Origin of the sequence: Methylomicrobium lacus (genome assembly GCF_041897535.1) — a bacterium.
GTDB classification, from domain to species: Bacteria; Pseudomonadota; Gammaproteobacteria; order Methylococcales; family Methylomonadaceae; genus Methylomicrobium; species Methylomicrobium lacus_A.
In genome coordinates this window covers 2342672-2454334 of the sequence record NZ_CP169217.1, presented here as the reverse complement: position 1 = coordinate 2454334, position 111663 = coordinate 2342672, and the positions used below count along the sequence as shown (strand labels likewise).

The 111663-nt window shown below is 56.3% G+C and carries 117 protein-coding genes (2 of these 117 only partly in view); 47 read left to right on the top strand and 70 right to left on the bottom strand.

The features are described from left to right. The 4 genes in view from ACEPPP_RS10780 to mnmG are tightly spaced (at most 3 nt apart) and all read right to left on the bottom strand, a layout consistent with a single transcriptional unit that may run on beyond the window. Positions 1–758: the 5' portion of a ParB/RepB/Spo0J family partition protein gene (locus tag ACEPPP_RS10780; protein ID WP_374086552.1), read on the bottom strand. It extends 112 nt beyond the left edge of the window; 758 of the gene's 870 nt are visible here — the first part of the coding sequence; its start codon is at positions 756–758; its stop codon lies off the left edge, out of view. A 3-nt stretch (positions 759–761) separates the two neighbouring features. After that, complete coding sequence (locus ACEPPP_RS10775) at positions 762–1529, bottom strand: ParA family protein (RefSeq protein ID WP_374086550.1); 768 nt, start codon at positions 1527–1529, stop codon at positions 762–764. A 3-nt stretch (positions 1530–1532) separates the two neighbouring features. Next, positions 1533–2165 (bottom strand): 16S rRNA (guanine(527)-N(7))-methyltransferase RsmG, encoded by a 633-nt coding sequence (rsmG, locus tag ACEPPP_RS10770; RefSeq protein WP_374086548.1) that lies wholly within the window; start codon positions 2163–2165, stop codon positions 1533–1535. Further along, positions 2165–4036 carry a tRNA uridine-5-carboxymethylaminomethyl(34) synthesis enzyme MnmG gene (mnmG, locus tag ACEPPP_RS10765; protein WP_374086547.1) on the bottom strand — a complete coding sequence of 624 codons (1872 nt, stop codon included), beginning with the start codon at positions 4034–4036 and terminating at the stop codon, positions 2165–2167. Before mnmG ends, rsmG begins: the two co-directional genes overlap by 1 nt. Before the next feature lie 83 nt (positions 4037–4119). On the opposite strand from mnmG, the gene ACEPPP_RS10760 reads away from it, so the two are divergent. After that, a complete protein-coding gene (locus ACEPPP_RS10760; RefSeq protein WP_374086545.1) occupies positions 4120–4341 on the top strand; it encodes a hypothetical protein in 222 nt (73 codons plus the stop codon). A 2-nt stretch (positions 4342–4343) separates the two neighbouring features. On the opposite strand, the gene ACEPPP_RS10755 is transcribed toward ACEPPP_RS10760, so the two are convergent. The 3 genes from ACEPPP_RS10755 to trxA form a co-directional block, all read right to left on the bottom strand. Continuing rightward, positions 4344–5171, bottom strand: a complete 828-nt coding sequence (locus ACEPPP_RS10755; RefSeq protein WP_374086543.1) for an undecaprenyl-diphosphate phosphatase — start codon at positions 5169–5171, stop codon at positions 4344–4346. A gap of 22 nt (positions 5172–5193) precedes the next feature. Continuing rightward, on the bottom strand, positions 5194–6450 hold the full coding sequence (rho, locus tag ACEPPP_RS10750; protein ID WP_374086542.1) for a transcription termination factor Rho: 1257 nt from the start codon (positions 6448–6450) through the stop codon (positions 5194–5196). Between the two features lie 186 nt (positions 6451–6636). Beyond that, positions 6637–6963: a thioredoxin TrxA gene (gene trxA, locus ACEPPP_RS10745; protein WP_326499357.1), complete on the bottom strand. Its 327-nt coding sequence runs from the start codon at positions 6961–6963 to the stop codon at positions 6637–6639. 112 nt (positions 6964–7075) lie between these two features. Here trxA and ACEPPP_RS10740 point away from each other — a divergent pair, with 112 nt between their 5' ends. Continuing rightward, the gene (locus ACEPPP_RS10740) at positions 7076–8380 is read left to right on the top strand and encodes a DEAD/DEAH box helicase (protein WP_374086540.1); all 1305 of its coding nucleotides are present in this window, start codon (positions 7076–7078) and stop codon (positions 8378–8380) included. On the opposite strand, the gene yrfG is transcribed toward ACEPPP_RS10740, so the two are convergent. After that, a complete protein-coding gene (gene yrfG, locus ACEPPP_RS10735) occupies positions 8343–8999 on the bottom strand; it encodes a GMP/IMP nucleotidase (RefSeq protein WP_374086539.1) in 657 nt (218 codons plus the stop codon). The two genes, ACEPPP_RS10740 and yrfG, sit on opposite strands and share 38 nt — an antisense overlap. 44 nt (positions 9000–9043) lie before the next feature. On the opposite strand from yrfG, the gene nudE reads away from it, so the two are divergent. Then, the gene (gene nudE, locus ACEPPP_RS10730; RefSeq protein WP_374086537.1) at positions 9044–9598 is read left to right on the top strand and encodes an ADP compounds hydrolase NudE; all 555 of its coding nucleotides are present in this window, start codon (positions 9044–9046) and stop codon (positions 9596–9598) included. On the opposite strand, the gene ACEPPP_RS10725 is transcribed toward nudE, so the two are convergent. From ACEPPP_RS10725 to ACEPPP_RS10700, 6 genes are read right to left on the bottom strand one after another with little or no spacing between them, the layout of a single operon-like run. Next, positions 9593–11296 (bottom strand): BatD family protein, encoded by a 1704-nt coding sequence (locus tag ACEPPP_RS10725; protein ID WP_374086535.1) that lies wholly within the window; start codon positions 11294–11296, stop codon positions 9593–9595. The two genes, nudE and ACEPPP_RS10725, sit on opposite strands and share 6 nt — an antisense overlap. 29 nt (positions 11297–11325) lie before the next feature. After that, positions 11326–13137 carry a VWA domain-containing protein gene (locus ACEPPP_RS10720; RefSeq protein WP_374086534.1) on the bottom strand — a complete coding sequence of 604 codons (1812 nt, stop codon included), beginning with the start codon at positions 13135–13137 and terminating at the stop codon, positions 11326–11328. After that, positions 13134–14114: a VWA domain-containing protein gene (locus ACEPPP_RS10715; protein WP_374086533.1), complete on the bottom strand. Its 981-nt coding sequence runs from the start codon at positions 14112–14114 to the stop codon at positions 13134–13136. The genes ACEPPP_RS10720 and ACEPPP_RS10715 overlap by 4 nt, the downstream gene beginning before the upstream one ends. After that, positions 14111–14587, bottom strand: a complete 477-nt coding sequence (locus ACEPPP_RS10710) for a DUF4381 domain-containing protein (RefSeq protein ID WP_374086532.1) — start codon at positions 14585–14587, stop codon at positions 14111–14113. Before ACEPPP_RS10710 ends, ACEPPP_RS10715 begins: the two co-directional genes overlap by 4 nt. Then, positions 14587–15525, bottom strand: a complete 939-nt coding sequence (locus ACEPPP_RS10705; protein WP_374086530.1) for a DUF58 domain-containing protein — start codon at positions 15523–15525, stop codon at positions 14587–14589. The genes ACEPPP_RS10710 and ACEPPP_RS10705 overlap by 1 nt, the downstream gene beginning before the upstream one ends. Further along, a complete protein-coding gene (locus ACEPPP_RS10700; protein ID WP_374086528.1) occupies positions 15526–16515 on the bottom strand; it encodes an AAA family ATPase in 990 nt (329 codons plus the stop codon). Positions 16516–16880: 365 nt separating this feature from the next. On the opposite strand from ACEPPP_RS10700, the gene ACEPPP_RS10695 reads away from it, so the two are divergent. From ACEPPP_RS10695 to ACEPPP_RS10680, 4 genes are read left to right on the top strand one after another with little or no spacing between them, the layout of a single operon-like run. After that, positions 16881–18218 carry a POT family MFS transporter gene (locus ACEPPP_RS10695; protein WP_374086526.1) on the top strand — a complete coding sequence of 446 codons (1338 nt, stop codon included), beginning with the start codon at positions 16881–16883 and terminating at the stop codon, positions 18216–18218. A gap of 42 nt (positions 18219–18260) precedes the next feature. Beyond that, entirely contained in the window at positions 18261–18860 is a 600-nt protein-coding gene (locus ACEPPP_RS10690) for a DUF4124 domain-containing protein (RefSeq protein WP_374086524.1), read from the top strand. 4 nt (positions 18861–18864) lie between these two features. After that, complete coding sequence (locus ACEPPP_RS10685; RefSeq protein ID WP_374086523.1) at positions 18865–19695, top strand: SDR family oxidoreductase; 831 nt, start codon at positions 18865–18867, stop codon at positions 19693–19695. Positions 19696–19697: 2 nt separating this feature from the next. Next, complete coding sequence (locus ACEPPP_RS10680) at positions 19698–19889, top strand: CPXCG motif-containing cysteine-rich protein (protein ID WP_374086522.1); 192 nt, start codon at positions 19698–19700, stop codon at positions 19887–19889. 51 nt (positions 19890–19940) lie between these two features. On the opposite strand, the gene ACEPPP_RS10675 is transcribed toward ACEPPP_RS10680, so the two are convergent. The 3 genes from ACEPPP_RS10675 to ACEPPP_RS10665 form a co-directional block, all read right to left on the bottom strand. Continuing rightward, the gene (locus ACEPPP_RS10675) at positions 19941–21137 is read right to left on the bottom strand and encodes a hypothetical protein (RefSeq protein WP_374086520.1); all 1197 of its coding nucleotides are present in this window, start codon (positions 21135–21137) and stop codon (positions 19941–19943) included. 155 nt (positions 21138–21292) lie between these two features. Then, a complete protein-coding gene (locus ACEPPP_RS10670; RefSeq protein WP_374086519.1) occupies positions 21293–21484 on the bottom strand; it encodes a hypothetical protein in 192 nt (63 codons plus the stop codon). 85 nt (positions 21485–21569) lie between these two features. Further along, the gene (locus ACEPPP_RS10665) at positions 21570–22253 is read right to left on the bottom strand and encodes an SDR family oxidoreductase (protein ID WP_374086517.1); all 684 of its coding nucleotides are present in this window, start codon (positions 22251–22253) and stop codon (positions 21570–21572) included. A gap of 213 nt (positions 22254–22466) precedes the next feature. Here ACEPPP_RS10665 and ACEPPP_RS10660 point away from each other — a divergent pair, with 213 nt between their 5' ends. After that, positions 22467–23375: a sulfotransferase domain-containing protein gene (locus ACEPPP_RS10660; protein WP_374086515.1), complete on the top strand. Its 909-nt coding sequence runs from the start codon at positions 22467–22469 to the stop codon at positions 23373–23375. A gap of 694 nt (positions 23376–24069) precedes the next feature. Here the strand turns inward: ACEPPP_RS10660 and ACEPPP_RS10655 are convergent. From ACEPPP_RS10655 to ACEPPP_RS10625, 7 genes are all read right to left on the bottom strand, one after another. Beyond that, positions 24070–24741 carry an SOS response-associated peptidase gene (locus ACEPPP_RS10655; protein WP_374086512.1) on the bottom strand — a complete coding sequence of 224 codons (672 nt, stop codon included), beginning with the start codon at positions 24739–24741 and terminating at the stop codon, positions 24070–24072. Between the two features lie 20 nt (positions 24742–24761). After that, positions 24762–24938 (bottom strand): hypothetical protein, encoded by a 177-nt coding sequence (locus ACEPPP_RS10650; protein ID WP_374086510.1) that lies wholly within the window; start codon positions 24936–24938, stop codon positions 24762–24764. Between the two features lie 560 nt (positions 24939–25498). Then, on the bottom strand, positions 25499–26800 hold the full coding sequence (gene bioA / locus ACEPPP_RS10645; RefSeq protein ID WP_374086508.1) for an adenosylmethionine--8-amino-7-oxononanoate transaminase: 1302 nt from the start codon (positions 26798–26800) through the stop codon (positions 25499–25501). A 159-nt stretch (positions 26801–26959) separates the two neighbouring features. Continuing rightward, entirely contained in the window at positions 26960–27961 is a 1002-nt protein-coding gene (locus ACEPPP_RS10640) for an L-threonylcarbamoyladenylate synthase (protein WP_374086506.1), read from the bottom strand. A 2-nt stretch (positions 27962–27963) separates the two neighbouring features. Further along, on the bottom strand, positions 27964–29799 hold the full coding sequence (gene oadA / locus ACEPPP_RS10635) for a sodium-extruding oxaloacetate decarboxylase subunit alpha (protein ID WP_374086504.1): 1836 nt from the start codon (positions 29797–29799) through the stop codon (positions 27964–27966). A gap of 95 nt (positions 29800–29894) precedes the next feature. Then, on the bottom strand, positions 29895–31313 hold the full coding sequence (locus ACEPPP_RS10630; RefSeq protein ID WP_374086502.1) for an acetyl-CoA carboxylase biotin carboxylase subunit: 1419 nt from the start codon (positions 31311–31313) through the stop codon (positions 29895–29897). Positions 31314–31467: 154 nt separating this feature from the next. Next, complete coding sequence (locus tag ACEPPP_RS10625) at positions 31468–31926, bottom strand: hypothetical protein (RefSeq protein WP_374086501.1); 459 nt, start codon at positions 31924–31926, stop codon at positions 31468–31470. A gap of 432 nt (positions 31927–32358) precedes the next feature. Here ACEPPP_RS10625 and nhaR point away from each other — a divergent pair, with 432 nt between their 5' ends. Then, complete coding sequence (gene nhaR, locus ACEPPP_RS10620; protein ID WP_374086499.1) at positions 32359–33261, top strand: transcriptional activator NhaR; 903 nt, start codon at positions 32359–32361, stop codon at positions 33259–33261. Between the two features lie 106 nt (positions 33262–33367). Further along, complete coding sequence (locus ACEPPP_RS10615) at positions 33368–34975, top strand: SulP family inorganic anion transporter (protein ID WP_374086497.1); 1608 nt, start codon at positions 33368–33370, stop codon at positions 34973–34975. A gap of 41 nt (positions 34976–35016) precedes the next feature. On the opposite strand, the gene ACEPPP_RS10610 is transcribed toward ACEPPP_RS10615, so the two are convergent. Continuing rightward, positions 35017–35493, bottom strand: a complete 477-nt coding sequence (locus tag ACEPPP_RS10610) for an NUDIX hydrolase (RefSeq protein ID WP_374086495.1) — start codon at positions 35491–35493, stop codon at positions 35017–35019. 191 nt (positions 35494–35684) lie between these two features. Between ACEPPP_RS10610 and ACEPPP_RS10605 the strand changes: the two genes are divergently transcribed. The 3 genes from ACEPPP_RS10605 to ACEPPP_RS10595 all read left to right on the top strand — a co-directional run bounded on the left by ACEPPP_RS10605 (position 35685) and on the right by ACEPPP_RS10595 (position 37789). Then, positions 35685–36251: a cytochrome c gene (locus ACEPPP_RS10605; RefSeq protein ID WP_374086493.1), complete on the top strand. Its 567-nt coding sequence runs from the start codon at positions 35685–35687 to the stop codon at positions 36249–36251. Positions 36252–36275: 24 nt separating this feature from the next. Then, positions 36276–37160: a fructosamine kinase family protein gene (locus ACEPPP_RS10600; protein WP_374086491.1), complete on the top strand. Its 885-nt coding sequence runs from the start codon at positions 36276–36278 to the stop codon at positions 37158–37160. A 116-nt stretch (positions 37161–37276) separates the two neighbouring features. Continuing rightward, positions 37277–37789 (top strand): hypothetical protein, encoded by a 513-nt coding sequence (locus ACEPPP_RS10595; protein WP_374086489.1) that lies wholly within the window; start codon positions 37277–37279, stop codon positions 37787–37789. A gap of 415 nt (positions 37790–38204) precedes the next feature. On the opposite strand, the gene ACEPPP_RS10590 is transcribed toward ACEPPP_RS10595, so the two are convergent. From ACEPPP_RS10590 to ACEPPP_RS10570, 5 genes are all read right to left on the bottom strand, one after another. Beyond that, the gene (locus ACEPPP_RS10590) at positions 38205–38729 is read right to left on the bottom strand and encodes an SRPBCC family protein (protein WP_374086487.1); all 525 of its coding nucleotides are present in this window, start codon (positions 38727–38729) and stop codon (positions 38205–38207) included. Positions 38730–38753: 24 nt separating this feature from the next. After that, on the bottom strand, positions 38754–38885 hold the full coding sequence (locus ACEPPP_RS10585) for a type II toxin-antitoxin system HicA family toxin (protein WP_374086485.1): 132 nt from the start codon (positions 38883–38885) through the stop codon (positions 38754–38756). 71 nt (positions 38886–38956) lie between these two features. Next, positions 38957–39091 carry a type II toxin-antitoxin system HicB family antitoxin gene (locus tag ACEPPP_RS10580; RefSeq protein ID WP_374086483.1) on the bottom strand — a complete coding sequence of 45 codons (135 nt, stop codon included), beginning with the start codon at positions 39089–39091 and terminating at the stop codon, positions 38957–38959. Positions 39092–39214: 123 nt separating this feature from the next. Continuing rightward, entirely contained in the window at positions 39215–40195 is a 981-nt protein-coding gene (locus tag ACEPPP_RS10575) for a hypothetical protein (protein WP_374086481.1), read from the bottom strand. Positions 40196–40374: 179 nt separating this feature from the next. Next, entirely contained in the window at positions 40375–41235 is an 861-nt protein-coding gene (locus ACEPPP_RS10570) for an oxaloacetate decarboxylase (RefSeq protein WP_374086478.1), read from the bottom strand. Between the two features lie 118 nt (positions 41236–41353). Between ACEPPP_RS10570 and ACEPPP_RS10565 the strand changes: the two genes are divergently transcribed. Continuing rightward, entirely contained in the window at positions 41354–43249 is a 1896-nt protein-coding gene (locus ACEPPP_RS10565) for an exo-beta-1,3-glucanase (RefSeq protein ID WP_374086476.1), read from the top strand. Between the two features lie 112 nt (positions 43250–43361). Here ACEPPP_RS10565 and ACEPPP_RS10560 read toward each other — a convergent pair whose 3' ends face one another. From ACEPPP_RS10560 to uvrD, 8 genes are all read right to left on the bottom strand, one after another. Beyond that, on the bottom strand, positions 43362–43976 hold the full coding sequence (locus ACEPPP_RS10560; RefSeq protein WP_374086475.1) for a Uma2 family endonuclease: 615 nt from the start codon (positions 43974–43976) through the stop codon (positions 43362–43364). Between the two features lie 194 nt (positions 43977–44170). Beyond that, entirely contained in the window at positions 44171–45298 is a 1128-nt protein-coding gene (gene dapE / locus ACEPPP_RS10555) for a succinyl-diaminopimelate desuccinylase (protein WP_374086473.1), read from the bottom strand. Continuing rightward, complete coding sequence (locus ACEPPP_RS10550; protein ID WP_374086472.1) at positions 45295–45654, bottom strand: ArsC family reductase; 360 nt, start codon at positions 45652–45654, stop codon at positions 45295–45297. Before ACEPPP_RS10550 ends, dapE begins: the two co-directional genes overlap by 4 nt. Further along, on the bottom strand, positions 45654–45896 hold the full coding sequence (locus tag ACEPPP_RS10545) for a hypothetical protein (protein WP_024299148.1): 243 nt from the start codon (positions 45894–45896) through the stop codon (positions 45654–45656). The genes ACEPPP_RS10550 and ACEPPP_RS10545 overlap by 1 nt, the downstream gene beginning before the upstream one ends. Positions 45897–45964: 68 nt before the next feature. Next, on the bottom strand, positions 45965–46783 hold the full coding sequence (gene dapD, locus ACEPPP_RS10540) for a 2,3,4,5-tetrahydropyridine-2,6-dicarboxylate N-succinyltransferase (protein WP_374086470.1): 819 nt from the start codon (positions 46781–46783) through the stop codon (positions 45965–45967). Between the two features lie 8 nt (positions 46784–46791). Continuing rightward, on the bottom strand, positions 46792–47988 hold the full coding sequence (gene dapC / locus ACEPPP_RS10535; protein ID WP_374086468.1) for a succinyldiaminopimelate transaminase: 1197 nt from the start codon (positions 47986–47988) through the stop codon (positions 46792–46794). Positions 47989–47991: 3 nt separating this feature from the next. Further along, on the bottom strand, positions 47992–48774 hold the full coding sequence (locus ACEPPP_RS10530; RefSeq protein WP_374086467.1) for a M48 family metallopeptidase: 783 nt from the start codon (positions 48772–48774) through the stop codon (positions 47992–47994). An 89-nt stretch (positions 48775–48863) separates the two neighbouring features. Then, positions 48864–51041 carry a DNA helicase II gene (gene uvrD, locus ACEPPP_RS10525; RefSeq protein ID WP_374086465.1) on the bottom strand — a complete coding sequence of 726 codons (2178 nt, stop codon included), beginning with the start codon at positions 51039–51041 and terminating at the stop codon, positions 48864–48866. 130 nt (positions 51042–51171) lie between these two features. Here uvrD and ACEPPP_RS10520 point away from each other — a divergent pair, with 130 nt between their 5' ends. Next, entirely contained in the window at positions 51172–51390 is a 219-nt protein-coding gene (locus ACEPPP_RS10520; RefSeq protein WP_374086463.1) for a DUF2892 domain-containing protein, read from the top strand. 54 nt (positions 51391–51444) lie between these two features. Here the strand turns inward: ACEPPP_RS10520 and ACEPPP_RS10515 are convergent, their stop codons facing one another. Then, positions 51445–51891: an FxsA family protein gene (locus ACEPPP_RS10515; protein WP_374086462.1), complete on the bottom strand. Its 447-nt coding sequence runs from the start codon at positions 51889–51891 to the stop codon at positions 51445–51447. 101 nt (positions 51892–51992) lie between these two features. Between ACEPPP_RS10515 and cutA the strand changes: the two genes are divergently transcribed. The 15 genes from cutA to purD all read left to right on the top strand — a co-directional run bounded on the left by cutA (position 51993) and on the right by purD (position 65533). Then, positions 51993–52319 carry a divalent-cation tolerance protein CutA gene (gene cutA, locus ACEPPP_RS10510; protein ID WP_374086460.1) on the top strand — a complete coding sequence of 109 codons (327 nt, stop codon included), beginning with the start codon at positions 51993–51995 and terminating at the stop codon, positions 52317–52319. Next, the gene (locus ACEPPP_RS10505) at positions 52301–54535 is read left to right on the top strand and encodes a protein-disulfide reductase DsbD (protein ID WP_374086458.1); all 2235 of its coding nucleotides are present in this window, start codon (positions 52301–52303) and stop codon (positions 54533–54535) included. Before cutA ends, ACEPPP_RS10505 begins: the two co-directional genes overlap by 19 nt. Then, on the top strand, positions 54532–55047 hold the full coding sequence (locus ACEPPP_RS10500; protein ID WP_374086457.1) for a TlpA family protein disulfide reductase: 516 nt from the start codon (positions 54532–54534) through the stop codon (positions 55045–55047). The genes ACEPPP_RS10505 and ACEPPP_RS10500 overlap by 4 nt, the downstream gene beginning before the upstream one ends. A gap of 153 nt (positions 55048–55200) precedes the next feature. Then, the gene (gene aroQ / locus ACEPPP_RS10495) at positions 55201–55647 is read left to right on the top strand and encodes a type II 3-dehydroquinate dehydratase (protein WP_374086456.1); all 447 of its coding nucleotides are present in this window, start codon (positions 55201–55203) and stop codon (positions 55645–55647) included. Between the two features lie 2 nt (positions 55648–55649). Beyond that, positions 55650–56093 carry an acetyl-CoA carboxylase biotin carboxyl carrier protein gene (accB, locus tag ACEPPP_RS10490; protein ID WP_374086454.1) on the top strand — a complete coding sequence of 148 codons (444 nt, stop codon included), beginning with the start codon at positions 55650–55652 and terminating at the stop codon, positions 56091–56093. Between the two features lie 11 nt (positions 56094–56104). After that, positions 56105–57448 carry an acetyl-CoA carboxylase biotin carboxylase subunit gene (gene accC / locus ACEPPP_RS10485; protein ID WP_374086452.1) on the top strand — a complete coding sequence of 448 codons (1344 nt, stop codon included), beginning with the start codon at positions 56105–56107 and terminating at the stop codon, positions 57446–57448. 123 nt (positions 57449–57571) lie between these two features. After that, positions 57572–58450, top strand: a complete 879-nt coding sequence (gene prmA, locus ACEPPP_RS10480) for a 50S ribosomal protein L11 methyltransferase (protein ID WP_374086450.1) — start codon at positions 57572–57574, stop codon at positions 58448–58450. A gap of 6 nt (positions 58451–58456) precedes the next feature. Beyond that, on the top strand, positions 58457–59110 hold the full coding sequence (locus ACEPPP_RS10475) for a zinc-ribbon and DUF3426 domain-containing protein (protein WP_374086448.1): 654 nt from the start codon (positions 58457–58459) through the stop codon (positions 59108–59110). Between the two features lie 3 nt (positions 59111–59113). Beyond that, a complete protein-coding gene (locus tag ACEPPP_RS10470; RefSeq protein ID WP_374086446.1) occupies positions 59114–60310 on the top strand; it encodes a class I SAM-dependent rRNA methyltransferase in 1197 nt (398 codons plus the stop codon). Between the two features lie 18 nt (positions 60311–60328). After that, a complete protein-coding gene (locus ACEPPP_RS10465; protein ID WP_374086445.1) occupies positions 60329–60523 on the top strand; it encodes a heavy metal translocating P-type ATPase metal-binding domain-containing protein in 195 nt (64 codons plus the stop codon). After that, complete coding sequence (locus ACEPPP_RS10460) at positions 60524–61078, top strand: hypothetical protein (protein WP_374086443.1); 555 nt, start codon at positions 60524–60526, stop codon at positions 61076–61078. 198 nt (positions 61079–61276) lie between these two features. Further along, positions 61277–62245 (top strand): tRNA dihydrouridine synthase DusB, encoded by a 969-nt coding sequence (gene dusB / locus ACEPPP_RS10455; protein ID WP_374086441.1) that lies wholly within the window; start codon positions 61277–61279, stop codon positions 62243–62245. A 100-nt stretch (positions 62246–62345) separates the two neighbouring features. Then, complete coding sequence (locus ACEPPP_RS10450; RefSeq protein ID WP_374086439.1) at positions 62346–62594, top strand: helix-turn-helix domain-containing protein; 249 nt, start codon at positions 62346–62348, stop codon at positions 62592–62594. A gap of 47 nt (positions 62595–62641) precedes the next feature. Further along, complete coding sequence (gene purH, locus ACEPPP_RS10445) at positions 62642–64201, top strand: bifunctional phosphoribosylaminoimidazolecarboxamide formyltransferase/IMP cyclohydrolase (protein ID WP_374086437.1); 1560 nt, start codon at positions 62642–62644, stop codon at positions 64199–64201. Positions 64202–64249: 48 nt separating this feature from the next. After that, on the top strand, positions 64250–65533 hold the full coding sequence (gene purD, locus ACEPPP_RS10440; protein ID WP_374086436.1) for a phosphoribosylamine--glycine ligase: 1284 nt from the start codon (positions 64250–64252) through the stop codon (positions 65531–65533). Positions 65534–65881: 348 nt separating this feature from the next. Here purD and ACEPPP_RS10435 read toward each other — a convergent pair whose 3' ends face one another. The 8 genes from ACEPPP_RS10435 to ACEPPP_RS10400 all read right to left on the bottom strand — a co-directional run bounded on the left by ACEPPP_RS10435 (position 65882) and on the right by ACEPPP_RS10400 (position 73743). Next, entirely contained in the window at positions 65882–68395 is a 2514-nt protein-coding gene (locus tag ACEPPP_RS10435; protein ID WP_374086432.1) for a hypothetical protein, read from the bottom strand. Continuing rightward, positions 68392–68640 (bottom strand): hypothetical protein, encoded by a 249-nt coding sequence (locus tag ACEPPP_RS10430; RefSeq protein WP_374086431.1) that lies wholly within the window; start codon positions 68638–68640, stop codon positions 68392–68394. The genes ACEPPP_RS10435 and ACEPPP_RS10430 overlap by 4 nt, the downstream gene beginning before the upstream one ends. A 397-nt stretch (positions 68641–69037) precedes the next feature. Beyond that, on the bottom strand, positions 69038–69883 hold the full coding sequence (locus ACEPPP_RS10425; RefSeq protein WP_374086430.1) for a transposase: 846 nt from the start codon (positions 69881–69883) through the stop codon (positions 69038–69040). A gap of 94 nt (positions 69884–69977) precedes the next feature. Beyond that, positions 69978–70490 carry a hypothetical protein gene (locus ACEPPP_RS10420; RefSeq protein ID WP_374086428.1) on the bottom strand — a complete coding sequence of 171 codons (513 nt, stop codon included), beginning with the start codon at positions 70488–70490 and terminating at the stop codon, positions 69978–69980. Positions 70491–70924: 434 nt separating this feature from the next. Next, a complete protein-coding gene (locus ACEPPP_RS10415; RefSeq protein WP_374086426.1) occupies positions 70925–71293 on the bottom strand; it encodes a hypothetical protein in 369 nt (122 codons plus the stop codon). 114 nt (positions 71294–71407) lie between these two features. Next, positions 71408–72265 carry a class I SAM-dependent methyltransferase gene (locus ACEPPP_RS10410; protein WP_374086425.1) on the bottom strand — a complete coding sequence of 286 codons (858 nt, stop codon included), beginning with the start codon at positions 72263–72265 and terminating at the stop codon, positions 71408–71410. A gap of 100 nt (positions 72266–72365) precedes the next feature. Continuing rightward, the gene (locus tag ACEPPP_RS10405) at positions 72366–72944 is read right to left on the bottom strand and encodes a hypothetical protein (RefSeq protein WP_374086424.1); all 579 of its coding nucleotides are present in this window, start codon (positions 72942–72944) and stop codon (positions 72366–72368) included. A gap of 193 nt (positions 72945–73137) precedes the next feature. Continuing rightward, positions 73138–73743, bottom strand: a complete 606-nt coding sequence (locus ACEPPP_RS10400; protein WP_374086422.1) for a hypothetical protein — start codon at positions 73741–73743, stop codon at positions 73138–73140. A 94-nt stretch (positions 73744–73837) separates the two neighbouring features. Here ACEPPP_RS10400 and ACEPPP_RS10395 point away from each other — a divergent pair, with 94 nt between their 5' ends. The 6 genes from ACEPPP_RS10395 to ACEPPP_RS10370 all read left to right on the top strand — a co-directional run bounded on the left by ACEPPP_RS10395 (position 73838) and on the right by ACEPPP_RS10370 (position 79349). Then, the gene (locus ACEPPP_RS10395; RefSeq protein ID WP_374086420.1) at positions 73838–74197 is read left to right on the top strand and encodes a phage integrase N-terminal SAM-like domain-containing protein; all 360 of its coding nucleotides are present in this window, start codon (positions 73838–73840) and stop codon (positions 74195–74197) included. 150 nt (positions 74198–74347) lie between these two features. Then, positions 74348–75448 (top strand): XdhC family protein, encoded by a 1101-nt coding sequence (locus ACEPPP_RS10390; RefSeq protein WP_374086418.1) that lies wholly within the window; start codon positions 74348–74350, stop codon positions 75446–75448. Next, complete coding sequence (locus ACEPPP_RS10385; RefSeq protein ID WP_374086416.1) at positions 75441–76049, top strand: NTP transferase domain-containing protein; 609 nt, start codon at positions 75441–75443, stop codon at positions 76047–76049. Before ACEPPP_RS10390 ends, ACEPPP_RS10385 begins: the two co-directional genes overlap by 8 nt. A 3-nt stretch (positions 76050–76052) precedes the next feature. Next, a complete protein-coding gene (locus ACEPPP_RS10380) occupies positions 76053–76517 on the top strand; it encodes a (2Fe-2S)-binding protein (RefSeq protein WP_374086414.1) in 465 nt (154 codons plus the stop codon). Then, the gene (locus ACEPPP_RS10375) at positions 76514–78688 is read left to right on the top strand and encodes a molybdopterin cofactor-binding domain-containing protein (protein ID WP_374086412.1); all 2175 of its coding nucleotides are present in this window, start codon (positions 76514–76516) and stop codon (positions 78686–78688) included. Before ACEPPP_RS10380 ends, ACEPPP_RS10375 begins: the two co-directional genes overlap by 4 nt. 25 nt (positions 78689–78713) lie before the next feature. Continuing rightward, positions 78714–79349 (top strand): phospholipid-binding protein MlaC, encoded by a 636-nt coding sequence (locus tag ACEPPP_RS10370; RefSeq protein WP_374086410.1) that lies wholly within the window; start codon positions 78714–78716, stop codon positions 79347–79349. Positions 79350–79438: 89 nt separating this feature from the next. Here the strand turns inward: ACEPPP_RS10370 and ACEPPP_RS10365 are convergent, their stop codons facing one another. After that, a complete protein-coding gene (locus ACEPPP_RS10365; RefSeq protein WP_374086408.1) occupies positions 79439–81412 on the bottom strand; it encodes a glycosyltransferase family 39 protein in 1974 nt (657 codons plus the stop codon). A 244-nt stretch (positions 81413–81656) separates the two neighbouring features. Between ACEPPP_RS10365 and ACEPPP_RS10360 the strand changes: the two genes are divergently transcribed. Then, positions 81657–82274, top strand: a complete 618-nt coding sequence (locus ACEPPP_RS10360; protein WP_374086406.1) for a phosphoribosyltransferase — start codon at positions 81657–81659, stop codon at positions 82272–82274. Positions 82275–82459: 185 nt separating this feature from the next. Next, positions 82460–82918: a hypothetical protein gene (locus ACEPPP_RS10355; protein WP_374086404.1), complete on the top strand. Its 459-nt coding sequence runs from the start codon at positions 82460–82462 to the stop codon at positions 82916–82918. 285 nt (positions 82919–83203) lie between these two features. On the opposite strand, the gene ACEPPP_RS10350 is transcribed toward ACEPPP_RS10355, so the two are convergent. The 6 genes from ACEPPP_RS10350 to ACEPPP_RS10325 form a co-directional block, all read right to left on the bottom strand. After that, on the bottom strand, positions 83204–84175 hold the full coding sequence (locus tag ACEPPP_RS10350; RefSeq protein ID WP_374086402.1) for a CsgG/HfaB family protein: 972 nt from the start codon (positions 84173–84175) through the stop codon (positions 83204–83206). A 6-nt stretch (positions 84176–84181) separates the two neighbouring features. After that, positions 84182–84634, bottom strand: coding sequence for a curli assembly protein CsgF (locus ACEPPP_RS10345; RefSeq protein ID WP_374086400.1), 453 nt, complete (start codon positions 84632–84634; stop codon positions 84182–84184). Then, on the bottom strand, positions 84635–85012 hold the full coding sequence (locus ACEPPP_RS10340) for a CsgE family curli-type amyloid fiber assembly protein (RefSeq protein WP_374086399.1): 378 nt from the start codon (positions 85010–85012) through the stop codon (positions 84635–84637). It lies immediately after the preceding gene. 5 nt (positions 85013–85017) lie between these two features. Beyond that, positions 85018–85269 (bottom strand): hypothetical protein, encoded by a 252-nt coding sequence (locus tag ACEPPP_RS10335; RefSeq protein ID WP_374086396.1) that lies wholly within the window; start codon positions 85267–85269, stop codon positions 85018–85020. A gap of 253 nt (positions 85270–85522) precedes the next feature. Next, positions 85523–86698, bottom strand: a complete 1176-nt coding sequence (locus ACEPPP_RS10330) for a hypothetical protein (RefSeq protein WP_374086395.1) — start codon at positions 86696–86698, stop codon at positions 85523–85525. A 32-nt stretch (positions 86699–86730) separates the two neighbouring features. Beyond that, positions 86731–87672, bottom strand: coding sequence for a hypothetical protein (locus tag ACEPPP_RS10325; protein ID WP_374086393.1), 942 nt, complete (start codon positions 87670–87672; stop codon positions 86731–86733). A gap of 532 nt (positions 87673–88204) precedes the next feature. On the opposite strand from ACEPPP_RS10325, the gene ACEPPP_RS10320 reads away from it, so the two are divergent. Continuing rightward, complete coding sequence (locus tag ACEPPP_RS10320) at positions 88205–88327, top strand: hypothetical protein (RefSeq protein WP_374086392.1); 123 nt, start codon at positions 88205–88207, stop codon at positions 88325–88327. On the opposite strand, the gene ACEPPP_RS10315 is transcribed toward ACEPPP_RS10320, so the two are convergent. The 4 genes from ACEPPP_RS10315 to ACEPPP_RS10300 form a co-directional block, all read right to left on the bottom strand. Further along, complete coding sequence (locus tag ACEPPP_RS10315) at positions 88324–88965, bottom strand: hypothetical protein (RefSeq protein WP_374086391.1); 642 nt, start codon at positions 88963–88965, stop codon at positions 88324–88326. The two genes, ACEPPP_RS10320 and ACEPPP_RS10315, sit on opposite strands and share 4 nt — an antisense overlap. Before the next feature lie 181 nt (positions 88966–89146). After that, complete coding sequence (gene cbiB, locus ACEPPP_RS10310) at positions 89147–90043, bottom strand: adenosylcobinamide-phosphate synthase CbiB (protein ID WP_374086390.1); 897 nt, start codon at positions 90041–90043, stop codon at positions 89147–89149. After that, positions 90033–91061, bottom strand: coding sequence for an aminotransferase class I/II-fold pyridoxal phosphate-dependent enzyme (locus tag ACEPPP_RS10305; RefSeq protein WP_374086388.1), 1029 nt, complete (start codon positions 91059–91061; stop codon positions 90033–90035). The genes cbiB and ACEPPP_RS10305 overlap by 11 nt, the downstream gene beginning before the upstream one ends. Positions 91062–91087: 26 nt before the next feature. Then, on the bottom strand, positions 91088–91888 hold the full coding sequence (locus ACEPPP_RS10300; protein WP_374086386.1) for a cobalamin-binding protein: 801 nt from the start codon (positions 91886–91888) through the stop codon (positions 91088–91090). A 165-nt stretch (positions 91889–92053) separates the two neighbouring features. Between ACEPPP_RS10300 and ACEPPP_RS10295 the strand changes: the two genes are divergently transcribed. Both ACEPPP_RS10295 and ACEPPP_RS10290 read left to right on the top strand, forming a co-directional pair. Next, complete coding sequence (locus ACEPPP_RS10295) at positions 92054–93331, top strand: cobyrinate a,c-diamide synthase (protein ID WP_374086384.1); 1278 nt, start codon at positions 92054–92056, stop codon at positions 93329–93331. 278 nt (positions 93332–93609) lie between these two features. Then, positions 93610–94659, top strand: coding sequence for a lytic transglycosylase domain-containing protein (locus ACEPPP_RS10290; protein WP_374086382.1), 1050 nt, complete (start codon positions 93610–93612; stop codon positions 94657–94659). A 106-nt stretch (positions 94660–94765) separates the two neighbouring features. On the opposite strand, the gene ACEPPP_RS10285 is transcribed toward ACEPPP_RS10290, so the two are convergent. Next, positions 94766–96607: a hypothetical protein gene (locus tag ACEPPP_RS10285; RefSeq protein WP_374086381.1), complete on the bottom strand. Its 1842-nt coding sequence runs from the start codon at positions 96605–96607 to the stop codon at positions 94766–94768. A gap of 404 nt (positions 96608–97011) precedes the next feature. On the opposite strand from ACEPPP_RS10285, the gene ACEPPP_RS10280 reads away from it, so the two are divergent. The 3 genes from ACEPPP_RS10280 to ACEPPP_RS10270 all read left to right on the top strand — a co-directional run bounded on the left by ACEPPP_RS10280 (position 97012) and on the right by ACEPPP_RS10270 (position 100373). Next, positions 97012–97641, top strand: a complete 630-nt coding sequence (locus ACEPPP_RS10280; protein WP_374086379.1) for a DUF47 domain-containing protein — start codon at positions 97012–97014, stop codon at positions 97639–97641. Positions 97642–97651: 10 nt separating this feature from the next. Continuing rightward, the gene (locus tag ACEPPP_RS10275) at positions 97652–98764 is read left to right on the top strand and encodes an anion permease (protein ID WP_374086377.1); all 1113 of its coding nucleotides are present in this window, start codon (positions 97652–97654) and stop codon (positions 98762–98764) included. A 154-nt stretch (positions 98765–98918) separates the two neighbouring features. Further along, a complete protein-coding gene (locus tag ACEPPP_RS10270) occupies positions 98919–100373 on the top strand; it encodes an IS66 family transposase (RefSeq protein WP_374086375.1) in 1455 nt (484 codons plus the stop codon). A 15-nt stretch (positions 100374–100388) separates the two neighbouring features. On the opposite strand, the gene ACEPPP_RS10265 is transcribed toward ACEPPP_RS10270, so the two are convergent. The 6 genes from ACEPPP_RS10265 to ACEPPP_RS10240 form a co-directional block, all read right to left on the bottom strand. After that, positions 100389–101582 (bottom strand): CapA family protein, encoded by a 1194-nt coding sequence (locus ACEPPP_RS10265; protein WP_374086373.1) that lies wholly within the window; start codon positions 101580–101582, stop codon positions 100389–100391. 419 nt (positions 101583–102001) lie between these two features. After that, complete coding sequence (locus ACEPPP_RS10260; RefSeq protein ID WP_374086372.1) at positions 102002–102403, bottom strand: GFA family protein; 402 nt, start codon at positions 102401–102403, stop codon at positions 102002–102004. A gap of 248 nt (positions 102404–102651) precedes the next feature. Further along, positions 102652–103035: a sulfite exporter TauE/SafE family protein gene (locus ACEPPP_RS10255; RefSeq protein WP_374086370.1), complete on the bottom strand. Its 384-nt coding sequence runs from the start codon at positions 103033–103035 to the stop codon at positions 102652–102654. A gap of 86 nt (positions 103036–103121) precedes the next feature. Beyond that, a complete protein-coding gene (locus ACEPPP_RS10250) occupies positions 103122–103433 on the bottom strand; it encodes a hypothetical protein (RefSeq protein ID WP_374086368.1) in 312 nt (103 codons plus the stop codon). Between the two features lie 268 nt (positions 103434–103701). Beyond that, a complete protein-coding gene (locus tag ACEPPP_RS10245; protein WP_374086367.1) occupies positions 103702–104046 on the bottom strand; it encodes a diacylglycerol kinase in 345 nt (114 codons plus the stop codon). Then, a complete protein-coding gene (locus ACEPPP_RS10240) occupies positions 104043–104765 on the bottom strand; it encodes a phosphatase PAP2 family protein (RefSeq protein ID WP_374086365.1) in 723 nt (240 codons plus the stop codon). The genes ACEPPP_RS10245 and ACEPPP_RS10240 overlap by 4 nt, the downstream gene beginning before the upstream one ends. A gap of 287 nt (positions 104766–105052) precedes the next feature. On the opposite strand from ACEPPP_RS10240, the gene ACEPPP_RS10235 reads away from it, so the two are divergent. The 3 genes from ACEPPP_RS10235 to ACEPPP_RS10225 are packed head-to-tail and all read left to right on the top strand — an operon-like array spanning position 105053 to position 107223. After that, entirely contained in the window at positions 105053–105211 is a 159-nt protein-coding gene (locus tag ACEPPP_RS10235) for a hypothetical protein (RefSeq protein WP_374086364.1), read from the top strand. Continuing rightward, a complete protein-coding gene (locus tag ACEPPP_RS10230) occupies positions 105208–106059 on the top strand; it encodes a 5-bromo-4-chloroindolyl phosphate hydrolysis family protein (protein WP_374086362.1) in 852 nt (283 codons plus the stop codon). Before ACEPPP_RS10235 ends, ACEPPP_RS10230 begins: the two co-directional genes overlap by 4 nt. A 27-nt stretch (positions 106060–106086) precedes the next feature. Continuing rightward, the gene (locus ACEPPP_RS10225) at positions 106087–107223 is read left to right on the top strand and encodes a toxic anion resistance protein (protein ID WP_374086360.1); all 1137 of its coding nucleotides are present in this window, start codon (positions 106087–106089) and stop codon (positions 107221–107223) included. Positions 107224–107599: 376 nt separating this feature from the next. On the opposite strand, the gene ACEPPP_RS10220 is transcribed toward ACEPPP_RS10225, so the two are convergent. From ACEPPP_RS10220 to gyrB, 5 genes are all read right to left on the bottom strand, one after another. Continuing rightward, positions 107600–108355 (bottom strand): hypothetical protein, encoded by a 756-nt coding sequence (locus tag ACEPPP_RS10220; protein ID WP_374086358.1) that lies wholly within the window; start codon positions 108353–108355, stop codon positions 107600–107602. A gap of 193 nt (positions 108356–108548) precedes the next feature. After that, on the bottom strand, positions 108549–108902 hold the full coding sequence (locus tag ACEPPP_RS10215) for a VanZ family protein (RefSeq protein WP_374086357.1): 354 nt from the start codon (positions 108900–108902) through the stop codon (positions 108549–108551). 130 nt (positions 108903–109032) lie between these two features. Then, entirely contained in the window at positions 109033–109932 is a 900-nt protein-coding gene (locus ACEPPP_RS10210; protein WP_374086356.1) for a methyltransferase, read from the bottom strand. A 230-nt stretch (positions 109933–110162) separates the two neighbouring features. Then, the gene (locus ACEPPP_RS10205) at positions 110163–110783 is read right to left on the bottom strand and encodes a TetR/AcrR family transcriptional regulator (RefSeq protein WP_374086354.1); all 621 of its coding nucleotides are present in this window, start codon (positions 110781–110783) and stop codon (positions 110163–110165) included. A 271-nt stretch (positions 110784–111054) separates the two neighbouring features. Next, on the bottom strand, positions 111055–111663 hold the final stretch of the coding sequence (gyrB, locus tag ACEPPP_RS10200) for a DNA topoisomerase (ATP-hydrolyzing) subunit B (RefSeq protein ID WP_374086352.1). Its footprint extends 1824 nt past the window's final position; 609 of the gene's 2433 nt are visible here — the last part of the coding sequence; its start codon lies off the right edge, out of view; it ends in the stop codon at positions 111055–111057.

Here is a 111663-nt window from a genome sequence, read left to right as displayed (position 1 = left end):
GAGGTCAGATCTTCCTGCAGGCGCAAGGTATCCTTGTCGATGACTCTATCTTTTTCCGGCTTGTCGGTAGGAGACTGGAGCTCTCTGACCAACCTTTCGGCGGCTCTGACCGTCAAGCCTTCCTTGTCGATTTTATGCGCGGCCGCGACCTGTTTCTGTCCGTCCAGCCCGAGCAGAGCGCGCGCATGCCCCATTTCGATGTGTTTGTTCAACAACAGTTTTTTGACTTCCGGATGCAAATCCAGCAAGCGCAACAGATTGGTCACGGTCGCCCGCGATTTGCCGACCGCATCCGCGATCTGCTGATGCGTCATGTCGAATTCGTCGAGCAGGCGCGCCAGGGCTTCCGCCTCTTCGAGCGGGTTCAAATCCTCGCGCTGGATGTTTTCGATCAATGCGACCGCCATCGCGGTGCGGTCGTCGATGTCCTTGACCACAACCGGCACTTCATGCAAGCCGGCCAGTTGCGCCGCGCGCCAGCGCCGCTCGCCGGCAACGATCTCGTATTTTTCGCTGTCGAGCTGCCGCACCACGACCGGCTGAATCACACCCTGCGCCTTGATCGAATCGGCCAATTCCTGCAATTTTTCCGGATTGATGTCCCGCCGCGGCTGGTATTTTCCGCGTTGCAGAAACTCGATCGGCAGGGTATGCAAGGCGTGCGCAGGTGACGTCGATGTGACTTCCGCTTTGGTGATTGAAACATCACCCAGCAACGCATCGAGGCCGCGACTTAATCCACGTTTTTTGATCGACATGCCTTATTTTTTCTCTTTTCTCAACATTTCGCCGGCCAGCGCGAGATACGCCAGGGCGCCGCGCGAGGTTTTGTCGTAGGCTAAAACCGGCAGGCCATGACTCGGCGCTTCGGCGAGCCTGATGTTTCTCGGCACGCAGGTTCTGAACACCTTGTCGCCGAAATACTCGACCAATTGCTCGGAGACGTCCTTGGTCAGGCGGCTGCGGTCGTCAAACATGGTCCGTAGAATGCCTTCCAGATGCAAAGCGGGATTGACCGTGTCCTGAATGCTTTTGACCGTACTCATCAACGCCGACAAGCCTTCCAGCGCATAATATTCGCATTGCATCGGAATCAGCACGCTATCGGCCGCGACCAAGGCGTTCAGGGTCAGCATGTTCAACGACGGCGGGCAGTCGATCAGGATGTAGTCGTACTGCGCCTTGATCGGCATCAAGACCTCGGCCAGCCGCCGTTCCCGGCGCTCGGCGTCCATCAGCGCGACTTCGGCGGCGGTCAGATCGCCGTTGCCCGCGATCACCGAAAAGCCGAGCTCCGGCAGTTTGATCACGGTCTGCTCGGCCGGCACTTCTTCCAGCAGCAGGTGATAGCTGGAATAGGGGACTTTTTGTTTGTCGACGCCGCAGCCCATCGCCGCATTGCCTTGCGGATCGAGGTCTACGAGCAGCACACGGCGCTTGGCCGCCGCCAATGACGCCGTCAGATTGACGCTGGTCGTGGTCTTGCCGACGCCGCCTTTTTGATTCGTTACCGCAATAACTTTTGTCACACTTTATCCTACAGAAATCGCATCTTTTTGAATGATCACCACGCAGCGCTCCGCCTCGACGCCGGGCGTTGCGAGCGCAATGACCGACGATTTTACCTTAACTTCCGCCAGTTCATCCCTTGGATTTTGGCCTTTCATCGCCAACAGCACGCCTTGCTCGCCGAGTAGATGCGCGGTCGTCTCGATGATCGCCGGCAGGGCCGCGAAAGCGCGGGTGATCACCGTATCGAATTTTTGCTCGGGGTGAAAGGCTTCCACCCGGCTATGGCGCACCTCGACATTGCCGAGTTTCAACTCCAAGACCGCCTGCTGCACGAAGCGGGTTTTTTTCGCATTGCTGTCGAGCAGGGTAAATCGGACTTCGGGCAAAAAAATCGCCAGCGGAATACCCGGAAGGCCGGCGCCGGTGCCGATGTCGACCACACGCCGACCTTTGACATGGGAAAGCACGGCGAGGCTATCCAGAAGATGCAGCCTGACCATGTCCTCGCGGTGGCGGATCGCGGTCAGGTTATACGCCTTGTTCCATTTTTCGATCAGTTTCAGAAAGGCGAGCAGGCGGCCGATCTGCGTTTCAGTCCAGCCAATCCCGAGCGCATCGAGACCGCTTTTCAGGATCGTTTCGCAAGACTCCATCAGGCGCTTTTCTTTTTCAGATAGACCAGGAGCAGCGAGATCGCCGCCGGCGTGATGCCCGGAATCCGCGAGGCCTGGCCGAGGGTTTCCGGCCGCTGTTTGCGCAGTTTCTCGCTGACCTCGTTCGAAAGCCCCGGCACGCCGGTGTAATCGAGGGTCTCCGGCAAACGCAAGTGATCGTAACGCAAGGCGCGGTCGATTTCGGTCTGCTGGCGAACGATATAACCCGCATATTTGGTCTGGATTTCGACCTGTTCGCCGACCTGTTCCGCAACCTCCGCGCCTTTATCGTAAAACGACAGCAACCGCGCGACATCGACTTCCGGCCGGCGCAGCATTTCCAAGAGATTCACTTCCTTCTGGATCGGCTTGCCCCAGTAGGCTTCGGCCATCGCCGCGCCTTCGGTGTCAGGACGTATCCAGTGTTTTTTCAGGCCTTCCTGCAATTCGCCGATCGCCCGTTGTTTTTCTTCAAACGCGCGCCAGCGCGCGTCATCGACCAGACCCAGCGCGCGGCCTTGCGGCGTCAGCCTGAGATCGGCATTGTCCTCGCGCAGCTGCAGGCGGTATTCGGCGCGGCTGGTGAACATCCGGTACGGTTCCTGGGTGCCGCGCGTGATCAGGTCGTCGATCATCACGCCGATATAGGCTTCATCGCGGCGCGGACACCAGCTTTCTTTCTCCTGCACCAACAGCGCCGCATTCAGACCCGCGATCAGGCCCTGCGCGGCGGCTTCTTCGTAGCCGGTCGTGCCGTTGATCTGGCCGGCAAAGAACAGGCCGTGCATGTGCTTGGTTTCGAGCGATGTCTTCAGATCGCGCGGATCGAAGAAATCATATTCGATCGCATAACCGGGGCGCACGATCTCGGCATTTTCGAAGCCGTGCATCGACCGCACGAATTCGTACTGCACATCGAACGGCAGGCTGGTCGAGATGCCGTTCGGATAAATCTCGTGCGTATCGAGGCCTTCCGGCTCGACGAAGATCTGATGGGTATCGCGGTCCGCGAAACGCACGATCTTGTCCTCGATCGACGGGCAGTAACGCGGGCCGATGCCTTCGATGATGCCCGAATACAACGGCGAACGGTCGAGCCCGGAGCGGATGATGTCGTGTGTTTTCGTATTCGTGCGCGTGATGTAGCAGGGAATCTGGCGTGGATGCTCTTCGCGCTTGCCGAGAAACGAAAATACCGGCACCGGATCGTCGCCGTGCTGGACTTCGAGCTTGTCGAAAGCGATCGTGCGGCCGTCGATGCGCGGCGGCGTGCCGGTTTTCAGCCGATCGACCCGGAACGGCAATTCGCGCAGGCGCTGCGCCAGCGCGATCGACGCCGCATCGCCGGCGCGGCCGCCGCTGTAGTTTTCGAGGCCGATATGGATCTTGCCGCCCAGGAACGTGCCGGTCGTCAACACGACCGCGCGCGCCATGAAGCTGAGCCCCATTTCGGTCTTCACGCCGACGACCCGATCGCCATTCACGATCAAGTCCGCGACCGTCTGCTGGAACAGCGCCAGATTCGGCTGATTTTCGAGCATCTGCCGCACCGCCTGCTTGTAGAGCTTGCGGTCGGCCTGCGCGCGCGTGGCCCGGACCGCAGGCCCCTTGCTCGCGTTCAAAATCCGGAACTGGATACCGCCGAGGTCGATCGCCCGCGCCATGCAGCCGCCCAAGGCATCGATCTCCTTGACCAGATGCCCCTTGCCGATGCCGCCCACCGCCGGATTGCAGCTCATCTGGCCGAGCGTTTCGATATTCTGCGACAACAGCAGCGTCTTCACGCCGGCGCGGGCCGCCGCCAGCGCGGCTTCGGTGCCGGCATGGCCGCCGCCGACCACGATCACATCAAAATCTTTTTTGAATTTCACGACTGTATTCTAATCGAATGGGCTGTTATAGTAATCCGTCCGGCCGAGCAGGGCGGGAGTCCCACTATTATAAGAGGTAAACGATGAAAAAACGTAGAAATTTGAACGAAATAGACATCGTTCAACGTTTGAATCCGGTCGCCAAGCATGCACACCGGTTTAACAAGGCAAAGGTCTTTGACGACAAGAGCCAATACCGCCGTAAGGCAAAGCATCCGAAGCAGGAGGCTTTTCCAAGCGTTCCCGGAGGAATGCTTGGAAAAGCCTCTTGTGGCGATGATTCAGCTATGGCGGCAACCGTTTAGGATTAGCCGTTGCTCCAATCCACCCAGCCCATCTGCGCCGACAGCAGCACCAACACGCCGAAGGCGATACGGTAATAGGCGAAAACCGAAAAATCATGCCGGCTGATGAAGCGCAGAAGGCCGCGCACCGCCAGAAAAGCGCTGACGAATGACACCACGCCGCCGACCGCGAACAGATCGAGGTCGCTGGCGCTGAACAAGTCGCGGTGCTTGTAGACGTCGTAGAAGGTCGCCGCGAACATGGTCGGAATGGCCAGGAAAAACGAAAACTCGGTCGCCGCGCGCCGGGACAGCCCGAAAAACAGGCCGCCGATGATCGTTGCGCCGGAACGCGACGTGCCGGGAATCATCGCGACCGCCTGCGCAAAGCCGACTTTCAATGCGTCGCGCCAGGTCATGTCGTCGATCGTCTCGGCGTGCACCCGATGCTCGCGGCGTTCTGCCCAGAGGATCAGGAAACCGCCGATGATGAAGGCCGAAGCGACCACGATCGGATTGAACAGATAGGCCTTGATCTGTTTCAGGAACAAAAAGCCGAGAATCGCGGCCGGTAAAAACGCCACGATCATGTTGACCGCGAGGCGCTGCGATACTGTTTCGGACTTGATGCTGACCAGCGTGTGCCAGAGGCGTTTACGGTATTCCCAGACCACCGCCAGAATCGCCGCAAACTGGATCGCGATTTCAAAGACCTTGCCTTTTTCGTCGTTGAATCCCAACAGTTGGCCGGCCAGGATCAAATGCCCGGTCGAAGACACCGGCAAAAATTCGGTCAAGCCTTCGACGATGCCCAAAATCAGGGCATCGAGTAATACATGAAGATCGGTCATGGTGAGGGTCGGGAATAAGCGATCAGCGCTTCATCGATTCGAAGAATGCGGCGTTGGTCTTGAAGTCTTTCAATTTGCCGATCAGGAATTCGGATGCCGCGGTTTCGTCCATCGGTTGCAGGATTTTGCGCAAGATCCAGGTCTTTTGCAGCGTGTCCGGATCGACCAGATATTCTTCGCGGCGGGTGCCGGAACGGTTGATGTTGATCGCAGGATAAATCCGTTTTTCGGCGATCTTGCGGTCCAGATGCAACTCCATGTTGCCGGTGCCCTTGAATTCTTCGTAGATTACCTCGTCCATCCGCGAGCCGGTGTCGATCAAGGCGGTCGCGATGATCGTCAAGCTGCCGCCTTCCTCGATATTACGCGCCGCACCGAAAAATCGTTTCGGTTTTTCGAGCGCATTCGCGTCGACACCGCCGGTCAGGATTTTGCCGGAAGACGGCACCACCGTGTTATAGGCGCGAGCCAGACGGGTGATAGAGTCCAGCAGGATCACGACATCGTGCTTGTGCTCGACCAGACGGCGCGCCTTTTCGATCACCATTTCGGCGACCTGTACATGGCGGGTCGGCGGCTCGTCGAAGGTGCTCGAAATCACCTCGCCGCGCACGCAGCGTTCCATTTCGGTCACTTCCTCGGGACGTTCGTCGATCAAGAGCACGATCAGGTAACATTCGGGATTCTTCTCCGCGATCGCCTGCGCCAGGGCTTGCAGGATCATCGTCTTACCGGCTTTCGGCGGCGATACGATCAGCCCGCGCTGGCCCTTGCCGATCGGGGCGACCAGGTCGATAATCCGGCCGGTGATGTCTTCGGTGGCGCCATTGCCTTGTTCGAGCGTGAAGCGTTCCTTAGCGAACAGCGGCGTCAGGTTGGAGAAGTGGATTTTATTCTTGGTGTTTTCGGGCGGCTCGAAGTTGATCTGCTCGACCTTCAGCATCGCGAAGTAACGCTCATTGTCTTTCGGCGGCCGAATCTTGCCGCTGATCGTGTCGCCGGTCTTCAGCGAGAAGCGTCGAATCTGGCTTGGCGAGACATAAATGTCGTCGGGGCCGGCCAGGTATGAACAACCGGGCGTGCGTAAAAAACCAAAACCGTCCTGCAAAATTTCGAGAACGCCGTCGCCGTAAATATCGTCCCCGGCCTTGGCCTGTTTTTTCAGGATCGCAAAGATAAGGTCCTGCTTGCGTGATCTGGCGACATTTTCGAGACCAAGCGACTCGGCGATTTCGATGACTTCACTGATTTGTTTTAGTTTTAACTCGGTAAGATTCATATAAAGGATGACTCGAAGCAAAGCGACCGAGGCTCACCACCGCCAGTGCTTAATATAGGATTAGAATTCAGGGACGCAGATTATCGGATGATAGGCTGAAGCGCGCTGGAATCAGCGCACTCCATAAGTATAACTCAATAAAGCCATCCCGTCCAGTAGGAAGACGGGGCGAATCAGGGGACAGCGTTAAATATTGCTGTTCAGGAAAGCAGCGAGCTGGGATTTGGTCAGGGCGCCGACCTTGGTCGCCTCGACTTCGCCGTCCTTGAACAGCATCAGGGTCGGAATACCGCGTACGCCATAGTGCTGCGGTGTTTTCGGATTTTCGTCGATATTGATCTTCACGACGGTCAATTTACCGGCGAAGTCTACCGCGATTTCATCCAGAACCGGCGCAATCATTTTGCAAGGTCCGCACCATTCAGCCCAGTAATCCACCAATACAGGCCCTTTAGCTTTGATAACCTTTTCGTTAAATTCGCTATCGCTTACATGAAGGACTGAGTCGCTCACGCTATTTCTCCAACAATTAAAAATTTTAACTATAGGGGGGAAGGCGGCCAGAGTCAATCAATTTCTGGTTCCGGGTTCAGCCGATTCGATTTTTACGTTATCCTATTAGCCTATGAGTACGACACATTTAACCGAAACCCGATTTTCCAACCTCGAATTATCCGATTCGATCCTGCACAGCCTGAATAGCGCCGGCTTTCAACACTGCACGCCGATTCAGGACCGGTCGCTGCCGCTGTTGCTCAGGGACCGCGACATCGCGGGTCAGGCGCAGACCGGCACCGGCAAGACCGCGACGTTTCTGCTCGCGACCTTCCAGCGCCTGTTGAATGACAATGAAGCCAAGGAAGCGGCGAAACAGCCGATCAAAAATCCGCGCGCGGTGATTCTGGCTCCGACCCGTGAACTCGCGATCCAGATTCACAAGGATGCGCTGCTCTTAAGCAAGCATCTGCACCTGAAATTCGCGCTGATCTACGGCGGCACCGATTACCAAAAGCAGCTCGACAAGATCAAATCGAATGTCGACGTGATCATCGGCACGCCCGGGCGCATCATCGATTTCTACAAGCAGCAGGCTTTCAGCCTCGATCATGTGCAGGTCAGCGTGCTCGACGAAGCCGACCGGATGTTCGACCTCGGTTTCATCAAGGACATCCGCTATCTGCTCCGGCGCATGCCGCCGCACGACCAGCGCCTGAACATGCTGTTTTCGGCGACGCTGTCGTATAAGGTGACCGAGCTGGCTTACGAGCACATGAACAATCCAGTGCTGATCAAGATCGAGACCGAAACGGTCACCTCCAAATCGATCAAGCAGACCGCGTTCTGCCCTTCGAACGAGCAAAAGATTCCGCTGTTGATCGGGATTTTGAAACACTACCAGCCGCAGCGCAGCATCATCTTCGTGAACACCAAACGCTGCGCGGAACTGCTGGACGACACGCTGAACGCGAACGGCTTCAAGACCGCGGCCTTGAGCGGCGACGTGCCGCAGGAAAAGCGCCAGCGGCTGCTCAACGATTTTCAGGAGAACAACATCAACCTGCTGATCGCGACCGATGTCGCGGCGCGGGGGCTCCATATCGCGGACGTCTCGCATGTGATCAATTACGACCTGCCGCAGGATGTCGAGGACTATGTGCACCGGATCGGCCGTACCGCGCGCTTCGGCGCCTCGGGCGAGGCGATCAGTTTCATCTGCGAGGAATATGCCTATTCGATGCCGGATATCGAGTCCTATATCGGCGAAAAAGTGCCGGTGCAGCCGGTCACGCAAGACCTGCTGGCTCAGGATCTGATCCGGCCGGAAAGGCGGCCGCGGCCGCCGCGTGACGACAAGCCGCATCGGCGCCCGAAAAGCGGCAACGGCCGGCCGCCTAGAGCCCGGCCATCAGCTCCCGAAAATCCTCAATAGCCGGATAATCGATAATCACCTTTTTCGGCTGCGCCGAATCCGGCCGGCTGACCGACAGCAGATGTTGAATGCCGAAAGCCCTGGCCGAATTCAGCACGGCCAGACTGTCGTCGATCAGCAGCGTCCGGCTTTTATCGAAGGGCTGACGCCGATGCAGCCAATGCCAGAACTCGGCATGCTCCTTCGGTTTGCCGGCGGCGTGCGAGCTGATGATCTCGTCGAAGAAGGGATGCAAACAGGTCTTTTCCATTTTGAGCCCGAGGCTGCCGGGATGCGCGTTGGTGACCAGCAGCACTTTCCGGGGCGAGCGCCTGACCGCTTCGAGAAATTCGACCACATGCGGCAGGACGCTGATCAGCCCTGCTATTTCGGCCTTGAGGCCGACGATGTCCAGCGCCAGCGCCTCGCTCCAGTAGTCCAGACAATACCATTCGAGCCGGCCTTCCATACGCTTGAACAACGGCACCAATTCGTCCTTGGCCTGGTCCAAAGCCAATCCGTGTTTCCGGGCATAGTTCAGCGGCACGAATTCCTTCCAGAAATGATTGTCGAAGTTCAAATCCAGCAAGGTGCCGTCCATATCGAGCAAAACGGTGTCAATTTTGTTCCAATCGATCATAATAGTGCGGTCTATTCAAAACTCATCCTGAACATCATAACATCGTGGCCGACAAACCGATCATCCTGAACAAAACCACCGTCGCCAAAAGCCGTTTGTTTCATATCGAAGCGCTCGATATCCAATTCAGCAACGGCGTGCAGCGCAGTTTCGAGCGGCTGACCCGCGGCCGGCCCGGCGGCGCGGTGCTGATCGTGCCGATGCTCGATGACGACACCGTGCTGTTGATCAGGGAATATTCTGCCGGCGTGCACCGCTACGAGCTGGGTTTGCCGAAAGGCAAGACCGATCCGGGCGAGACGTTTCTCGAAGCCGCGAACCGGGAGCTGAAGGAAGAAGTCGGCTACGGCGCGAATAAACTGCATCACCTGAGTTCGTTTTCGCTCGCGCCGTCCTACCTCGAACACATGACCGAGATCATCCTGGCCGAGGATCTGTATGCGGAAAAGCTGGACGGCGACGAACCCGAGGAACTGGAAGTGGTGCCCTGGAAACTCTCCGAGATCAACGCGCTGATCGCGACCGGCGAATGCACCGAGGCGCGCTCGATCGCGGCGCTGTTCATGGCGCTCGAATATTTGAAGGCGCGCCCTTTATAAGCGAAATAATGGCTCCAGGGCCTCATCCTTGGTCGCCGTCCACTGTTCCCGCGCCTTGTTTTCGGTAAAGGCCTGATACAGTTTTTTGCCTTGCCAGGGTTCGGCGTCCTTGCAGTACAGCGCCTTGTTCAAAACCAGAATCTCATCCCGAAGCCGCGCATCGCAAAACTTGGCGATGGAACCCAGGCTGTGCGCGTTAAATTGCTCTTTCCCCCAACCCAGCAAGGCGTTCTTCGCCGCCAGGGGATCATTGTCCGCGCAGGCTTTTTTGAGGTGTTGCCGGTATTCGCCCGAAGCCTTGGCCTCTTGCGCTTCGTTCTTATCCGCCTCGCGCCGAGGCCTGCGTTTCAGGAAAAACACCCCCGTCGCCAGCCATCCGATCGCCAATGCGGCAGAAACCCAAACCCAGATATTCTGTTGCGGAGCCGCCTTGCTTTCGATGACCAAGGGCTGAAGTTTGGCCCCCGGATTCACCGCCAACGGTTTGGCTGGCTCTGTAACGCCAGCAGGACCGGAAGAGGCCACTGTTATCGTCGTTTCGGGAATCTTCGCAACTTCCATTTGCTGGGTCCGCGTATTGAACCAGGGAATCTCGACCGCCGGCAGTTTGAATGAACCCGCCTTCGACGGGATCAACGCGATTTTTTCCTGGCGTTTGGCCAACAGGCCGTCGGCGTTTTTTTGCTCCTGCAAGACCGGCTGATCCGGATAGAATTTGACCGATGCTTCCGAGGCCGCGTTGTGCAGTTCCGGCAATTGCCCGACCGTGCTGCCCTTGGCCATGACGGTCAGCGTGCGGGTCACCGGCTCGCCGGCCTTGATATTCTTCAAATCGCCGGACCATTCTTCCTTCAACTCCAGTTGTTCTGCCGCCAGCCAGTGCTTGCCGGTAAACGTCGCCGGCGCCGGCTTGACCATCAGGCTGATCGCCTTCGAGGAAGCGCGTTTGGTGCGGGTCATGGTCGAGCCGAAAAAGCCGTTGAAACCCGAGCGCGCATTCGTAATCACTTCCGCGGTCAGCACCAGCGGGGCGAGCGTGAGCATGCCGCTTTTTTGCGGGAAAATCGCATAGCGGCGTTCGGTGACCATGTAGTTTTCGCCCTTCACCTGGGTCTGGAAATTCTTGTCATCGCCGAGCTTCTCGATCACCGCATCGGCCTGCTCCGGCTCGTCGATCGACGCCCTGGCGATTTCGACCCGGCTATAGATTCTGACCGTATATAAAATCTGCGCCTGTATATAAGGATTTTCCGGCGCCGCCTCGACCTCGATGAAGATGTCTTCCTGATTGCTCAAATCGTCGTTGCCGGATTTTTCGTTCACCAGCAAGACAGCCGGCTCGCTCGTGTCCTTGCCGAAACTGATCGCCGGCACCTCCAGGTTGCCCGCATGCTTGGCCATCACATTCAAGGTCCAGCGCACGCTCCGGCTCATCTTGCCGTTGATCAGGGACACATTGTTGCTGTGGCTTTGCGAAAGCACATCGAAATCCTCATCGAGCGGACTGAAATCGGGCTCGCCGTCGGGCGTTTCGTCGGCGCTGAAGACGATCTGAAACGATTCGTCCAGACTGACCGGATTGCGGTCGACGGTGGCCTGGATAGTGGCCGCGAGAGCCGCATGCATCAACAGCGCCTGGCATAACAGCAGCCACAGGACTGCGCCGCTTCGATTGATCTTGTTAACCATCGTCAGCATTCTCATAGATCTGATTAGAGTCATCGGCATTACCAGTTTTGCGCCTTGTTGCCGGAGCGCTGCTGGCGCTGGCCGTATTGGTATTTGAATTTGCGTTTCAATAAACCGGCCGGATCGTCCGGAATCCGGTTCAGCCATTGCTCATTGGCCTGCTTGGTTTCGTCGGATGGCTGCATCGGTTGCGCCGACTCCTTATTTTGCTTGGCCGGGTCCGTTTTCTTCGGGTCTTCCTTTGCCGCAGGGCTTTTCTCGGCTTGTTGTTGATCCGCCTGTTTTGGCGGCTCTTCGGCCGTCTCCGGCGCTTTCTCGGCGCCGGTTTCGGGTTTTTGCTCCGGCTGATCGCCGTTTTTGGGTTCGGATTTTTCGTCTTTTTGTTCGGGCTTCTGCTCGGAACCGGACTGATCCTGCGGCTTTTGCTGTTGCTCCTTTTCCGAGTCCTGCTGCTGATCGTTCTGTTGCTGATTTTGCTGTTGCTGCTGTTCTTGCTGCTTCAACGCCTCTTCTACCAGTTTTTTATTGTATATGGCGTCTTCATTATTGGGATCGATCGCCAGCGCTTTGTCGTAAGCGGCGATCGCTTCCTCGAAGCGGCCCGATTTCGCGAGTACATTGCCCTGATTATAAAAACCGGTCGCGGTCTTCGGCGCTTGCAATTCGCCGGTCTGCGCCTTGTCCGAACGGTATTGCGCAGCCGCCTTCCAGTCCGGGTTCTCGAACAACTCGGCCGCCCGTTCATACTGCTTTTGCTCAAAAGCCGCCGCGGCCTGCTGATCTTTCGTCCGCCACAAATCCTGCCAGTCCAGCGCATAGCTGTTTTCAGGCAGCGGCAGCAACATCAAAAATGCGACGCACAACAAGCCCCGGCGGAACGAGAGCGCGGCCAAAGGCAGCACCGCGAGCACGATCCAGGGGCCGAGATCGTCCCAAAGGTCGATCAGCAACTGATTTTCGCTAGCGCCTTGCGTCTCCGGCACGGCCGTATCGAGGTTCGCCAGCATGGCTTCGATGTCGCTGTCGTCCGCCGTGATGCTTTGGTAGACGCCGCCGCCCGCACGGGCCAATTCGGCCAGTCTGCCATCATCCAGTTTAGGCACCACGATCGCGCCCTGTTCGTCCTTCAAGAAACCGCCGTTCGGCAGCGCAATAGGCGCGCCTTCACGCGTGCCGACGCCGAGCACCGACAAATGGTAATCGTGCAGCCCTTTCGCTGCCGCAAGCGCCGCATCCGCTTCGACGCCATCGGTCATCAAAATGATCTCGCCTTTCGGCAGGCCTGCCTGCCGGAGCAATTGGACGGCCAGATTCAGCGCCGCCTCCGCGTCGCTGCCCTGGGCCGGCATGATGTCGGTCGTCAAGGCCTCCAGTTGGCTCGCGATCGTTTCGGAATCGTCGGTCAGCGGCGTCACCGTGAACGCATCGCCCGCAAACACCAGCAGCGCGGTCTGGCCGTCCTTGCGCCGTTGCAAGAGATCGGCGATCTTGTAGCGGGCCCGGATCAGGCGGCTCGGTTTAATGTCTTCCGCATCCATCGAGCGCGACAAGTCCAGCGCGATCACCAGGGCCGAGTCGTTTCTGAACACCGGCGACGGCAGGCGCTGAACCGTCGGGCCGGCCAGCGCGATGATCGCCAACAGCGCCATCACGGCTCCGAGCAGCAGAGACTTGCGGCTCGCATGTACCGCTTTTTCCTGGAGCAGATAGGGCAGCAGCGCCGGATCGCAGACCGACGCCCAGTTGCCGCGGCTGAGCTTGTGGCGCAGCAGCATGGCCAGAAGTGCGGCCGCCGGAATCAACGCCAGCAGCCAATAGGGACGGATAAAATGGAATTCGCTCAAATTCATGACCATCGTAAACGTGACAAACAGACCACGGCCGCCAAGGCGAGCGCCAGGCCCAGAGGCCAGAAAAACAGTTCGCGCCGGGGACGGAAAAACTGGCTGTCCTTATTGACCGGCTCCAATTGGTCCAGCAACATGTAGATATTGTTCAACTCGCGGGTATTGCGGGCGCGGAAATAACGGCCGCCGGTTTTTTGCGCGATGTCGAGCAGGGTCTTTTCGTCGAGGTCGCGCGAGGGATTGACCTTCTGCGCGCCGAACAGGCTACGCACGATCATTTCGTCCGCGCCGATGCCGATCGTGTAGATTTTCAACTGATTTTCTGCGGCCAGTTCCGCCGCTTTCAGCGGCGACACCTCGCCTGCGGTATTGGCGCCGTCGGTCATCAGGATCAATACCCGGCTGTTCGCGGGCTGATTCTTCAGGCGTTTGACCGCGAGGCCGATCGCATCGCCGATCGCGGTGTTGTCTCCGGCCAGGCCGATCGCCGATTCATCGAGCAGGGTATTGACGGTCTTGCGGTCGAAGGTCAACGGCGTTTGCAAATAAGCCTGGGTGCCGAACAGGATCAGGCCGATCCGGTCGCCGGCCCGGCGTTCGATGAAATCGCTGGCGACCCATTTGGCCGCGGTCAAGCGGTCGACCTGCTGCTTGTCGATCGCGAAATCCTGTTCTTCCATGCTGCCGGACAGATCGATCGCGAGCATCAAATCGCGCCCGCTGACCGCCTGTTCGATCGGCTCGCCGAGCCATTGGGGGCGCATGCCAGCGATCACCAACAGCAGCCAGGCCAGCATCGCGAGGCGTAGCGGCCACTTTCGGGGCTGCGATACGGCGCGGGGATTGCCGGCCGCGAAATCATCCAGAAACGGCACTTTCAAGGCCGCCTGTTCGGCCGGCAGAAGCGGCGGCAACAGGCGCCGGATCAGCCAGGGCAACGGCAACAGAATAATCAGCCAGGGCCAGACGAGTTGTATCATTTTTTACGTTTGCTTTGCGCTTTGAGCCAGTCTTCACAGAGTTGGAACACATCCTGAAGCGCCGGTTCGGACGGGGCGGTTTTCCGGTAATGCGCGTCGAGAAGGATGCGTCCGGGGCCTTCGCTGAACGGCGCGCCCTTGAGTACGCCGTCGAGATAGCTCAGCCATTTTTGCCCGGTCAGGCCCGCGACTTCGGCGCGATTATCGGTGCTGATCGCGACGCGGCGCAGCAAGGCGGACAGTTCGGCGATTTTCGCCAGATCGTCGAGCGACGAGTCGTTTTTCAAGGCCTTCAGCAGCTTGCGCGCGCTCTTGACCGCGGTAAGCCGGGTCAGGCGTTTATACAGCCAGACTGAAAATCCCAGCAGCAACGGCACTAAAATAATCAGTAGCCACCAGCCGATCGCCGGCGGCCACCAGCCGATCGCTTCCGGAATATGGATGTCGCGCAGCGGTAAATCGGTGACCGGCATCACTGGCCTCGCAGCAGGGTCTTCAGGCGCAGTACCGGATCGTCCGAGGTGCCGCACAAGATCAGTTGCAGATTTTCCTTGCGGGCGAGCGTTTGCAGGCGCTCTAAACGCTCCGTGAAACGCTGGCGGTAATCGGCCAGCCGCCGCGCATCGGCGCTGTCCATCACCACATCGCGTTCGCCGTCGGTAAAACGGTAACGGCCTTTTTCCGGAAGGCTTTGTTCCAATGCATCGAACACGAAGAGCAAGGCCACGTCGCAATGTTCGGAGAGCCGCGACAGATGCACCTCGGCCGCCTCGTTGATGCCGCGAAAATCGCTGATGATATAAACCCGGCTGCCGGGACGGACATGTTTGACCAGCCGGGCCAGGATTTGTTCGAAGGCGTAGCTGGCTGGCTGATTCTGAACTGGACGGCCGACCAACGCATGCAAAAAATGCAGCACCGCCTGTTTGCCGTTTTGCGGCTTCAGCTCCCGGCAGTCGTACTCCGAAAAAATCTGGCCGCCGATCCGGTCGCCGTGATGTTCGGCGGTCCAGGCCAGCAGAGCCGCCAGTTTCGCGGCCAGCACCGATTTGAACACGCCGCGGGTCGCGAAATGCATCGCCGGGCGGTCGTCGACCGAAATGAACACCGGCCGCTCACGCTCCTCGCGAAAAATCTTCGTATGCGGTTTGCCGGTGCGCGCGGTGACCCGCCAGTCGATCGTGCGCAGATCGTCGCCGGGCTGATACAGCCGCGTTTCGTCGAATTCCATGCCGCGACCCTTGAAGCGGGACAGATAGCCGCCGCTCTGGACCGCGCGGATAGAACTAAGGGGATGCGTCAGTCCCGCCGCGGGGCGGGCCAGGTCGATCAGGGTTTTCAGGCTGACCGAGATCAGCTCGTCGGGCGCCGCGGACGGGTGATGAGTGACTGCCGGTTTAGTGAACAACATTTACGGAACGGCAATGCGGGCAATCAATTCCCTGATCACATGATCGGCGGTGATGCCTTCGGCCTCGGCTTCGTATGACAAAATCAGACGATGGCGCAGCACGTCGAAGGCGATGTCCTGGATATCCTCGGGGCCGACGAAATCGCGCTGATCAAGCCAGGCCTTGGCGCGGGCGCAGCGATCGAGCGCGATGCTGGCCCGGGGGCTTGCGCCGTATTGCAGCCAGGCCGCCAAATCGCGGCCATAGGCCTCGGGACTGCGGGTCGCCAGGATGATTTGCAGCAAATAATCTTCCAGCGCCTCGGCCATGTACACGTCGAGCACTTCGTTGCGCGCGGCAAACAACGTTTGTTGCGAGATCGATTCGAAACGTTCGGTTTTTTTCAGCACCTCCGATCGCGCTTCCCTTCTGGCCAGATGCAGGATGTCTTTCTCATGCTTAGGGTTCGGATAATCGACCTTCACATGCAGCAAAAACCGGTCGAGCTGCGCTTCGGGCAAGGGATAGGTGCCCTCCTGTTCGATCGGGTTTTGCGTCGCCATCACCATGAACAACTCAGGCAACGGGTAGGTGGCCTGGCCGACCGTGATCTGCCGTTCGGCCATCGCTTCGAGCAATGCCGCCTGTACCTTGGCCGGCGAGCGGTTGATCTCGTCGGCCAGGATCAGATTATGAAACAAGGGGCCTTTCTGGAATTCGAACGTGCCTTGCTGCGGACGGTAGATTTCGGTGCCGGTCAGATCGGCCGGCAGCAAGTCCGGGGTGAATTGCACCCGGTGAAAATCGCCTTGAATGCCTTTGCTCAAGACGTTGATCGCCCGCGTCTTGGCCAGACCCGGCGCGCCTTCGACCAGGATATGGCCGTCGGCCAGTAAACCGACCAGCATCCGTTCGACCAGCACCTCCTGGCCGATGATTTCGTTGTTGATGTAATTTTTGAGTTTGATCAGCGCAAGTTGCGTAATGTTCTGCTTGTGGGTTTCCGACATATTTCCGTCTCGTTGAATCCTTGGTGACAACAACTTTGAGCAAGATTTTGCCGTATGAACACATTTTTCGGCAATGGTTCAATATTCTATCCCGTTTCAGGCCTCCAATCCTAGAGAGTAAGTCTGTGAGAAAAATCGGTATTTGTTGTGGACAGCTCTGTGGATAAAATTGCGCATCGAGTTATCCACAGGCGGTCAACACCTTGATTCCCTCTTTAAAGACAGATTGTCATGTAGAACAAGCTGTTGATAACTCTGTGTTATTTCGGCTTAGTCACAATTTTATTCAGGCTAATAACAATAAATAGATTTTAAATCTTTCATTTTGTTACGATTACTGCACCGGCCGCATTGTGAAGAAAAACATGGCTTCCTATAAAAATCAACGAGATACATCAAGCGCTCTGCCCAAGGGCATTCCCTACATCATCGGCAACGAAGCGGCCGAACGCTTCAGCTACTACGGCATGCGCGCGATTCTGGTCATTTTCATGACCCAGCATCTGATGAATGCGTCGGGACAACGCGACGTGATGACAGAACAGGAAGCGCAGGCTTATTTCCATTTATTCGGCGCGGCCGTTTATTTGATGCCGCTGTTCGGCGCCGTGCTGGCCGACTTTTATTGGGGCAAATACCGGACGATCATCGTATTGAGTTTGGTTTATTGCCTTGGCCATTTGAGCCTGACCGTCGACGATACCCGCTTGGGACTGGCCCTCGGCCTGGGCCTGATCGCGATCGGCGCGGGCGGCATCAAGCCTTGCGTATCCGCGCATGTCGGCGATCAATTCGGCAGCGGCAATGTGCATCTGCTCGGCAGGGTGTTCGGCTGGTTTTATGTCGCGATCAATCTCGGCGCCTTCCTCGCGATGCTGGTCGTGCCCTGGCTGCTCGAGCATGCCGGCGCTGCAAGCGCCTTTGCCGCGCCGGGCGTGTTGATGCTGTTGGCAACCGGGGTGTTTTGGTCGGGACGCCGCCGTTTCGTGCAAATTACGCCGGCAGGCAAACAGTTGTTCAAGGATTTGTCGGATCGGTCCCATTGGCCGGCGCTCGGCAAGTTGGCGGTCATTTATGCGCTGGTCGCGGTCTTTTGGGCGCTGTTCGAACAAATCGGCTCGTCCTGGGTATTGCAGGCCGAGAAGATGGATAGGCGTATCGGCGCTGCCGAACTCTTGTCCTCGCAGATCCAGGCCTTGAACCCGCTGTTGATCATGCTGCTGACGCCCTGCTTTTCCTATTCCGTATATCCGTTTCTGAATCGCTACATCCAGTTGACTGCACTGACCAAGATAACCTTGGGCCTGATGTTGACAGTGTTGGCGTTTGCGATTCCCGCCGCGATTCAGACGCAGTTGGATCAGGACATACAAGTCCATATCGTCTGGCAGTTGCCGGCTTATTTGTTGATGACCGCGGCCGAAGTGATGGTGTCCATCACCTGCCTCGAATATTCCTATACCGAGGCGCCGAAATCGGCCAAATCGCTGGTGATGGCGGCTTATTTTTTATCGGTGTCGCTCGGCAATTTGTTCACCAGCGCGATCAACTTTCTGATCCAATATCTTGACGCCGGCGCTCGGCTGTCCGGCGCCGCTTATTTCTGGTTTTTTACCGGCTTGATGCTGGCTACCGCGCTGCTGTTCATGCGGTTCGCGCGCACCTTGGAAAACAGAGATCCGGCGCATACTTCATGCCGGTGAATTCGCCTATAATCAATGTCTATTTCACTCGCGGATAGCACCATGAAACTCAGCATTATTTTATTCGGCGGCCTGTGTTCGCTCGCAGCGCTTTCGGCGACGGCGGGCGTTTATAAATGCACCGACGAGACCGGTAAAGTCGTTTATAAAGCGCAGGCTTGTACGGCCGGGCAAGGCAATGTGCAGATCGACCTCAAGACCGGCGTCACCAAGGATCTGAATCAGGAAAGAAAACAGCAGCAGCTGAAAGAGCAGGAAGCACAGGCCAAATTGGCCGAACTGCAACAGCAGGAACAAAAACTGGCCGAGAAGGAGGCGAAGCTGAAACAGGATGCGAAAGACGAAAGCGCAAAAAATCAGTTTCTGATCAAGAATAACCCGTTAAAATACTCGGCGTTTGCGATACCGCCTTACAATCCCGAGCAATTGCCGGCGCTGGTGCAAAATTTCTCGGCGCGGTTGCCGGACATCGAACGCTTCAGACGCCTCGCGGCCGAGAAGGCCCTGGCGACCAACCAATGCGGAAGGGTCGAAGCGGCCGAACTGAACAACAAGAGCACGGATGATGCGCTGGTGTTCCTGGTCGATTGCAGCAGCGCAAAAAAATATTATTTCACCGAGCAGGAACTTAAATCCGAATAATCCGATGAACGCAGCGAAAACCATTTTGATCACCGGCTGTTCGACCGGCATCGGCCATACCACCGCAAAGGTGCTGAAAGCGCGCGGCCATACGGTCATCGCGACCGCGCGCAAGGCAGAGGATGTCGCCCGCCTGCAGGCGGAAGGCTTCACCGCATTGCCGCTCGATCTGGCCGACAGCGCCAGCATCCATCGGGCGGTCGAGCAAACGCTTGAACTGACCGGCGGCAAACTGGATGCGCTGTTCAACAACGGCGCGTTCGGCCAGCCCGGCGCGGTCGAGGATCTGAGCCGCGAGGTGCTGCGTTTCCAGTTTGAAACCAACCTGTTCGGCACGCACGAACTGACCAACCTCATCATTCCGGTGATGCGTAAACAAGGCCATGGCAGGATCATCTACAACAGCTCGGTCCTGGGTCTGGTCGCATTGACTTACCGCGGCGCCTACAATGCAAGCAAATTCGCGCTCGAAGGGCTGGCCGATACGCTGCGTCTGGAACTGCGCGGCACCGGCATTCATATTTCGCTGATCGAGCCGGGGCCCATCCTGAGCAACTTCCGGCAGAATTCGTTCGCGTTGTATCAAAAAAATATCGTCGTCGAGCGCAGTGCACATCGAGACAAATACCTCGCGATGGAAGCGCGTCTGCAAAAGGAAGGCGCGGCGGTGCCTTTCACGCTGCCCGCCGAGGCGGTCGCGAAAAAAGTCGTGCATGCGCTCGAAGCGAAGCGGCCGCAAATCCGTTATTACGTGACCTTCCCGACTTATCTGTTCGGCACGTTGAAACGGCTGTTGCCGCATGCCTGGCTCGACAAATTATTGCTCAAGGTGTGAACATGCAGGAACCCGACGAGATCGTGATCGATTGCCCGTATTGCGGCGAGCCGCTCGATGTGCTGGTCGATACCTCGGCCGGTCCGCAGCGTTATTACGAGGACTGTTCGGTCTGTTGCCGGCCTATTTTGTTCATCCTGTCCGAGGATGCGGCCGGCGAGCTGATGCTGGATATCAAGCGGGAAGATGAATAAGGACATGGTTCCTACGCAGAGCGTGGGAACCATGAAAGTACGTTGGTTTTATCAGAAATTGTCCGGATGCAGGAAGCCGCCGATGAAATCGTCAAAATCATCCGCCGTCCGTCTTCTCGGAATCTTGTAGGATTTTAAAAATGCCTTCAGTGATGGCGTGTTCTTGAAGAGTTTGAGCTCGTCTTTCAGTTTGCCGATGTCGCTGCGCAGCGAGCGGATGTCCATCTCCAGCGACATCAACACCGTCTTCGGATTCAGCCGCGCCAAAGGCGGACGATTCATGCGCCGGTTGAATTCCATCTGATAGCCGAACACTTCCGTATCCAGTTCGCGCGCTTGTTCCTTCAGTATCTTGATGAAATATTTGAGGCGGTCTTCGGCGATCGTGTTCAGATGTTCCTGATCGATCTGCTCGGCTTCGAGCTGCAATTCCAGCAGCTCCAATAAATTCTTTTTTTCGTAGGCCGCATTGACGCGCTGCATCAGTTTGGTCTTGCGCTCGCGTTCCCCTGCGTCCGGTTCGCGGTCTGGGTGCAGGGCGCCGGCCAGCTTGCGGTACACTTCGCGGATCGACTGGCTGATGTTTTGTTCTTCCTGCTGCTGTTTGGCTTCCTTTTCGAGCTGTTTCTTCGTTTTTTTGCGTTGGGCGCGCTTTTCCTCGGCTTGACGTTGTTTTTCGGCGTGTTCGGCCTGGGCCTCCTGCATTTTTTTCTGTAGGAATTCTCGCATCTTTTCCGGGGAACTGATATCACTGGCATCGATGTCGTCGCCGATATCGACGCCGAACATGCCGCCCATCATCGATTTCATCAGATCCGCCGCCATCGCATCGGCTTCCTCCTGCGCCGCATCGATGTCGTCTTCGCTGTGTCTGTTATACACTTCCTTCAACTCGTCCTTGCCGTGTTCGAGAATCAACTGCTCGGCCAATTCGGTCAGGATGTGTCTGATTTTGGCTTTGTCGCTTTTGGTGAACGCCTTATCGCCATGGGCGCGATCGAGCAGATAAACCAGGTCGACGCGCTGCTGGTTGTACGCATCCCAAAGCACCTCGTATTCGCTGGATACTTTTTGATGGTAAAGCGGCAGGGTTTCCTGCCATTCGAGCAGCGCCTGTTTCTGCGCCTCGATTCTTTTGATCAGGTTGTTGAACTGCTTTTGGTTCTTGGATAGTTCCTGGGTGGCCGAGGTTTGGGCAATGCGGATGATTTTAGGGTCGTTGGGCAACATGATAACGATTGAAAGCAATGGAATTTCCATTGTATCAAGTTGTGGTTTATGGCGGAAAAATCATGTCAGCGAGCAAAATCGCGGATCAATTGCAATAAAAAAAATACAGACCGGATTTCTCGGCGAAGGAAGCACAGCAAATCCGATCTGCAAGAGGCGGGTGGATAGGGGGGTTAGCTCAATGATAATTCGTATTCGTCCAGCTCGGCGCCGTTAATCCTTTTGTCGCGGGCGGTCGCATGGCCGTTTCGTTGCTCGAACCAGCCGAGCACTTCGGGGCTGAGCGCCAGATCGAAGCTGTCGCTGATTTGATCGAAATCCTGCCAAAGCGGGCTCGGAGAAAACTTACCTTTTATGTCAGTCAATTTCTGCAACATGACATCACCTTTCAGACCAATAATGAATAACGCTTTCAGTATAGGCCGGCTCCGTGACAGGATCGTGACAGACTTACCAAGGCAAAATCGAACCCTCATACTTTAGAAAACCGCCGCTCTGTTGCAGCGTCGAATCCGCGATCACCCGCCGCATGCCGGACACGCTCAGTTCCGCGTCGATCAGCGCATTCGGCCCGCCCATGTCGGTCCTGACCCAGCCCGGATGCAAGATGAACACGCCGATGCCGAGACCTTTCAGATCGATCGCAAGGCTCTTCATCGCCGCATTCAGCGCCGCCTTGCTGGTCCGGTACAAAATGCTGCCGCCGCTGCCGTTGTCGGCGATGCTGGCCATTTGGCTGCTGATCGACACCAGCCTTTTGAGTTTGCCGCGCTGCAGATGCGGCAGGAACGCTTCGGCCATCTTGACCGGCGCCTGCGTATTGATCAGCAAGGCGCGGGTCCACGCCGCATAATCGAGCTGCCCGAAGCCTTGGCCCGGACTGTCGCCGAACACGCCGGCGTTGTTGATCAGCACATCGATCGGGGTATCCTTCAGTTCTTTTGCCAGCCGGTCGATCTGGGCAAAATCGGTCACATCCAGCGGCAGCACCCGCACATGGGCAAGCCCGGCCAATTTGTCGGCCTTTTCCGGATGCCGGCAACAGGCCAAGACGTTCCAGCCATCGGCGGCATATTGCCGGCAAAACTCCAAGCCCAAACCCCGGTTCGCGCCGGTTACCAATACTGTACTCATCTATTGTGCCTTCTGTGTGATCGAGCGTTATCTAAGAAAGACGGATATGATTTTAAAAAAGTTCTACACGCAGCAAATTTTAGCCTGGAATTGCTTTCATTGCGTCGATTGACAGGCGGAGAGTCTAACCGTAAAGTTATCGGCCTGCTTCGGGCTGCGTTTATGCTGCAATGCTACCCGATTTTTCCATTCACCGAAATTCCCAAAGTATCCATGTCGACAGAATATAACTCATGGCCGGTCAAAACCCGAGAACTGCATAATCATCATTTCGATTCGACCGTCTGGAACAACTTTGCCTTTCGAAACGACGACATCATCATCGCGACCTATGCAAAAGCCGGCACGACCTGGATGCAGCAGATCGTCGCGCAGCTGGTTTTCAACGGCGATCCGGGTTTGCAGGTCGCGGAGATGTCGCCCTGGCTGGACCTGCGCGTACCGGCCAAGGACGTCAAATTGTCCACGCTCGCGGCGCAGACGCACCGCCGACTCATCAAGACGCATTTGCCGCTCGATGCGCTGGTTTATTCGCCAGAGGCGAAATACATCTATATCGCGCGCGACGGCCGGGATGTGGTCTGGAGCCTATACAACCACCATGCGAATGCCAATCGGCTCTGGTACGACTTGCTGAACGATACGCCGGGCCGGGTCGGCCCGCCGATCGCTCCGCCGCCTGAAGACATTCGTGAATATTGGCGCGGCTGGATGGACCGGGACGGCCATCCGTTCTGGCCGTTCTGGGAAAATGTGCGCACCTGGTGGCAATACCGGCACCTGCCCAATTGCCTGTTCGTGCATTTCAACAACCTGAAGCATGACGCGCCTGCCGAGATGCGCCGCATTGCTAGCTTTCTCGACATTCCGATCGACGAGTCCCGTTGGGATTCGATCGTCGAATACTGTTCGTTTGACTGGATGAAAAAGAACGCGGCGAATAGCGTTCCGTTGGGCGGCGCCTGCTGGGACGGCGGCGCCGAGGTGTTCATTCATAAGGGAGTGAACGGGCAATGGAAGGACGTGTTGAGCGCGGAGGAATCGGCCGAATATGAAGCGCGCGCGATTCAGGAACTGGGGCTGGAATGTGCGCGCTGGCTGGCGACCGGTCAAAACTTATGAGTATCTGTAGCTCCGATTAGCGATAGAGTAATCGGAGGAATGTTGTCGGCCCCACATGCGTACGATTACGCTACGCTAATCGCACCTACGGCCCTGTACACACCGGTGATACGTCACGAAAGGAAGTGACTTTGAAAGAGCGCGAATTCTTTGGAAAAAGTTAAAAACCGCTTTACACATCAAGCTATGAAACTGTTTTTTCTGAATTCGGAATGTTGCGTGTCAACCTGGGGCTGGCACGCGACAATATGTCACATTATTAATATAAGAGTACTCTGATATTCTATTAAGCATTGCTTATGCTCATAGCAATACTTCCCCCTCTCAAATCCGGCTTCGCGCCGGTTTTTTTTGTTTGGAGCTTTTTATGCCTGCATTTCCAAGACTAAATTTGCGTCCTGCTGCCCCTGCTTATGGCAGCAGGACGCCTCAATGTAAAAAGGCCTTGAAGTATTGCCACTTTAGGGATCAAAAGAGCGTCCAAATTTTTCCACGCAACAACCCAAGCACTTGTTATGGAATGGCTTTGTAACATTACGTATTGACTGCTCGGTTGTAAATATTCAAATCCCTTCCACAGCTTCTAAATCAGGTCAGGACAGGGATTGAATCGGATGAATAGGCAAAGGATTCCGCCACAGATGCGCAAAAGGATAGGACCTGCAGGCACGAAGCTGTCAATCTCGATAGGTCATCATTTCACTGCCTCGATACATTCCTCGGAATCTTTCTGCGGATTGTTGACCTTCGTACTTACCGGCCAAGCCGACATGTCGTCGTCTGGATAGGACTTCAAGAAAATTTGCAGAAATTTGGCATCATGGGTTGCCAATCCAAGCCAATCGTTCCAATGTTCCGCTGCTAGGATCACGGGCATCTGGTTTTGTATCGGCCGCATTAGCTCATTAGCCGCCGCCACGATGATGGCACAGCTTTTCATCAATTCGCCTTTCGGGCTCCGCCACTGCTCCCACAGCCCGGCCAAGGCCATTGGTAAGCGGCTGCGCAGCACAATAAACCAGGGCTGTTTCGCCTTTGAATCCGGTACCGCTTGCCAGGCGTAAAATCCGTCGGCGGGGATCAGGCAGCGTCGGCGTCGATATGCATCCCGAAATATCGCTTTATTCGCGACGGTTTCTGCGCGGGCGTTGATCGCCGGGTAGCCGATATCCTTCTCCTTTGCCCAACGCGGAACCAGGCCCCAGCGAGCCTGGGCGAAGCGCCGGCGGTCATTTTCCTCTCGGACCAGCAAAATGGTCTGCGTCGGGGAGACATTAAATTGCGGGATAAGGCTGGGCGCCGCTTCCGCACTGAAGCGATGGGCTAACTTCGAAGGATCGCTATAAAGCGCAAACCGGCTGCACATCAGTGTTTTTAATACGCTAATTATGTACTGTTATCGCCGCTATCGTTATCGTCTGTGCCGATATTTTTATTTTCCAGCGCGCCCACCTTTGCGATCATCACTAAAGCTAATACGAGCGCCAAAGCCATAACGATTTCGAACACCATTCTTAACATTTCCGTCACCCTATCTTGAAGATGGCGGCGGAAAGCACGCATCCGCCGTTCTGGGATTCTATTAAAGCTAATTAGATCTGCCTTGGGTCGGTTCGTGCAAAAAATTCACATCAAGAGCGAAAAGATAAGATAGCGAAAGATGTTTTTTTTCGACAGACCAGCCTTATGCCTTAACCCTGAAGCGATAGACTCACGTCAAAGGATAGTCAGGTAGGTCGGGCAACAGCTTTATCGTTGCCCGACATATGGTCGTCGATAAGTAGATGGAATGGTAGCAAAAGAAAACATTGAGGCTTCAAATGTCGGGCACAAAAAGCGTGCCCTACCTACCTGGCCATACACGCCAACTTAAACTACTAAGTAATTGATTAAACATGACTCACGCCCATTGCGCGACATTGCTCAAGCAATTTCATCTCGTTCCTGCGCGCCGCGTGGTAATGCTGGATAAGACACGCTAGCGTCTCAATTCAACCATGCCATTCAGCATCGAATTTGCTCCTGGTTACGCACGCCAGTCCCCAACGCCAACGCTTCGCGGAACGGGACGCTGGCGCGTCCGCACTGGGTTACCGCGCAGCGCGTGGGAACCAGATAAACGGCTAATCGCTCAATTGCTTGATGGTGTTGTGTAGCGCCGAAGTCAGATGTTCAAGCTGGGTTTCATTAATGATGTAGGGCGGCATCATATAGATCAGGCGGCCGAAGGGCCGCAGCCAGACGCCGCTTTCCATCAGCAACTTCTGCACGGCCGCGACCTTTACGGGAGCAGCCATCTCGATCACGCCGATCGCGCCGAGCACGCGGACATCGGCGACGCCCGACAGATCTCTGCATGGAGCAAGACCTTTGTTGAGCCCCGCTTCTATTCGGCTGACGCGGTTTTGCCAATCGGAAGCCAGCAGCAGATCGATGCTGGCCGAGGCGGTGCTACAGGCCAGCGGATTGCCCATGAAGGTCGGGCCGTGCATGAAACAGCCGGCCTCGCCGTTCGAGATCGTTTCGGCGATTTGCGCCGTGCACAATGTCGCCGCAAGGCTCAGATAGCCGCCGGTCAGGGCCTTGCCGACGCAGAGTATGTCGGGTGCGATGCCCGCATGCTCGCAGGCGAACAAACGCCCTGTGCGGCCGAAGCCGGTCGCAATCTCGTCGGCGATCAACAGCACCTGATATTTATCGCAAAGCTTGCGCGCGGCTTTCAGATAGTCGGGGTGGTAAAACCACATGCCGCCCGCGCCCTGCATGATCGGTTCGAGGATCAGCGCGGCGCAGGTGCCGGCGTGTTCTTTCAACAAGGCTTCGAGGCTTTCACTGTCGCGGCCAGTCCAGGAATCGCCGAAGCGGCAAGCGGGGCGGGGCGCGAAATGGTGTTTAGGCAGCACCGACTGGAACAGATGGTGCATGCCGGTGACCGGATCGCAGACCGACATCGCGCCGAAGGTGTCGCCGTGATAGCCGCCGCTGAGCGCAATGAAGCGGTGCTTTTCGGTCCGGCCTTGCGCCTGCCAGTATTGCAGCGCCATCTTCAAGGCCACTTCGACGCCGACCGAGCCGGAGTCGCAGAAAAACACCTTGTCCAGACCCGGAGGGCAGATGGTCAGCAGGCGTTCTGCCAGTTCGATCGCGGGCGGATGAGTCAGGCCGCCGAACATCACATGCGCCATCTTGCCGAGCTGTTCGATTGCGGCTTCGTTCAGGCGCGGATGGTTGTAGCCGTGGATCGCCGACCACCAGGAGGACATGCCGTCGATCAGTTCGCGCCCGTCCGCGAGCTTGAGCATCACGCCGTTGGCCGAGACGACCGGGTAAACCGGGTCGGGCGCGGTGATCGAGGTGTAGGGGTGCCAGATGTGGGCGCGGTCGAAGGCGAGGGAGGCTTCGACATTGAAAAGTTTGTGCGTCATTTTATTCCCTTACCTTAGACCTTTCGGCAACTGATCCTTGCCCCGCAAATTGAAACTCGTCTGTGGGAGCGACGCCCACGTCGCGACTGGAGCCTTTAATCGCGACGTAGGCGTCGCTCCCACCATTCGCCTATTGATTTTCACGGCAGCCTGCACGAATCAGCCAAAGACAGTCGATGCTGGCACGGTCGCCTTGCGCAGCCGGTCGTTGACGGCCTGCCAGGCATCGCCCTCGGGCGGCTGTTCGACCACGATCATATCCAATTGACGATTATCCATTTCGCGCAGCGCGGCATAGAGCGCCTGCGCATAGTCGTGCGCGGCTTCCGGCATGTATAGGATATGTTCCAAATGAGGCTGCCGGCTTGCGCTATGATAGGCGATCAGGCCGACGCGCCGGCCTTGTGCATTCAGTTCGGCGAGCGTTGCCGAGAGTTCATCGGTTCGGCATAACAGCGCCGTCGTGCTCGGCGCGTAATGCACGGCCAAGAGGCCTGGCGCGCGGATATCGAGCGCTTCATCAGACTTGGCCGCGACCGCTAAGGGTACGCCGAGCAGCGCTTCGATCTGCTGCCTTGTGATTCTGCCGGGCCGAAGCAGCCTCGGTTGGGCGCCGCTCAAATCGATGATCGTCGATTCGACGCCGACCTCGCAAGGGCCGCCGTCGAGAATCAGATCGACGCTGTCGCCGAGCTCTTCCTCGACATGCTGGGCCGTGGTCGGGCTGATCCGGCAGAAACGGTTCGCCGAAGGCGCGGCGATGCCGCCGCCGAATTTTCTGAGCAGGCTCAAAGCGACCGGGTGGTTCGGTACGCGAAGGCCCACGGTCGGCTGGCCGCCGGTTACCGCATCCGGCACCTGCGGCTGCTTTTTCAGGATCATCGCCAATGGGCCGGGCCAGAAATGGCCGGCCAGCAGCCAGGCCGCCTCGGGTACGGTCTCGGCCCAATCGGTCAAACAGCTTGCATCCGCGATATGCACGATCAACGGATGATCGGCGGGGCGCCCCTTGGCCGCGAAGATACGGCCGACCGCCTCGGCATTCGAGGCGTCGGCGCCGAGGCCGTAAACCGTTTCGGTCGGGAAGGCGACCAGGCGCCCCTGGCGCAGCAGATCGGCGGCAAGGTCGAGCGCGGCATCGTCCGCGAGCATCGGTTTCATCGTCAAGCGGATTCCTGTGGGGCGATTTCGATCAAGACTTCGTCGGGGTTGGCGGGTTCGCCCTTGACCACATGCACCGCCTTCACGGTGCCGGCGATCGGCGCGGTCACTTCGGTCTCCATCTTCATCGCCTCGGTGACCAGCACGGCCTGGCCGGCGTCGACCTTTTGGCCGACCTTGACCAATACCTCCAGCACATTGCAGGGCATGCGCACGCCGACATCGCCCGGCTCGGTTGGCCGCCGGCGCTTGCTGGCGATATTGCTCTTGACCGCGCCCTGGGTGCCGCCGTCGAGCACGATTTCGTCGAGCGTTTCGACGACGATTTCTTCCGGTACGCCGTCGACCATGAAATAAAAATGGCGCAGCATCTGGTTCTTCGGGCCGGCGCCAGTGACTTTGACGTGATAGGACTCGCCGTGCAGGGCGACATTGAACTCGGTCGGCGCCTTCTTGATGCCGTCGGCCTGGGCGGGCTCGATTTCGAGCGGCTCCGGAGTCAGAGCGCCGGACGACCTTTGTTCGAGAAACTGCTTGCCGACTTCCGGGAACATCGCATAGCTCAACACATCGAGGTCGCTCAAGGCCAGGTGGCCGATGGCCTCGCGCAGATGCTCGAGCTCGGGCTTCAGCAGGTCGGCCGGACGGCAGTCGATCGGCTCTTCGCGGCCGATCGCGCGTTTTTGCAGGTCCGGATCGACCGGCGCGGGCGCCTTGCCGTAGCCGCCTTGCAGGTAGCGCTTCACCTCGTTCGTGATCGTTTCATAGCGCTTGCCGGTCAGCACGTTCAGCACCGCCTGGGTGCCGACGATCTGCGAGGTCGGGGTTACTAGCGGCGGGTAGCCTAGGTCCTTCCGCACGGCCGGAATCTCCTTGTAGACTTCGCCGATCCGGTCGAGCGCGTTGCGTTCCTTCAGCTGGTTGGCCAGATTCGAGATCATGCCGCCCGGCACCTGAAACAGATGCACCTGGGTGTCGATGCCGGTGTATTCGCTCTCGAAGCGGCGGTATTTCTTGCGCACGCCGGCAAAATAGTCGTTCACTTCCTTCAACCGGTCGAGGTTCAGGCCGGTGTCGTAGGGCGTGCCTTTCAGCGCAGTGACCAGGCTCTCGGTCGGCGGATGGCTGGTGCCGCCGGCCCAGGACGACAGGGACGTATCGATATGCCGGCAGCCGGCCTCGATCGCTTTCAGCTGGCACATTTCGGCAAGTCCCGAGGTCGCATGCGAATGCAGGTGCAAGGGCAGACCGATCGCATCCTTCAGCGCCTTGACCAGTTCGGAGGTCGCATAAGGCGTCAACAGCCCCGCCATGTCCTTGATCGCGATCGAGTCGCATCCCAGCTCTGCGAGGTCCTTCGCGAGCGCGACGAAGCTTCGGGTGTCGTGCACCGGGCTGGTCGTGTAACAGATCGTGCCTTGCGCATGCTTGCCGCTTTGCTTGACCGCTTCGATCGCGGTTTTGAGGTTCCTGACGTCGTTCAGCGCGTCGAAGATACGGAATACGTCGATGCCGGTCTCTGCGGCTTGTTGCACGAAGGCTTTGACCACATCGTCCGAATAATGCCGGTAGCCGAGCAGGTTTTGCCCGCGCAGCAGCATTTGCAGGCGCGTTTTCGGCAGCGCGGCTTTCAGCTTGGCGAGGCGCTCCCAGGGGTCTTCCTTCAGGAAGCGGAGGCAGGCGTCGAATGTCGCCCCTCCCCAGCATTCGAGCGACCAGTAGCCGATCTCGTCGAGCTGCGCGCAGGCCGGCAGCATGTCTTCGGTGCGCAGGCGCGTCGCGATCAAGGATTGATGCGCATCGCGCAGAATCACGTCGGTAATATGTACTTTTTGCATCGTTAAACCTTTTAACTGATGTTATGCATTGTCCACGAAAAACACAAAAGGCACGAAAAATTTCATTCGTGGATATTAATCGTGCTAACCGTAGCTCACAAACCGGTATGCGCGGCCATCGCGGCCGCGATCACGCTGGCCAGCACTTCGGGACGGGGTTTGTGCGAGTAATTGACCAGTTCCGGGTGTTTGTCGACGAAACCGGTATTGAACTGTCCGGCGCGGAATTCGGGATGGCGGAGGATTTCGAGATAATAGGGTATCGTGGTCTTGATTCCGAACAGGCCCATGTCGCGCAGCGCCCTTTCGCCGCGCTTGATCGCATCTTCCCAGGTCAGCGCGCTGACGATTACCTTCGCGAGCATCGAATCGTAGAACGGCGGAATCTCGTAGCCGGTATAGATCGCGGTGTCGGTCCTGACGCCGGGACCGCCCGGCGCGTAATAGCGCGAGATGCGGCCGAAGCTGGGCAGGAAATTGTTCTGCGGGTCTTCGGCATTGACCCGGAATTGCAGCGCGAAGCCGCGCCGGCGGATTTCTTCCTGGCGGAAACGCAGAGGCAAACCGGCCGCGACGCGGATCTGCTCCTCGACGATATCGACGCCGGTGATCGTCTCGGTGATCGTGTGCTCGACCTGCACGCGTGTGTTCATTTCCATGAAATAGAAGCGGTCCTGATCGTCGAGCAAGAACTCGACCGTGCCGGCGTTCGTGTAGCCGACCGCCTTCGCCGCGAGCACCGCGAGTCCGCCGATATACTGGCGCTGCGCTTCCTCGAGCTGCGGCGACGGGGCGATTTCGATCAGCTTTTGATTGCGGCGCTGGATCGAGCAGTCGCGCTCGTACAGATGAATCGTATTGCCGTGATTGTCGGCCAACACCTGTACTTCGATATGGCGCGGATTCACGATGCATTTTTCGAGAAACACTTCGGCCCGGCCGAAGGCCTTGCCGGCTTCGGAGATCACCCGGTCGTAATTGCGCCGGAGTTCATCGGGCGTGTCGCAGCGGCGGATGCCGCGCCCGCCGCCGCCCGAGGTCGCTTTCAGCATGACCGGATAGCCGATCGTTTCGGCAACTTCAAGCGCCTCGTCGACCGTGTCCAGATTGCCGGCGGAACCCGGCGTGACCGGAAGACCCGCCGCGATCATCGCCTTGCGCGCCTCGGTCTTGTCACCCATCCGTTCGATCACCTCGGCCGAAGGCCCGATGAAGATCAGGCCGCGGTCGGCGCAGGCCTTCGCGAATTGCGCGTTTTCGGAAAGAAAACCGTAACCCGGATGGATCGCGTCGCAGCCGGTCGCCGCGGCCAGATTGACCAGCGCATAGATGTTCAGATAGCCCGCGACCGGCTCGCTGCCGATGCAATAGGATTCGTCGGCCTTTTTGACATGCAGCGCAAAGCGGTCGGCTTCGGAATAGATCGCAACCGAGCGGATTCCCATCTCGGCGCAGGCGCGGATGATGCGTACCGCGATTTCACCGCGGTTCGCGATTAGGATTTTGCGTAACATAAATGGCTTGTGCTGCGGAGAAACTGGCGTTATTGAATCGATGCCTAAAGCCTTTGGCGATAGGCTGTCACTATATCAGATTCTTGACCGATTTGGCTGTCGTGATAAGGTTGGATGAGGCTTTAACTGCCGATCCGAGATTGGGCGATTCCATTCAGCTGGTTACCCAAAAATAAATGCCGAACATGCCGGCCACGCAACCGGCCAACACCTTCAGCCGTTTACGGCCGGGCATTTCGGCCCAGAGTTGTTTGCCGTCCTTGAGCAGTTGCTGATAGGAAGCATGCAAGTAAGCCTTGCTGCGGCGATAAAGCTCCGGCGTTGTTTTCCATGTTTTATAGCCTAAACCCGCTGCGATCGCGATTTGCGAATAAAACAGAATCAGCTGGCTATGGTACTTGTCCAGGTGGAGGCTATGCCCGATCAACTCTTCGAGCATGAAACACAATGATTCGTAGAAGATATGCAGGAATTCGAGTAGGGTGTGCGCGCCGGCCAAATAGAGGTCGGGCAGTAAAATCAGGCTGCCGATCAGCCCGGCGCTTGCGTAAGCTTTGCGCTGAAATGGCGACAGATATTGAATTTTCAAAACAAGAACAATCAGTTTTTTCATCGGATAGGCCTATGAATTCCTGAAATAAAGGGTGAAGCCAAGCTAACAGTTTGCCAACATCACGTTAGCCGATCTCAGGAAGCGTTCGAAGACGCTTGTTTAGCCTCTTGACCTTGAGCCCTCCCCAATCGACGGGGACATACCTTATCCTGGCCCGAGATATTTGGAAAGCAGAATATCTTTGATAAAACATTCGAAAAATTCGATGTATTGTGAAATTTTAAACGGCTATAAGATAATATTTTAGATATATATATCGGCTAATTCGAATAATTTCGAAACGATATTAAAATATTTTCTATGTCGCGGGTAAATTCCGACCCGGATGGGCTGCTTGTCTCTGAATAGCGTTATGATGGACCGTAAAATGGGAGGCACTGTAGCTTGTAGGTGGGCCGGCTTTCATCAAATCGCTAGGGGTAATGCTGTAACATGATCAATTACAAGCACTTGCACTATTTCTGGATGGTCGCGAAGGAAAAGAGCATCGTCAAGGCCAGCGCGCAGCTGCATCTGACGCCGCAAACGATCAGCGGCCAGTTGAGCTGCCTGGAAGAAGCCATGGGCGTGGCCTTGTTCGAGCGCATCGGCCGGCATCTGGAATTGACCGATGCAGGACGTCTGGTGTTGTCCTACGCGGATGAAATCTTTTCGTTGGGCAGCGAACTGCAAAATGCGGTGCGCCACCGGCCGAAGAAGTCGTCGCTCGCGTTCAAGGTCGGCATCGATAACGTGGTGCCCAAATCGATTGCCTACCGCTTGCTGGAGCCTGCCCTGCAAATTCCGGAGCCGGTTCATTTTTATTGCCGCGAAAACGATCTGGATGCCCTGCTGACCGATTTGCTGCTGCACAAGCTCGATCTGGTGATTTCGGACAGCCCGATTTCTCCCGATCTCGATTTCCGCGGCTCTTGCGATCCCTTGGGCGAATCGGGTCTGACGATTTTTGCCGCGGCGGCATTGGCCGAGCGCTTGCAGGGCGAATTTCCGTCTTGCCTCGATAATGCGCCGCTGTTGCTGCCCGCCTCGAACACCGGCATCCGGACGCATTTACAGCGCTGGTTCGACAAATGGCGCATTCATCCGGCGATCGTCGGCGAATTCGAGGACAGCGCGTTGATGAAGGAGTTCGCGCAGGCGGGCGTCGGCGTGATCGCCGCGCCGACCGCGATCAGCGCCGAGATCGAGAGAAAGCATGAATTGATCGCGATCGGCGCGGTCGAAGAAGCAGTCATCCGCTATTATGCGATTTCGGTGCAGCGTAAAACCGCGCATCCGGCCGTCACGGCGATTGCCGAGAAGGCCGGGGAATGGCTGTTCAAACAAATCGCGTAAAGCGAAAAGCAGCAAGTCATAAAAATTATGATGTAGTATCGAATCGAAACGAGTTATACTGGATTGCAAGGTGCCATTGCCTCATCCTTAATGCGGAGTCAATCTCATGATACACAAACACCTCAAGTACTATACCAGTCATATCAAGGGCGATGTGCCGGCCGGCATCGTCGTTTTTTTAGTCGCTCTGCCGCTCTGCTTGGGCATAGCGCTGGCTTCCGGCGCGCCGCTGTTTTCCGGCCTGATTGCGGGCTTGGTCGGGGGGCTTGTGGTCGCCTGGCTGAGCGGTTCGCAGCTCAGCGTTTCGGGACCCGCCGCCGGTTTGACCGTGATCGTTTTGAATGCGATCGAAAAGATCGGCAGTTTCCAGGGCTTTCTGACCGCGCTGGTGATTGCGGGCTTTATGCAATTAGTGTTGGGTTATTTGCGGGCCGGCGTGATCGGGGCCTTCTTCCATTCGGCGGTGATCAAGGGCATGCTGGCGGCGATCGGATTGATTCTGATCATCAAACAGCTTCCGCATGCAACCGGTTACGACGCGAGTTTCGAGGGCGACGAGAGTTACATGATGGAAACGGCCGGATCGAGCTTTTTTGAATTGACTGATTCATTGCGCGCGATTACTCCAGGCGCGGTCGTAATCAGCGTAGTCGCACTCTTGATCCTGATCGTTTGGGAATTGTCTTGGTTCAAGAAACGTAAACTGTTCAATCTGATACCCGGACCATTGATCGCGGTAGGCTGGGGCGTCGCTTACAATCTGACCGCGATGAAATATGCGCCGGAATGGGCGGTCAGCGCCAAGCACTTGGTCACCTTGCCGGTTTTAGAGCGTCCCGAAGCCCTTTTCGATCAGTTCGTATTTCCGGATTTCAGCATGCTGGCCAATCCGGAAATCTACATGGTTGCGGTCACGATGGCGATCATCGCGAGCCTCGAAACCCTGTTGAGCCTCGAAGCGGTTGATAAACTCGATCCGTTGAAACGCATCGCGCCGACCAACCGCGAACTGAAGGCTCAAGGCGTCGGCAACATGATCAGCGGCATGCTCGGCGGTCTGCCGATCACGGCCGTAATCGTACGCAGTTCCGCGAACATCAACGCGGGCGGCAGGACAAGGATCGCCTGCTTCGTACATGGCGTGTGCCTGTTGATCAGCCTGCTTTTCTTTGCACACTATCTGAACTACATTCCGCTGGCCTGTTTGGCGGCGATATTGCTGCAAACCGGCTATAAACTGGCCAAGCCGGCATTGTTCATCAAATATTACCAGCAAGGATTCAGCCAATTTCTGCCCTTTGCGGTGACGGTCGGCGCAATCATCGCGACCGATTTATTGATGGGCATGGCGATCGGCATGGCGGTCGGGATGTACTATGTGATCAAGGCCAATTACCATGCCGCGATCACCTTGACACAGGACGGTTCGCACTATGTGCTGTCGCTGAACAAGGATGTGTCGTTTCTGAACAAGGCCCTGTTACGCAAGTTTTTTCTGAGAATTGAAGAGAACAGCACGGTCGTGATCGACGCCAGCAAGGCGCAGTTCATCGATCACGACATTCTCGAAACGATCGAGGACTTTTTAGCCGCCGCACCCGATGACAATATCAAGGTGCAAGTCATCGACCTGTACGGCAAGGAAAAGATCAAAAAACACGAGGCGATGGTCGTGATCAACGGGCGCTCTAAAAAGCCGCATTCCGTAGCTTGAGTCATCGAGGAAAGCTCTAAACAGCCGGCAAGTCTGGCCGTTTAGAGGATGAAGTCCGTGCCGGTCAGGTCTTTATCGGATAAGCCACCACACTGGTTGATCGCGGCGCGCTGGATGATTTCGGATAATCCGGTCACCAAGGGGTAGTCGCCGATTTTTTCGAGTTCTACCCAGCGCGCTTCCGAGACATCGCTCGCCGCAATAGGGATATTATTTTGCTCGTCCACTAATTCGGTCAAAAAATCGACGATCACATAATGAAAGTTTTCGATCCGCCGTTCGACCACCGCGGCGATCGATAGCACGTTCACCTCCAGACCGGTTTCCTCCTTCACTTCGCGCTGGCAGCATTCGATCAGCGATTCGCCGGCTTCGAGCTTGCCGCCCGGCACCGACCAGAGTCCCTGTGCGGGTGGTTTGTCGCGCTTGATCAACAACACCTGGTTTTGCCTGTTAACCAAGAGGCCGCCGACGCCGATCATCGGTTCCGGAAAAGGGGGATTCGTGTTGTGCTGCATTAGGCTCTACCAGTTGAACTTTTTATGATATGCAAGGGACGGATATTAGTTGTCTGTGAATACTTAAAATGGTATGTTGCAGGATCACTCAGAGCGTTCCAAAGACTGGTGAAAAGGATATTGAAAAGGCCTTTCCGGCACTCAATACCCAGCCAGAGTTAATTCATATAATAACCATTATGAGGTAGATTATGTTTTCACTGAAGCATCCCCTGTCTGCGTGTCTTGTCCTGGCTTATTCCTATGCGGTTCCGGCGCTGGCGGCCGATGCGGCGGCAGGCGCCGAGAAAGCCGCAATGTGTGTCGGCTGCCATGGCCCGAACGGCAAAAGCAGCAATGCGCAATGGCCGAATCTGGCGGCGCAGCAACCGGCTTATCTGGCCGCGCAACTGAAGGCCTTCAAATCCGGCAGCCGCGCCAATCCGATGATGCAGAGCATGGCCGCTAATTTGAATGATCAGGATATCGATAATGTCGCCGCTTATTTTGCCAGCCAGCCCGCCGCGAAAGCCGGCGGCGATGCGGCATTGGCTAAAACGGGTGAAGGTAAGGCCGGCATGTGCCTCGGCTGTCATGGCGGGCAGGCGCAAGGCAATGGGCAAATGCCACGACTGGCGGGACAGCATCCCGGCTATTTGGTGACTCAGCTGAAGAACTTCAAAGAGGGCACCCGTCAAAGCGGCCAGATGCAGGGCATGGCGGGCTCTCTTTCCGAGGACGACATGAAAGCGCTGGCGGCTTATTTCGGCTCGCTTTAATCGACATCCGTTGAGCGCGGCGTTATGAACTGGCAGGCGATTTCCGATCAAATCAGTCTCGTAACCGGTCAAGCCTTCCACCTCGCCGCCGCGCAACCTTTGAGCGGCGGCGACATCAACTCGGCCTACCGGCTGCAAGGCCGGGACCGGTCTTATTTCGTCAAGCTGAACCGCCGTGATTTGGCGGACATGTTCGCGGCCGAATTCGACGGCTTGCAGGAAATCGCCGGCACCGGCGCGGTACGCACGCCGGCTCCGATCGTGCACGGCGAGGCAGGCGCGCAATCTTTTTTGGTGCTCGAATATCTGGAATTCGGCGCCTCAAATCAGCAGGCGCAGCGCCTGCTCGGACAACAGCTGGCCGAATTGCACGGGCACAAACAGCCTTATTTCGGCTGGCGCCGGGACAATACGATCGGCAGCACGCCGCAAGTCAATACGCGTAGCGAAGACTGGATCGCATTCTGGCGCGAACGGCGTTTCGGGTTTCAGTTGCAGTTGACGGGTCGGAACGGCTACGGAGGTCGCCTGCAAACCCAAGGCGAACGCTTGTACAGCGCTTTGGGCGGACTGTTCGACGGCTACCGGCCGCAGCCGTCGCTCCTGCACGGCGATCTTTGGGCCGGCAACAGCGCGGCGGACAGACAAGGAAATCCGGTCATCTTCGATCCGGCTTGTTATTACGGCGACCGCGAGGCCGACATCGCGATGACCGAATTGTTCGGCGGCTACGGCAGGGAATTCTATCAGGCCTATAACGAAACCTGGCCGCTCGATGCCGGCTATTCGGTCCGCAAGACGCTTTACAATCTCTATCACATCCTGAATCATCTGAATCTGTTCGGCGGCGGCTACCAGCGCCAGGCCGAAAACATGACACTACAACTGCTGGCCGAACTCGGCGTTTAACCATCTCCTCCCCGGCTCACTTAAGATTCTGATTATCGCGACGCACAAGCACTATCGGTATAATGGCAAATTTTCCTGACCCCAAATAACCATTATTTTTGTGCGGCATTTAGATCATGAGTCTGTTAATCAAATACCTGGCGCTCTGCTGGTTTCGCAATAACCCCCTCGATTTAACGCCTTCCAAATCGTTCATGTGGAAGACGGTGATTTTTTATCTGATCTCGGGAATGATCGTTGAAGGCCTGATTGCCGATCCCGCAGACGGCTCACTGGAAGTCTTACTGCGAACCATCATGGCGTTTTCGTCGATCACCGTGTTGTTGATTCTGCTCAAAAAACGGCAGTATTTTTATCAATTGTTCACGGCGATTTTCATTTGCGAAAACTTCATCATGACGCTGGCTACCTTCACCGAAGGATTGTATTTCTGGATGGTGATGACGCACCGGGAAAAAGCCGAAGAAATTTCGATCGGCATCGGTGTTCTGTTGGTGCTATGGTACCTCGCGATCGTCGCCTATATTTTGCGGCAGGTTTTTGTCTACGATCGCGCCGCGAGTCTGGTCTTGGCGTTCGGCTATTTCGTCTTGACCTATGGCCTCCCGATGTTGTTCATGGATATATAAATCCAGGAACGTCAGGGAGGGTCCCTTCAAAGGATCATGGACAGTCGAGGTTCAGGACGTTGCTAATTTTTTCCGTTGGCTGAGCGGAGTCGAAGCCAACGATGTATTTGCGGTTTATTCTGTAGTTGTATTTTGATAGACGTATCCTTTTGATTTTTATAGGAATCCATTTTTTCCGCCAAAATGCGGTGCGCCTTCTAATCATAATAAAATGAAAGTATTTAAAACTTATTTATTACTATTAGCTTGGAAATTTCTGTGGATAAGTCGAAATAAGTCATAAGGATTAATGGTTTAACCTATTTTTAAAGTTGTCGTTCGGATGGCCGTCAATTTGTGGATGGATTGTGGATAAGTTCAAGCTCAATGTTTTGCACAGCCCTATCCACAACCCTCACAGCTTTTGCCCACAGAGTTATTCGCTGAGGGCTTTTAGGTTCGCGAGGCCTTCCTCATATTTTTGTCCCACCATCTTGTCCATGCTGAAAAATATGCCTATCAACTTGGAAATATAAGGACAGGGTCCATACATGGCCTGGGTAACGATCGTGGAGTCGCCATGGGTTACGAGATTGAATTCGATGGTATTGTGAGCTTCGAAGGGTTTGATGAAATCGATTTTGATGATGACTTTGGAGGTCGGCGATGACTCGATGATTTCCATTCGACCCTGGCCTATGTCTTTGTTGCCGTTCCATTCATAGATCGCGCCCTCGCCGCTGGCGGCTCTGCTATAGCTGCGTTTTACCGCGGGGTCTACTTTTTCCCAGGGCGACCAGGTCTCCCATTGGCGAAAGTCATTGATTAGGGGAAAGATTTTTTCTGTGGGAGCTTTGATGGTTGCTGATCGTTCAACGCGGAAGGTATCGGGTCTAGTCGTCGCATAGATCAGCAGGGCGGCGAGCAGAACGACAACTGCGATAACAATGGATTCGATCATTTCTTTTCTCCATGCAAATAATATTTAATGGCATGTTTTTTCGCTAGCTTTAACCATTACGATGTGGCTACCGCTTTGCCGAGCAACATGCCAACCAAAGGCTTCAAAGGTCCGAACAATCTCACGTCCGCTCAGAACTGGAAGAGAAGGCGGCATTATGCCGCCACCTCAATTTGCCGCGTCTCAATGGTCAAAGGCAACCCCTGTTCGGAACGAACTTGAAGGCATTAGTAAATGGCATCAGCGATGTTTTCCAGTGCTTCATCCTTGGTTTGACCTTGGCTGACACAGCCAGGAATGGATGGGCATTCAACAATCCAAACACCATCTTCATCACGATCAATCGTCACGTTGAATTTCATAGAATTTCTCCGAATGTAAATTGGCTGTTATTTAAACCATTTGCTGGAATATAACTCCTAGCGTTGCATTTTACCGCTAAATTACAACTACAACGCTGATGTACGAAGCCCATCGGTCCTGTGCTATGACTTTTCGTTACTATTTTTATCAGCTTCCTGTGGTGAATTTTTTAAAACCTTGCAGATTTCAAGCGCATTCTCCAGAATTTTAGGGTCAAATTCTACCCCTTGCTTCTTTGTAAAAGCGCTCTCATTGCTAATATTCCAGTGCTGAAAAGCTTCTTTTATTTGTGACCAATTAGCATCAGCGCCATATGCTTCTAAGTAAAACTTCCCAAAATTAATTGCATGACGCCTTTCTCCGCTTTTAAGGGATTCATGCATATACGAATTACTAAATAAAAATGCATAGCGAGCGAGAGCTATAAACATTGCTATCACTATAAGGCCGCGAAATGTTACATATAAAAAATATGACCAAGTAAATCCTGAGCTATTATGAAAATCACTGGCTCCACTGAATGTGGCATACATAATAAAAATTATACCCAATATAATTGCCGAAGCACCGACAAAAGACCATAGTTTAGACATAAAATGAAAGTTATTTTCTTTAGTTTCCAAGCCAGACAATGCAGTGCTTACATAATCATTTGACTTGGATTGTATTTGTTTTCTGCTTTCCTCTCTGTATTTAGCTTTTTCTTGCTCTAATTCTTCAGTAGCGACTTGTAGAGCCTTTTCTCTTTCAGTAATCTCAGTTTTTAGCTTTATGTTAAGACTGTCTATCACCGCCATTCTTTGGTTCAAAACCTCTTCCATGTTTTTTTGTCGATAGAAAATGCTTTCTTCACGTTTTTCAAATAGTTTTTCTCGTTCCTTTAGTTCTTTTTGAAAAGCCTCTTCTCTGGCAAGCTGTTCTTCCTTTATTTTTTTCTGTTTCTCTTCCAGAAGAGCTTCTTGATGCGCTATTACTGATTGTTGATATGCGATCTGTTTTCTTAATTCCTCTTCACGAGACTTAAGCTCGTCAAACATCAAGGAATACTGCTTTCGCTTATTTTTCTCATTCTCGACAAATTCGAGCATTTCATCACTTGCCATATAAATATTCCTCATAAGGCATAAGAAATTATTTGTTTAGTTGATCGATATTTATTTTGGCTATCTTGTACACTCGTCTATGATCAGTTGTCAAAAAATTTATCATCATGGCTTTGCACTTAGTTTTGATAACAATCCTTTTCCATCGCGATAAGTTAAAGCGATTTTGTCAACAGGATTCAACGAAGACAAAATTTTCTTTCCATATCAATATGCTTATCGATATGGATCACTTCTTTGAATTGTTCAAATGACAGATCTTTATTGATATTTTCGGTAGATCCGTCCTGCTTCAGGCGGCTGAAGCAATCCTGCAACGCCTGGGTCACCGAAAACAAGCCGGACAAGGCAAAAGCCGCCAGCTTGTAGCCCATCTCTTCAAGCTCCTGCACCGACAGATTCGGAGTCTTGCCGCCTTCGATGATATTCGCGAACAGCGGGACGCCGGCAAAGTGTCGGGCGATCTCTTTCAGTTCATCCCGGGACTGCGGCGCCTCGATGAACAACACGTCCGCGCCGGCTTCGAGATAATGTTCGCCTCTTGCGATCGCTCCCTGTAGACCCTCGATCGCGCGGGCATCGGTTCGGCCGACTATGACCAGGTTCGAATCGCCGCGCGCATAGACCGCGGCCTTGATTTTTTCGACTTGCTCCTGCACCTGAATCACCCGTTTGCCTTCGAAATGGCCGCATTTTTTCGGCCATTCCTGATCCTCCAGGATGATGCCGGCGACTTTCGAACCCGTGATTTCCTGCACCGTGCGGATCACGTTCAGCGGATTGCCGTAGCCGGTGTCCATGTCGGCGATTAACGGAATCGAAACGCTGTTCGCGATCCGGCAGGCCGCGGCTATCGTCTCGCTGGCGGTCAGATAACCCATGTCCGGCTTGCCGAGTAAAGAAGCCGATAGGCCGAAGCCGCTGGTAAAGAGAAATTCGAATCCCGCCTGCTCGGCGACCATCGCGCCCAAACAATCATATACGGCGGGAGCGGCTTTGATGCCGGGCTGTTCGATCAGGGTTCGGAGTGTGTTTTTCATCGATTTTGTGGTGCGTGTAAAAGTGGAGATGCCGTTCATGCCACTCTAATTGGCAATCCCGGCCTGCGGTGCGCTATGATAGCAGGCTATATTTTTTTCGTAGAGCTTTCCTTGACTTATGAAACTTGCACGGACCCTTTTCTTTATCGCGTTGGTGGTGGTTGCCAATGCCTTGATCACCTGGCTGAACAATCTGCCGCAGGACGCCGGCGTCGATGTGCCTGAGGGCAAGGTCAACAGTGTTTCGTTTGCGCCGTTTCGGGAAGGTCAGAGTCCGTTGACGCAGGTCTTTCCGAGTACTCAGGAAATCGACGAGGATTTACGCCTGTTGGCCGGTCAATCGCACACGATCCGTACCTACGCGAGTTCGAAAGGACTGACCGATGTGCCGGCGCTGGCGCGCAAATACGGCCTGAAAATGATTCAGGGCGCCTGGATCGGCGGCCCGACTATCGCGAAGGAAAACGAGGAAGAGATTGCCGCGTTGATCAAGGCGGCGAACGCCTATCCGGACGTGATCACCCGGGTCATCGTCGGCAACGAAGTGCTGCTGCGCGGCGAGCTCGAACCCGAGCAATTGTTGAGCTATATCCGAAGGGTCAAACAGGCGGTCAAGCAGCCGGTGTCTTATGCGGATGTCTGGTCGTTCTACATGCGCTATCCCGAAATCGCGAAGGAAGTCGATTTCTTTACGGTCCACATCCTGCCGTACTGGGAAGACGAGCCGTTGACGGTCGATAAAACCGCCGAACATATCGTGAAGAATTATCAAAGGATCCGCGATGCCTACCCCGGAAAACCGATCCTGATCGGCGAATCGGGCTGGCCGAGCGCGGGGCGGCAGCGCGGCCCCGCGGTGCCGAGCGTGGTGAACGAAGCCAAGTTCATCCGCTCGCTGGTGCAGGTCGCGAACAAAAACGGCTTCGACATCAACGTCGTCGAGGCGTTTAACCAGCCCTGGAAAAGCAAGCTGGAAGGCGTGGTCGGCGCGAGCTGGGGGCTTTATTCGGTCGATCGCGAGCCGGTGTTTCCGTTGACCGGCAAGGTCGTCGAAAATCCGAATTGGCCGCTGCGGGTGTGGGTGGCGGGATTGTTGGCCGCGCTGGTGGTCGGCTTTTACGCCAAACGCCTGCAGACGCTTTCGGCTTTGCCATTATTCGCATTCGTCGGCTTCGCGCAGTTGCTCTGCGCCTTGCAGGTCAATCAGACCGCCGATCTTTGGTACACCAGCTACAACAACCTGGAGCGTTTTCATGCGCTGTCGATCGCGGTTCTCGGCATCGCCCTCGCTGCGTTGCTGATCCAGCGCGGCGCGGAATTGCTGCGAGTGGCGGGCGGCTGCGCCTGTCTGCCGGTCTGGAGCCGCTATCTGTTTCTGATTTTTATCGCGTTGGCCTTCTATAAGTCGCAGGCGTTGGGCTTGAACGGGCGCTATCTGAACATTCCGTATCCGTTGACCTTGATCCCGGTTTTCGGCACGTTGGGCTTGCTGGTACTCGGTTTAATCGGCGGCGAGCGCAACTGGCGGCAAGTCTTGGCCGGCATCGTCGGCGAGCCTGAAAAGACGGATGGCGTATGCAAATTGAGCGCGCTGTTGGCGGTCGCCGGCGTGGCGCTCGTGGCTTTCGAAACCTATCAGATCATGATCGGCACCAATTTCCCGACCGCTTACCCGGTCTTCGCGGACAGGCTTTACGCCGGTTTCATGACCACCTTGACCTATAGCCAGCTGCAAGGTTGGGTATTATTGATCGCGGCGCTGATTATTCTGTTGCCGTTCAGGCTACTGGCCTGGGTTTTGATCCTGGCGGTGCCGGCCTTGATCGTCGGCGAAACCTATGCGTTCATGATCGGCCACGATTTCATCGAAGCGTATCCCGATTTCGGCGAGCGGCTGCAAACGGCCGTGATTTATACCGTGACCAATTGCCAGATGCTGTATTGGCTCGGTAGTTTGCTGGTGCTGGCGCTGCCTTTGTGGTTTGGAGGGCAGAGAAAACAGGAAATTGCGTAAGGTATGCCGCGCATACCGTTTGGGAGGATTCCGTTGACCATCGGGACATCGAATAGGTGCGCATTGCGCACCCTACGGTAAGCCGTTCGTGCTTCAGCATGAACGGCTGAATTTAATCGTCATCAAGGCCTTCGAACACTTCGCTCAAATCGATCGCCAATTCCGGAAACACATGCGGCACCGCCGTGCCGCTATTCGGATACATCGCCTTCAATTGGTAACGCCCGTTTTCATCCAATATGAACTGATAGATCGCCTGTTCGTAGGGATAAACCAGCCAATATTCGCCGACGCCGCTTTCCGCATACAGATCGTATTTGATCTGCATTTCTTTTTTGGAGTTGCCTTTCGAAAGGATTTCGATGATCCATTCGGGCGCGCCGTTGCAGCCCTGGGCGTCCAGCTTGCTGGTGTCGCAGATCACGCATAAATCGGGCTGCACGACCGTATGGATGTCCTTGCTGGCCAGAATGGATTTTTTGCGGTCGTATAGACGCACGTCAAAGGGTGCGGCATACACGCGGCAATTTTTGCGTTTGAAAAAATTATGTAACAGTGCCGTTAGGCGGGTCGAAATGTCTTGGTGCCTGACATTCGGAGCCGGCGACATCAGCATGATTTTGCCCTTGATCAGCTCGACCGTTTCATCAAATTTCCAGGTCACATAATCGGCGTAGCTGTAAGTCTGATTCAAGTCCAGTTGCGACAGATGGGTAATTTTTGGCATGGCGGTTAAGTCCTGATCAACTAAAGAAGATGACGGCATCACTTCCTCGCCGAAAACCTGGCAGGCCTATGATGGCTTACGGAAATCATTTTTGACCGAATTCCTTAAAACCCGTTTCAGGATGATCACACGACATGGCTGGTCACCAATCGAGACTGCGGTCAGCATGTTGCGAAGCTGACCGCATCAGTGGGCTACGCCAGCAGCTTGATCAATAGCTGTTCATAGATCGCCGACAGGGTCTCCAGATCCTGAAGCCCGACATTCTCGTTGACCTTGTGGATGCTCTCGTTCAAGGGGCCGAGTTCGATCACCTCCGCGCCGGTCGGCGCGATGAAGCGTCCGTCCGAGGTGCCGCCGCCGGTGTCGTCGTGCGTGTCGTAGCCGGTCACCGTTTTGATCGCTTCATGCGCCGCATCGATCAGCCTGCCTTTCGAAGTCAGAAACGGATTGCCGGACAGGCGCCACTGAATGGCGTAGTTCAGGCCGTGACGGTCGAGGATCGCCTGCGTGCGCTGTTTGATCGTCTCTTCGTCGAGCTCGGTGCAGAAGCGCAGGTTGAACAGCACCTCGACCGAGCCGGGGATGATGTTCTCGGCCCCGGTGCCCGAATGAATATTCGAGACTTGCAGGCTGGTCGGCGGGAAAAACGCGTTGCCTTTATCCCAGACTTCCTCGGTCAATTCCTTCAGCGCCGGCGCGAAGGCATGGATCGGGTTTTCGGCCAGTTCGGGGTAGGCGACATGGCCCTGAATGCCCGCGACGGTCAGTTTCGCGCATAACGAGCCGCGCCGTCCGACCCGGATCACGTCGCCGATCTTTTTGTCGCTGGACGGTTCGCCGACCAGACACCAGTCGATCTTTTCATTACGCGCTTCGAGCACCTCGACGACCTTCACGACGCCGTGCGTCGCGATGCCTTCCTCGTCGCTGGTCATCATGACAGCGATCGAGCCTTCATGATCCGGATGCTTGGTAAGGAAACGCTCTAAAGCGGTCGTGAACGCCGCGATGCTGCCTTTCATGTCCGCCGCGCCGCGGCCATACAGTCTGCCGCCCCGGATCGTCGGTTCGAACGGCGGCGACTGCCAAGCCTCCAGCGGGCCGGTCGGCACCACGTCGGTATGGCCGAGGAAGACGAACAACGGTTTCGCATCGCCACGTCTCAGCCAGATATTCTGCGTGTCCGCGAAATTCAGCCTTTCCTCGTTAAAACCCAGAGGCGCGAGCCGCGCGGCCAGCACGTCCTGGCAGCCTTCATCCTTCGGCGTGACCGACTCGCGGCCGATCAAATCCTTCAATAGTTCCAGCGTTGCGCTCATCCTTTGGCGTCCTTCAAGTTCAGTACTTCGTATTGATCGGCCTTGAAGCCGAGTGTCAGGGTATTGCCGCACTCCAGAACCGGGCGTTTGATCAAGGTCGGCGTTTCGAGCATCAAGGCGACCGCTTTCTCTTGCGTCAGATCGGTCTGTTGGTCCGCGCTCAACTGCCTCCAGCTGGTGCTGCTCTTGTTCAGCAGCTTTTCCCAGCCGAGGCCGTCGATGAAGCGTTGCAGCAGCTCGGGCGGCAAGCCGTCGACACGGTAATCATGAAAACGATGGTCGATGCCGTGCTGCTCCAGCCACTGCCGCGCCTTTTTACAGGTGTCGCAGTTTTTTATTCCGTACAGCGTGATCATTACAATTGGCTGTTCAACAATTCGTCCAGGTCGGGCAATGATTTGTCGGCCTTGCAGCGGCCCTTGTACACATCGACGAATTCCATGAAGGCCTGTTCGAGGTCGTCCAGAATGTCTTGCTCGTTGTCGAGGTCTTCTTCCGGCACATCGTCGGATTCCAGATACTCTTTTTGCAGAAGGATTTCGCTGTTCAGAGACAGCAGGGCATAGATGATCGCGTTATTGGAAAGATTTTCGCTCATGGGAGATCCGGATGGGTGGGTGGAAGAAAAAACCGGGACGTATTATCCCGGTCGTAAATGACAAATGATCAGTCGCGAAGCAGTTCGTTGATGCCGGTCTTGCTGCGCGTCTTTTCGTCGACCTGCTTGATGATCACCGCGCAGTACAGGCTATATTTGCCGTCCGCTGACGGCAGGTTGCCGGAGACGACGACCGAGCCGGCCGGGATGCGCCCGTAGGTGATTTCGCCGGTCATCCGGTTATAGATCTTGGTGCTCTGGCCGATATACACGCCCATCGAAATCACGCAGCCGTCTTCGACGATCACGCCTTCGACGATCTCGGAACGCGCGCCGATGAAACAGTTGTCGCCGATGATGGTCGGGCCGGCTTGCAACGGTTCCAGCACGCCGCCGATGCCGACGCCGCCGGACAGATGCACGTTCTTGCCGATCTGCGCGCAGGAGCCGACCGTGACCCAGGTATCGACCATCGTGCCGCTATCGACATAGGCGCCGATGTTCACGTAGGACGGCATCAGGATCGCGCCGGGCGCGATGTAGGAGCCGCGGCGGGCGACCGCGTTCGGCACGACGCGCACGCCGGCCTTCGCGAAATCGTCTTCGCTGTAGTTCGCGAACTTGCATTCGACCTTGTCGTAATAGCGGGTATTGCCGCCGTCCATCAGCCGGTTTTCATTGATCCGGAACGACAACAGCACCGCCTTTTTCAGCCATTGGTGGGTGACCCAGTCGCCGCCTTTCTTTTCCGCGACCCGCGCCTTGCCGGTGTCGAGCAGCTTAAGACACTCCTGCACCGCGCCGCGCACTTCCTGCGAAACGTTGGCCGGGGTGATGTCGGCGCGCTGTTCGAACGCGGCGTTGATGATGTTTTCTAATTCAGTCATGCTTGTTTTTAAAGTGTGTTAAGGAAATTTTTGAGGCGCAGGGCCGCTTCGACACATTCTTCGAGCGGCGCGACCAGCGCGATGCGGACATGATTCCGGCCCGGATTGAAGCCGCCGAAATCGCGGGACAGATAGCTGCCCGGCAGCACGGTCACGTTTTCCTGCGCGAACAATTGCTGCGCGAATCGGGTATCGTCGATCGGCGTCTTGAGCCAGAGATAAAAACCGGCGGGCGGTTTATGCAATGTACTGACATCGTTCAGGATCTGGATCACCGCGGCGAATTTTTCCCGGTACAGGCGGCGGTTTTCGATCACGTGCTTCTCGTCCTGCCAGGCCGCGATGCTCGCATGCTGGGTCGGCAACGGCAGCGCCGCGCCGTGATAGGTCCGGTATTTGAAATAGTCCTGCAGGATCGCCGCATCGCCCGCGACGAAGCCGGAGCGCAGGCCCGGCGCATTCGAGCGTTTCGACAGGCTGTGGAATACCACGCAGCGCTTGAATTCGGTATTGCCTACTGCATATGCCGCTTCGAGCAGGCCCGGAGGCGGGCTGTTTTCGTCGTCGTAAAGCTCGCTGTAGCACTCGTCCGAGGCGATCACGAAATCGTATTTTTCGGCCAGTTCGAGCAATTTGATCAAGCTTTCGCGCGCGATCACCGCGCCGCTCGGATTGCCGGGCGTGCAGATGTAAAGCAGCTGGCAGCGCCGCCAGACTTGCTCGGGAACCGCGTCGAAATCGGGCAGATAGGCGTTCGCCTCGACCGTGTTCAGGAAATAGGGCTCCGCGCCCGCGAGCAGCGCCGCGCCTTCGTAGATCTGATAGAACGGGTTCGGCATCACGACGACCGGATTTTGGGTCTTGTCGATCAGGCATTGCGCGAACGAGAACAAGGCCTCGCGCGTGCCGCTGACCGGCAGTATCTGTGTCTCGGGGTTCAATAGCCCTTCTTTAAGCCCGAAACGGCGGGTCAGCCAGCCGGCGATGGTCTGCCGCAGCTCCGGCAATCCTTTCGTAGTCGGATAATTCGACAGACCGTGCAGATGCGTCAGCAGCGCTTCCTGAATCAGGTGCGGCGTCGGATGCGCCGGCTCGCCGATCGACAAGGCGATGTGCGCCTTGCCGGCGGGCGGCGTGATGCCCTGTTTCAGCGCCGCGAGTTTTTCGAACGGGTAGGGCTGGAGCTGTTGTAAATACGGCGTCATCGTTTATTGGCACTGCGGGCGTCTGCCCGTGGCTTGCGCCTGTTGGAAAAGGCCCATGGCCTGCGGCATGTGCTGTTCGAGGTCGCGAATCCGTGTGGCATGCGAGGGGTGAGTCGACATGAATTCGGCGGTTTGTTGCCCCTGCGTCGCTTGATCCATTCTTTGCCACAGGTTGATGCTTTGGCGCGGATCGAAACCGGCTCTCGCCATCAAATCGACGCCGATGATGTCCGCTTCGCTCTCCTGCGTCCGCCCGTAAGGCATCAGGACACCGTATTCCGCGCCGAGTCCGAGCATGCCGAAAGCGGCCTGGCCCATCTGCGATTGCGGATTGGTCATCGCTTGCAGGATCGACATGCCCGAATTGACCGCCAGCTCCTGCGAGGCGCGTTCCGCGCTGTGCTTGGCCAGCACGTGACCGATTTCATGGCCGATCACCGCGGCCAGCTGGTCCTGATTCGCGACCAGATTGAACAGGCCGGTATAGACGCCGATCTTGTTGCCGGGCAATGCGAAGGCGTTAAACGAATCGTCCTCGAAGACCACGACTTCCCATCTGCCGCCGGTGCTTTGCGTGATGTTGCCGGCGATGCAGTTGGCGACCTGATTGTAACGCGCGTTGGTGCTGATCGGTTTGTCGCGTTTCAACGTTTCGAAGGCTTGCAATCCCATCTGGTCGACTTGCGAATCGGGCAGCAAGATCAATTGACTTCGTCCGGTCGGACTGGTGATGCAGGCGGTCAGTACGAATGCCGTCGCTAATGCGGTGCAAAATTTTTTCAACATGATGGCGGCGCTTTAAAGTTGGAAAAGGCTCATTTTAACGTATCTTGATTGTTGCGGGTTAGGATTATGCGTGGCGGCGCGATGCGCTTTCAGGGCAAGGCCGCCAATCCTGCATAAGCCAGCATCAGCCATTTGACTCCCGCGGCCTTGAAATTGATCTGCGCGCGTTCCTGCGCGCCCTGGCCTTCGAGTTGCAGGATCACGCCTTCGCCGAACTTCGCATGGCTGACGCGCTGGCCGAGTTTATATTGGCTGACCGAGAGCGAGGCGGATGCCGCTGTTTTAAGGGGTGTTGCCGCGGCCGGACGGCTGACCTGGGCGCGGAGGCGAACTTCCTGGAGGTATTCGGCCGGAATTTCGCGCAGAAACCTGGAGGGCCGCGGATAGTTTTCGCGTCCGTACAGGCGCCGGGATTCGGCGTAGGTCATGTATAAAGTCTGCATCGCCCGCGTCATGCCGACATAGCACAGCCGGCGTTCTTCTTCGAGGCGTTTGGGATCCTCGACCGATTGCAGCGACGGGAACAGGCCTTCTTCCATGCCGACCATGAACACGACCTTGAATTCGAGGCCCTTGGCCGAATGCAGGGTCATCAGCTGCACGCAGTCGTCGAAGTCCTCGCCCTGCATCTCTCCGGCCTCGAGCGCGGCATGCGCCAGGAACAGTTCGAGCGGGCCGAGGTTGTCTTCATTGTCGATAGCCGGGTCGAACAGGCGCGCGGCGTTGACCAGTTCCTCGAGGTTTTCGACTTTCTCCTCGCCCTGTTCGCCCTTGCTGTTCTGATAGAACTCGATCAGTCCGGATTTCTCGACGGTCCGTTTGACCTGTTCGAACAGTTCCATGCCCTCGGTTTCGGCGGCCATACGGTCGACCAGCTGCATGAACCCGGCCAGCGCGTTGCCCGCGCGGGCGCTCAACATGCCGTGTTCGAGCATGATCCTGGCGGCGCGCCATAAGGAGGTGCCGCGATCGCGCGCGATCACGCGGAGGTCGTCGACCGTTTTCGCGCCGATGCCGCGGGTCGGGGTGTTCACGACCCGTTCGAACGAGACGTCGTCGTCGCGGTTCGCGATCAGCCGGAGATAGGCCAGCGCGTTCTTGATTTCGGCGCGTTCGAAGAAGCGCAGACCGCCGTAGACGCGGTAGGGAATGCCGGCCTGCACCAGCCGTTCCTCGAATTGGCGGGACTGCGCGTTCGAGCGGTACAGGATCGCGGTATCTGCGCGCGCGCCGCCTTCCTTGATCCAGGCGCGGATGCGCTCGATCACGAAAAACGCTTCGTCCTGTTCGTTGAAGGCCGCATACAGCGAGATCGGCTCGCCTTCGCCCGCTTCGGTCCACAGTTCCTTGCCGAGCCGGCCTTCGTTGTGCGCGATCACCTGATTCGCCGCTTTCAGGATGTTGCCGGTCGAGCGGTAGTTCTGTTCGAGCTTGATGACTTCGTGACCGGGGAAATGCTTCTGGAAGCTGTAGATGTTTTCGATTCGGGCGCCGCGCCAGCCGTAGATCGACTGGTCGTCGTCGCCGACCACGAACAGGTTGTTTTTGTCCTGGGTCAGAAGGCGCAGCCAGGCATACTGGATCGTATTGGTGTCCTGGAACTCGTCCACATGCACCTGTTGAAAGCGTTCTTGATAGAAGGACAAGACGTCCGGATTGTCGCGCAGGAGTTCGTGGGCTCTCAGCAAAAGCTCCGCGAAATCGACCAGGCCGGAGCGGTCGCACAATTCCTCGTAGGCGCGGTAGATCGCGATCATCTGCCGCATATACAGATCGCCGGTCTCCGGCATGTGGCGGGCGCGGACGCCCTCGTCCTTCTGCGCGTTGATGAACCATTGCACCTGTTTCGGCGGCCATTTGGCCTCGTCGAGGTTCAACGCCTGCAGGATGCGCTTGATCACCCTGAGCTGATCGGCGCTATCCATCACCTGAAAGGTTTCCGGCAGCTTCGCCTGGCGCGCGTGGCGTCTCAGCAGGCGGTGCGCGAGGCCGTGGAAGGTGCCGATCCACAGATTGTGGGTCGGCCGCTGCAAGAGTTCCTCGATGCGTCCGCGCATTTCGCGGGCGGCCTTGTTCGTGAAGGTGACCGCCAGAATGCCGTGCGGCGAGACGCCCTGCACCTGGATCTGCCAGACGATCCGGTGCACCAGCACGCGGGTCTTGCCGCTGCCGGCGCCGGCCAAAACCAGCATCGCCTGCGAGGGCGCGGTGACCGCCTGGCGCTGGGCATCGTTCAAGGGGTCGAGTAGGTCGGTGACGTCGATCATTTTATTGCTTGCACATTTTGTGTGGCTGTGTATATTTGTCCGGTTCTGGGAGTGACAGACAGGGCCGTGTTTTACGGAACAATAACAATTACACAGTGAGGGTAAGAAGATGAGTTTTGATTTTAAACGTATGTTGAAATTTGAACACAATGTCGGCGAGAAAGAAAAGAAATACCGCATTTACGGCGGCGCCGCGCTGTTTTTGATCTCGGTCGTTACCGCGTCGATTTTTTTATTGGTGGCCGGCTGCGTCCTGATTGCGACCGGCTTTTGGGGCTGGTGCCCGGCTTATTCCGGCTTCGGCAAGAATACCTGCGAAACCGCGGATTCGGGTTCGGCCGGCGAATAATGCCGAGCAGGCTCAGAACGCCGGCGGTCCGGTTCTGAGCCTGGCTTCGCCGGATTAGTCTTCTTTCCGATACTCGCCTTCAAGGGCATCGGCGGAGGCCGCGCTGCGCGGGCGAAACGGACTGCCCGACTGCATCACCTGGATCAGATGTTTTTCGATCACATATTGCGCGACTTTTCTGCGCAGGGCCGGAATCAGGCAGACAAATCCCATCATGTCGGTAATGAAGCCGGGCGTCAGCAGCAAGGCGCCGCCGACCAGCAGGATAGGCCCTTCGATGATCTCATAGGTCGGAATGCCGCCTTGCGCCAGATTTTCCTGAAAGCGCCGGAAGGTTTCGGAGCCCTGTTTTCTGAGCAGCGATGCGCCGAGCACCGCGGTAAACACGACCAGCGCGATCGTCGGAAAGGCGCCGATGATGCCGCCGACCGTCAGCAGCAAATAAATTTCCGCAAACGGGACGAGCAGAAAGAACAGGAACAATATCTGGAAAATTTTCATTTAAAAGCTTGATTTTAAGTCTGACTGATTAAGCAATATTAAGGGTAATGCCGGCGAATTTCTAGCATAATATCCGCCTTTCGTTTTTTTGCCAGCAAAACATGCCGAACCACGTCGAATTGATTCTTTGCACCTGTCCGGACCGGGACACGTCCGAAAAAATCGCGCTTAGGCTGGTCGAGGCCCGTCTGGCCGCCTGCGTGAACATCCTGCCCGGCCTGACTTCGGTTTATACCTGGCAAGACCGGCTCGAAACGGCCGAAGAACATCTGTTACTGATCAAATCGACAAGGGACTGCTATCCGCTCATCGAACGGACGATACGCGATCTGCATCCCTATGACTTACCCGAAATCATCGCCTTGCCAATCGCGCAGGGATTGCCTGATTATCTGAACTGGATCGATGCATGCGTATCTACCAACTAATTTTTTTCTGTCTGTTGCTCACCGCCCGGAACGCGGCCTTCGCGCTGAACAGCGAAGACTTGTTGCCGCCCGACCAGGCGTTCAAGCTTTCGGCGCAGGCGCTGTCGCGCGGCCAGCTCGAATTCTCCTGGGACATTGCAGAAGGTTTCTCTCTCTACCAGAAGAACATGCGCTTCGAGTCGAAGACCGCCGGCGTCGAGCTCGGGGCTCCCGGCTTTCCGGAAGGCAAGACTAAGCATGATGAAGTGCTCGGCGATACGATCCATTACCGAAACAAACTGACGGTGCCGGTGCCGGTCGCCGCCGGCAATACGGCAGAATCGGTGGCCGTAGAGGTGCGCTATCAGGGCTGTTCGGATCAGGGCGTGTGTTACCCGCCGCAAAAAAAGACGCTCGACATCGCGCTGCCTGCCGCCGCCGCATCATCGCCGGCGCCTGCTTCCAATCCGCTGTCTAATCTGGTCAAGGGCATCACCGGCCTGGCCTCGTCGGCGCAGGACGAGTTGCTGAAGCCGGATCAGGCCTTTCAGTTTTCGGCGGCGGTCGGGGATGCCAATACCTTGCAGGTGAACTGGCAGATCGCGCCCGGCTATTACATGTACCGGGAAAAAACCCAGCTCGAATTGATCAATGCGGGCGGCACGACGCTGGGCCGGTATGAGCTTCCGCACGGCGATCCGAAAGAGGACCCGGAATTCGGGCAGGTCGAGGTTTTTCATGACGAATTGAATCTCGACTTGCCGTTGAACCGCGGCGGCCAGGCCGCGCAGACGATTGTTTTGAAAGCGCAATATCAGGGCTGCGCCGAGCGCGGCGTCTGTTACCCGCCGATGAGCAAGGAAGTGAGCCTGAACTTGCCGGTGGCGCAGCAGATGGCGGCGGCCGTTCCGAAGCCTGAGCCCGGCTTGTCCGAGCAGGACCGGATCGTGCAGTTGCTCAAACAGGACAGCCTCGGCATGACCTTGGCCAGCTTCTTCGGCTTCGGCCTATTGCTGGCGTTTACGCCCTGCATCTTTCCGATGATTCCGATACTGTCCGGCATCATCGTCGGCCACCGTCAGATCACGACCGTGCGCGCGCTGATGCTGTCGCTCAGTTATGTGGTCGCGTCGGCCTTGACTTATACGCTGTTCGGCATCCTGGCCGCGTTGTTCGGCGGCAATCTGCAAACGACCTTCCAGCAGCCCTGGATCATCGGGGCATTCAGCGCCGTTTTTGTCGCGCTGTCGTTGTCGATGTTCGGTTTCTATCACCTCGAATTGCCGAAGTCCTGGCAGGCCAAGTTGCATAATTCGAGCGAAAGGCACCGCGACGGTTCGCTCTGGGGCTCTGCGATCATGGGCTCCTTGTCCTCCTTGATCGTCGGTCCCTGTGTCGCAGCGCCGTTGGCCGCGGCTTTGATCTATATCGGCCAGACCGGCGATGCGGTGCTCGGCGGCAGCGCCTTGTTCGCGATGGGCATGGGCATGGGGGCGCCGTTATTACTGGTCGGCGCCTCGGCCGGCAAATTGCTGCCGAAGGCCGGTGCCTGGCTGAATGCGACCAAGGGCGTGTTCGGCGTGATCATGCTCGCGATGGCGGCCTGGATGCTGAGCCGGATTCTGCCGCCGGCGGTCTCGATGCTGCTGTGGGCGATGCTGTTGATCATTCCTTCGGTCTACCTGAGCGCGCTGGACCCTCTGCCCGAACACTGCAGCGGCTGGCGCAAGCTGTGGAAAGGCGTTGGCCTGATCATGCTGGCTTACGGCCTGTTATTGCTGATCGGCGTCAGCGGCGGTGGCACCAATCCTTTGAAACCCTTGCATGGCGTATTGATCGGCGGCGCGAGCGCCGCCGCGCCCAAGCCGGAAGGACTCGCCTTCCGCCGCGTCGCTAACCTGAAGGAACTCGAACAACGGCTTCAGGAAGCGAGTGCCGAGGGCCGCACCGTGATGTTCGATTTTTATGCGGACTGGTGCATCGCCTGCAAGGAGATGGAAGCCTATACCTTTACCGACCCGGCCGTGAAGAAGCAGCTGAGCGAGTTCGTGCTGCTCCAGGCCGATGTGACGCAAAATTCGGAGGAAGATCAGGCTATGCTCGCGAAATTCCAGCTGATCGGTCCGCCAGCGATCCTGTTTTTCGGCCCCGACCGACAGGAGCGCACCACGCAGCGGGTGATCGGCTATCAGGACAGCGACACCTTCATCGAAACCTTGCAACGGGTCAAACCATGAAAAACGCAGCCATCGTGATTTTGATCGGGCTCTTCGCGCTGGCCGGCGGTATCGCGCTGCGCTACAGCATGTATCCGGCCCCGGAAACCGACGCCTCGCCCTTGCCGGAATTCACGCTGTCCGATGTATCCGGCAAGCCCCGTTCGATCGGCGAATGGAAGGGCAAGCTCCTCGTGATCAATTTCTGGGCGACCTGGTGTCCTTCCTGCCGCGAGGAAATGCCCGACCTGGTCGCCTTGCAGCAGCACTATGCGGCGCAGGGCGTGCAGGTGCTCGGCATCGCGCTCGAGGACAAGGAGCCGGTCGAGGAATACCTTAATTCGGCCAAGATCAATTATCCGACGCTGATCGCCGGCGACCAGGGCATGGCGCTGGCCGCGCAAATGGGGAACAATGCCGAGGCGGTACCTTATACGGTCGTTGTCGATCGCGCGGGACTGATACGGTACCGGCACCTCGGTAAATTCTCGAAGCCGGAGCTGGGACAAAGCCTCGACCAGCTACTGAAATGATCCGTCTCGCCGGCACTTTTTTTGCGGAATAGCGGCAAAACTCCGGCGTATTGACGCTATCTTCCTGGAAAATTAATATATTTAGAGTACACTCTGCAAATTGCGCGGGAATTGTGGGATAATTTCCGCCGTTTTTCACTTGCAGGTTGCATCATGGCGTCGATTACCGTTTTGAACGGGCCAAATCTGAATTTATTGGGGATCCGCGAGCCCGGTCATTACGGCAACAAAACGCTGGAAGACATCAGGCGAACCTTGGCCGGCATGGCCGAGGGCTTCGGCCATCGGCTGGATTTTCATCAAACCAACGCCGAACACGAAATCGTAGGCCAAGTGCATCAGGCCTATCATGACCGGGTCGATTTCATCATCATCAATCCGGCCGCATTCACGCATACCAGCGTGGCGCTCCGCGACGCCCTGCTCGCGACCCAGATTCCGTTCATCGAGGTGCACCTGTCCAATGTGCACGCGCGTGAACCGTTTAGAAAACACTCCTATTTTTCGGACATTGCGAAAGGCGTGATTTCCGGGTTGGGGGCAACAGGATACGAACTGGCCTTACTGGCCGCACATCAGATACTAGCCGAGAGACATTAATCATGGATATTAGAAAAATAAAAAAACTGATTGAGATTATCGAAGAATCGGGCATCGCCGAAATTGAGATTAAGGAGGGCGAAGAATTCGTCCGCATCAGCCGCTATTCCGCAGCGCCCGCTCCGGTCGCCTATGCACCGCAGCCGGCGGCGCCGCTTGCGGCCCCGGTCGCGGCAGCGCCGGCCGCTGCGCCGAGTGAAGAGGTGATCACCGGCCATGTCGTCAAGTCGCCGATGGTCGGCACCTTCTACCGCTCCGCGTCGCCGGGCGCGAAGCCGTTTACCGATGTCGGCCAAAAGGTGCAGGCGGGCGACACGCTCTGCATCATCGAGGCGATGAAGATCCTGAATCAGATCGAAGCGGACAAGAGCGGCACCGTCACCAAGATCCTGGTCGAGAACGCCGAGCCTGTCGAATACGGCCAGCCGTTGTTTGTGATCGAATAACGGAGCACTTTATGTTCGACAAAATTGTGATCGCCAATCGTGGCGAAATCGCGCTCAGGATATTGCGCGCCTGCCGGGAACTCGGCGTGAAGGTCGTCGCGGTGCATTCGGAAGCGGACCGCAATCTGAAGCATGTGCGTCTGGCGGACGAGTCGGTTTGCATAGGACCTGCGCCGTCGGCCGACAGCTATCTGAACATTCCCGCGATCATCAGCGCGGCCGAGGTGACCGACGCCGAAGCGATCCATCCGGGCTACGGCTTCCTGGCCGAAAACGCCGATTTTTCGGAAAAGGTCAAACAGAGCGGTTTCGTCTTCATCGGCCCGAACGCGGACACGATCCGACTGATGGGCGACAAGATCTCGGCGAAGAAGGCGATGATCGCGGCCGGTATTCCCTGCGTGCCCGGCAACGGCGATCCGCTCTCGGATAATCCGGAGAAGAACCTGAAGCTCGCGCGCGAGATCGGCTATCCGGTCATCATCAAGGCGGCCGGCGGCGGCGGCGGACGCGGCATGCGCACGGTCCATACCGAAGCGGCGCTGTTGAACGCGATCAACATGACCAAGGCCGAAGCCGCCAGCGCCTTCGGCAACGCGACGGTCTACATGGAAAAATTCCTCGAAGACCCGCGCCACATCGAATTCCAGGTGATGGCCGATTCCCACGGCAACGCGATCCATCTGGGCGAGCGCGACTGTTCGATGCAGCGCCGCCATCAGAAAGTCGTCGAGGAAGCGCCCGCGCCCGGCATCACCGAGGCGCAGCGTAAACTGATCGGAGAGCGCTGCGCGAAGGCCTGCGTCGACATCGGTTATCTGGGCGCCGGCACCTTCGAGTTCTTGTATGAAAAGGGCGAGTTTTATTTCATCGAGATGAATACCCGGGTGCAGGTCGAGCATCCGGTTACCGAGATGGTGACCGGTTTCGACATCGTGAAGGAGCAGCTCCGCATCGCGGCCGGCGAACGTCTGTCGATCACCCAGGAGCAGGTCAAGCTGACCGGCCACGCGATCGAATGCCGACTGAACGCGGAAGACCCGAGGACTTTCATGCCGTGTCCCGGCACGATCGATCAGTTCCACATGCCCGGCGGCCCCGGCATCCGCTGCGAGACGCACATCTATAACGGCTACAAGGTGCCGCCGTATTACGATTCGATGATCGGCAAGCTGATCGCGCACGGCGAAGACCGCCAGAGCGCGATCGCGCGGATGAACACCGCGCTCAGCGAAATCATCATCGAAGGCATCAAGACCAATATTCCGCTGCAGCAGGACATCATGAGCGACAGCGCCTTCGCGGCCGGCGGGCAGAATATCCATTATTTGGAAAAGAAGCTCGGGCTTTATTAATCCATGCGCGTTCCCGCGCTCTGCGCGGGAGCGCCGACAGCATTCCCGCGGTGCGTGACCAGCGTTACGTACCGCTTCCCATTCGAATGAATGGAACGTTCAATTTTCAACACGACTCTCCGCATGGCCTGGCAACAAATTACCGTGATTACCGATGAAAAGACCGCTCCCGCAGTCGCCGACCTGTTCAGCGATCTCGGCGCGGTGTCGGTAACCTATATGGACGCCGAAGACGAACCGGTGTACGAACCCGCGATCGGCGAAACCAAGATATGGAGCAACACCGAAGTGATCGCGCTGTACGAGCTGGATGCGGATATCGACGGCGTGACTTCGCGCGTGCGCCAGGCATTCGACGCGGCCCTGCTGCGCGACTGGCGGCAGGAGCTGATCGAGGACCAGGCCTGGGAACGCGCCTGGATGGAATATTATCACCCGATGAAATTCGCCGATAAACTCTGGGTCTGTCCGACCGGCCAGGAACAAGAGGAGCCGGGCACGGTCTGCATGCTGCTCGATCCGGGCCTCGCCTTCGGCACCGGCACGCATCCGACCACCGCGCTCTGCCTCGAATGGCTGGCGGAGCACGATCTGGCGGGCAAGACCGTGATCGATTACGGCTGCGGCTCCGGCATTCTCGCGGTGGCGGCGGTGCTGCTCGGCGCGAAGGTCGCGCACGCGGTCGATATCGATCCGCAGGCATTGACCGCGACCCTCAGCAACGCCGAAAAAAATGCGGTGCAGGACAAGATCAAGGTGTATCTGCCGGAACAATTGCCGGCGATGCAGGCGGACATCGTGCTGGCGAACATTCTCGCGAAGCCTTTGTGCGAACTCAGCGCGCGCATTTCTGAACTGGTCGTTCCGGGCGGCGCGCTGATTCTGTCCGGCATTCTGGCCGAACAGACCGAGCAGGTCGCGGACGCTTACCGTGCTCTGATCGAATTGAACGCGCCGACGCAGCAGGAAGACTGGATACGTCTGGACGGATTGAAACGCTAGGTTGAGATGTTTACCCGCTGCCCCGAATGCCTGACCACGCAACGGATTACGCCGGTAGTGCTGCGCAGCGGCCGGGGCATGGTGCGCTGCAAACGCTGCTCCGCGATGTTCGATGCGCTGGCGACGCTGGCCGAGACCGAAATGCTGGCGGCCGCCGATGTGCAGCCTTCCGAGGAGACCTGGGCCGAACACAAGGGCCGGTATCAGTCGGTCTGGCGTATCGGGCTGGCGCTGGGCGTGGTGGCTCTCTTCGCGCAGGGGCTGTATTTTGAAGGCGGCCGCGCGCTGCAGAACCCGAAAATGCGTCCGGCGTTCGAAAAGCTCTGCGCCGTGTTGCATTGCCGCCTGCCGGACTATCAAAACCTGGCCGAGCTCTCCGTCTTGCGCAATTCGTTCAGCGAGCTGCCGAACCGGCATTATGCGTTCAAGTTGGTGTTGAACAATGAGGGCGCCTTTCCGATGCGTTATCCGGTGATCGGCCTGACCCTCTTGACTTATGACGGCCAGCCGTTCGCGCAGCGGCAGTTTCGGCCGGACGAATATCTGGCCTCGCAGCAGCAAAATACGCGCCTGGCCGCTAACAGCGCGGCCGAAATCAATCTTGAAATCGCCGCGACCCAGACGAAGGTCGGCGGTTTTCATTTCGATCTCAGTTATTAAACGATGGATATACCCGAGTTATTTTTAAAGAAAAACGAAGACAAGCGCCTGCGCCTCGGGCACTTGTGGATCTTCAGCAATGAAATCGATAGCAAGCGCTCGCCGCTGAACGGCTTTGCGCCCGGCGATCTGGCGCGGGTGCTCGCGCACGACGGCAAGCCGCTCGGCACCGCCTACGTGAATCCGAATGCACTGATCTGTGCGCGCCTGTTGTCGCGCAAGCCGAATCTGAAATGCGGCGCCAATTTCTTCAAGGAAAGGCTGCAGACAGCGTTGGCGCTGCGCGAAACGGTGTTCGACAAGCCGTATTACCGGCTGGTGTTCGGCGAAAGCGACGGCCTGCCGGGACTGGTGATCGACCGTTTCGGCGATGTGCTGTCGGTGCAGATCACCACGGCCGGTATCGAGCAGCGCAAGGACATCTTGCTGGCCGCGCTGGTCGACGTGTTGGATCCTGCCGCGATCGTCTTCAAAAACGACAACAGCCAGCGCCAGCTCGAAGGCCTGGATACGGCATCGGTCGTCGCTTACGGCGCCTTGCCGGAGTCCTTGATCATCGAAGAAAACGGCGCAAAATTCAGAATCGATATTCTAAACGGCCAAAAAACCGGCTGGTTTTACGATCACCGGATGAGCCGGGCCGAGCTGGCCCGTATCGCGAAAGGCAGGCGCGTGCTCGATTTGTTTTCGTACACCGGCGCCTGGGCGATGCCTTCGGCGATCGCCGGCGCGCTCGAGGTCACCTGCGTGGACGGCTCCGAGTCGGCGTTGAATCTGGCGCGCGAAAATGCGGTCTTGAACGGCGTCGAGGACAGGGTGCAGTTCGCGCACAGTGACGTGTTCGATTTTTTGAAAGAGGCGCGCCAGGAGCGCCGTCTCTATGATATGATCGTGCTCGATCCGCCGGCCTTGATCAAACGCAAAAAGGATTACCAGCAGGGCTACGAGGCCTACCGCCGGTTGAACCATCTGGCGTTGCAGGTGCTGGCGAAAAACGGCATATTGATCTCAGCCTCCTGTTCGTTCCATCTGAGCCAGGGCGATCTGCATGAAATCCTGCGCTCGTCGGGCCGTCACATCGACCGGCATTTGACTTTTATCGCCCAGGGCGGCCAGGGGCCGGATCATCCGATCGATCCCGCAATTCCGGAGACCCAGTATTTGAAGACCTTTTTCTGCTCGGTTTCGTCCGCTTTATAAAGTCATTGAGGCATCTTGATGACCAAGGTAGAATACCGAGAATCTTGCGTTCTTTGCGGCCAGCCTGTCGAAATTGCGGGCTTCACGTTGGAAACGCCCGACGGAATTTTAAAGTTTTGCTGCGCCGGCTGCCTGAGCATTTATCAACTGCTTAACGATAAGAATCTCTTATCGGCAAGCCCATCATCACTAAAAAAAGAGGGTAAAGAGTAAATGAAAGCCTGTGAATCATGTTCCGGCCGCGCCGAAATCGGCAAATATCATAAACAGGTCCCGGTTTGGCGCCGGGCGATCGGTCTGGTATTCGTGTATCTGCCGATCATTACCTTGCCGTTCGTGTTTATCAGCGCTTATCTGACTTATTATCATCTGATTTTGATCGGCGGCCGCAATATCAAGCCGTTTTCGGCGTTTTTGCCGGACCGCGCCAGCCATCGTTACGACTTGAAAACCCAGATCACGATGGACGGCTCGTTCAAGGCCAGCCTGGCGCAGTCGAAACTGTACTGGATCCTGAACTGCACCTGGTATTGCCCGGTCAGCGTCGCGGTGTTCGAATGGCATGCCTACATGGTCAAGATCGTCGAAAACTGGTGGTGCCCGTTCGCGCACGAAAAGAAGGAAGGTTACAGCAACGGCAAGATCGATCAGTCTTTCTGGCATATTTATCCTGAAGACCGCGTCAAACTGAATCCGGAAGACCTGAACAATCCGATCTGGAACGAAGAGGCCGAAGCGGCCAATAAAACTTCCGGTTCGGCCGGCTGATTGAACTCAAATCCGGCTTCCTGCCGGACTTATTAAGAGGAGCGGCGGCCTCGCCGCTCCCGCAGAATCGTAAAGGCCTGGAATCCTCCTGGCACGCAAGCAAAAAAGCACTGCATTAACAAGAAGCCGGCAACCCGGCATGATTATCCCGGCCGTTGCCGCGGGTTTTACTTTCTATCTTTTTCTATGTGGAACCCGATGCGGATAGGTCCTTACCCACTCGCGAATAATGTGCTGTTGGCGCCGATGGCCGGCATTACCGACCGCCCGTTTCGCGAAATTTGTAAACGTTTTGGCGCGGGCCTGACCGTTTCGGAGATGACCGCCTCGAATCCGGCCTTGCGGCTGCATGCGCGCACGCTGTTGAAGTCGGACGGCGAAGGCGAAAGCGGCCTGCGTTCGGTGCAGATCCTCGGCACCGATCCTGTGCAGATGGCGGAGGCAGCCCGGTTCAATGTCGAGCGCGGCGCCCACATCATCGACATCAACATGGGCTGTCCCGCCAAAAAAGTTTGTTCGGTCGCGGCAGGTTCCGCGTTGCTGAGAGACGAAGCGCTGGTCGGCCATATTCTCGACGCGGTGGTCAATGCCGTCGAGGTGCCGGTCACGCTGAAGATCCGGACCGGTTGGGATCTACACAACCGCAATGCGGTCCGAATCGCAGAGATCGCCGAAAATGCCGGCATCGCCGCCCTGACCGTACACGGCCGCACGCGCGCCTGCAAATTCAACGGCGAGGCCGAATACGACACGATCGCCGCGGTCAAGCAGGCGGTCGGCATACCGGTAATCGCGAACGGCGATATCGACAGCCCGGAAAAGGCCCGCTTCGTGCTCGCAGCAACCGGCGCCGACGCGGTGATGATCGGCCGCGCCGCTTGCGGCAACCCATGGCTGTTCGAGCAGATCCGGCATTTTTTTCAAGACGGCGACAAGCGTTGGCAGCCGGCCTCGGCGACTATATTTAACACGATCGAGGCGCATCTCGAACAATTGTATGGTTTCTATGGCGAGTCGGCCGGTGTTAAAATCGCCCGCAAACATATCGGCTGGTATCTGGGGCGTTTCGACTCGATTAGCCAGGATGTCAGGCAGGCGCTGAATGCGGCCACCATTGCGACAGAGCAGTTACGTTTGATGCGGTCGGCATTGGACTTTTTAAACTAACCGCCGGGTTGAGCATCTCATGGAAAAATCCGATAAATCATCCCCAGACAGTTTTGACCTCAGCTTAGCTGGCGGTCAGATAGAACACAGAGACACAGACTTGGACTTTAACGCTATTCATTCGATTCCCTTATCGGCGCATGTCAAACAGGCCGTCGATCTGTATTTTGCCCAGATGAAGGACCACGACGTGGTCAATCTGTACGAGATCGTGATGAGCGAGGTCGAAAAACCCTTACTCGAGTCGGCCTTGCGTCATTCCGGTTATAATCAGACCAAAGCCGCTAAGGCCTTGGGACTGAGCCGCAGCACCCTGCGCAAAAAACTCGAACAGCACGGATTGTCTTAAACGGGGCCAAGTCCCGTGCCCGATTTTACTCACACAACTATTTTCCTATGAATAAAACCATTAAACGCGCACTCGTCAGCGTATCCGACAAAACCGGGATCGTTGATTTTTGCCGCCAGCTCAGCGAGCTTGGCATCGTGATCCTTTCGACCGGCGGCACCGCCAAGACCTTGGCCGAAAATAACATCCCGGTCACCGACGTCTCCGACCATACCGGCTTTCCGGAGATGATGGACGGCCGCGTCAAGACGCTGCATCCGAAGATTCACGGCGGCATCCTGGGACGCCGCGGCATCGACGACCAGGTGATGGCCGCGCACGGCATCGATCCGATCGATCTGGTCGTGGTCAATTTGTATCCGTTCGAACAGACGATCAGCAAACCCGATTGCGATCTCGAAACCGCGATCGAAAACATCGACATCGGCGGGCCGACGATGATCCGCGCCGCCGCGAAAAATTACAACGATGTCGCGGTCGTGGTCGAGCCGGCCGATTATGCCGGGGTGCTGGCCGAGCTGAAGGCCCAGCACAACAGCCTGAGCCTGGCGACGCGCTTCAAATTGTCGCTGACCAGCTTCGCGCACACCGCGCGCTACGATACCGCGATCGCGACCTATCTGGCCAAGATCAACGAGCAAGCGTTTCCCGAGACATTGAACCTGCAGTTCTATCTGAAAGAAACGATGCGCTACGGCGAAAACCCGCATCAGGGCGCGGCCTTCTATCGGGAAAAAACTCCTGCCTCCGGCACGATCGCGGCAGCGGCGCAGTTGCAGGGCAAGGCGCTGTCCTACAACAACATCGCGGATGCGGACGCGGCGCTCGAATGCGTCAAATCTTTCGACGAGAAGCCGACCTGCGTGATCGTGAAGCACGCGAATCCGTGCGGCGTCGCCGAGTCCGATTCACTGCTCGCGGCCTATGACAGGTCCTATGCGACCGATCCGACTTCGGCCTTCGGCGGCATCATCGCGTTCAACCGCGAACTCGACGAAGCCACCGCGGCCGAAATCATCAAGCGCCAGTTCGTCGAAGTGATCATCGCGCCGAAGGTCAGCGCGGGAGCGCGGAATGTACTGTCTGCGAAACAGAACGTACGCGTGCTCGAAGCCGGCGCCTGGCAAGGTTCCGTGACGCCCGGCTTCGATTTCAAGCGCGTCGCCGGCGGCCTGTTGGTGCAGGACCGGGACAACGGCCGAATCGGCGCGAGCGACATCAAGGTCGTCAGCAAGCGCGCGCCGACCGCCGAGGAGCTCGGCGATTTGTTGTTCGTCTGGAAAGTCGCGAAATTCGTCAAATCGAATGCGATCGTCTACGGCAAAAACCGGCAAACGATCGGCATCGGCGCGGGTCAGATGAGCCGGGTCTATTCGGCCAAGATCGCCGGCATCAAGGCCGCCGATGAAGGCCTGGTCGTGCCGGGTTCGGTCATGGCCTCGGATGCGTTCTTCCCGTTCCGGGACGGCATCGATGCGGCTGCGGCGGCCGGCATCACCGCGGTCATCCATCCCGGTGGCTCGATCCGCGACGAAGAGGTGATCGCCGCGGCCGACGAACACAACATCGCGATGGTCTTTACCGGTATGCGCCATTTCAGGCATTGATACGCATTTTCTCTTTTCTTGCGTTTATAACTTATCTTGCAGAACATTATGCACATTCTGATCGTCGGCAGCGGCGGCCGTGAACACGCCCTGGCCTGGAAGGCCAAACAATCCCCGAAAGTCGAAAAAGTCTTCGTCGCGCCCGGCAATGCGGGCACCGCGCTGGAGCCCGGCATCGAAAACGTCGCGATCGCGGTCGACGACATCGATGCCCTGCTCGACTTCGCCAAACAAGAAGCGATCGGCCTGACCATCGTCGGCCCCGAAGTGCCGCTGGTGCTTGGCATCGTCGACCGCTTTCAGGAAGCGGGCCTGAAGTGCTTCGGGCCGACCGCAAAGGCCGCCCAGCTCGAAGGCTCGAAAAGCTTCTGCAAGGATTTCATGGTCCGACACCAGATTCCGACCGCCGCCTATCAGACCTTCACCGACAAGGACAAGGCGATCGCCTACATCAAGGCACAGGGCGCGCCGATCGTTGTGAAGGCCGACGGCTTGGCCGCCGGCAAGGGCGTGATCGTTGCGCAGACAGAGCAGGAAGCGATCGATGCGGCCTCGGACATGCTGTCCGGCAATGTGTTCGGCGAAGCCGGCAGCCGGGTCGTGGTCGAGGAATTTCTGCAAGGCGAGGAGGCCAGCTTCATCGTGATCGCCGACGGCAGCCACGCCCTCGCGATGGCGACTTCGCAGGATCACAAGGCCCGCGACGACGGCGACAAGGGCCCGAACACCGGCGGCATGGGCGCGTATTCGCCGGCGCCGGTCGTGACCCCCGAAATCCATCAGCGCGTGATGCGCGAGGTGATCGGGCCGACCCTGAAAGGCATGGCCGAAGACGGCCTGCCGTACACCGGCTTCCTGTACGCGGGATTGATGATCGCCGCCGACGGTTCGATCAAGGTGCTTGAATACAACTGCCGCTTCGGCGACCCCGAAACCCAGCCGATCATGATGCGCCTGAAGAGCGATTTGGTCGAACTCTGCGAGGCGGCCTTGGCGGGCAGGCTCGATCAGGTTACGAGCGAGTGGGACCCACGCCCCGCGCTCGGCGTGGTGATGGCGGCCGGCGGTTATCCGGACGCCTATCAAAAAGGCGCGGTGATCAAAGGGCTTCCGACCGGCGAAAGCCGGGACAGCAAAGTCTTCCACGCCGGCACGGCGCAATCCGGCCAGGACGTCGTGACCGCCGGCGGCCGCGTGCTCTGCGCCTGCGCGCTGGGCGACACGGTCGCCGAGGCCCAGAACAAGGCCTACCGGCTGGTCCGCAACATCGACTGGGACGCTGTTTATTACCGGACCGATATTGGCTTCAAGGCCATTGATCGTACCGTGTAAGGCGTATATCTCCAATATGTCGCTTCCTTGTTCCCACGCTCCGCAGCGTGGGAATCCCGTTCGCGCAGTTCCGGCGGTGCGTGACAATCGAGAGTCTGTGCAAGAAAATAATTGAGAGCGGGGTAAAAATATTTTTCAATTGCCCTATCCTCACTTTTCGACAACCCTTCGAACGCCATTTTATCTTTGCGGTCATTCGTCGACCGGTCAAGCTTTCTACTCCTGCCTTATATCGCCCAATGAGGCGATCCTAACTCAGACTGTTTCCCCCTCCTTAGTCCTTTAATTTTGGCAGATAACCAGTCAAGCCCCTTTCAGCGGGCTTGACTGGTCTTTAGCTTAGCCGTTTTATTGCCTGATATTCGTCAATGCAGTGGCCGGAGAGGTGCCGCCTACATTGGATTTGACGACGAGCGGCTTCTGCGAGCACGGGGTCGCATACGTTCCACCGAGCTTGCAGGCCGGTGGCGGCGCTCCGACCAGCGTCATCGTGTAGTTGCCATTCCCGTTGTTGGTCAGCGTTGCTGCCGGAGGTGTAAAGGTGGTTCCCGACTCGGTCAGATAAGGCTGCAGCGTCAAGGTCACATTGGGGCTGACGACGCTCGAAGTGGCGGTGAGATCAAGCCTTTGTTTGCTGGTGCGATACTGCGCAGTGGATATCGTGTCAGAGTCCGCAATCGGTTTGACGGTGACAGTGTTGGATTCGGACGCCGAGACGGTGCCGGCACTATTTGTCGCCGTGATCGAGATTTGGATCACGGTGGGATCAACCTGGCCGACCGGGAGAACCGGCGCAGTGAAGGTTACCGTCGCCCCAGTTGGCGGGTTTTGGGTGGTGATGAAGTTGGTCAGGGCGGGAGTTCCGGACTGGCTCACTGTGAAGGTAAGCGGAGTGATATTATTCGGATCGCTGCCGCTGACCGTGAAGCTACCGTTCGCCCCGGATACCAACGAGACCGGTGCTACTTGGTTGACCGTCGGAGCGGCCGGAGCATTGATGGTGACCGAGGTGCTGGCCGTATTGGTGCCGCACGCATTCGTCACCGTGAGCGAGAGGTTGTCCGTCGTATTCGCTGTAACCGTCTGTGCCGTATAGACCGGAGCGGCTATGGCCGTGTCGCTGAGAGTTCCCGAAGCCGGGGTGGCCCAGGCATAGGTTAAGGGTGGAGTCCCGGTGGCGCTGCCAGCGAGAGTGACCGTTCCGCCAGACGCTACGGTGTAGGGACCGCCAGCATTGGCAGTCGGAGCAACACAAGCCGTGCTTGGGGCAATGTTGCTGGGCCAGGGATTGAGCACTCCTACTTTAGTGCCTGCCGAGGAAGTATACCCACCCAGGGCAAGGAAATCGATGGCGTTGAAATTATTCTCCACGATCGGAGTGCCCGGGATGTTCTCGGGGAAGATATACTCAAGGATGGGAGCGTGGTACTGGCCGTAGAAGAGCCCGTTAGCCGAGGTCTTCGTCTGGTCGTTGGCGGCAAGAGCGACAACCTGCGACTGCTGGCCTTCGATGACCGCCCGCACTTCGCGTGTCGGCGGCAGGAAGGTACCGGCCGCGTTCATGACGCATTGTTTGTCGGGTTTGGTCGGAACGGTCCCGAATGGCAGGCAGGGTGGCCGGAAACGCCAGCGGCCCTTGACCGCGCCATTGGGGGGGCCTGGGTCGACACCGATGGTGCCCCAGTCACGGTCGGATATGGCGCCGGTCGCGGGATCGAGATCGATACCGTAAAGGTGGATGTTACGACTCGGGTCGGTGCTCATGCCCTCGAAGCGGGTCCGGACCGCTGCCTCGCCGGCCCCGATGACGGTCAGGCCGCCTGTGCCGATGAGACCGACGTCGGTCAGAACGTAGGCGGGGTTGGTGCCTGGCGCGGTGTAGATGCCGGCGTTGTTGGTGACTGTGTGAGCCGAGACATACGAGCCAGCCGTGTCGTTGATGAGGGTTCCGGCGAAGGTGACATAGTCGCCGATCTCCATGGGGGCCTGAATCCTGGGATCAAGAGCTCCTCCGTTGGGAAGGCTTGCCGGATCTGTCATCGTCTGGCTGAGCGCAAAGGTGCCGTCGGGGTTGGCTATTCGGTTGGTCCGGGGACACAGCGGATCGTCTGGGTTAAGGAAATTGCCAGCGCCATCCGTCGCGTTCGGATCGAGAGGGACACGCGGGAAGCACATCGGGTAGCCGGTGGCCGAGCTGATCGTCGGGTTGTCGGGGTCGACCGAGAAGCGCTGGTCGGGCGTCATCACCCGCCCATAACGTCCCAACGGATCGTTGAGTCGCACCCGGGTTCCCGTGCTCGAGCTTCCGATCGTACCGCCGACGCGGAACTCCCCAGTTGTGTAGTCGATGAAGTTGATGTAGCCGGCTCCGGAGTTGAGACCATTCTGCGCGATGTCAATCAGGCCGGCGATGTAGGTATCACCAACCCGGTTGCCCACGACATGTACCTCATAGGTGTAAAAGGGCGTTGGCGAGTCGGCTAGGGCCATGCCGGTCTGCGCGCCGGCGTAGGGTGCGGGAGCTTGGGAGAAGAGCTCCTGCCAGGTCAGCGCGTTGGCGGGCAGGATCACAATGGTATTTGCCGGCACAGTCACGACTTGGTCGTTGACCATCAAAGTGCCTCCGGAGAGTGGATCGGCGGGAGTTGTGAGTGTGGCCGTCTGAAGGAAGCCGTTGATGTCGAACTGGGTGCTCGGCGGTGGCACGAACGCGGCGAACACTGCATCTACATCCGAGATCCATAATGCCATCACTATTAATCCCATCATAATGATGTGGACAAATGTGCGATGGCGGCTTTGGGGTTGCGTCCCCAACGGGTGGGGACTGTGCATTTCTGCCATTTTTTGCTTTGCTTTCATTTCAGTTCTCCTGAATATGAAGATGAATTGTTAATAGTTCTTTCTCTATTCCAAGAACCTTGATTAACCGTTTCCGTTTCACCGTCCTTACGAACCCAGTAGCCATTTTCTAGCAAGGGGAATTTTCCTTTGTGGTCGTGGAGGACAAAACTAAACGGACTAAACGCCTGTTTTGGAAGGAGCGAAAAGTTGCTTTTAACCTCCTCTTTCGCCTTAAATTTTGCAGATTCAATGAATTTAGCCACTCTATGAGCGGTAAAGAGAAAGATAAGAAACGATTTATTTTCTTAACTTCTAGGGAGACTGTGAGTGTGAGCCCGAGTGGCGACTGCCCCGAATCTGCTTTGTTGAATTTATCGCAAAAGCAGATCAGACAACCTCGGGTGAACAACGGATATTGAACTAAGGAAATACCTGATGATAAAAGGTCGAAATTGGTTTTTTATTCAGGTGTTACCTCAATTTACTTGATAGGTGATGCGTATATTGTTGAAATAAATAGCCTTCTTTTAGGGTAAGCGGCTAAGGTTGCTGCGGGGTTGTCCCCGAGGCGTCAACAAAAGCCAGGAGCTTGGGTTTTTTTGCTTCGAAACGCCGCCATGCCAAGGGGTCATTCCAAGGGGCGGGTCTTGCAATCAAGCATTATTTAGATCTGCTTTTATTGATCGCTCTACTGACTGTAGAATAATGAACGCCAAATGCATCGGCAATTTGCTGCATGGTGTAATCACCGCTCGCATAGGCTTTTTTCACTCCTTCCTTGGCATTGGGAAAGGTTTCGACATAATAGCTTAATGGTTTGCCTAAAGGTCTTCGTTGCGCTTTTGGGATTTCTTTTAAATCCCCCGATTCGGCTTGAATTTGGCTTTGTTGTCTTTCCACGAAGGCTTTCTCGCCAAGAAAAATCTGATTTTTTAGTTTTTCCCAGACGGGGGGCAATCCGATGCCCGCACGGACAAAATTCTGATATCGAACAATCGCTTGTTCTCGTTCCGAACCCAATTGGCTTAACAACCAATCAACGTGTAAGGATCTTAACGGCGGAACTTGACCGATCGTTGCTCGATAACTGCTCCAAGGCCAATCCGCTACATCTTTGACCATCTGCGCTCTTACCGGATTCAACACCACATAGCGAGACAGCTCAAGCAAATAACTGTCCTTTTCCACTAAAATAGCTTTATAGCGACCTTGAAACACATGGCCGACGCGCCGATGTTTCCGATTGAAAGTTTGCGTGTAAACGCCATTCAGCTGACGCATGCCTTTGGATAAATTGCCCTCCACAGTCTCCACCAGCACATGGTAATGATTACTCATCAAACAATACGCATGGCAAATCCAGTTAAACCGGGAGCAAACGTCGTTGAACAATTCGAGCCAGTTTAATCGGTCTTCATCATCAAGGTATATCTCGCTTCTTGCATTACCCCGCGAAGGCACATGATATAACCCGCCTGCCAATTCTAATCTGAGTGGTCTCGCCATAAGTGTCAGTGTAAACAACTTTTGCTATATTGCAAGACCTGACCATGTAGTCCCATTAAAGACAACGTTATTCGTAGCTTTTGGGGGTAACCAGCTATGTATCAAAACCATCATGAATAGTATGGTGGCTTGAGTCTAAATCTCTCCAAAGCTGGTTTAATAACTCTTCGAATTCATCTCTTAGCCTACCAAATGAGACGTGGCCTTTAATCATATAAGATAACACACGCCTCATTGATTTAGACTTCAAGGATGATTGTATTGCATGTTTGAAATATTCATCCCACAAAGCCAGATAACCATCTGTTTTATCTTTATCAACGCTATCTAATTTATTTGTGCAAAACCATTCATCAAAGCATTGATACCAATATTGTTCAATAGCTGACTTCGCTTTGTCATCTATATCAATATCTTCATCTTTCTGAAAAATATAATCCGGTATGTTTTGACGAATGGTCAAATAACGACTTCTTAAGTCCAAATATAATTTTGTTTTATTAAAATCTTTAGTTCTTGCGTTGTTCCGGATAGATATTCCTAAACCAGACCAAGCGGCTATTGCTGATAGCGACCATATAACTTCTTTTATGGTTTCGGTTTCCATGATCTCTTCCTCAGTTGACAAGTTTTGTATTTCTTTTAGGCAGGATATTATCGTAATGAGCACAAATTTGTCACTACCTGGCAATTTAGGCGCCAAGGGATCAGGTCATGCAATAAAGCATTTTTGGATCTGCTTTTAGTAATTGTTTGCTATATTGCAAGACCTGGCCCCAAAGTTTTACTGGGACGGGGTTCTCACCCGCTAGAATGTGCAGCATTGCCCAGCCGCAACCAAGACCTGACCCCATAGTCCCGCTAACGACCAGCGTTGAGCAGCGCGGGCGGCTTTATCGCCCGTGTCCGCTCGAACGGCTTGTTAGGCGATGACGTTACACGAACGACGCAGTTCATTCCTCACCGCACCCTACGACATTGCCGAGTTACCGCATCTTACCACGTTATTTGCGCCCTACGGATTGATGGCGTTGTTCGGCATTACTGAAAGGAGCTCTGAATAATGAAGCCGAAGTGAGGCGTTGGATTGCTTACGATGATCTGTTCACCCGATGGCTTTTTAATGACATACCCGTCAAATATTTTTTTCTGACCACCCTGTAGGTTGCCAAACACTTTCACTTTCTCATCCAGAGAAAGACCCAGTTTTTTGTTGTCTGGCAACATGGCTCTAACAAAGATTGAGCCGGAACCGTCCGCTAGGGTAAAACCACCCTCATCAATTTGTGTGACGGTTCCTTCGATTGTGCTTACCGGTGGCAATGCCAAATTCTTAATCGGTGTAGTGCCAGCGCATCCGACGAGCGTTAAAACAACCACAGCCAATACAGATAGAAAGCTCATTTTCATTACGATTTCTCCTTTTTGTTGATAGGCCTAACGTAGAGCTAACCGGCGCTGCGCGGCTTTATCGCGCAGCGTCCAGCGACTGAAAGGAGCAAGGTTGAGCGGCATGTTAGACCGCTAAGTTACCGCAACCAGCAATTCTTCCGAATTGCACGGCGGATGCAGACCGTCTGTCCTGTCTGCAAAATAGCGTTCGGTGAGCACTGCAGCTGATATGTGCTCAACTTTCCTAAAGCCCGCCTCGCGAGCCAGTGCCAGTATCTCGAGCGGCGTGAAAAAGCTAAGCCAAGGTGTGCCGTTTGCCTTTGCACCTGCTGCCGCACGTTCGACGCCGGGACGTATCTCGGGATCATTAAGCTCAATAGGCAACATGAACGACATGACGAATGTCGAACCATGGACGAGCGTTGTGACCTGTCGCAGCGTCGCCATGATCGCTTCTTTGGTTAAATACATACTGACGCCCGTAGAAGCCACCACAGCCGGTTTTCTGAAATCAAAACCCGATGCGCCCAGCCGCTCCTGCCAAGCGTCTCCCGCTTCGAAATTCACCGGTACGAAATGCAGGAAAGGTGGAGTGCCGAAGCCGAGTTCAATGAGGCGCTGTCTCTTCCATTCCTGCGTAGCGGGCTGGTCGATCTCGAATATCTGCATGCCTGACGCAAGTTCAGGCTTTCGCTGTGCGAAGGTGTCCAGCCCCGCGCCGAGAATGACGTATTGCGAAATGCCACGCATGGCTTGATTTGCAACGAGATCTTCGACGAAGCGGGCGCGAGCCACAATGGAGGCGCGAAAGGGCCGCGTAAACGGACTCATATCTTGACGATTGCGCCAACCGTCATCAGGAGCCACCAGTGTCAAGCCGATGATGTCTTCGAGCACGTGAGGAGGGGAGTCTAGTTCTACGTGCAATGCACGCCATAGCGCGGTCCGCACTGCTGTGTTATCTGGAACAACTGCTTGTTTATTGGGCATGATGCTTTCTTCGTGCGATCTAACGTAAAGCTAACCGGGCGCGGCACAGGAAGCTAAAAAATAAAACCGCATTATAACCGCGCTCCGGTTAAGCGCAATGTTAGGTGTCTTTCTTTTTCGTTCTTGCTTTACGTGTTTCACGATTCTTCTGAAGCCTTTCTTCCTCGCGATCAAAGTAGGTTGCATTGCTCGCTGCTACTGTTGCATCCCAAGCTTCTTTATCGTATTTCCTTCGCCAAGCAATGACCGCTTCATTTCCTAGATACCGGTCAATTTTCATGCGTAACGGAAAGCCGCCAGGGAAGTCGCCGAATGTGGTACTCAACGGACCGCCATATATTTGCAGTGGGTCAATTGTCCCAATAACGTCAACCTGGTGCTTACCTAGTAGTGCGTACTTCTCAATGCAGGTTACGGTCTTGACGTAAAGCGGTGAATCTCTAGTGGGCTGGTAATGCTGCTCAAACAGTAGCGGTTTAAGCTCTGATGTATCAACGTCCGCCAACTCATAGAAACTCCTCATTACGAGACCAGTTGTGGCAATGTGGCAAGCTTCTGACTTTGGAAGCATTGGCGAAAGCGAGAAGCGATCAAGGACGATTGCACATCCCCAATACCCATCGTCCGGATTGGTTCGAATTACATCCCCTGGTTGTAGCGCGGAGACAGCAACTTTCATAGACACCTAACGTTACGGTAAGGGGCGCGCCGCTCACTGAGCTTGAACGAAGCCGCCGAACCTTGAAAAAAAACCTAACTTCAAAACCGCCAACGGTCGGCGCGTCCCTTTGACTGACTTGTTAGGCCTAAATAGTAACGGCGAAAGCCTAGCTGCTACCGAAATTATCATGACCTCTATAACCAATATTTGTTTAAGCTATTCCTTCGTAGCTTATTTCAGCTGTATCAGCGCGTTTGTCCAGCACTTCTAGGATTTGTGGGCCTATATCAAGTGCCCATTGAACAGCTGAGGGCTCAATTGAAGCCCCATGTACAGCAACATTCAGAATATTAGCGAGGTCGGAAAGTAGAGAACGTTCATTACCGTTAATCAGTTGACTCTGGTTGAGAAGGCTAAGAATTTGGCTTAAGCCTACTCGCGTTACTTCTATTCCACGGGACTCCGCAAGCCGAATGACTCGACGTTCTAATTCTATTCGAAGCCCTGCAAGTGCCAAATTCGGATCGGAAGGCGCAATAACCTGAAATGAGTATTTATGCTGTGTAGATTGAGGCTCTTCGGCAAGGAAACCTGTCTCACGCGCACGTTCCTCGATTTTTTCAAGCTCTTGGTACTCTACTTTTAGTCCGCCGGGAAATTCCACAGACTTAAATACTGAACTAAGCCAAGGAAGTACCGAAATAGCAAATAGAGTTGCAGTTACTCCGTCAAGCGCAAGATTCGGCCAGACAACATGAATACTCGCCAAAACAAGCGCAGCAATTGTTATAGTTATCTTAATGAGACGAGTGCTCATAGGTATTGCCTAACGTTAAGTAGACACCTATTTAGGTGTATATTAAGCTACGATTATCGGTGTATAACGCCACTCTGACGATCTGCTAAACTGGATGCTACTCTATAAAATTATTGGTAGCAACCTCTTTATGCTAACGAAAAATACACCGCCAAAACTCCTTGATCAAGTCCGCGACCGGATTCGCGTCAAGCACTACAGCATACGTACCGAGAAGCTCTATGTGCAGTGGATCAAGCGGTTTATTTTGTTTCATGGCAAACGCCATCCGTTAGAAATGGGTGCGGTTGAGGTTGAAGCATTTTTGACGCATCTGGCTGTGGAAGTGAGGAGGATCAAAAATAAGGAAAAATACTTTATTTTCATCCCCTCATCCCAGCCTTCTCCCGGAGGGAGAAGGAGCGAAGCTGTTCTTAACTTAACGGCATTGGTAAGCCCCCTGGATCGGTTATAACCCTGGCTTACTCCACGGGCTCATCGGAGCCTGATCGGATCGTGCCCCGTTTGTTGGACGGCTGGACGTTTCTTGCTCCAGGGAGGATAATCGCTGAACTTTCCTGCGCAATCGAGCCTCCATCTTCCCGCCAAAGTTTATTCCGACGCTATGGCCAATCAACTGTACACGCTGGTCGATAATTTCCGAAATCTCGCTTCCGACGCGGCCGATTTCGTACTGGCCACGATCATTTCAACTCAGGGTTCGACCTATCAGAAGGCCGGGGCGAGGATGCTGATTGCGCCCGACGGCACATGCCAAGGGATGCTTAGCGGCGGTTGTTTCGAAAGCGATCTTAGCGAGCGTGCGCGTTCGGTCTTTGCGACCGGCAGGGCCGTCACGGTGGATTACGACATGCGCTCGCCCGAAGAGATGATCTGGGGACTCGGTCTCGGCTGCAACGGGGCGGTCAAAATTTTCCTGCAATTGCTGAAGGCCGAGGAACATGACTTCCCTTTGGACGTGCTGGCCCAGGCGGTCAGCAATGATCGGCAGGGCGTGTTGCTGACCGTGATCGAGTCCACCCACCACAAATTACCGGCGGGCCGGTCGCTATTTCTACGGGAAGAGGATGGCGAGAACGATGATTCGTCCTGGCCTGATGCGCTGATCGCCGCGGCGCGGCGGACTCTGTCGGGCGATAGGCCCCATAGCGAAAACCACCTTATCGAGGATAAGACGGTCAGCGTCTTTTATGACCCGATCCGCCCGTTGCCGCGCTTGCTGATCGTCGGGGCCGGTACCGATGCGGTACCCGTCTTGCAATGCGCGAAGGCGCTGGGCTGGCGGGTCACGATCGTCGATCACCGGCCCGCCTATATCAAGCCGGAACGCTTCGCGTCGGCTTGCCGCTTGTTTCATTGCCCGCCGCAACACCTGGCCGGCAACCTGCAACTCGATCATTTCGATGCGGCCGTGCTGATGTCGCACAGTTTCGAATATGACAGCCGGTTTCTGAAAAGTATTGCGGACAGCCGGATTCCTTTCATCGGTCTGCTCGGGCCTAAGGCGCGCAAGGAAAGGCTTCTCGAAGGTCTCGGTGCTCAGGCGGCAAAGCTCGAAGGCCGTGTCTTCGGGCCGGTCGGGCTCGATATCGGCGCCCGAACGCCGGAGGAAATCGCGCTTTCGATCATGGCCGGCATTCTGGCCGCGCAGAACCGCCGGCAGGGCGGCCAGTTGACTATGGATAAAGTCTCTGCGCATGCCTGATGCCTATCCGAATGTCTATGCGCTGATTCTCGCCGCGGGCGGCTCCCGCCGCCTGGGCAGGCCGAAGCAATTGCTGCGCTGGCAGGGTCAGACCCTGCTCGAACGGGCGATCGGCAGCGCGCGCGAGGTATTGCCGGGGCGGGTCAGCGTGGTGCTGGGTGCAGAGGCGGAGTCGATCCGCGCGGCGGTCGATTTAAATCCGGTCGAAACGCTGCAGAATCCTGACTGGCAGGACGGTCTTGCCTCCTCGATAAGGCTGGGGATTGAGGCCTTGCCGGCTTCGGCCGAAGCGGTGCTGATCCTGTTGTGCGATCAGCCCTTGATCGATTCGGCGCATCTTGCAGCATTGCTCGACGCCTGGCGGAGTGAACCCGGCCGTATTATTGCCAGTCAATATGACTTATCCTGTGGCGTGCCGGCGTTGTTTCCGGCTGTGTATTTCGACCGCCTCAAAACATTGACCGGGGATAAAGGCGCCAAACCGTTGCTGCAAGAGTTCGACGCGCACGTGATCAAGATTCCATGCGCGCGGGCCGAACTCGATATCGATACGCAAAGTGATTTTGAACGTTTAACCGGGCAGACATTGGCCGAGGAGTGAATCATGACAACCCTACTGATCAACGGCAAAGAGCATCCGATCGATGCCGAAGACGACATGCCCCTGCTCTGGGCGATCCGCGATCTGGCCGGCTACACCGGCACCAAGTACGGCTGCGGCATCGGCCTGTGCGGGGCCTGTTCGGTCCTGCTCGACGGCAAGCAGACCTTCTCCTGCGTCACGCCGGTCAGCGCGGCGAAAGGCAAGGCGATCACCACGATAGAGGGCCTCGCGACCGAGAAAGGCCTGCATCCGCTGCAACAGGCCTGGGTTGAACAGGACGTGCCGCAGTGCGGCTATTGCCAGTCCGGGCAGATCATCGCGGCGGCGGCCTTGCTAAAGCAGAATCCGCATCCGAGCGACGAGGAGATCCGCGCGAAGATGGGCAACCTCTGCCGCTGCGGCACCTATCAGCAAATCTTTGCCGCGGTCAAACGCGCCGCCGAAATCCAGGGAGCGCAGTCATGAGCGATATCATCAATATTCCGATGTCGCGCCGGCAATTCCTCGGCCTCGGCGCGGCGGCCGGCGCCAGCGTGTTGCTGCTCGGCGTGTCGCTGCCGACCGGTTGCGCCAAGATCGGACAGACCGAACAGGATCAGGACCTGAACGCCTTCATCGGCATCGACGACAAAGGCCAGGTCGTTTTCCAGAATCCTTTCATCGAGATGGGGCAGGGCACCTATACCTCTATCCCGGCGATCATGGCCGAGGAACTAGATGTCGAGATGTCCGCGCTCAAGGTCGTGCAGGCGCCGCACGGTCCCGACTACAAGATCATGTTCGACAACACGATGCGCTTTACCGGCGGCAGCCTGAGCGTCAGATCGTCCTATATGACGATGCGCAAGACCGGCGCGACCGCCCGGGCGATGCTGATCCAGGCCGCGGCCGAGCAATGGGGCGTCAAGCCCGGCGATTGTACGACCGAGCCTGGGGCGGTCGTGCATGCGGCGAGTAGCAGGAAGCTCGGTTACGGAGAGCTGGCCGAAAAGGCCGCCAAACTGACGCCGCCGAAGGACGTGCCGTTGAAAGACAGCGCGGCCTTCAGGCTGATCGGCCAGCCGGTCAAGCGCACCGACAGCCTCGCCAAATCGACCGGCGCGGCCGAATTCGGCATCGACATCAAAGTGGACGGTATGCTGCATGCCGCGGTGATGCAGTCGCCGGTGTTCGGCGGCAAGGTCGCCTCCGTTGATAAAAACGCGGTGCTGAAGCTGCCCGGCGTCGTCGCGGTCGAAGAGATACCGAACGGCGTCGCGGTGATCGCGGACCATTTCTGGCATGCGAAGAAAGCCTTGGAGAAGCTGCCGGTCGCCTTCGACGAAGGCGCGAACGCCGGTTTCTCGACAAAAGATTACAAGGTCAGGTTGCAGGCGGCGCTGAACGAGCCGGGCCATGTCGCCGAGGAAGTCGGCGACGCGGTCAAGGCGATGACTTCCGCCGCGAAGACCATCGAAGCGGAGTATCATGCGCCTTTCATCGCACACGTCACGATGGAGCCGATGAACTGCACCGCGCTGGTCACGAAAGACCGTTGCACGGTCTGGGCGCCGAACCAGGGCGTCGATTTCGTGGTCGGGGTCGCTTCCGAAATCACAGGATTAAAGCCCGAGGCGATCGAGGTGATCACGCCGTTCCTCGGCGGCGGTTTCGGCCGCCGTTTCGTGATGGATTATGCGATCCAGGCGATCACGCTGGCCAAAAAACATCCGGGCAAGCCGATCAAGGTGATCTGGACGCGCGAGGAAGATCTCCAGCACGACCATTACCGGCCGATGTCGGCCGCGAAATTCAGCGCCGGTTTCGACAAGGACGGCAATCCGGTCGCTTTGCAGATCACCTCGGTCGGCGAAGGGCCGATGACCCGCCTGATGCCGGGCTTCGTCAAAAATCCCGATCTGGACGCCAGCGTGTTCGAAGGCACGGTCGAGCTGCCTTATGCGATCCCGAACAAACGCACGAACGTGGTCAACGTGCCGGTCAAAGAGGCGCCGATCGGTTTCTGGCGCTCGGTCGGCCATTCGCAGAATTGTTTTTACAAGGAATCGTTCCTCGACGAGATGGCGCATGCGGTAGGCGCAGATCCGCTCGCATTCCGCCTGAAATTGCTGGCAGAGCAGCCGCGCTTCAAAAAAGTGCTGGAGACCGCCGCGAACATGGCGGGCTGGAAGGCGAAGCCCTGGACCGATACGCAAGGCGTCAAGCATGCGATGGGCTTGGCCCTGCATGAATCGTTCAACAGCATCGTCGCGGAAGTCGCCGAAGTCAGCCTGAATCAGGACGGCGAGTTCAAGGTCGAGCGCGTCTGGGGCGCGGTCGATTGCGGTTTCGCGGTCAACCCCGCGATCGTCAAGCGGCAGATCGAGAGCGGGGTTTGCTATGGACTTTCGGCCGCGATGGGCGAGGCCATCACCTTGGAGAAAGGCCGTGTCGTGCAGGGCAATTTCGACACCTATCCGATCCTGCGCCCCGACCAGATGCCCATCGTCGAGGTCGAAATCATCAACAGCGGCGCGCCGCTCGGCGGCATCGGCGAGCCCGGCACGCCGCCGATCGCGCCGGCCGTCTGCAACGCGCTGTTCCTGCTCAGCGGCCAACGGGTGCGCAGTTTGCCGTTGTCGCAGTATTCGTTTTAATTACTACAAGAAGGTTAAATCATCGATGCAAAAACTGATAAAAAACTATGCGATATTCGGACTGCTTTTTTTCGGCCTGATGCCGATGGCCCAGGGCATGGCCGGCGGCTTGCAGGAACCGCAACAGGTCATCCAAGGCATCTCGGATCAATTGCATCAAAAACTGCAAAACAAAGCCTTTACCAGCAATTTTGCGCAAGTCACCCGCTTCGTCGACGGCGTGATCCAGCCGCATACCGATTTCGACGTGATCGCGCCGCTGGTCCTCGGCAAGCATTGGAAAACCGCGTCGCCGGGCGATCGCGAACGCTTCAAGAACGAATTCAGGACGATGCTGGTCCGCTCCTATTCCAGGGCCTTTGTCGAATATAACAACTGGACCCTGCGTTTCCAGCCGATCGATGCGGGTGGCGACGGCAAGAAGGTCGTGGTCAGATCGGAAGTCTTGCAGCCGGGGCTGAATCCGGTGCAGGTCAACTACCGGATGTATCTCGGGAAAGGCGGCTGGAAAGTGTACGACATCATCATCGCGGGCGTGAGTCTGGTTACCAATTACCGTTCGAGCTTCAGCGAGGACATTCAGAAGAAAGGTTCGTTGGGGGCCTTGATCGACTCGCTGGCCAAGCGTAACGCCGAAGCGCTCAGCGGCAAAGGTTCTTGATCCGGCCGTTACCTTCAAGTGTCAGGGGCGCTTGTCGCCCCTGTTTTGTTATTGAAGCCCGGTTTTTATCCGTACGCGAAATCGCGGCTTTATGGCTGCGACCTCGCCATGTTCTGTTTCGCCCAGGCCAGATTATTCTTGGCGAGCGCATGGCCGGGCTTCAGCGCGATCGCCCTGTTACAGGCGTCGATCGCTTCCCGCCAGTGTTTGAGGTTATTGTTAGCGGCGCAGATATTGTTGTAAGCCTCGGCGTTGTTAGGCTCCCATTGCAGCGCTTTTCTGCCGGCCTCGATGCTCTCGCTGAACTTGCCGGCATTGTACAGCGCCAGGCTTTTATTCAAATAGCCCTGAACGTCGCGAGTCGCCGCATTTCCTGCGTTATAGATAAAAATCGAATAGCCGATTTTTTGATCCGGTTGCCGCAGCCGCATCCAGTCAAAACACATCGATTCGGCAAGATTTTGCGGGGTCAAGAGGCGCCCGGCATGCACGGCCACCAGTTCGCCGGTGTCGCTGCAAGGCGGCGGGGTGTAACTGATTCCGGCACGATTCAGCAGCATTCCTCCCCAGCCGTTGGGCAGATAGGCCAGGCGGTCTATGCTTCTGGCTTGCAGCCAGCGCAGCAAATCCGACCCTCCCTGTCCGTAGTCATCGCCGTTGATCGAGATGCGCCAGCCCTGTTCCGGTCCGCCGGCCAGAAAATTGAAATACATCAGATAATTCGGATGCACCGATAGCGTGCTGATGGCGCTCAGCGCGACCAGAAAACCCGCCGCAAGGACCCGCCCAGGGGTGAGACGGTAACGCAGCGTATAACCGGCAAGCAAAAACAGGAACGGAAATGCCGGCAGAATGTGGCGAATGCCGATTTGCATCTTGCCGATCGAGGCGAGCACGATCAATAACAGCGGCGGTAAGGCCAGAAACAACACGTTCCAGGCATCGCGGGAAAAGCGCGAAAGCGCCTGCGAGAATCCGAATCCGATCAGCACCAGGGTCGCAAGCGGCAGTTTGATCAACAGCAGCAGTGAAAAATAATTCGGCCATCCGCCGGGTCCCGCCTCGCCGAGAAAATAAGTCCAGTGCCCGATGCTGCCGGTGCGGGTCAATACCGATACCATGCCGCTGACAAAATAAAACGGCAAGGGCACCGGCAGCCAGGCCGGCCAAAAACCGGCCAAGCTTTCCGAGCCGGCTTGTAACGACGGGATCAGGGCCTGTGATCGCGATAGATATTCCGGCGGCGTCAGCCAGACGCCGTCGAAAAAATAGGCCAGATCGATGCCGAAAATCGTCATCGCGCTGATGCCCAGCAAGCCGCCGCCGACGATCAACAGCCGGCGTTTACCGTCGTATGGCTGCAGCGCCGGCGAGAACGCGGCCGCGATTCCGGACAAGAGGAATAAGGGTACCAGCAGAACCGCGGTAAATTTTGCGCAAAAAGCGGCGGCGACGGAGAGGGCGGTCCATCCCAGCCGGGCCAAGGTCGGCTCTTTAAAATAGCGCCACCAGCCATACACAGACGCAAACATCAAGGTCGTGGCCGCCATGTCGGTGGTAACCAATGGCGCGTTGGCCAACAGCGGCGGACAAAAGGCAAATAGCGCCAGCGGCAGCCAGGCGCGTTCGGCTCCGAACAATTCTTTCGCCCAGGCATATAAGAGCCAGCCGAGCAGCAGCGCAAAGCCGAGTACCGTCAGCCGTCCGGGCAACAACAGCCTTTCATCGACCGTACGGACATAGGCGCTGGTCGAATAAAAAAGGTCGGCCTGTTTCCAGGCACTCGGCGCGCCATCGGCGACGGACGGAAGCTCCATGAACAGCGAGGGCAGGGCGCCGAGCAACCTTGCCAAGGGCGGGTGGTCGGCGCTCAAACGCGGGTCGCCGGTCTGCAGTTGCGCGACGCCGGCCGTCAAATGAAAAGGATCATCCCAGTATGACGACTGATGCAGTACGCTGAATGCGGCGGCCGTGACGAAAAACAGCACGCAGGCCAGCGAAAAATAAGCCGATAACCTGGCTTGCCAGCGCGCATTTGAGAATAAGTCCGTTGATAATTTCATTGTGATGATGAGTTTGTGGGGCCAAAGTCATTTCAAAAACGCGGCTTCGGAAAGATAAGTGAGCGTCCTGGCGTTGTCAAGCCAGGCTGGCGGCCTAGTTCCTTCTCCCTGTGGGAGAAAGATGGGATGAGGGGATCAAATTAAAGTATTTTCCTTATGTCATTCCCTTGATCCTGTTACTGCCCGGCCCAACGATGCTATGCTATCGCTTGCTGGAACGTCGTCACAACAACGAGGATCGGTAATGACAGAAACCATGCCCTGTACCTTGATCAGCTGGGAAGAGGTTTACCGCCTATGCCGCGAACTGGCGCAGCGATTGCGCGCCGAGGCCGTTCCGATCGACATGATCATCACGGTTGCGAGAGGCGGTTATATACCGGGACGACTGTTGTCGGACATGCTCGGCATTGCCGACCTGACCACCTTCAAGATCGAGCATTACCAGGGCGCGCAAAAGCAGCAGGCAGCCTTCGTCAAATATCCGTTGAATGCGGACATCACCGGGCGCAACGTTCTGCTGCTCGACGATGTTTGCGACAGCGGCGATACCTTTGTGGTCGCGGTCGAGCATCTTCGCGCGGCCGGCGCTTTCAACTCCTTGCACACGGCGGTCATGCAGCTCAAAACCGTATCCGATTTCGTCCCGGATTACTATGTCGAGACAATCCATGCATGGCGATGGATCATCTATCCCTGGGCCGTCAATGAGGATTTGTCGGGCTTGATCGATGCGATGCAGCTTGAGCATCGTGACCCTCTGCGCTTACAGCAGGAATTCAGGACGCGGCATGCCATCGAGGTCAGCATCGGGCAGATTGAGGATGCGCTTCTGCTGCTGGATCCTGCACATCATTCGTAAGCGGAAACGAACGGCAATTCGCTTTTCGAGAATTTATCGGCCGAGCATTGAGCGTGCGCCTGCCGGTTTCGGCTTTTGTGCTGAATTTGGGTCTAACATAATTAATTTATTTATTGCAAATATGGCTAAAATTAATGAATATATAAGAAAACGTAAAATTACTCGTTAGAGTACTTGGAGGGCGAATGTCTCAAATCCGAATCTACAGCATAGAAACTCCGTTACTGGGCGTATTCGGTTTCGCAATTACGGCAGCCGACTTATCCAATGTTCACCACTTCAAGGGCGAGAGTTTTGTCGTTATCGGCGAGTTCTTTCGCGCTTTTTCCTATAAGTTCGATAATGATTCATTCAAAGCCTCCGGAATGGGGCTGTCCGAAGAAGATGTGCTGGCCGAGGCGCTGCAACAAGTAAAAAACGACTTTGCCGGGTATCTGGCTGGCATCGAGCCTGGATCGCCTAGAGCTTTGGTTCTTGAGTCGGTATCCATCGTTCCGTCCGATATGCGTCTGCTCATTCAACACTGCCTTCGCGGCGGCCGTCAGCAACTCGAAGATATTCGGCATAAAACGTCAGTCGAAAAACTACGCGGCCTGATTGATCCCATCATTGACATCCAACCGATTCAGCGCCATGCGCTCTAGCGAGGCGTTCAATCGCAAGGCCGTAGAGGCTTTTTTCAAGCCACGCAGAAGTCTTTCGGCTTCGCCTCTTTGTGTCAGTTGTTCTGCGCGCCCTGGTTGATCCAGGCTTTTATCGTGTCGATCTTACTCTTAGGTAGCGGATTGCCGCCTTTCGGCATCGGAGACCCGACAATACCGACGATGTCGGCGATCTTCTGATCAGGAAACCGACCGGAAAGGCAGTCGCTAATGCCATGATTTCCAGGGTGCGCTTGCGCACACCCTGATACGCCGATGGAAACGGCTTTAATTTGCGCTTGGCGCAGGCAGCGCGTCGTTTTTGGGCTTGACTTCGGTGAGTTGGCCATTCGAATCGAACTCGGCCACCATTTCGGTGTCCCGTTGCTTCACATACTCTTCGATCAGCGGCCTCAGCAACGCGGGATCTTTCAATGACCATAAGTGCTTGATCAAGCCTTCCATGATCATGCCGTAAACGCAGGACTCGATGGTCTCCATGACCGCCATTTGCGGCGGCTCGTTGCTGGTGACGCCGGCTTCGATTTCGAGCAGGCGCTTGAACGCGACATAACGGAACAAGCCGGAATCCAGTTGCACCGAAAAAATCGTTTTCCGGGAATCGACATGGTTCAACACCTCGCCGTTTTTGACCGAAACGGCGCGCAGCATGCTGGTCACCGTGTCGCGCCGGAATTCGGTTGCGCCGCCTGCGCCGAAATAATGCGCGCCCACACCGCCGGTGATCAGATTGGTTTCATAAGCGGTGATGCCGCCTTCCAGCAGGATCGGCGCATACAACAACGGCGGCAGCGGCGGTAGACTCGATTTGTTTCCTTCCGGCGGACTATCGTACATTTGCCGGGTTTGCGTGATGATCTTGCGTTCGTTTGTCAAATCGGTCAACCCTTCGCGCTCCAATACTTTAAACCAGCGCCCGTTGCCGGCTTCCATCAAGGCGCGGATCAGCATGTTTGCGCCGCCTTGGGTCACGGCGGTCGAATATTGCACCAGGTTTTCGCTGCTTTTGTATTGTCCGGTTTGGTCGCGAAACTTATAGACCGCGACGACGATCGGCTCGGGCGGCGGCGGCAAGGTGCGCAACAAATCGGTAATGCCGGAATGATAATCCAGCGTCGCTTTGCCCGATGAGAGCGGCTGGAAGAAATTCGAACAGGAAGTCGTCAGTGACGCCGCCAATACGATCGCGATGCCACGACCTAAGCCGGTTTTGCTCCGTAAAAAGGGTAAATAGCTCATAAAGTATTAATGATAAGGGACCGTGAGTATCGTATCTGTAATGCCGTCGCTGATACGAATCGTAATAGTTCCATTGGATTCTTTCGGACCGACGGACACGAAAAAATCGCCATTTTGGTCGCCGTCCAAATCGAAGCTCAGCTCGGAATTTTCCTTGATATTACCGTTGTCATCGAACAGATCGCTGGTCGCATCCTGCGAAATTTTATTCAAAATGGACTGTTGCAGACGATCCTTGAATCTTTCCAGATCGCTTTTCTGCGAGCCCGGCTTATTTCTAGTTTTCGAAGGATCCTCAAATTTGTTTTGGTCTTCGGCCTGATTCAGCAGGAAAGTACCGTTCGCTGGATTGCCGCCGAAACTGGGGCTTTCGAATCGATGCACCAGTTCGGTAGCCTGCGCCGGGTAAAGCGGTGCCAGCGTAAGGGCCAGCACAAGGGGGAGATGACAGAGTCGCATTTAATAGACCTCGAGTTCTTGTAAACTGTCTTTTTGCATCTGGATATAAGCATTGAGATAGTGCCGCGCCGCTTCCGCCTTTTCCTCGATGCCCGTGGTGCGCGTGCCCATCCGGTCCTGAAATACGATCGTGTCGTCTATTTCCACCCAAATGATATTGCCGGCAAATATGTCCGGGCGCTCGTGCACGGTGATTACTCCGGCATTTTCGGGAACTTCCCAGCCTGCGACCAGTGCATCGTAAAACAAATGGCCGACGCGCGAAATGGTTTGGTCGACTACCAAGCCTTCGATCGTAAATTCTTGCGCCCTGAGGGTTGCCGTGCCTAAACACAGCGCGCTCAGCAAAGCCCCGAGAATCAGTCTTCTACGCGTCATCGCTATTAAGGGGCCGGATGTTGCCGAATTACCGCGGTATTGCCACCGCCGGACTGGCGTACTGAAACCTGATTACAGCGCCCGCGCTGGGCAATCGCGACGCGGTTGCCGTCGCCTTGCTGATCGATATGCCCGGCGTTGTCATCGCCGATTTGCGTCAAGGCCAGCGCGTTGCCGGTGCCGGTCTGGGCAATGTTTTTGACATTGTGTCGACCGCGCTGGATGATCATTTGGGTATTGCCGGGGGCGGTGTGCATGATGGTTTCCGGGGGCATCGGTAAGGAAGGGGAGCAATCCTCGGCGAAAACGGGCTGCGCAAGCGCCCAGGCCAACGCCGAGAGTAATCGACACGAACAGCGAAAACTATAAGAATAACCGTAGCGCATTGCAAGCCCGAAATTTGGAATGGCGAAACCCTGCCGTGGGGTCCGTCGCTTGGGGCGTAAAGCGCCCCAAGCGAAACTTCCGCGCGGGGCGCGGAAGCTTACAACGGATCACGGTCAAAACCAATTATTGTTGATAAACGGTGAATGAGTTGCCTGTGCCATTCTGATTGACTTCGGCGTAATTGCCGTAGCTTGCACCGTTTAAGCCTTGATATACGTTGGCGGTGTTGCCTACGTTCTGGCTGATAAAGATGGTGTTATCGGCGCCGTTTTGATAGGCATTCGCGGTATTGGAGTCGCCGTATTGATCAATGTTGACGGTATTGCCGCTTTCGCCCGCGTAGTCGCTATACTGTTGCACAGAAGCGGTGTTGTTGCCGGAGGCCTGGGCAATGGTCGCGTCATTGTAGGCGCCCGATTGGGTAACATAAGCGTTATTTGGGTGGCCATCCCAGTAATCGTTTAGCCAGCCGCCGCTTTGGCTGACGTCGGTATAGTTAGATTGGCCGTCTTGGCTAATAGAGGCCGTGTTATAAACTGACTGTCTCAGATAGGCCTCATTGTCGCTGCCATTTTGGTAAATCGAGCCAGAGTTTCCATAAGTATTTCCATAATACCAGTCCGACGCATTACCGTCTTGGCCGATGCTGGCATAGTTGTAGTCGCCGTATTGATTCAGGTTGGCGTATTGGCTCCAGTCCCACTGTTCGATGTCAACGCCGTTTCCGTTACCGCTTTGCGACGCGTTCGCCGATGCGCTGGATGTGCTCCACCATTGGCTTACGTTGGCTACGTTGGCATCGCCGGACTGATTAATCGAGCTTGAGCTCCAGTTGCCTTCCTGATGGTTGTTGGCGGAAGAGTTAGACGACCATCCCCATCCCCCCCACCACCACCAGCTGCCTTGAGCGATCGATGAGCCGTTGCCATAGCCGAATTGGGTGCTATCGGCCGTGTTGTAGGATCCGGTTTGATAGGTGTTACTGGAATTGCTGCTGCCGTTCTGAGCGTTGTTGGCGGAGTTCGAATCGCCCGACTGGGAAATGTTGCTGGAGTTATAGTCGCCACCTGTTTGGCTGTTGCTGGCGGAGTTATCGTTTCCGTACTGAGTAATCGAAGTCGTATCGTAGTTGGTATCCTGGGTGCTGGCGGCGTAGTTGCCATAACCCGACTGGTCGATATACGCGCTGTCGGCATAGCCGGCCTGATTGCTGGTTGACGTGTTGGAATCTGCCAATACGGCGCCGGAAAGCAAGGAGGCAATGGCCGCGCTCAGAAATTTTTGTTGTGAATTCATCATTTTAATTTCTCTGCGTTAGTTAAGAATCCAGCTTATTGCTGATAAATCGTAGTGGAACTGCCTGAGCCGGTGATGTTGACCTCGGCGAAATTGCCGGAAGTTGCACCGTACGCGCCCTGGTAGACATTCGCGGTATTGCCGCCGGCCTCGTTGATCAGCGCCGTGTTTAATGTGCCGAATTGAGTGGCATTTGCGGAGTTACCGCTGTTGTTTTGGTTGATCGTGATGTCGTTGGCGTTACCTTCGCCGGTATTATTCTGGCTGACATAGGCGCTGTTGTTGTCGCCGTTTTGATTGACGGTCGCGCTGTCGTAAGGCTCGAAGTAATCGCTGTACTGATTTATCGACGCATAGTTGGAACTGCCGATCTGAGCGATGCTGGCCCACAAATCGCCGGTCGCGGCATCCGCCGAATAACCGTGTGTGTGAGACGCATTGGTTTGAGAAATATTGGCTTCGTTGTAGTCGCCGTTCTGATACACGTTGGCGGACAAAAAGCCGCCGTTTTGGTTGATGCTGCCGATATTGGCCAAGCCGGCAAAAACCACATTGGCGAAATGATCGTCGCCGACCTGATTGATAGAACCCCAATAATAGTCGTCGATGGAGTCCTGAACCACGTCGGTAACCAAATTGCTGCCTTCCTGGTTGACATTTGCGACGCGGTCGTCGACGGTCTGGGTGATCGTCGCCCAGTTGTCGTTACCGTTTTGTTCGATCGACGCGTAGCCGTTAAACGTGCCGGCCGCTTGATCGATCTGAGCCGTGTTGTTGTAGCCGCTCTGCGTGATCGACGCTTGACCGTTGTCGCCTTCCTGGTTAAAAGTCGCTTGGTTGTTTTCGCCGTTCTGATCGACCGAAAGGGTGTTGCCGGAACCCGTTTGATTAATCACCGTGCTATTGTTGGCGGCCCATACCGAGCCGGACAACAACAACGCAATACTGGCGCTGAGAATTTTGGGTGAAGCTTTCATAGGCATTACCTCGATGTGGGTTAAAAATTTTTTTATTACGTCGCTCCTGCGACACTAACATCCATCATTCTCTTTATTGATGCCGCGAGAACGATGTCATCCATCTTTTACAACCGCTCTTCCGGTCTTGCGAACGTGTGATTTTTTCTGAAAGCCGCGCGTCAAAGCCGGCGGATCGAGAAGAGCATCGAATAGTGAACCAAAGAGCGGAGAGTGGGGAATTTTCAGGGATTTCGGGTGTTGCCAAATTAAATGGCTGATAACCGCTATGACAACTACAGGCTGATCCCTAGAGCAATGACATTTATAACTTAATGCTATTCCCGAGCCTAATCCGGAGTCTAACATGGTATAAATTACGCAATGATTAAAGAGAGCATGGAATTAAAAGCTTATTAAAAAGCGATGTGGTATTAATTAATCCCATGTGCGTCAACCGTCTTGACGATGACGGGCTGATGACTAATTACCACAATATATATAACCTAATTAGCGTTCCCCTATATGTTAAAAGTCTAACATGAGGAGACTTATGAAAGTATTAAAGGAAGCGATGAAGAAAGCGGCGTATTCCGGAGTATCGCGCCGGATGTTTTTAGCGCCGCATTTTTATGGTGGATGCTGGCTGTTGTCGTCAGAAAGCCGCTTCGATTAATTGGTTTGCGAGACCGAAATGGCCTGACCGTTGCCGGTGAACTGTAACTGATAACTCAGTCCGTTACCGGACTGGCTTTGGTTGATCGTATTTCCGTCGCCTATTATCTCCAGGCTGGATACGTTGTTTTGCCCGATTTGCAGTTGGCTGACGTCATTACCGTTGCCGTCGACCGTTGCCGAAAAACTGTTGTTTTCACCCTCTTGATAGGACTGGATGGCATTCATGTCGCCCTGAATATCGACCGCGCTCAGCTGCATCGTGCCGTTTTGTATCGTCTGGATAGCATTATCGCTTCCCGACACCATGGCCGTCATTTGATTTTGAATTTGCTGCTGCTCAACAGCGATGGTATTGCCGATGCCCTGGTCATTGATTCTACTGTAATTTCTCTGCCCGTTTTGAATCACCGACGCGCTGCCTCCGCCTACGTCCGTAATGATCCGACCTGATTCGTCAAAGACAGCCTGATCGATATAGGCTTGGTTGTTTTCTCCGGTCTGGTTAACCACGGCGTTATCACCCGCCCCGGACTGTTCAATCGTCGCTTGATTGTTTAGTTCCCCGGCGGCATAACTCTGCGCTATGGATAAGGGAACGCTTAACGCAATACCGGTCAGGTAACGTAACACTTTCATTCTTTCACCATTCGAATGCATTGAAAATCAGAACCGGTTCGTTTCGCCCACCGGATCGTTAAATTCCGTCTCGACAAAGATTATTGCACAACAATAAATGCGAGATTAGATACCATAATCATGGGCTCAGTCAACGGCCATTACGACGAAGCAGCTTCCGTAAAGTTTCGGATGGAAGAAGCTAGGCAAGCCAGCCTCCGAGCGCCAACAGACCCAGAATGATCAGATCCAGACGGGTTTTCATGTTCAAGCCCTGAGCGAGCGCCGCCCGGTTGACCGGTTTGAGCGCCGGGCCTAATGTCGGTTTATGTTTCAGTTTGCCGTGATAATACGCATCGCCGCCCAAACCGATACCCAAAGCTCCCGCCATCGCGGCTATCGGATAGCCGGCATTCGGGCTTTCCAGTTTATTGCCGTCGCGCAGGACCGACTGCCAGGCGCTTTGCCGGTCCTCCGCCAGCAAAACGATCAGCAGCGCGGTGAGGCGCGCCGGAATGAAATTCGCGATATCGTCCACTATGGCCGCCGTTTTGCCGAAATAGAAATAGCGCTCGGTCTTATAAGCCACCATCGAGTCGAGCGTATTGATGGCCTTGTAGACCGCAATCCCCGGCAGGCCGAACAATACCAAGTAAAACAAGGGCGCGATGACCCCGTCGCTGAGGTTTTCCGCCCAGGTTTCGAGCGCAGCCTTATGGATTTCGGTTTCGGTCATCGCCTCCGTGTCGCGGCTGACCAGCAGGCTTATGGCCTGTTTGGGCTGCTCGGCGGTCAAGATGCCCGCGACCGAGGCGTGCAGCATGTTCATCGCCAAGCCTGTTGAAGATAACACCGCCAAAACCGGCAAAGTCAGCCCGAAGGGCAAAATGCCGCAGAGATAAACCAGCGCGAGGCTGATGCCGAGCGCCAGCGTCACAGCGCCGAGCACCAGGCAGGCGCCGGGCAGAATCCGGTTGCGGTAAAAGCGCCGTTCGAAGGCCTTGATGAAATCGCCGATGAAGACGACCGGATGCTTGCCGGGCAACTCGCCGACGGCCATGTCGACCAGATACGCCAACAGCGCGAGTTCATAATACATTGTGTGGAATCGCCTTCAGGGCGTGGGCAAGCTGCGCTATCGCTTGCTCGTCTTTGACCGCGAAGCGGACATGGCTTTTATTCAGTCCGCTGAAGTTGTCGCAGACCCGAATCAAGAGCCGAGAAGGGGCCAGGCGTTCCTGCAGCAAATAACCGTCGTCGTCATTTTTGAGCTGAGTCAGCAGGAAATTCGCTTGCCCGGGATAAATCGTCTCGAACAGTCCGGCGTCTTCCAGCGCCTGCCGCAAGAGTTTCCGCCGCTTCGCCGTCTGCCGCCGCGTCTGTTCGATATAGGGTCGATTCGCCAAGGCTTGCCGCATGTAGGCCATGTCGAAAGTGGAGAGTTTCCATGCCGGCTCGAAGCGCTTCAGCGCGTCGATCGCCTCTGCCGCGGCTAGGATGAAGCCGATCCGGATGCCCGCGCAGCCGTAAAATTTGCTCAACGACTTGATCACATAGAGTCTGTCGTACTCGGCAATGTAATCGGCGACCGAATCCGCGCTGCAAAAATCCAGGAACGACTCATCGACGAGGACCGTGCAGTTTTTCTGCCGCCATTGCTCCAATAACGCCTGCATCGCATAGAGCCGGCCGTCGGGCGTGGAAGGGTTCACAAAGATGATAGTGCTGTTTTCGGGGACTTCCGCATGCAAGTCGGCGAAACGGTCGATGGTGTGCAGGGTGCAGCCGAGTTGCCCGGCAATCTTCGCGTATTCGACGTATAAAGGGGCGTATAACACCAGATCGCGGGGCTGTAGCCGGCGCAACAAGGCGAAAATGGCCGCGCTGGCGCCGTTAAACACCTCGATCTCGACACCATCCGGATGCGGATAGCGGGCTTTCAGCGCCTGTTTCAGCAGGGTGTACTCGGGATCGGCATAGGGGCCGAACGGAATCGGCAGTAAGGACGCCGGATCGAGCGCCTGTTCCGGATTGATGTTCGCCGAGAAGTCGAGCACCTCTTCGGGCTTGCAGCCGACTTGCTGCGCAAATTGGTAAATATTTCCGCCGTGTTTCATGGGGGGGCAGGGTGATAAAAAATGCATCAATGCGCGCCGGGTTCGGACCACTGCCGAATGATTTTGCGCAGCTGTTCCAGGCCGTCGGTCAGCGCCGCGGGGCCGGGTTGCAGAATGTCGCAGGATTTGATTTCATGAACCCGGCCGTTTTTGACGGCGGGAATAGCGTCCCAGCCCGGCCGTGCCGAAATCTGCTCCGGGCGAAACTTCTTGCCGCACCAGGAGCCGATGATGATGTCCGGCGCGCGGCGGACGACCTCCTGCGGATCGGCGATGATGCGCCGTTTCGCCGATTGCTCGGCCGCCAGTTCGGCGAAACAGTCTTCGCCGCCCGCCACTCTGATCAGCTCGGAGACCCAGCGGATGCCGGAGATGATCGGCTCGTCCCATTCCTCGAAATAAACGCGCGGACGGCGCGGCAATGCCGAAGCTTCCGCGCGTACCGTGTCGATCCGTTGCCGGTATTGCGTCGTCAACGCGGCCGCTTTCTCGGGCACGCCGACCATCGCGCCGAGCAGGGTGATCATCCGCAAAATCTCCTCGACCGAGCGCTGATTGAACACGTGCACGGCGATGCCTTCGCGGATCAGTTGGGCGGCAATATCGGCCTGCAAGTTCGAAAAGCCGAGCACCAAATCCGGTTGGAGTTCTAGGATCTTGTCGATCTTCGCGCTGGTAAAGGCCGAAACCTTGGGCTTTTCCTTGCGCGCCTCGGGCGGGCGCACGCTAAAGCCCGAAATGCCGACGATGCGGTCCTGTTCGCCGAGTAAGTACAGGGTCTCGGTGGTTTCATCGGTCAGGCAGACGATGCGGGAGGGATGGTTCATCGAGCGGTTTGCCGGCTTTGGGTCGATACAAGGGGGAAGAAGACGAGAACGCCGCAGCGGCGAATTGTAAGCTGGCGGCAATTATATCGGCTCAAGTTGATAAAGCAAGCCGGCTCCCGTATTCTTGCATTACAAAGGTTTCATGATCAATAACACACAGGACTGATGAAAACGGCATTATTGGCAGGCACCCATTCAGGCTGCGGCAAGACCACATTGACGCTGGCATTGTTGCAGTATTTTCGGCAACACCGGCACGACATCATCTCTTTCAAGACCGGGCCCGATTTTCTCGACCCCCTATGGCACCAGGCCATTACCGGCAAGCCCTCGTATAATCTCGATACCCGCATGATGGGTGCGGATGCCTGCCGGATGCAACTGGGTCAACAGGCCGAACGCACGGAATTCGCCCTGATCGAGGGCGTGATGGGCCTGTTTGACAGCTATGCCGGCGTCGGCGGCGAAGGCTCCAGCCTCGATCTGGCCCGCGTCGTGGGCTGTCCTGTGATTCTGGCGGTCGATGCGGGCGGTATGAGCGGCACGATCGCCGCGGTCGTGATGGGCTTTAAGCAGCTTGCCGAACAAGGGCATGTCCGTCTGGCTGGGATCGTCGCGAATCGGGTAGGGAGCGAGCATCACGCCGAGCTGTTAAGGGCCGCCTTGAAGGCCTACGACCTGCCGCCTCTGCTCGCCTGGATGCAGCGCAGCGACAAGGTGCTGACCGAGCGGCATTTGGGGTTGAAAATGCCGGAGGAAGGGGATATTCCGGATTATTCGTCCGCGCTGCATGTCGACCGCGAAGCCTTGCTGAGCGCTTTCACGGAAGTCGCCTGCACAGCCCCGGTGCCTCCTTCTGAACCCCGGCTGGCCGGCAAAACGATCGCAATCGCCAGAGACAGAGCCTGTTGTTTTATTTACCCCGCCAATCTGGACTGGCTGCGCAGGCACGGCGCGAAGGCGGTCTTTTTCTCCCCGGTCGCGGGCGAGCCCGTGCCTCGGGATGCCGATGCGGTCTGGCTGCCCGGCGGCTATCCCGAACTGCATGCGGAGCCCTTATCCCGATCGGGCAGCTGGGATTCGCTGCGCGCTGGCGCCGAGGCCGGCATGCCGATCCTGGCCGAATGCGGCGGCGCGATGCTGCTCGGCAAAGCCCTGGTCGATCAGGACGGCCGGCATTGGCCGATGGCAGGCATTTTTCCCTATGTCTCCATCATGCAGCCGCGCCTTGCGGCATTGGGGCTGCGGGAGGAGGCGTCCGGCGTCAAGGGCCATGAGTTTCATTACTCGACGCGCGAGCAGGATGAAGGCTTGACGCCGGCTTTCGCTGTCTTGAAGGGCGACAAAGGCGCGCGCTACCGGAATGTCAGGGCTTCTTACGTGCATTGGTATTTTTCTGACGAGCACGACCGGGTCGCCGGCTGGTTTGGCGCGTACCCGTAGGTAACCCAGTGTACGGGGGGCCGAAGCCGGATTTCTACGGGCTTTTACGGTCATCAAACAGCAAAATGCCGGGCAACGAAAAGTTATTTCCAACGCTTATTTAAAAATGTTAGATAATTATTTTATCAGTGCTTAAAACGCTGTCCGGAAACCGACTAACGCTGAATTGAGCTAAAAAAATGAATCGATTAATGAGGGGAATTTGGCTTTTACCGGTGACTGCATTTTTGTTGAATGCGTGTAGCAGCTCGGCGCCTGCGGTCAGGCCATATAATGCGATGGCCTACCGCAGCACCCCAGCTCAACCACGCCCAAACGCGGCACGAGGTTATTATAGGCCGTCGATACAAGGCGATTATCGCCCGGCGATACAAGGCACTTATCGTCCGGCAATACAAGACACTCACCGGCCGACGACTTACTCCGGCATATTTGTAAAACCCGGCGCTTTGCAGCCGGCGGTGGAGTTCTGGCGCAAAACCTATACGCAGTGGCGTCGCTCGGAAGTCGCCATTCATGACGACCGCTATTTGGATGTGATATACGAAGTCATGGTATTGCCGGGCTATGTCGACGAAAGTCTGACCAGCTTTCAAAAAGACATGGTGAGGCAACGCCGTGATTTTTGGAAAGCCCAATTGTCCATGCTGGAGAGCAAAGTGCGCTACAACTCGCCGTTGAATGCGAACGACCAGCAAATACTCGCTAAACTGGCAAACAGCGGCAGACCGCTTAACAGCGTATTGAACGGCGCCTCCGAACGGGTACGTTCGCAGCGCGGAACCCGCGAACGCTTCAAACGCGGGCTGGAGATCAGCGCGCGTTATGACAGGCAATTCAGACAAATATTTCGCAACGCCGGCTTGCCGGAGGATCTGGCCTGCCTGCCGCATGTCGAATCCTCGTTTCAACCGGCGGCCAGATCTTCCGCCGGAGCCGTCGGCATGTGGCAATTCACCAAAGGGGCGGCGAAAAGATTCATGCCCGGCGGCAATAGTGTTGACCGACGCCTCGATCCGTTTGCTTCCGCCATCGGCGCGGCTCGCTATCTGAGTTACGCCTACGGTCAACTGGGCGACTGGCCGGCGGCGATTACCTCCTACAACCACGGCATCGGCGGCATGAAAAGGGCGCACAATCAGGTCGGCCGCGACTTTGCGCGTATCGTGCAGAACTATTCCAGCCCGGCATTCGGTTTTGCCTCCCGTAACTATTACGCCCAATTCCTCGCGGCGCGCGAGATTGCCAGCAACCCGATGGCGTATTTCCCGGAAGGCCTGCAAAACGGCCCGGCGTTGGTGTCTAGCGGAAATTTTGCCGCGGAATAGCGTTAGCTTGGAATCAGGTCAAAATTAACTTCACCCCGACCCTCTTCCGGTGGAGAGGGCGTTTTGCGCTCAGCCAACGGCAACAATCTCAAATCGGGTACGCGGCTTATTGTGCCGGCCTTTTGGCCTCGCGGAACCATACCCGGTATTGCTCCATTTTCGCCCGCTGTTCCGCTGGCGCGTGGCGGCGGCAGGTCGAATATTCCTCCGTGCCGGGCTTCGCGCCCCAACGTATTTCCACGCAGTCGTTCGGATTATAAGCCATTTGATAGGCCGGCTTCCGTGCCAGCACCTCGGCCACGGACAGCTCCCACGGGCTGCCGTCCGTGCGGGTATAACGGATGCTGCGTTCCCGGATGCGCCTGGTGTGATGCCGCTCGACTTCGGCCGCGGCCTCTTCGGGGCTGCCGCCCGCCATCACGAACAACTCGGGGTGGTTCACGATCTTCTCGGGCAAGCCGTTCAGCACGTTGATCGCGATGATCAGGCGCATGTCGCGGGAGGGTGTGGAGTAATCCTCCCAGGGGCCGACGGTCTGAAAAATCCCCGCGCCGTTCGGCATCGGGATCACGCTGCCGGGGTGCTTCCGAAAATAGGCCTCGCCGTTGTCGATCGAGGTCACGCGGGTCTCGATTTGCTCGGCCAAGGCGTCGAGGCTGGCTTCGTAAGCCTCTTTGGGATTAAGGCCTTGAGGGTTCACGAGCTTGGCCAGTCTGGCATAGAAATCGTCTGGGGAGAGTTGATCTTGCTCCAATGAAAAGGGGGCGAAGCCGGGGTGGTCGACCAGTTCGTCATTGGCGAGCGCCCGCCATCCGCCGGAGTCGGTACGGACCAAGGGCCGGAACGCCTTGAAACCGGGGCCTGCGCTTTTGCTGTTGGCGAACAGCAAGGTGCCTTCCCAGGCCCGCTTGCGGGCGACCGAGTTGTCCGGCTGGGCATCAACGGCCAGCAACATGCCGGGGCGGCCCGCCGTCTGCGGCACCCATTCGACCAGCACCAGCACATGGCCGTAGGGATCGGCATAGACCGTTCCCGGCCAGAGCCTCTCCCGGTCGAGAGGGATAGGATACAGATCGGTGGACTCGTCCTCAAGCCCGGTCCGTGCTGTCCCCGAATGCACGGCATTCGCCAACTGTCCGCCGACATTCCTGAAGCCGGCCTGCGTGAGGATGCCTTGGGTGAATTCGGTCTTGACGGTGGCCGGGCCGCAACGCGGCGGCGCGTTCGCCGAGCCGCGCCCGCAGGCGCGGAAGGCGATCGGCAGGCCGACCTTCCAGGCAAAATAAGCCCGCAAGGTGTAGGGCAGGTCGGCGCAGTCGGGAGTGAGCGGCAGGTTTTTGTCTTCGTTGAGGCCGAGATGGTTGTAGAGGAAGTTGCGCTCGGCGTTGCGCAGCACCGGCTCCAGGGACGGGAAGCCGAGGTTTTCCTCGGGCGGCGCGCCGAACAATTCTTCGATCCAGGCGGCATAAAAGGCTTCGGTCGCCAGCCCCCAGGTTTTGGGGCTTTCCTGTGTGCCTGAGCCCCCGATCGCGAGCGCACGGCACGCGGCCGGCTTGCCGTGTCGCCCCGCCAGCACGCGATAATCCCCGGCGCTTAATCCTTCCGCAATGGCGATTCGGCTCCAGGGCGGGCCGTCCCGGCGGCGGGATTGAAGGGGCAGGCGCCGGCCTTGGCTGTCGACCAGGGTCAGTCCCGACACGGGGCCGTCCGTGGCCACGGCCATGATCCTGACCGGCTCATCGGCTTTGGGGTTGAGGGGCGAGATCCAGACATGCGTCTCGCCGGTTTCCTCGCACGAATCATTCTCGGCCAGCGCTACCGAAATGCTGGCCCATGCCAGCAGGCACGCAAGGAAATAGCGCGAAGGTTGGGTTGGCGAGCCGCCTCGCTTCCACTTTGCCGTTGCTCGGACTAAACGAATAGAGCCTAGCATCAAAGCTATGAGCATGCTGTCCTGCCGTCTCTTCAGAATCGATTTTGAAAAGCTGAGTGTGATCACCGATGCCTTCCCTTGAGATTCTTTTCTCGGCAGATAGGCGGCGATCTTCAAAAGCGTTTTTTGCTTTTTAGGAACTTAATTATCCTGAAAGTGTATAAAAGACCATGCGGCAAAGGCTAAAGTTGCAATGAATAAAGATGCCGAAGGGGCCGGTTTTGACCATGGCTCTGTGTGATGAGATGGCTCAGGCATCGGAGCGGCCAAGGAGACTGACTTTGCTCGTCTGTCTCGGCAACTTGATTCAATTCAGGTTGAATCATCCTGATTCAAAACCTCTCAAATTAGCAAGGTGTTATGCGATAATGGGCGCAGAAACAACAAAATGCCTTACAGATCATAAATAAGGAAAATACATGTTCTCATTGCAAACCATCTTCGGCAAAGGCGATAAATTCTACGGCCTGCTCGAAGCCAGCGCGGAATCCGCGCGTTCGTCGGCCAAGGCCTTGATCGAACTGCTGAGTTCGCCGGCATCGCAACAATCGCTGGATAAATTTAAACGGGCTCGCATCCAGGAAAAAGACCTGTCCGGGCAGATCAGTGAGGAATTGGTCAATACCTTTGTGACCGTGCTCGACCGTGAGGATATCGAAGCCCTTAACGGCGCGCTTTACAAGATCCCTAAAATCGTGGAAAAGTTTGCGGAGCATTACACCATCGCCTTGGCGCGCATTGGCGATGTCGATTTCATCAGCCGTGCCGCGATGCTGCAACAGGCCTGCGACGTCTTGGCGCAAATGGTCGGACAGTTGCGTCACGGGATGGATCTGGACCGGATCAAAAAATTAAACGACCAGTTGCACACGATTGAAGGCGAGGCGGATAAGCTAATCCTTGACCTGTATCGGGATGCCTATGCCGATGAATCCGATCCGATCCGCTACCTTATCAAAATGAATCTGTTCGAAATCCTGGAAAAAGCGATCGATCGCTGCCGCGACGCCGGCAATGTCATCTATCACATCGTCTTAAAAAATTCATAAAAGGCTTGCGATGCTGACTCTGCTCTTGCTTGTCATCCTGGCGGCGCTGGTTTTCGAGTTCATCAACGGCTTCCACGACACCGCGAACTCGATTGCCACGGTGGTTGCCACCAAAGTCTTGACGCCCACCCAGGCGGTGATCCTGGCCGCCGCCACCAATCTGGTCGGTGCGTTCTCGGGTACGGCGGTGGCCAAAACCATTTCGTCGGGGCTCGTCGATACCGGCTTAGTCACGATCACCTCCGAAGTGCTGATCTGCGCGCTGGTCGGCGCGATTGTCTGGAACCTGATTACCTGGGCGCTGGGGCTGCCGTCCTCTTCCAGTCACGCCTTGATCGGCGGCTTATGCGGCGCCGCGCTGGCGGCAGGCCACAATAATTTCGATGTGTTGATATGGTCGAAAACTGCGGGGGTCTGGACCGAGAACAAAGGCTTGCTGTGGAAGGTCTTGATCCCGATGGTCAGTTCGCCGATTGCGGGTTTTTCGCTCGGCATCGTGATCATGGGCAGCCTGATGGCCATCATCAGCGGGATGAATTCCCTGGGCGGGGCAATCGCGCGAGCGGCGCGTCCGAAATGGGTCAATGTTGTGTTCGGCAAAGCCCAGCTGCTTTCGGCCGGTTATATGGGGTTTGCGCACGGCAGTAACGACGCGCAAAAAACCATGGGTATTATCGCCTTGTCGATCTTTACCGCCAACAGTGCCGGTGCGCTCGATCAATTGCCGGCCTGGGCCGAGTTCCTGCGGCCGGATGGAGGCGAAAAAGACATCGATAGCTGGATTGTCTTAACGTGTGCGCTGATCATGGCGCTGGGTACCGCGGTAGGCGGGTGGCGCATCATCAAAACGCTGGGTCACAAAATGGTCAAATTGCATCCGATCAACGGCTTCGCGGCCGAAACCAGTTCGGCGACCATTTTGCTGACCGCCGCCCACTTCGGTATGCCGGTTTCGACTACGCATAGCATTTCAACCGCGATCATGGGCGTAGGTTTTGCCAAGAATCCGCATGCACTGAAACTTTCGATCATCGAGCGGATTGTTTGGGCCTGGGTTTTGACGATTCCGGCTGCCGGCGGTTTGGCCTGGAGCATGGTGACTTTGTTGTTCCAGTTTCAGTAGCCCGGTGCGCACAGCGCACCATTCAATCAGTCCAAACGGTGGAATATTCAGTTTTCGCCGTGATATGGCATCCAAAAGGGGCGCAATGCGCCCCCTCCGCACGTAACCGTTCACGCCCTTGCCAAAGCCAGGCCGCTTGTTAGAAAATTGCGATATGTCAAAACTCGTTATCGATCTCAGTCAACCGGCGCCAGTCCCGCAGAGCCTCGAAGAAGCGCAGCAACTCATTGCCGCGCTGTGGCAGCTTTTGGTCGAACTGCAAAAACGGCAAGCGGAGCTGGAAGAGCAGCTCAATACGCATTCGGAGAACTCCTCAAAGCCGCCGTCGCAAGACAGCCCCAAGCAACGCGCAGAGCGGCCGTCGAAAAAACCGACCGGGCGTGCGAAAGGCGCGCAGCCGGGGCATGGCAAGCACGAACGCGCTTTGCTGGATGCCTCAGCGGTGGATCGGATCGAACATTATTATCCGCAGAGCCAGTGTGCTTGCGGCGGCGAGGTCGTCATGGACGGCTATCGCCGACATCAAGTTTTCGACTTGCCGGAAGTGCGTTACCAAGTGGTCGAGCACCGTTGTTATAGCGGGTGTTGCAGACAGTGCAAGGCGCGTCATCGCGCGGCCTTGCCGGACGACGTGCCGAGCGGGCAAATGGGCCCCGGCTTGATCGCCTGGATCAGTCTGCTGAACAGCCAATACCACTTGAGTCTGCGTCAAATCGAGAGCCTGTTGGCGGAGCAGTGGCAGCTGGATTTCAGCTTGGGCGCGATCAGCGAAGCCCAAGCGCCGGTGATCGACTGGCTGTTGCCCGTCTACCAACAGATTGGCGACCAGGTGCGTGATGCAGGCGTGGCTCACGCCGATGAAACCAGCCATTTTCGCGGGAAGAGCCGCTACTGGCTGTGGTCCTTGAGCACGCCGCAGGCGGCTTATTTTATGACCCATTATTCGCGCGGCAAACAGGCGGCCCGGGAACTGTTGGGCGATTTCGACGGCATTCTGGTCACCGACCGGCACGGCGCTTACAACGATTATGACGCCGACCGGCATCAGTACTGCTGGGCACACATCATCCGCAACCTGGAGAAAATCTCCGGACGTTCGGGACAAGCCGGGGAAGACGGCACTTACCTGTTGCGCCTGGCCCGCCTGGTGGTGCACTGCGGCAAGCGCTGGCAGCACAGCGGTTGCCAATCCTTGCTGTACCGAAGGCGTTTGCAGCGCTTACGCCAACATTTTCAAGCCACCCTGGAACGCACCGCAACGACCCATGGCGATACGCGCACCGGCCACGCCTGTCGCAAGCTTTTGCGCGACAGCCCACGGCTGTGGACGTTTTTGAAATATCAAGGCGTGCCGATGACGAACAACGCTGCGGAGCAAAGTCTGCGACCGTATGTCATTTGGCGGAAAATCAGCTTCTTCACGCAATCACATCGGGGCAATCAGTTTCGGCCGATGATGTTGTCCCTGATTGAGACGTGCAAGCGGCTCAAGGTCAATGTCTATCAGACCCTGCGGACGGTTTGCTGGCAAGGGGTGATGGAGGGGCATGTCTCCTTCCGGTTGCCATTCCCAGCTTTAGCTTGCTTGCCTTCGGCTTCGGGGGCGTGAACGGTTACCTCCGCACTACCTGACCAACAAGGCTAAACGCCTGCCTTTATCGACCAGTTCGATCCTCGCCCCCAGCTTCTGGCTTTCCCTGTCCAGGACCTGTTGCAGCCAGAGAGCATCATCAGCCTGTGCATGTTTCAAGCGGAAGCGGTTGATTTGCATCGGCGTCATCTTCAAGCCGACCAGCTTTCCCGTCTCCAAATCCAGGGTAACAAAGTACATCAGCGAGAGATCGCCGCGGAATTCCTCGTAGCCTGAAATGCCTTCGTAGTCGTTCAGAAAGTCGCCGCAGCCGTACAGGATCGGTTTGTCCTTGTAGACCTCGATGCCCATCGGATGGTGCGATGAGTGGCCGTGCACCACGTCCACCCCGGCCTGGTCTATCAGCCGGTGCGCAAATTCTCTTTGGGCATTGGCTATCCTGTAGCCCCAGTTGCCGCCCCAGTGTATCGAGGCCACCACGCAATCGCCTTTTTGCTTGAGGGCCGAGATCCGCTTGGCGATACGGCTCGCCGTGCTTTCGGATAAATCCGGCAGCAAATTGACTCCCGGCTTGTCGTCGCGGGCGCCCCAGCGCGAGGGAATGCCGCTGCTTTCATCGCCGAAAGCGAACACCAGCACCCGTCCCTTCCCCGCCACTTCGATAATCGCCGGCGCTTCGGCTTCCGCCAGGTTTTGGCCCGCCCCCGCGACCTTCAGATGGGCGCCGGACAAAGTCTTTAAAGTCTCCGTCAAGCCGTCATACCCCCAGTCCAGGACATGGTTGTTGGCCAGCATGCAGCAGTCGATTTTCGCCGCGGTAATGCAAGGGATGTTCTTCGGATGCATCCGGTAATGGATGCCTTTGCCTGGCCAGTATTCGGTACTGGTCGTCACTGCCGTTTCGAGGTTGATGATGCGGGCGCCGGGGGCAGTGCGCCGGAGCTCTGTAAACGCATCTCCCCAGATATAGGCAAAGTCGACCGGTTTCGGAATAGGGCCGTTGGCTTCCTCCGCGAGCTTCACATAACCCTGGGCGGAGGCCATATAAGATTCATAAATCCGCGGCTGCACAGGGTGGGGCAGCACCTGGTCGATACCGCGGCCGGTCATCACGTCGCCACACAGAAACAGCGTGATCGTCTGGCTATTACGATAAGCCGTCTGGTAGGGAGGGTCCGGGTCGGGCATCATGTCTTTCCTGGCCGTAGTCGCCTGCGCATGGCTCATCCCCAGGACAAACGCCGTGATCCCGGTTAATTTCAGGAAATCCCTTCGCGTCTTGGGTTTATGCCAATTCGTATTTCGTCGGTGGTATCTGGAGTTCATAACCCTTCTTAGCCTCATCCGCACAAACTTCGTTATTTATTGTTCTGCATTTGCGCGTGTGCGATTCGTTAAAAATCAAGCGAATGGCATTCGGATAGATTAGCGCGCGGCGTACAGTCGTTGGTTTGTGCTGGTATGGACAGTCATTCCGAGAGAAAAGCTCCGGAGCCCCGAAGTTTATTTTAATGAAAACTTAATGTAAGTATTTAAAACGATCCGATAAGTCATCGTTGGGACAAAGAATTTGGTGGATAGAGTTGTTGGCTGGGTGAAGTACGAAACCCGGCACTTATGGCGCGATTTGCTGAGCTTCAGCTAAGCTAAGCTCCGATCCGCAGGATGATCAAGCCATCATTGGTCGGAACATTTTCGATCAGAAAGGGATTGACGCCCTCAAGGCAGCCGACGTCATAACCATATTGCTCCGGATTGGATCGCCGCTGATGATGCGTATAAATGCCGCAGACCGAGCAGAAATTATGCCTCGCGGTAAGAGTATTGAATTGATAAAGGCGCAGGGCATTTTCGCCTTTGATGATTTTGATTCCGGAAGAGGGACTGATGCCGCCATCACCGCACCCTTTGCGACGACAGAGCGAGCAGTCATGATGGCGTGGGTCTACAATACCGTTCGGCAAGTCCAACTCAAGCACTACAGCGCCACAGTGACACGAAGCACGATGCTTCGGCTTAATAACCGTATCTCCAACCTTTTTGATCACTGCGCTGCGCCTTCTGAATTGATGGCGTAAAGCGAAGCGGGTGCGGCCCGGGATGTTCGAAAAGCGCCATTATAACAACGATCCAGGAGAACCTTGTAGGGGCGCAACCTGCACCATTCAATAAGCTCGAACGGCGGATGAATATTCGGGCTATTCTAAAGCATTTCGGAGGATAATCTATTCCGCTTGCCAAGGTTTCTGATGTGATTTAGCATCGAAAAGGGGCGCAAATGCGCCCCTACCAGGCTTTAGAACCAGCCGAGACGCTTGCAGGCACCATACACGAGGTACGCGCCAAGGCCGCAGACAAAAAGTCCAAATAGGAGGCGGAGGTGTGGCCCCTCCATCTGATTCGCGAGGTAGGCGCCAAGCCACGCGCCAAGAAACATGGTCACGGCGAGAATGACTCCAGCACGCACATCTACGTTTCCGTGCCGGTAATATTCGAGTACTGCTGCAAGACCGATAGGAGGTAGCAGCACTGCAAGGGAGGTGCCCGTTGCCATGTGCTGAGAGAAACCAGCCCAGTAAATTAGTGCCGGCACAATCACGATGCCTCCACCGATGCCGAAGAGGCCAGCCGAGATGCCGCCGAGAATGCCGATGATTGCAAATATGAGCCATGATGGCATCGTATTTCTCCTTTCCAAGGTTTGGGCTCGCTGAGTCTGCCCCAACCAAATGTTATTATCCAGGTCTGCCTATCTTACTAATGGAGTTATTTATTAAGTTCCTGGTTCATCTGCTCTTCAATGTTTTCCTGATCTTCAGGCGAGCAGCCGCAAACGGCATAGATCAAGTCCGTTAAATTGTAGCCACTGTTGGTTCCTTCCGGACCATCACAGGTCAGTCCGCCACTGTATTCGCCTACATCGTAACATTCAATTTTTTCGCCATTGTTTGAACAATAGCCTGCTACACCTATTATGCCATCTATGTGAACATTTCTTTTATTGACAATATCGCAGGCATATAAAGGATTCTTGATAAGAATCGCGATGAAACCCACCAACAAAAAAATAATTTTCATTTTGACCTCCTTACCACGCCCCACAGCTCTGAAGTAGGAATAGAGAGAAAAAATCACCTAAAACCCTATTCAATTGACAGGGCTACGTAAGGAAAGTTGTCAATTAGCGTTGAAAATGTTCCCCAACAGGCAGGTAAGAACCTCCAAACCCTTTGATTACTTTAGAAGTTGGCGGTTTGCCTACGCGAAACCGCCATTTATGTATAACGATGAGACGACAGAACTGGGCATTATTTAGCTCAGAATCGAAAACTATCGCATAAAATTTTCAACGTAGAATAAAAGCCACCGCAACCAATATAGCAGCTATAGAGGCTACCAGAACTGCGCCTGCGGCGATGTCCTTGACCGCGCCAATCTCCGGATGCTGCTGCGGATGCAGATGATCGGCCAGCGTTTCGATGGCCGCATTGAACAGCTCCGCCATGATCACCGTGCCTATGGTCACAGCGCCTATCGCCCACCATAAAGCCGAAGCCTGGGTGAGCAATAGAACCAGCAGGACGGCGAAAGCCGCCAGGATATGGAAGCGCAGGCTGGGTTCGCGGCGAAAAGCCAAGCCGATTCCATTCAGGGCGAAGGTTAAGCGTTTTAAAAAGGGTTGCCCTTTCATTTTGCGTCTTCCTTATCCAGTCGCATGATTTGGGCCAGTGCTCCGCCGCCAAGCGCCCAGGCCGCCCCGATGGCCCAACCCGCCAGCACGTCGCTGGGCCAGTGGGCGCCGAGATATACCCGGCTGAAGCCAACAAGCCCGGCCAGGATCACCGCGACAGTCATGATATAAAGCTTGAGTAGGGGCTCGGGAGCCAGGCGCGCGATCAGGGTTCCCAAGGTCAAATAGACCACCGCGGAAACCATCGCATGTCCGCTCGGAAAGCTTGCCATATAAACCATAAGTCCGTCCGGGGCCAGCTGAGGGCGGGGGCGGGCGAAAGCTTCTTTTAAAATCGAGACGACAAATGTCCCGCCTCCCGCGGCAAGCAGCATGAACAGCGACAGCCGGCGCTTGCCGGCCAAGAGCAGAAAAAACGAGGTTGCCAGCACAATCAGCCCCAATACCGCAGGGCTGCCCAGCGCGGTAATATCGCGGGCAAAATCCTCCAGCCATTTGGGTCCCAAAGGATCGTTCGGGTCGCCGGCGGTGCGAAGCCACAGGATGATCTGCATGTCGATCTTGTGGGTATCGCCTTCGACCACTTCCTCCGCTACCTTGATGAACAATGACAGTGCGGCCGTTGCCGCGGCAACCATGGCCAGGACGCTGAGCACGGGAGGCCAGTTATTGAGTTTGAGCATCGCTATGCCGTGTTTCAGAAAAAGCCAGTTTCTCAAAGATGCTCGCCGGGAACAAGCCTCTCCGAGCGGGACCTGATTTGCATACCCCTCCGATGGCGCGATGGGTAGGAGCGACGCCCACGTCGCGATTAAAGCCTCCAGTCGCGACGTGGGCGTCGCTCCCACGGACATGTTTTATTTTGCGGGGTGAGGAAAGCCCCTCATCATATCCCGCAAGGCCGGAAACTCAGGGAGCTTTACTTGGTCGCAAGACGGCACATACGCTGTTTTACAGATGTCGGGCCGTAGTGGGATAATGAAGTCACAATGAATGCTGAGGGGAGATGACAACGGTGCCCGTAATATTGCGCAGATTGCTTGGTTTTATCGTACTGGTCGCAACCATTGGACTGGCGACCTGCCAGACGCTGGTGAAAGCCTTTCCAACCGGTGCCGACTATGCGGCTGAATCCGCTTTAACCCGCCGTTCGCAGGCCGAATGATGAATCAATTCAGGAAACCCAAACGGTTGGTCGCGGATCTTTTGCAACGCTATTCCCCGCGCGGCATGCTGCTTTATTTCTTGCCGGCGGCGCTGATTCCGGCGACGATGATCGCCTTGGGCAAAGGCCAGTTGCCGGACATTCTGGTCGACGCATCCGGTTTTGCGTTTTACATGCTGGCCGCCTGGTGCTTGCGCAAGGGGCTGCAAGCCGAGCATCTGTACGCCAATCACCGCCTCACCCGTGCCACCCGAAAACCTTTAAAAACGATCGCCGCCGTGATCGCGGCGCTGACGACCGGCATGGTCGCCTGGCTGGGCGCGGGACATTCGCTGCCGGTGGCGCTGATGTTTGCCGGCGGGGCCTTGCTGGGCATGTACCTGAGTTACGGCTTCGATCCGCGCGCGGAAAAGACAATCATCGCCGCGCATGGCTATTCCGGTGATGAAATCCTGCAGGCTCTCGAAGATTCCTCGCGCATGATCCGTAGTATCGAGCAGGCCAACAAGCAGATTCGCAATGCCGAATTGAACCGGCGCATCGAGCGCATTTGCGAAGTTGCCGACAGCATTCTGGCGGAGATTGAAGCCGATCCGAAGGATTTCCGCCGCGCGCGCAAGTTTCTGAATGTCTATCTGGACGGCGCCCGTCAGGTGACCGAAGGTTATGCCAAGACCCATCAGCAGACCCATTCCGGGGAACTGGAACAGAATTTCCGCAATGTGCTGGATACCCTTGAAGAAGTATTCCAGGAACAGCATCAAAAACTGCTGGAAGAAGATGTTTTTGATCTGGATGTAAAAATCGAAGTATTAACCACGCAGCTCAAACGGGAAGGCATCCTTTGACGCCGTCAAACCATCGAGGATTAAATCATGAGTGAACAGCAGGCTTCCACAACGACCGCAGAGAATCTTGAGTCGAAGGAGATTGTTCCCGGCGTTACCGCCGAAATCGTCCCGCTTGCAAAGGCGCCGCCGGAGAAGCAGCTGCGCATTCAGCAGTTGCAGAACGAAATCGACTTCAGCAATACCCAGTCGATCATTTTTTTCGGCAGCAAGGCGCAGGAGCAGCTGACCACGATTTCCGACCGCATGCTGGATGGGGTCAAGAACAAGGACATCGGCCCGGCAGGCAATGATCTGAATGAAATGGTGGCGACGATTCGCGGTTTTGAAGTCGACGATCTGGACCCGAACAAGAAGCAAGGTCTATTCGACAGGTTGCTCGGCAGGGCCAAGCCGGTCGTCAAGTTCCTGCAGCAATACGAAGAAGTGCGCAAGCAGATCGATACGATCACCGACAAGCTGGAGCGGCACAAGACCCATTTGCTGACCGACATCACCGCGCTGGATCGCCTTTATCAGGCCAATCTGGATTACTTCCATACGCTGGAGGACTATATCGCCGCAGGCGTTGAGAAACTGCGCGAACTGGACGAAGTCATCATTCCGGAACAGGCCAAACAGGCCGAAACCAGCGCCGACGTGCTCGCCGCGCAAAGCCTGCGCGATCTGCGCGCGGCCCGCGACGACCTGGAACGCCGCATTCATGACCTGCGCCTGACCCGCCAGGTGTCGATGCAAAGCCTGCCGGGCATTCGTCTGGTGCAGGAAAACGACAAGGGCCTGGTCAACAAGATCAATTCGACCATCGTCAACACCGTGCCGCTATGGCGTCAGCAACTGGCGACGGCGGTGACCCTTTACCGCTCCTCGCAGGCGGCCGAAACGGTCAAGGCGGCGACCGATCTGACCAATGAGCTGCTGGCCGCGAACGCCGAAAACCTGAAGCTGGCCAATGCCGAAACCCGGAAACAGTTGGAGCGCGGCGTATTCGACATCGAAACGGTCAAGAAAGCCAATCAAACGCTGATCGCGACGATAGAGGAAAGCCTGCAGATCGCCGACGAAGGCAAGAGGATGCGCAGCGAAGCGGTCGCGCAACTGGAGCAATGCGAAACCGAACTGCGTAAAACCCTCGCTTCGGCGCATGCGAAATCGACCAACTGACGCGGGTTTTTTTTGATAGCCGTGTAAAGGGTACACGCTCCCGCGTATCTTTTGGGTGCTTGATTCATCGGAACGCTTTGATAAGGTACGCGCGGCGTACGGCAGACCTTACTGTCTAAGGATGCCGTCAAAATAATTTCCCGAACGAGTCGGCGCGAGGTGGAAGTGGTTTGCAACCGCGACTCAAGGCAGTGTTCGCATGGCTGCCCGCGATCGCGCTTAAAAAGCGCTCCCACATGTGATGCGCCCGTTTGCGGGGCGGGATTTTGTAACCTCGCCGCAAATGTTTGAAGACCGTTCGACTACGCAAATTATCGTTCAGCCCAAGCTCCCCAAACATTCAGGACAGGATGAATATCACGTCCGGCACCAAAGTCTAGCCTGATTTTTTTGCACCAAAAACCGACTTGCCCGCTTTGGCCGAGATACGCTGGTATTTGGCATAAGCGATGCCGGCAGAACTGCGCAGCTCCTGTTCGCTCGCCTGGTTGGCAAAGCCTCGTGCCACCGCTTCCAGCACATAGGCTTCCGGAGCCATGAAGCTATAAGTGGTGACCACCGGCTTCGATCCCGCGGCGCGCAAATGATTGGCGAAAAACATGTTGCTCATGCAGGCCAGCACAACCGCTTGTTTGTCGTGCCCCGCATGTTTGGGGAAGTGTTTGACGATGGGCTGGTTTTGCTCGTCCATCAAGCCGTCATGGCCGATGAACGCCACCATTTCACGTTTCGCCGGATTGGGCGGCGTCGCGGCTTGCTGCATGAAGTCGAGCATCGCCTGGTCGATCCGGCGGCCGCGATAGGCCTCGGCGGTCACGGTGAGCTTGTCCTTCCAGGCAAACTCGCAGCGTTCCAGGATAGTGTCGCTAATGTCTTGTTCGCAGCTCAATTTGCGCCAGCCATCGGCCTTACTTAAAAAGGTTTTCACGCCGTAAAGCGCGCCCCAATAGAGATTGGTGCGCGGATCATCGCCATTGCCGATTTTCGCGGGAACCGGCACGATGCCTTGTGATGCGTTGTCGACCAGGGACACGATCACATGAAGATGCGTATCCGGTGCGGCTGCGGCATGGGACGGCAATGCCGTAGCAAACAGCGCAGGGGCTAAACAAATCGAGCGTAGGGTTTTCATGTGCAGGAACCCTCCAGAGGGTAGAGAATTTGATTGAACATTGCTTTGCCAAGGATGAAATAACCGCGATTAGACATTCCTTGGCCGGCAAAATTCCGCGCGATGTTTTCAGGGGAACGGCTATGGCGCAATAAGCTGGCACCTTCCCCCCTACTCGGCCAGTCGATTGATAGCAGAAATTTGATGTACAAAATTACCTTGCAGCCTGAGGAATCAGTTTGCGGAACAGACCATCCAGCCCCCATCCAATGATTAACCCTAGCCCATCCGCAAACAGGTCTGCCCATTCTGCAAAGCGGTAGGGCGTGAAAGACTGTAAGACTTCGATCAGTCCCGCATAAAACAGCAAACCAATGAATACGGCCGGCTTACGCCCTGGATAGCCTCGACGCCCTAAAACGGCCAAAACGGCAAAAGCGAGGAGGTGGTTTAGTTTGTCCCAACCCGTCGTGGGCATTTCGGGTCCGGCAGGCATTAAAGCCAGGAATAGGATGGCGATGAGGCTGGTCCAGAAAATGAACCTCCAGCGTCCTGTTGAGATAGTCATGGGGAACGATAAAGTTAATGAAAAAGATGATTTTCAATTATGTCATAGATAGGGACAAAGTCTGGAAAAATGACATGGAGGATGAAAAAATTTTGCTTGGATGCCGTGCGAATCCAAGTCCAGTTACGTCTTAACCCTTAGCCATGAGCACCAGCATCTTCCCGATCGATTGCAGGTGGACCTCTTCCTCAAGCGCCAATCCGGCTTGCTCGAAAAGGTTTTTCCATTCAGGCCGCGTTCTTTCCCTGCCGCGGGTGTTCATGAACATCTGCATATCGAAAGCTGCACTGGCAAAATCGGTCTTCCATTCCGCAACAACCGATTCGAACAGCGCAATGCAGGCGCCGGTGCCCGTGCTTGCCGTGGCCAGATTGCGCAGCACCCTGATGCAGTTTTGATCATCCATGCCGTGCAGGACGGCGCTCAACAAGTAGATGTCCTTGTCGTCTTCGGCGGCGGGAACCGATTCGAGCATGTCCCCGGCTTGGAAGGTCAAGCGGGAAAGGAGGTCAGGAGATGCTTTCTCGGTCCAATAGCCTGCCGCCGTTTGCACAACCTGATTCCGATCGAACACGATCGCGTTGAGATGCGGATGCCGCTTCAATATGGCTAGGGCCTTACTGCCCTTCGAGCCGCCCACGTCGATGATGCGGTCGAATCGTTCCCAGGCAAAGTCGGTGACGAAACTGTCGCCGGTCAATGCCGCCACACTGTCCATCGCAGAGGCGAACAGCGCATCGAACTCGGCGTGGTCATCCAGATAGGCATAAAATTCGCAGCCGTGTGCAATTTCGAACGGGACTTCCCCGCAGCGTATCCCTTGTTCCATGTGCTCATACCAGGGCCGGCTCATCTCGATCGCGTTGTGCATCAGGATCATGGCTCTGACGTTCTTGGGGTGATCCTCACGTAGGTAGGCCGATAGCGCATTGTTACGGAATACCCGAGGCGCCATTTCCTCGAATACCCCCATCGCCGCCAGCATACGCAGTAGCCGGTAGACCGCGTCCGCTTGTGCCAGGATACGCACGGCAATCACGTCGACTGGGAGAGCCTCATCTCCCAATGTCGATGCGATGTCCAGACGTACGGCGGCATGCAGCGCGCGCGATTGCCAAAACGCCGAGCCGATCTGGATCAGGCGAAAGGGTGGGGGGGGATCTTATTCGGAAGGTTCTGCAGCCAAGCGGCAAACTGGATCAATTTGGCAAAGCGGCGAACCGCGCCTGCATTTTTTTGCAATGACATCATAATCTCCTGCTACTCAGGCTTTGCCTGTGCCAAACCGGCGGCAAATAGGTGGCCGTTGAATCCGGCCAATTGTTCGAGGAACGCGGCGTCCATGGTTCGCCCCATCTGCTCCTCGAAAATATCTTTCAGCAGCATCGGCATCATGGCCAGGCTGACAAAGGCCATCCGCACGATGTCGGGATCTAATGAAGGCGTGATTTGTCCGGCGGATTTCAGCGCCTCCACTTTCCGGGCGCCGCGCGTGCGTCCGCGCTCCAATAATTGCCGGATAAAGCGCCGGCCCGGGCCTTGATTGAGCGCCAGCACTTTCAAGATCAGCTTCGGAAATTCCGGCCGTTTCGACATCGTCCGGTAATACAACAGGAGGAAGTCTTCGAACCCGTTGACCGATTGCAGCATCTGCCCGTCCAACACGTCGAGCAGCGGGGTCATCGTGTCGCGGATCATTTCCTCGTACAAGCCCTCCTTATTGCCGAAGTAGTAACGGATCATCGAGATGTTCGCGTCGGCCTTTTCGGCGATCATGCGGGTCGTGACTTTGTGGTAGTCGTCGGATAGAAAACTATCGAGAGCCGCTTTGAGCAAGCGTTCGCGCACGGGATCGGAAGCGGCCTCCGGGGAGCTATTCATCGCCTTCTCCAATAGCTGAAATAATAGGCAGATTAACAGAGGTAGGGCAGGCGCCTCCAGCGGTTTCGTCAATCAAATTGGGGAATTTGATTGACCGAAACTTTGCTGTTCAATAATGCTAATACTGGGATGATGACCTCGCCTTTGGCAGATTTCGTTGATTCAAATGAGCCCGGAGGTTTTTCGGGCAAAAAAAAGCCCAACCGTGACCGGTTGGGCTTGGTTTATCCGGTGGAGAACAGAGTGGCCTGTCACACGTTAACAAACTACCTCATACATCCAAATTCGCCACATCCAGCGCATTCTTCACGATAAAGTCCCGGCGCGGTTCGACCACGTCGCCCATCAGGGTGGTGAAGATCTCATCGGCCGCGATCGCATCCTCGATCTTGACTTGCAGCAGGCGGCGGTTGTTCGCGTCGAGCGTGGTTTCCCAGAGCTGTTCCGGGTTCATCTCGCCGAGGCCTTTGTAGCGCTGGATGTGCTGGCCTTTTTTGATTTCCCGCATCATCCAGTCGAAAGCCTGCTTGAAGCTCGCGACCGGTTGCTGTTTTTCGCCCATCTGCATGTACGATGCCGCGTTGAACATGCCGGCGGTCAATTGCGCGTAGTGAGCGATCCTTTGGTAGTCCTTGCCGTTGAAAAAGCTGGCCGGCAGCACGAATTGTTTGTTGTTGCCGTGCCGGCGCTTGTCGACGGTAATCACGAAATCCTGTTCGTGCCGGTATTCCAGCTCGATCGCATAGAGGGTCTTGTCCTCCGCGGCTGCCAGGTTTTCTTGCAGCTTCATCAGCCAGGCATGCAGGGCGTCCTTGTCCTTTAGCAGCGGCTCGTCCACCACGTCCATCAGCGTCAATTGTTCCAGAAAACCGCTGTCGTA

Coding starts and splice junctions, on each gene's coding strand:
- rsmG (WP_374086548.1), bottom strand. CDS start 2,165: ATGGAGTCTTGCGAAACGATCCTGAAAAGCGGTCTCGATGCGCTCGGG.
- ACEPPP_RS10760 (WP_374086545.1), top strand. CDS start 4,120: ATGAAAAAACGTAGAAATTTGAACGAAATAGACATCGTTCAACGTTTG.
- ACEPPP_RS10755 (WP_374086543.1), bottom strand. CDS start 5,171: ATGACCGATCTTCATGTATTACTCGATGCCCTGATTTTGGGCATCGTC.
- rho (WP_374086542.1), bottom strand. CDS start 6,450: ATGAATCTTACCGAGTTAAAACTAAAACAAATCAGTGAAGTCATCGAA.
- ACEPPP_RS10740 (WP_374086540.1), top strand. CDS start 7,076: ATGAGTACGACACATTTAACCGAAACCCGATTTTCCAACCTCGAATTA.
- yrfG (WP_374086539.1), bottom strand. CDS start 8,999: ATGATCGATTGGAACAAAATTGACACCGTTTTGCTCGATATGGACGGC.
- ACEPPP_RS10725 (WP_374086535.1), bottom strand. CDS start 11,296: ATGCTGACGATGGTTAACAAGATCAATCGAAGCGGCGCAGTCCTGTGG.
- ACEPPP_RS10720 (WP_374086534.1), bottom strand. CDS start 13,137: ATGAATTTGAGCGAATTCCATTTTATCCGTCCCTATTGGCTGCTGGCG.
- ACEPPP_RS10715 (WP_374086533.1), bottom strand. CDS start 14,114: ATGATACAACTCGTCTGGCCCTGGCTGATTATTCTGTTGCCGTTGCCC.
- ACEPPP_RS10710 (WP_374086532.1), bottom strand. CDS start 14,587: ATGCCGGTCACCGATTTACCGCTGCGCGACATCCATATTCCGGAAGCG.
- ACEPPP_RS10705 (WP_374086530.1), bottom strand. CDS start 15,525: ATGTTGTTCACTAAACCGGCAGTCACTCATCACCCGTCCGCGGCGCCC.
- ACEPPP_RS10700 (WP_374086528.1), bottom strand. CDS start 16,515: ATGTCGGAAACCCACAAGCAGAACATTACGCAACTTGCGCTGATCAAA.
- ACEPPP_RS10695 (WP_374086526.1), top strand. CDS start 16,881: ATGGCTTCCTATAAAAATCAACGAGATACATCAAGCGCTCTGCCCAAG.
- ACEPPP_RS10690 (WP_374086524.1), top strand. CDS start 18,261: ATGAAACTCAGCATTATTTTATTCGGCGGCCTGTGTTCGCTCGCAGCG.
- ACEPPP_RS10685 (WP_374086523.1), top strand. CDS start 18,865: ATGAACGCAGCGAAAACCATTTTGATCACCGGCTGTTCGACCGGCATC.
- ACEPPP_RS10680 (WP_374086522.1), top strand. CDS start 19,698: ATGCAGGAACCCGACGAGATCGTGATCGATTGCCCGTATTGCGGCGAG.
- ACEPPP_RS10665 (WP_374086517.1), bottom strand. CDS start 22,253: ATGAGTACAGTATTGGTAACCGGCGCGAACCGGGGTTTGGGCTTGGAG.
- ACEPPP_RS10660 (WP_374086515.1), top strand. CDS start 22,467: ATGTCGACAGAATATAACTCATGGCCGGTCAAAACCCGAGAACTGCAT.
- ACEPPP_RS10655 (WP_374086512.1), bottom strand. CDS start 24,741: ATGTGCAGCCGGTTTGCGCTTTATAGCGATCCTTCGAAGTTAGCCCAT.
- ACEPPP_RS10650 (WP_374086510.1), bottom strand. CDS start 24,938: ATGCGTGCTTTCCGCCGCCATCTTCAAGATAGGGTGACGGAAATGTTA.
- bioA (WP_374086508.1), bottom strand. CDS start 26,800: ATGACGCACAAACTTTTCAATGTCGAAGCCTCCCTCGCCTTCGACCGC.
- ACEPPP_RS10640 (WP_374086506.1), bottom strand. CDS start 27,961: ATGAAACCGATGCTCGCGGACGATGCCGCGCTCGACCTTGCCGCCGAT.
- oadA (WP_374086504.1), bottom strand. CDS start 29,799: ATGCAAAAAGTACATATTACCGACGTGATTCTGCGCGATGCGCATCAA.
- ACEPPP_RS10630 (WP_374086502.1), bottom strand. CDS start 31,313: ATGTTACGCAAAATCCTAATCGCGAACCGCGGTGAAATCGCGGTACGC.
- ACEPPP_RS10625 (WP_374086501.1), bottom strand. CDS start 31,926: ATGAAAAAACTGATTGTTCTTGTTTTGAAAATTCAATATCTGTCGCCA.
- nhaR (WP_374086499.1), top strand. CDS start 32,359: ATGATCAATTACAAGCACTTGCACTATTTCTGGATGGTCGCGAAGGAA.
- ACEPPP_RS10615 (WP_374086497.1), top strand. CDS start 33,368: ATGATACACAAACACCTCAAGTACTATACCAGTCATATCAAGGGCGAT.
- ACEPPP_RS10610 (WP_374086495.1), bottom strand. CDS start 35,493: ATGCAGCACAACACGAATCCCCCTTTTCCGGAACCGATGATCGGCGTC.
- ACEPPP_RS10605 (WP_374086493.1), top strand. CDS start 35,685: ATGTTTTCACTGAAGCATCCCCTGTCTGCGTGTCTTGTCCTGGCTTAT.
- ACEPPP_RS10600 (WP_374086491.1), top strand. CDS start 36,276: ATGAACTGGCAGGCGATTTCCGATCAAATCAGTCTCGTAACCGGTCAA.
- ACEPPP_RS10595 (WP_374086489.1), top strand. CDS start 37,277: ATGAGTCTGTTAATCAAATACCTGGCGCTCTGCTGGTTTCGCAATAAC.
- ACEPPP_RS10590 (WP_374086487.1), bottom strand. CDS start 38,729: ATGATCGAATCCATTGTTATCGCAGTTGTCGTTCTGCTCGCCGCCCTG.
- ACEPPP_RS10585 (WP_374086485.1), bottom strand. CDS start 38,885: ATGCCGCCTTCTCTTCCAGTTCTGAGCGGACGTGAGATTGTTCGGACC.
- ACEPPP_RS10580 (WP_374086483.1), bottom strand. CDS start 39,091: ATGAAATTCAACGTGACGATTGATCGTGATGAAGATGGTGTTTGGATT.
- ACEPPP_RS10575 (WP_374086481.1), bottom strand. CDS start 40,195: ATGGCAAGTGATGAAATGCTCGAATTTGTCGAGAATGAGAAAAATAAG.
- ACEPPP_RS10570 (WP_374086478.1), bottom strand. CDS start 41,235: ATGAAAAACACACTCCGAACCCTGATCGAACAGCCCGGCATCAAAGCC.
- ACEPPP_RS10565 (WP_374086476.1), top strand. CDS start 41,354: ATGAAACTTGCACGGACCCTTTTCTTTATCGCGTTGGTGGTGGTTGCC.
- ACEPPP_RS10560 (WP_374086475.1), bottom strand. CDS start 43,976: ATGCCAAAAATTACCCATCTGTCGCAACTGGACTTGAATCAGACTTAC.
- dapE (WP_374086473.1), bottom strand. CDS start 45,298: ATGAGCGCAACGCTGGAACTATTGAAGGATTTGATCGGCCGCGAGTCG.
- ACEPPP_RS10550 (WP_374086472.1), bottom strand. CDS start 45,654: ATGATCACGCTGTACGGAATAAAAAACTGCGACACCTGTAAAAAGGCG.
- ACEPPP_RS10545 (WP_024299148.1), bottom strand. CDS start 45,896: ATGAGCGAAAATCTTTCCAATAACGCGATCATCTATGCCCTGCTGTCT.
- dapD (WP_374086470.1), bottom strand. CDS start 46,783: ATGACTGAATTAGAAAACATCATCAACGCCGCGTTCGAACAGCGCGCC.
- dapC (WP_374086468.1), bottom strand. CDS start 47,988: ATGACGCCGTATTTACAACAGCTCCAGCCCTACCCGTTCGAAAAACTC.
- ACEPPP_RS10530 (WP_374086467.1), bottom strand. CDS start 48,774: ATGTTGAAAAAATTTTGCACCGCATTAGCGACGGCATTCGTACTGACC.
- uvrD (WP_374086465.1), bottom strand. CDS start 51,041: ATGATCGACGTCACCGACCTACTCGACCCCTTGAACGATGCCCAGCGC.
- ACEPPP_RS10520 (WP_374086463.1), top strand. CDS start 51,172: ATGTTGAAATTTGAACACAATGTCGGCGAGAAAGAAAAGAAATACCGC.
- ACEPPP_RS10515 (WP_374086462.1), bottom strand. CDS start 51,891: ATGAAAATTTTCCAGATATTGTTCCTGTTCTTTCTGCTCGTCCCGTTT.
- cutA (WP_374086460.1), top strand. CDS start 51,993: ATGCCGAACCACGTCGAATTGATTCTTTGCACCTGTCCGGACCGGGAC.
- ACEPPP_RS10505 (WP_374086458.1), top strand. CDS start 52,301: ATGCGTATCTACCAACTAATTTTTTTCTGTCTGTTGCTCACCGCCCGG.
- ACEPPP_RS10500 (WP_374086457.1), top strand. CDS start 54,532: ATGAAAAACGCAGCCATCGTGATTTTGATCGGGCTCTTCGCGCTGGCC.
- aroQ (WP_374086456.1), top strand. CDS start 55,201: ATGGCGTCGATTACCGTTTTGAACGGGCCAAATCTGAATTTATTGGGG.
- accB (WP_374086454.1), top strand. CDS start 55,650: ATGGATATTAGAAAAATAAAAAAACTGATTGAGATTATCGAAGAATCG.
- accC (WP_374086452.1), top strand. CDS start 56,105: ATGTTCGACAAAATTGTGATCGCCAATCGTGGCGAAATCGCGCTCAGG.
- prmA (WP_374086450.1), top strand. CDS start 57,572: ATGGCCTGGCAACAAATTACCGTGATTACCGATGAAAAGACCGCTCCC.
- ACEPPP_RS10475 (WP_374086448.1), top strand. CDS start 58,457: ATGTTTACCCGCTGCCCCGAATGCCTGACCACGCAACGGATTACGCCG.
- ACEPPP_RS10470 (WP_374086446.1), top strand. CDS start 59,114: ATGGATATACCCGAGTTATTTTTAAAGAAAAACGAAGACAAGCGCCTG.
- ACEPPP_RS10465 (WP_374086445.1), top strand. CDS start 60,329: ATGACCAAGGTAGAATACCGAGAATCTTGCGTTCTTTGCGGCCAGCCT.
- ACEPPP_RS10460 (WP_374086443.1), top strand. CDS start 60,524: ATGAAAGCCTGTGAATCATGTTCCGGCCGCGCCGAAATCGGCAAATAT.
- dusB (WP_374086441.1), top strand. CDS start 61,277: ATGCGGATAGGTCCTTACCCACTCGCGAATAATGTGCTGTTGGCGCCG.
- purH (WP_374086437.1), top strand. CDS start 62,642: ATGAATAAAACCATTAAACGCGCACTCGTCAGCGTATCCGACAAAACC.
- purD (WP_374086436.1), top strand. CDS start 64,250: ATGCACATTCTGATCGTCGGCAGCGGCGGCCGTGAACACGCCCTGGCC.
- ACEPPP_RS10435 (WP_374086432.1), bottom strand. CDS start 68,395: ATGAAAGCAAAGCAAAAAATGGCAGAAATGCACAGTCCCCACCCGTTG.
- ACEPPP_RS10425 (WP_374086430.1), bottom strand. CDS start 69,883: ATGGCGAGACCACTCAGATTAGAATTGGCAGGCGGGTTATATCATGTG.
- ACEPPP_RS10420 (WP_374086428.1), bottom strand. CDS start 70,490: ATGGAAACCGAAACCATAAAAGAAGTTATATGGTCGCTATCAGCAATA.
- ACEPPP_RS10415 (WP_374086426.1), bottom strand. CDS start 71,293: ATGAAAATGAGCTTTCTATCTGTATTGGCTGTGGTTGTTTTAACGCTC.
- ACEPPP_RS10410 (WP_374086425.1), bottom strand. CDS start 72,265: ATGCCCAATAAACAAGCAGTTGTTCCAGATAACACAGCAGTGCGGACC.
- ACEPPP_RS10405 (WP_374086424.1), bottom strand. CDS start 72,944: ATGAAAGTTGCTGTCTCCGCGCTACAACCAGGGGATGTAATTCGAACC.
- ACEPPP_RS10400 (WP_374086422.1), bottom strand. CDS start 73,743: ATGAGCACTCGTCTCATTAAGATAACTATAACAATTGCTGCGCTTGTT.
- ACEPPP_RS10395 (WP_374086420.1), top strand. CDS start 73,838: ATGCTACTCTATAAAATTATTGGTAGCAACCTCTTTATGCTAACGAAA.
- ACEPPP_RS10390 (WP_374086418.1), top strand. CDS start 74,348: ATGGCCAATCAACTGTACACGCTGGTCGATAATTTCCGAAATCTCGCT.
- ACEPPP_RS10385 (WP_374086416.1), top strand. CDS start 75,441: ATGCCTGATGCCTATCCGAATGTCTATGCGCTGATTCTCGCCGCGGGC.
- ACEPPP_RS10380 (WP_374086414.1), top strand. CDS start 76,053: ATGACAACCCTACTGATCAACGGCAAAGAGCATCCGATCGATGCCGAA.
- ACEPPP_RS10375 (WP_374086412.1), top strand. CDS start 76,514: ATGAGCGATATCATCAATATTCCGATGTCGCGCCGGCAATTCCTCGGC.
- ACEPPP_RS10370 (WP_374086410.1), top strand. CDS start 78,714: ATGCAAAAACTGATAAAAAACTATGCGATATTCGGACTGCTTTTTTTC.
- ACEPPP_RS10365 (WP_374086408.1), bottom strand. CDS start 81,412: ATGAAATTATCAACGGACTTATTCTCAAATGCGCGCTGGCAAGCCAGG.
- ACEPPP_RS10360 (WP_374086406.1), top strand. CDS start 81,657: ATGACAGAAACCATGCCCTGTACCTTGATCAGCTGGGAAGAGGTTTAC.
- ACEPPP_RS10355 (WP_374086404.1), top strand. CDS start 82,460: ATGTCTCAAATCCGAATCTACAGCATAGAAACTCCGTTACTGGGCGTA.
- ACEPPP_RS10350 (WP_374086402.1), bottom strand. CDS start 84,175: ATGAGCTATTTACCCTTTTTACGGAGCAAAACCGGCTTAGGTCGTGGC.
- ACEPPP_RS10345 (WP_374086400.1), bottom strand. CDS start 84,634: ATGCGACTCTGTCATCTCCCCCTTGTGCTGGCCCTTACGCTGGCACCG.
- ACEPPP_RS10340 (WP_374086399.1), bottom strand. CDS start 85,012: ATGACGCGTAGAAGACTGATTCTCGGGGCTTTGCTGAGCGCGCTGTGT.
- ACEPPP_RS10335 (WP_374086396.1), bottom strand. CDS start 85,269: ATGCACACCGCCCCCGGCAATACCCAAATGATCATCCAGCGCGGTCGA.
- ACEPPP_RS10330 (WP_374086395.1), bottom strand. CDS start 86,698: ATGATGAATTCACAACAAAAATTTCTGAGCGCGGCCATTGCCTCCTTG.
- ACEPPP_RS10325 (WP_374086393.1), bottom strand. CDS start 87,672: ATGAAAGCTTCACCCAAAATTCTCAGCGCCAGTATTGCGTTGTTGTTG.
- ACEPPP_RS10320 (WP_374086392.1), top strand. CDS start 88,205: ATGAAAGTATTAAAGGAAGCGATGAAGAAAGCGGCGTATTCCGGAGTA.
- ACEPPP_RS10315 (WP_374086391.1), bottom strand. CDS start 88,965: ATGAAAGTGTTACGTTACCTGACCGGTATTGCGTTAAGCGTTCCCTTA.
- cbiB (WP_374086390.1), bottom strand. CDS start 90,043: ATGTATTATGAACTCGCGCTGTTGGCGTATCTGGTCGACATGGCCGTC.
- ACEPPP_RS10305 (WP_374086388.1), bottom strand. CDS start 91,061: ATGAAACACGGCGGAAATATTTACCAATTTGCGCAGCAAGTCGGCTGC.
- ACEPPP_RS10300 (WP_374086386.1), bottom strand. CDS start 91,888: ATGAACCATCCCTCCCGCATCGTCTGCCTGACCGATGAAACCACCGAG.
- ACEPPP_RS10295 (WP_374086384.1), top strand. CDS start 92,054: ATGAAAACGGCATTATTGGCAGGCACCCATTCAGGCTGCGGCAAGACC.
- ACEPPP_RS10290 (WP_374086382.1), top strand. CDS start 93,610: ATGGCCTACCGCAGCACCCCAGCTCAACCACGCCCAAACGCGGCACGA.
- ACEPPP_RS10285 (WP_374086381.1), bottom strand. CDS start 96,607: ATGCTCATAGCTTTGATGCTAGGCTCTATTCGTTTAGTCCGAGCAACG.
- ACEPPP_RS10280 (WP_374086379.1), top strand. CDS start 97,012: ATGTTCTCATTGCAAACCATCTTCGGCAAAGGCGATAAATTCTACGGC.
- ACEPPP_RS10275 (WP_374086377.1), top strand. CDS start 97,652: ATGCTGACTCTGCTCTTGCTTGTCATCCTGGCGGCGCTGGTTTTCGAG.
- ACEPPP_RS10270 (WP_374086375.1), top strand. CDS start 98,919: ATGTCAAAACTCGTTATCGATCTCAGTCAACCGGCGCCAGTCCCGCAG.
- ACEPPP_RS10265 (WP_374086373.1), bottom strand. CDS start 101,582: ATGAGCCATGCGCAGGCGACTACGGCCAGGAAAGACATGATGCCCGAC.
- ACEPPP_RS10255 (WP_374086370.1), bottom strand. CDS start 103,035: ATGCCATCATGGCTCATATTTGCAATCATCGGCATTCTCGGCGGCATC.
- ACEPPP_RS10250 (WP_374086368.1), bottom strand. CDS start 103,433: ATGAAAATTATTTTTTTGTTGGTGGGTTTCATCGCGATTCTTATCAAG.
- ACEPPP_RS10245 (WP_374086367.1), bottom strand. CDS start 104,046: ATGAAAGGGCAACCCTTTTTAAAACGCTTAACCTTCGCCCTGAATGGA.
- ACEPPP_RS10235 (WP_374086364.1), top strand. CDS start 105,053: ATGACAACGGTGCCCGTAATATTGCGCAGATTGCTTGGTTTTATCGTA.
- ACEPPP_RS10230 (WP_374086362.1), top strand. CDS start 105,208: ATGATGAATCAATTCAGGAAACCCAAACGGTTGGTCGCGGATCTTTTG.
- ACEPPP_RS10225 (WP_374086360.1), top strand. CDS start 106,087: ATGAGTGAACAGCAGGCTTCCACAACGACCGCAGAGAATCTTGAGTCG.
- ACEPPP_RS10220 (WP_374086358.1), bottom strand. CDS start 108,355: ATGAAAACCCTACGCTCGATTTGTTTAGCCCCTGCGCTGTTTGCTACG.
- ACEPPP_RS10215 (WP_374086357.1), bottom strand. CDS start 108,902: ATGACTATCTCAACAGGACGCTGGAGGTTCATTTTCTGGACCAGCCTC.
- ACEPPP_RS10205 (WP_374086354.1), bottom strand. CDS start 110,783: ATGAATAGCTCCCCGGAGGCCGCTTCCGATCCCGTGCGCGAACGCTTG.